The organism is Micromonospora sp. NPDC047548 (assembly GCF_040642975.1).
Lineage (GTDB): Bacteria > Actinomycetota > Actinomycetes > Mycobacteriales > Micromonosporaceae > Micromonospora.
In genome coordinates, this window is sequence record NZ_JBEYTI010000003.1 from 102,234 (window position 1) to 216,782 (window position 114,549).

Here is a 114,549-nt window from a genome sequence, read left to right on the forward strand (position 1 = left end):
CGGGGTGGCGATGGTGGACATCTCCCGGATGCCGGTGATCGCCATCTCCAGGGTCCGCGGGATCGGGGTGGCCGACATGCTCAGCACGTCGACCGAGGCGCGCAGGGTCTTCAGGTGCTCCTTGTGCTCGACGCCGAACCGCTGCTCCTCGTCGACGACGACCAGGCCGAGCTGCTTGAACCGGGTGGCCGTCTGGAGCAGCCGGTGGGTGCCGATGACGATGTCGACCGTCCCGTCGGCCACCATCTCCAGGGTCCGCTCGGACTCCTTCGGGGTCTGGAAGCGGGACAGCTGCCGGATCTGCACCGGGAACTGGCTCATCCGCTCGGCGAAGGTGTTGTAGTGCTGCTGCACCAGCAGCGTGGTCGGCACGAGCACCGCCACCTGCTTGCCGTCCTGCACCGCCTTGAACGCCGCGCGCACCGCGATCTCGGTCTTGCCGTACCCGACGTCGCCGCAGATCAGCCGGTCCATCGGGACGGTCTGCTCCATGTCCCGCTTGACCTCTTCGATCGCGGCGAGCTGGTCCGGCGTCTCCTGCCAGGGGAAGGCGTCCTCCAGCTCCCGCTGCCATGGGGTGTCCGTGCCGAACGAGTGGCCCTTGGACGCCTTGCGGGCGGCGTAGAGCTGGATCAGCTGGGCGGCGATCTCCTTGACCGCCTTGCGCGCCCGCGCCTTGGACTTCTGCCAGTCCGAGCCGCCCATCTTGTGCAGGGTGGGCTGCTCGCCACCGACGTAGCGGCTGAGCTGGTCGAGCTGGTCGGTGGGGACGAACAGCCGGTCGCCCGGCTGGCCGCGCTTGCTCGGGGCGTACTCGATGACCAGGTATTCCCGGGAGGCGCCGTTGACGGTGCGCTGCACCAGCTCGACGTAGCGGCCGATGCCGTGCTGCTCGTGCACCACGTGGTCGCCGGCCTTGAGCTCCAGCGGGTCGATGGTGTTGCGCCGCCGGCTCGGCATCTTGCGCATGTCCCGGGTGGAGGTGCCCCGGCCGCCGGTGACGTCGTTGCCGGTGAGCAGCACGAACCGGGACGCCTCGTCGACGAAGCCCGCGGTCAGGCAGCCGCAACTGACCAGCAGCTCACCGGGGGCGGGCGCGGTCGGCACCTCCTCGACCAGGCGGGCGCCGAGCCCGGCGTCGCGGAGCACCTCGACGGCCCGCTGGGCGGGGCCGTGCCCCTCGAAGACCACCGCGACCGACCAGCCCTCGCCGGCCCAGCGCTTCAGGTCGTCGACCAGCCGGGGGGTCTCGCCGTGATAGAGCGGGGCGGGCTGGGCGCCCAGGCTCACCGCGATCGCGTCGTCTCCGGTGACGTCGACCTCGGCGGGTTCGTCCTCCCAGGGCTGTCGGGCCGGGCCAGCGGTGGCGTCCACCTCAACCAGGCCGAAGGGGGCGAGGGTCCACCAGGGCTGGCGCAGCGTGCGGGCCGCCGCGCGTACCTCGGCCAGGGTCCGGAAGGCGGCGGCGCCGAGATCGACCGGGGCCTGGCCGCCGACGGCGGCCGCGGCCCAGCTGGCCTGCAGGAACTCGTCCGAGGTACGGACCAGGTCGTGCGCCCGGGTGCGGATCCGCTCCGGGTCGCAGAGGAGTACGTGGGTGCCGGCCGGCATGCAGTCCAGCAGCAGTTCCAGGCTCTCGTTGCCGAGCAGTGCCGGAACCAGCGACTCCATCCCCTCGACCGGGATGCCCTCGGCCAGTTTGTCGAGGATCTCGGCCAGCTCCGGGTGCTCCCCGGCCAGGGCGGCGGCGCGCTCGCGCACCGACGGGGTGAGCAGCAACTCCCGGCAGGGCGGCGCCCAGAGCTGCGGGACCTGCTCGATGGTGCGCTGGTCGGCGACGGCGAAGGTGCGGATCTCCTCCACCTCGTCGCCCCAGAACTCGACCCGGGACGGGTGCTCGTCGGTGGGCGGGAAGACGTCCAGGATGCCGCCGCGCACGGCGAACTCGCCGCGCTTGGTGACCAGGTCGACCCGCGCGTACGCCATGTCGGTGAGCCGGCGGGCGACCTCCTCCAGGTCGGCCTCGTCGCCGGCGGTGAGCTGCACCGGTTCGAGATCACCCAGCCCCTTGAGCTGCGGTTGCAGCAGCGACCGCACCGGCGCGACGATCACCCGCAGCGGACCGGTGCGGCCGTGCGCGTCGGCCGACTGGGGGTGCGCCAGCCGGCGCAGCACGGCCAGCCGGCGGCCGACGGTGTCGGAGCGGGGCGAGAGCCGCTCGTGCGGCAGCGTCTCCCAGGACGGGAAGACCGCCACCTGCTCGGGCGGGAGCAGGCTGCCCAGCGCCGAGGCCAGGTCGTCGGCCTCGCGGGTGGTGGCGGTCACCGCGAGCACGGTCCGGCCGGCGCCGCCACCGCGCCCGTCGGTCCCGGCCGGGTCGGCCGCGACGGCGGCGACGGCGAACGGGCGCAGCGCCGCCGGGGCGGTGAGGTCGAGGCCGTCGACCTGGGCGGCACCGGAGCGCGCCAGGTCACGCGCCCGGGCCAGCCCGGGATCGGCCAGGGCTGCGGAGAAGAGTCCGGTGAGCATCTGTGATCACTTCCAGGAAGTCAACGCACGACGACGGCCCCGCGTCCAGCCGGACGGGGGGTGCACCCGTCGAGACTATCCCGCTGAGCAGACAATCCGGGTGGAGCCGTGGCGCACGGTCGTGCCGGACCAACCCGACGGCCCCCGGCGACGGGAGGAACGATGCCGGACCAGGTCGGCGGTGATCCCCGGGCACGGACCACCCCGGGCCGGTGGCGGGTGCTGGGCGTGGCCGGGGAGGCCCGGCTCCGCCGGGAACCGGCGGAGCCGCAGGGCGCGCCCACCGCGGATCTTGACCGGGGTGGGTGGGGCGTGGTCGGGTGGATGCGTGACGGGACAGTATCGGGCGCGGTTCGACGCGGAGGTCACGTTCGCCAACGGGGGCGGGCTGCGCACCGACGGTTTCCGGCTGGACATCCCGGGCCGGAAGATCGACGACGGGGGGGCGAGCGTCCGGCGCACAGCGCGCTGCTGGCCGCCGGCATCCCGGTGGTGGAGCACCTGACCGGCCTGGACGCCGTGCCCCCGGAGGGGTTCCGCTTCACCGCCGCCCCGCCGATGGTGGCCGGCATGGGCACCTTCCCGGTCCGCGCCTTCGCCGTCGTCGGCTGACCCGCCCCGCCGCCCGGCCCGGCGCGCAACTGCTCGTCAGTACCGCACCGAGATCCGCCGCTCCACCGCGTCAACCCGGATCTCCCCGCCGTACGGGATGATCAACTGCGGGTCGGTGTGGCCGAGGTCGACGTCGAAGACCACCACCGCGTCCGGGTGGTACGGGGCCAGCGCCCGGGTGACCGCGTCGCGCTGCGCCTCGCCCCACGCGAGCCGCTCCGCGACCGACCGGGGGTTGTCGAAGTCCCACGCCTTGGGGCGGCCGACGACGACCGCCGGGAAGGCGGCGAGCAGCCCGCGCTCCCCCATGTTCCGCACGATCCGGAACACCTCCTGGGCGGTCGGGAGTTCCTGCGAGGTCTCGAGCATCAGCACCGAGCCGGCCAGCTCCGCAGCGCTGGGAACGCGGTCGGCCGCCATCAGCCAGTGCAGGATCTCCAGGTTGCCGCCCCAGGTGCGCCCCTCGACCACGGTCGACGGGCCCTGCCAGCGCCAGCCGGTGCCGGGGAACATCACCGGTTCGTGGGCCAGGGTGGCCGGATCGCGCCAGTCGCGCGGCTCGTCGCCCCACTCGGGTGCGGGCGTCAGGTCGTACCAGCCGGAGGTGAACAGGGCCGCCCGCAGGGAGTCCATGGTGAGCGGGTGCGGCCTGCCGGGCCGGCCGAGGTGCACCAGCACCGAGCCGCCGTGGTACGCCACGATGCCCAGCCGGTACAGGTGGTTGAGGATGTTGGTGTTGTCCGAGTAGCCGAGGTACGGCTTCGGGTTGGCCCGCAGCACCGCGTCGTCCAGGTGCGGGGTGACCGTGATCAGGTCGTCCCCGCCCACGGTGGCCAGCACGGCGGTGACCGTCGGGTCGGCGAAGGCGGCGGTGAGATCCCGCGCCCGCTCCCGGGGGTCCGCGCCCATCACCCGGGTCGTCGGGTACTCCACCGGCTCCAGGCCGAACTCCTCGCGCAGCCGGCGCAGGCCCAGTTCGTACACGTGGGGGAAGAGGCCCGGCAGGCCGGCGGACGGTGAGACGACCGCGACCCGGTCGCCGGGGCGGGGTTTGCGCGGGTAGCTCGGGAAGGTCATGTCCGGACGCTACCGACCGCGACCAACAGGTTTTCAGGTCGTCTGACCGACCTCGATCAGGCGACCGTCCGGGTCGCGCAGGTAGCAGCGCAACTCCCGGCCCCGGCGCGGAGGGCGGGCGAAACGCCGCAGACGCGGGCAAGATGGGCCCTAGGCTGGCGCTGTGGACGAGTCGCCGGAGGTGCGGAAGCGCGACTGGCTGCCCCGCACGGCGGCACTGCTGGTCGGCACCCTGGCCCTGGCCACCGCGTTCATCGCGGCCTACGTCGGGGCGCTGCACCAGCCGACCCCACGCGACGTCCCGGTCGGCGTGGTCCTCGGCGACCAGCGCGCCCAAGCCGTGCTCGCCGCCGTGCGCGGCCAGACCAACAAGATCAAACCCATCGAGTACGACGACCCGGGCGCGGCCGGCGACGGCCTGACCGCCCGCGAGGTGTACGCGGTGCTCACCTCGACGCCCGACGGGAAGCTCGTGCTGGCCACCGCCAGCGCCTCCGCGCCCGCCGCCACCGAGCTGGTCTCCCAGGTGCTGACCACGGCCGCCGGCCGCGCGCAGACCCCGATCGAGGTGACCGACGAGGTGCCAGTCTCCGGCCACGACCCGCGCGGGCTGGTCCCGTTCTACCTGGCCGTCGGCCTGGTGCTGGGCGGCTACCTGGCGTCGACCGCGCTGGGCGTCTCGCTCGGCACCGCGCCCGGCGGCGTGCGCCGGGCCGGGCTGCGGATCGCCTCGCTGGCGGTGCACGCCGTGCTGCTGGGCGTCATCGGCGCGCTGCTGGTCGGGCCGGTGCTGGACGTCTGGGACCACGACCTGCCGACGGTCGCCACCGTCGGCGTGCTCACCGTCTTCGCCGCCGCGATGGTCGCCGCCGCCGTCCAGGCCTGGCTGGGCCTGCTCGGCACCGGACTGGTGATCCTGTTGCTGGTGGTGCTCGGCAACCCCGGCTCCGGCGGCATCTACGCCCCGGAGTTCCTCCCCACGTTCCTGCGCGGCATGCACCGGTGGAACGTCCCCGGGCTCGCCACCGACCTGCTCAAGTCGGCGGTCTACTTCGACCTGCGGTCCGGCCGGTGGCCGCTGGTGGGGCTGCTGGTCTGGACCGCGCTCGGCGTGGTCGGCCTGCTCACCGGCACCCTGGTCCGGGGCCGCCGGGCCGCGCGCCGGCCGGCCCGGCAGGTGGACGCCCGGCCGGACACGTGAGCGCGGACGGAAATCGTGGGGAAGGTGACATCGCGGGCCCCCTCCTTACCGAGGGGTCCCCGCGGATACGATCGACGAAGTCGGACAGCGCTGTCCTTCGTACTCACGTAAGGAGCGCATGGTGACCGACCAGCACGACCACGACGGCCCCGACGCCGCTCTGCGGGCCGACATCCGCCGCCTCGGCACCCTGCTCGGCCAGACCCTGGCCCGCCAGGAGGGCCGACCCCTGCTCGACCTGGTCGAGGAGATCCGCGCCCAGGTCCGCTCCGACGCCCCGGCCGCCGCGCAGCGGCTCGGCGCGCTGGACGTGACCACCGGCACCAAGCTGGCCCGCGCCTTCTCCACCTACTTCCACCTGGCCAACATCACCGAGCAGGTGCACCGCGCCCGTGACCTGCGGCGGCGCCGCGCGGTCCACGGCGGCTGGCTCGACCAGGCGGCCAAGATGATCGCCGAGCGCGGGGTGCCGGCCGAGGAGATCGCCGCGGCGGCCCGCCGGCTCGCGGTGCGCCCGGTCTTCACCGCCCACCCCACCGAGGCGGCCCGCCGCTCGATCCTGTCCAAGCTCCGCGCCATCGCCGACGAGCTGGACACCGAGACCACCAACGCCATCCTCTACGGCGCCAGCGACGAGGGCCCGGCGAACCGGCGCCTGGCCGAGCTGCTGGACCTGATGTGGCAGACCGACGAGCTGCGGCTGGACCGGCCGGACCCGACGGACGAGGCCCGCAACGCCATCTACTACCTGCGCGACCTGTACGCCGAGGCCGCCCCGCAGGTGCTCGACGACCTCGCCGACACGCTGCGCACCCTGGGCGTGGAGACCTCGCCGACGGCCCGCCCGCTGACCTTCGGCACCTGGATCGGCGGCGACCGGGACGGCAACCCCTTCGTCACCCCGATGGTCACCCGAGAGGTGCTCCACATCCAGCACGAGCACGGCATCACCGCCACCGAGGCGGCGATGGACCACCTGATCAACGAGGTCTCCGTCTCCCGGCGGCTGCGCGCGGTGTCGCTGGACCTCTCCGCCAGCCTCGCCGCCGACCTGGACGCGCTGCCCGAGGTGGCACCCCGGTTCCGCCGGGTCAACGCGGAGGAGCCGTACCGGCTCAAGGCGCGGTGCGTGAAGGCGAAGCTGGCCAACACCCGGGAGCGGCTGCGCCAGGGCACCCCGCACGTGCCGGGGCGGGACTACCGCGGCTCGGCCGAGCTGATCGCCGACCTCGAGCTGCTGCGCGCCTCGCTGGCCCGCAACTCCGGGCAGCTCACCGCCGTGGGCCGGCTCGCCTCCACCATCCGTACGGTCTCCGCGTTCGGCCTGCACCTGGCCACCATGGACGTCCGCGAGCACGCCGAGGCGCACCACGCGGTGCTGGCCCAGCTCTACGCGGCGATCGGCGAGGTGTCGGACTACCCGTCGCTGACCCGGCTGGAGCGGACCAAGCTCCTCGCCGACGAGCTGGCCGGCCGCCGACCGCTGTCGACCCTGGACACCCCGCTGACCGAGAACGCGCAGAAGACGTTCGACGTGTTCGGCGCGATCCGCGAGGCGCAGGACCGGTTCGGCGCCGAGGTGATCGAGTCGTACATCATCTCGATGACCCTGGGCGTGGACGACGTGCTCGCCGCGGTGGTGCTGGGGCGCGAGGCCGGGCTGATCGACGTGCACAGCGGCCGGGCCCGGATCGGCATCGTGCCGCTGTTGGAGACCCCGTCGGAGCTGAACGCCGGCGGGGAGCTGCTCGACGAGCTGCTGTCGCTGCCCGCCTACCGGGCGCTGGTCGCGGCCCGGGGCGACGTGCAGGAGGTCATGCTGGGCTACTCCGACTCCAACAAGGAGGCCGGCATCACCACCAGCCAGTGGTCGATCCACCGGGCGCAGCGGGCGCTGCGTGACGTGGCCGCCCGACACGGCGTGCACCTGCGGCTCTTCCACGGCCGGGGCGGCACGGTCGGGCGCGGCGGCGGGCCGACGCACGAGGCGATCCTGGCCCAGCCGTACGGCACCCTGGACGGCGCGATCAAGGTGACCGAGCAGGGCGAGGTCATCTCCGACAAGTACACGCTGCCGGCGCTGGCCCGGGAGAACCTGGAGCTGACCGTGGCCGCGGTGCTCCAGGCGACGCTGCTGCACACCGCGCCCCGTCAGCCGGCGGAGATGCTGGAACGCTGGGACGCGACGATGGAGGTGGTCTCCGAGGCCGCGTTCCGGTCGTACCGCGGGCTGGTCGAGGACCCGGACCTGCCGGCGTACTTCTGGGCCTCCACCCCCACCGAGCTGCTCGGCGCGCTCAACATCGGCTCCCGGCCAGCGAAGCGGCCGAACACCGGGGCCGGGCTGGGCGGCCTGCGGGCCATCCCCTGGGTGTTCGGCTGGACGCAGACCCGGCAGATCGTGCCGGGCTGGTTCGGGGTCGGCTCGGGGCTGGCAGCGGCGCGGGCGGCCGGGCGGGAGGACGTACTCGCCGAGATGCACCGCAACTGGCACTTCTTCGGCACGTTCCTGTCGAACGTCGAGATGATGCTGACCAAGACCGACCTGAGCATCGCCCGCCGCTACGTGGAGAGCCTGGTCCCGAAGAAGCTCCACCCGATCTTCGACAAGATCGAGCAGGAGTACGAGCTGACCAAGCAGGAGGTGCTGGCGGTCACCGCCTCGCCGGCCCTGCTGGAGAACTCGCCGGTGCTCCAGCGCACCCTCGCGGTCCGCGACACCTACCTGGAGCCGCTGCACCACCTCCAGGTGGCACTGCTGAGGCAGTACCGGGACACCGGCGCCGCCGGGCGCGCGATCGCGACCGCGCCGGGCGGCCGCCGTGCGCCGAGCGACGGTACGGCGTTGGAGCGGGCCCTGCTCACCACGGTCAACGGCATCGCCGCCGGGATGCGCAACACCGGCTGACGGGCGGACGGACAGGCCCCGGCCTCGACCGGGGCCTGTCGCGTGCCGCTCAGCCGGCGGTCACCAGTCGCCGCCCCCGAAGTCCCCACCGCCGAAGTCGCCGCCCCCGAAGTCGCCGCCGCCGAAGTCGGCCGCCTGATCGCCGCCGCCGAAGTCGGCCGCCTGGTTGCCGCCGCCGAAGTCACCCTGGTCGCCGTAGTCCGCGCCCTGGTCCCCGGCGCCCTGGTCGCCGTAGTCGCCGCCGTCGTTGAAGCCCTCCTGGTAGCCGGCCTCGTAGCCGTAGCCCGGGTCAGCGAAGGCCGGCGAGAAGAGCGCGTCGGCGATCAGCATCCCGCCGAGCACGCCCGCGCCCGCGCCCAGCGCGGTCTTCCACCACGGCGTCGAGTACCAGCCGGCCGGCACCGGCCGCCCCTGGAGGCGCCCGCCCGGGTAGTAGTACGGCGTGTCCCGGCCCGGCTGCGGGCCCGCCTTGAACGTCTGCCCCTGCACCTGCACCTGACGTTCCCTGGTCAGCTCGCCGGCGCCCTGCGCGGCGGCCAGCGGGGGCAGCTCCGGCCCCGGGTCCAGGCCGAGCGCCACCCGGGCCGCCCGGGCGTACGCCAGCCCCTCCAGCGCGGTCTCCCGGGCCAGCCGGTACTGCTGGATGGTCCCGGCCTGCTCCAGCTGGCTGCCGGCGGCGTTGTAGCGCTCCGCCGCGTCGACCAGCGCCTGGCGTACGGCCGGGGCGTCGCCGTGCAGGTTCATCACCTGGCCACCGAGGCGCTCGTACCAGCGCTGGGCGTCGGCGCGTACGTCGGCGAGGCTGCGCGCCTCGCGGGCGGCCCGCTCCCGCCGCCACCACACGAACCCGCTGACCAGGAGGGCCACCAGGATGGCCACGAGCAGAAATTCCATGGTGCCGAACGTACCCGCAGGCGTCGAGTCGTACGCATTTGGCAAGCTCTGCTGATGGACTTCTCGACGTTGGCCGTGGTGGTCGTCTGCCTCGCCGCGGGCGGCGCGGTGGGCTGGTACGCCGCCCGCGCCCGGTCGGCCACCGAGATCGCCCGACTGGAGGCCACCCTGGCGGTCACCCGCGAGGGCGAGGGGCGGCTGGAGCAGTCGATGCGGGCGCTCAGCTACGAGGCCACCGCCCAGTCGCAGGAGGCGGTCGCGCGGGCGGTGGCCCCGCTGCACGACACCCTGCGCCGCTACGAGCAGCGGGTGGGCGAGCTGGAGCGCGACCGGGTCGACGCGTACGCCGAGTTGCGCGAGCAGGTCCGCGCGATGAGCACGGTCTCCGGCGAGCTGCGCACCGAGACCAAGCAGCTGGTGGCGGCGCTGCGGGCACCGCAGGTGCGGGGTCGCTGGGGTGAGCACCAGCTGCGCCGGATCGTCGAGGCCGCCGGCATGCTGGAGCACTGCGACTTCAACGAGCAGGTCACCGCCGCCACCGACCACCAGGGGGTACGCCCCGACCTGGTGGTCCGGCTGCACGGCGGGCGGACGGTGGTGGTGGACGCGAAGGCGCCCTTCGACGCCTACCTGACCGCGATGGAGGCGCGCGACGAGCGGGGGCGGGACATCCACCTCGACGCCCACGCGCGGCACCTGCGGGCGCACGTCGACGCGCTGGCCGCGAAGTCGTACTGGGCGGCCTTCGACTCCACGCCCGAGTTCGTGGTGCTCTTCGTGCCGGCCGACCCGTTCCTGGACGTGGCGTTGCAGCGCGACCCGACGCTGCTGGAGCACGCCTTCGCCCGCGACGTGGTGCTGGCCACCCCGGCCACCCTGGTGGCCCTGCTGCGCACGGTCGCCTATTCCTGGCGGCAGGAGGCGCTGGCCCGCAACGCGGTCGCCGTCCACTCCCTGGCCCGCGAGCTCTACGGGCGACTGTCCACCCTGGGCGACCACGTCGGCAAGCTCGGCACCTCCCTCGGCGGGGCGGTCACGGCGTACAACCGCGCGGTGGGCTCGCTGGAGGCGCGGGTGCTGGTCAGCGCCCGCAAGCTGGCCGAGCTGGGGGTCTCCGGCCAGGAGCTGGCGACCCCGGCCCAGGTGGAGGTGGCGCCCCGGCAGCCGCAGGCCCCGGAACTGCTGGACGGCACCTCCACTCTGGATCGGCTCGACTAGTGGCGCCTATGTGACAGCACAGGCCCTCACATGTCACGAAGTGGTCACAAGGTACCGCTCGGTAGTGACACCGCCACGACGCAGCACAAAGGATTTCGCTCACGCGTGCCCTGTCATCTCAGGGCCCTGTTCTCTGGAGGAAAGAGAACGTGAGCAAACCCCGCAACCTGAGCCGGCGTACCTCCGCCGGGCTCTTCGCCTCGGTGGTGGCCGTCGGTGCCATGACCGGCGCGGGCGGCGCCGCCACCGCGAACGCCGCCCCCGCGAACGCCCCGGCCAACGCCGTCGAGGCGCTCGGCTCGCACGACGCCAAGCTGCTCGCCGAGGCCGAGGCGAAGCACGCGCCGACCGTCACCCTGATCATCGCCACCCAGAAGGGTGAGGCGAAGGACGTCGCCGCCGCGATGAAGGAGCTCGGCGGCACGGTCAGCCAGCGCTTCGACTCCATCGGCTACGTGCTGGCCAAGGTGCCCACCGCGAAGGTACTGAAGGCCGCCACGCTGCCGGGCGTCGCCGCGGTCGACCTCGACGAGACCATCCAGCTCCCCGACCCGACCACCGAGGCCGCGCCCGCCGGCGCCAAGGCCGCCGAGCAGGGCGAGACCCTGGCCGGCCCGGGTGCCGGCACCGGCGCGGTCAACCCGTACATGCCGACCAACGAGACCGGCGCGGAGGCCTTCAAGGCCGCCCACCCCGAGTGGGACGGGCGCGGGGTCACCATCGGCATCATGGACACCGGTGTGGACCTCGACCAGCCGGCGCTGCAGAAGACCACCACGGGTGAGCGCAAGATCGTCGACTGGGTCACCGCGACCGACCCGCTCGAGGACGCCACCTGGCGTCGGATGAACACCGAGGTCGCCGGCCCGAGCTTCACCATCGCGGGCGCCACCTGGACCGCTCCGGCCGGCGCCTACCGGTTTAACCTCTTCCGTGAGTCGATCACTGCCGACAGCGACCCGAAAGGCGACGTCAACCGGGACGGCGACAAGACCGACGAGTTTGGCGTCCTCTACAACCCGGTCAACGGCGATATCCGGGTCGACGTCAACCAGAACAAGGACTTCACCGACGACGAGCTGATGCGGCCGTACAACGAGAAGTTCCAGGTCGGGCACTTCGGCACGGACAACCCGGCCACCGCCGTCCGCGAACAGATGCCGTTCGTGGTGGAGTTCCGCCGCAACGTCGACACCTCGCCGATCGGCATCCCGGGCACCTGGGACTACGTCAACATCGGCATCATCGAGGCCACCCACGGCACGCACGTCGCCGGCATCACCGCCGCCAACGACATGCTGGGCAACAGCGCCTTCGACGGCGCGGCGCCCGGCGCCAAGCTGGTCTCCGCCCGCGCCTGCTCCTGGGGCGGCGGCTGCACCGCCGCCGCGCTCACCACCGGCATGGCCGACCTGGTGATCAACCGCAAGGTCGACGTGGTCAACATGTCGATCGGCGGCCTGCCGACGCTGAACGACGGCTCCAACGCCCGCGCCCAGCTCTACAACGACCTGATCACCACCTACGGCGTGCAGCTGTTCCTCTCGGCCGGCAACTCCGGCCCGGGCCTGAACACCATCGGCGACCCGTCGGTGGCGTCCAACGTGGTCAGCGTCGCGGCCAACATCAGCAAGGACACCTGGCTGGCCAACTACGGCTCCGTCGTCCGCAAGGACAACGCGCTGTTCAACTTCTCCTCGCGCGGCCCGCGTGAGGACGGCGGTTTCAAGCCGAACATCGCCGCCCCCGGCTCGGCGATCTCCACCGCGCCGACCTGGCAGCCGGGCAACCCGGTCCCCGAGGCCGGCTACCCGCTGCCGCCGGGCTACCAGATGCTCAACGGCACCTCGATGGCCTCCCCGCAGGCCACTGGCGCCGCCGCGCTGCTGCTCTCTGCGGCCAAGGCGAACGACCGGGGGGTCAGCCCGGCCGCGCTGCGCCGGGCCATCTACACCTCGGCCCAGCCGATCGCGGACGTCGCGACGTACGCCCAGGGCTACGGCATGTTCAACGTGCCCGGCGCCTGGGACCTGCTCAGCGAGGGCGTCGAGACCCGCTCGTACAGCTCGGACGCGCCGGTCTGCACCGAGCTGTCGAAGAACCTGACCCGCTACGACGCGGGCACCGGCAGGTTCGTGCCGAACCCGGACCGGGGCACCGGCGTCTACAACCGCTGCGCCTCGGCGCAGGGCGGCCAGAAGGTCAACCAGACGAAGACCTACAAGGTCACCGTCACCCGTACCAGCGGCCCGGCCGGCAACATCCGGCACGACGTCGAGCTGCGCGGCAACGACGGCACCTTCACCGCGCCGCGGTCGGTGGTGCTGCCGCTGAACAAGGCGGTCACCATCAACGTGGTCGCCAAGCCCCGCACCGACGGCGCACACGGCGCGCTGATGACCATCGACGACCCGGCCACCTCGGTGGTCGACTTCGAGGTCTCCACCGTGGTGGTCGTCGCCAACGACGTGCAGGCGCCGGCGTACTCCTGGTCGACCGAGGGCTCGGTCGACCGGAACAGCTTCACCTCGTACTTCGTGACGGTGCCGGCCGGGGCGGGCGCGCTCCAGGTCAACCTCTCCGGCATCGCCACCGGCTCGCAGACCCGGTTCATCGCCATCAACCCGTACGGCGTCCCGGTGGATAGCACCGCCAGCACCGCCTGCTACACCAACTTCTCCGACGCGGCGGTCTGCAAGCCGCAGGAGCGGGACTACCGGAACCCGATCCCGGGTGTCTGGGAGATCGAGGTGGAGGCCCGGCGCACGTCGCCGTCGCTGAACAACCCGTTCCAGCTCCAGGCGCGGGTGCAGGGCGTCCAGGTCGAGCCGGCCGTGATCGAGCTGCCGTCGGTGACCGCCGACACCCCGACCGACGTGACCTGGAACCTGGCCAACACCTTCGGCCCGGTCGCGGTGACCGGCCAGGGCGGCCCGCTGTCCAGCGTGCACGCCGAGCGGCCGACCATCGCCGAGGGCACGCAGCAGGAGTACACGGTGACGGTGCCGGCCGGGGCGACCAGCTTCACGGCCCGGATCGGCAACACGGCAAACCTCGGGGCCGACCTGGACCTGTCGGTCTTCCTGGGTGCCACCCGGGTGGGCCGCTCGGCCGACGGTGACTCGGAGGAAGCGGTCACCCTGACCAACCCGGCCGCCGGCACCTACCGGGTCGTGATCGACGGGTACTCCGTCGACGGTCCGGGCACCAGCACCGCCTACGACTACCGGGACTCGTTCTCGGCGCCGTCGCTGGGCACGCTGTCCGCCCCGACCACCCCGCTACCGCTGGACAACGGCGACACCGCCACCCTCACCGGTACGGTGACCGCCCTGTCCACCCCGACCGCCGGCCGGGCGCTCTACGGTGACCTGGCCGTCACCACCACCGAGGGTGCGGTTGTCGGCCGCGGCTCGGTAGCGATCGGCGCGGTGAACTGACCACCCGCTGACGGCGGTCATCGACCGCCCGAGCACCACAGGAGCCCGTCCCCGGTCCCCGGGGGCGGGCTCCCCCTTTTCCCCCACCTGGATTGTCCTTTTCGTGCCGCCGACTCCGTGCCGCCAACTCCGTGCTCAGCGGGGTGACCGGCCGCAGGCGCGGAGGAAGGTCAGGAGCGGCGGGCGGACTCCACGACAAAGGGGGTGCCCTGCTGGCAGGTGGTCATCATGTCGGGCTTGGCCTGGCCGGTGACGGTGACCCTGGCGCCGACGGCGAGGACGTCCCGGGGGCCGCCGATGAGCTGGTAACCGTTGACAAGCAGGCAGTTCGGCTCCACGCCGGGCTGGACGGTGCCGGTGATCGTGGTCGCCCCGGGGCCGGGCGGCAGGCTGGGGCCGAGCGGCGGCTGCTTCGGCGGCGGTTCGGTCGGGGGCACGACGGTCGGGGGCACGACGGTCGGCGGGACGCCGGTCGGCGCGGACGGGTCGACCGGCTGCGCCGGACCGGTGCTGGGCGAACTGGTCACCGGCGATCCTTCCGAGGGGCTGGCGGTGCCCGTCCGGTCGTCGCCGTCCTGGCCGCCGCAGGCGCCCAGCGCCGCGCAGACGACCAGAGCGACGAGGGCCATCCGATGCGTCTTCATGCCCACTGGGACGTGCCCGACGGGCGATCCGTTCCCGGTCAGGCCCGCTCGGCCGCGGCCTTCATGTCGCGCTTGAGCTCCTGCGGCAGCGAGAAGGTCAACCGTTCGTCGGCGGTGGTGATCTCCTCGACGTCGGTGAATCCCCGCTCGGCGAGGTGGGCCAGCACGTCCTGCACCAGCTCGTCCGGCACGCTCGCGCCGGAGGTGACGCCGACCGTGCCGGCGCCGGTCAGCCAGGCGTCGTCGATCTCGTGCGCGAAGTCGACCAGGTGCCCGGCGCGGGCACCGGCGTCCAGCGCGACCTCGACCAGCCGCACCGAGTTGGAGGAGTTGCGCGAGCCGACGACGATCACCACGTCGCAGTCGGGGGCGATCTCCTTGACCACGTGCTGGCGGTTGGAGGTGGCGTAGCAGATGTCGTCGCTGGGCGGCGACTGGAGCAGCGGCAGCCGCTGCTTGAGCCGGGCGACGGTCTCCAGCGTCTCGTCCACCGACAGGGTGGTCTGGGAGAGCCAGACAACCTTGTTCGGGTCCCGCACGGTGACCTTGTCGACGCCGTCGGGGCCGTCCACCAGCTGGATGTGGGCGGGAGCCTCGCCGGCGGTGCCGACGACCTCCTCGTGCCCCTCGTGGCCGATCAGCAGGATGTCGTAGTCCTCGGCGGCGAACCGCTTCGCCTCCTGGTGCACCTTGGTCACCAGCGGGCAGGTCGCGTCGATCGCCTTCAGGGAACGCGCCTTCGCCTGCTCGTGGACCTCCGGGGCGACGCCGTGCGCGGAGAAGACGACGGTGGCGCCCTCCGGCACCTCCTCGTTCTCCTCGACGAAGATCGCGCCCTTGGCCTCCAGGGTCCGCACCACGTGCTTGTTGTGCACGATCTGCTTGCGCACGTAGATCGGGGCGCCGTAGAGCTTGAGCGCCTCCTCCACGGTCTGCACCGCCCGGTCGACGCCCGCGCAGTAGCCGCGGGGCTTGGCCAGGAGCACGCGCTTGCCGGTCCGGGAGGTCGTCTCAGCCTGGGTCACCCGTCCATCGTACGTGCCGGGTTTCCGGCGGCAGCGGCTGCGACCCGTAAGCGGCACGCGCTGTCGGGGCTCCCGCAGGTCGTCGGAGCCTGACCGTAGGGTGGGCGGGTGACCGACGCCCCGCGCAGCACCCCCGAGGAGCCCTGGCCGGTCCGGGTGGTCAGCCAGAAGGTCGGCGCCTGGATCGCCCGCCTCGGCTGGGTCTGGGTGGACGGGCAGGTGGCGCAGATCAGCCGCCGCCCCGGCGCGAGCACCGTCTTCCTCACCCTGCGCGACCCGTCCGCCGACCTCAGCCTGACCGTCACCACCAACCGGGACGTGCTCGACTCCGGCGCGCCGGAGCTGCGCGAGGGCGCCCGGGTGGTGCTGCACGCCAAGCCGGAGTTCTACGCGGCCCGGGGCACGCTGAGCCTGCGCGCCGACGAGATCCGCCAGGTGGGGCTCGGTGAGCTGCTGGCCCGGCTGGAGAAGCTCAAGAAACTGCTCGCCGCGGAAGGGCTCTTCGACCGGGCCCGCAAGCGCCGCCCGCCGTTCCTGCCCGGCCGGGTCGGCCTGATCACCGGCCGCGCCTCGGCCGCCGAGCGGGACGTGCTCACCAACGCCCGGCGGCGCTGGCCGGCGGTGGAGTTCCGCACGGTCAACGTGGCGGTGCAGGGCCCGAGCGCGGTGCCGCAGATCGTCGACGCGCTGAAGGTGCTCGACGCCGACCCGAGCATCGACGTGATCATCCTGGCCCGGGGCGGCGGTGGCATCGAGGACCTGCTGCCCTTCTCCGACGAGGCGCTCTGCCGGGCGGTCTTCGCCTGCCGTACGCCGGTGGTCAGCGCGATCGGCCACGAGACGGACGCCCCGCTGGTCGACTACGTCGCCGACGTGCGCGCGTCCACGCCGACCGACGCGGCCAAGCGCGTCGTGCCCGACCTCGTTGAGGAGGTCCGCCTGATCGGCCAGGCCCGCTCCCGGTTGGAACGCGCGGTCCGCAACCTGGTCGACCGCGAGTCGCACCGGCTCGACCTGCTCCGCTCCCGCCCGGTGCTGGCCCGCCCGCAGGTGATGGTCGACCAGCGGGCCGCCGAGGTGAGCGCGCTGCGGGACCGGACGGGCCGCTGCCTCGACCACCGCCTCGGCGCCGCCGCCGACGACCTGCGGCACACCCTGGCCCGGCTGCGCGCCCTGTCCCCCGCGGCCACCCTCGACCGCGGGTACGCGATCGTGCAGCGCGCCGACGGCCATGTCGTACGCGCCGCCGCCGAGGTGGCCAAGGGCGATCCGCTGCGGGTACGCCTCGCCGACGGCGAGCTGACCGCGACCGTCGACGGCTGAGGAGTGTGGTGGGATGGGTGGGATGACCGACGAGACCAGGGACGAGCGGCTCAGCTACGAGCAGGCCCGCGCCGAGCTGGCCCAGGTGGTGGAGAAGCTGGAGGTCGGCGGCACGTCGCTGGAGGATTCGCTGGCGCTCTGGGAGCGCGGCGAGCAGCTGGCCGACGTCTGCCAGCGCTGGCTGGACGGGGCCCGGGCCCGGATCGACGCCGCCCGCCAGGCCGCGCAGGAGTGAGCACGATGGTGGCGGGGCGTCGTCGCCCCGCCACCGTCGGCCGGCTCAGTCGAACAGGTGGTAGAACTCCTGGGGCGCCTCGACGACCTGGCCGGCCGGCGGCTTCTGCGCGGCGGTGGCGGTGCCGTAGTCGGTGTAGGTGACCTTGATGTCCTGCGCGGCGTTCTGGCCGGCGGCCGGAATCCGGATCACCAGCTCGCTGAGCCGACCCTGCGGGTCCAACTTGGCGGTGAACGGCACCGACCTGGCCTGCTGGCCGAGCGCGGTGATCACGGACTGGTCCACCGAGCCGGCCTCCGCCGCCTTCGACACGTCGAGCGTGCCGGCGTAGGCGCCCTCGCCGGTCTGCCGGACCTCGGTGATGCCCTGGGTCAGCACCTCGCTGCCGGCCGGGTCGATCTTGTCGAAGTCGAAGCCCAGCGCCTTGTTGCCCTTGATCCGGGTCTGGTCGAGGTGCTGGTACCTGCCGAGGTTGAGCTTCTGCACGCCGGGGATGCTGCCGGCGGACTTGCCGCCGAGCTCCAGCTTCACCCAACTGTCCGGCTTGGCGTGGATCAGGTCGAGCTTCATCGACAGGTCCGAGGACGCGTCACCGATCAGCACGCGCATCTCGGCGCTCTGGCTCGGCTCGTGCACCTGCCCCTGGGCGCTCGAACCGGCGCCGGACATGGTGAACCGGAAGTTGCCGTTCCTGATCTCGTTCGTGGAGTTGAGCAGGGCCTGCTTGGCGTCGGCGTTACCGCTCGGGGCGATGGCCGAGCCGGACGCGGCCGGCGTCGCGGAGCCGGACACTGCCGGGTCGCCCGTCCCGCTGGCGTTGCAGGCGGCCAGACCAGAAGTGAGCAGCGTCGCCGCGAAGACCGCCGCACTGAAGCGTCGAATGGTCACGAGAACCTCTCCAGGTGGGTCGTCCGGCCCGCGAGGGCGCCGGAGGCGTGGCGTCGGGGCCTTGCACCTGCCCCGCCGCGCGAGTCCCGTCCGGCCGACGGAACGAGCCGGCGAGGTCGCGTACCTTCTGTTCCCTGACGCCGCGTTCGGCAATCCCTGTCCGGTCCACCTGGTGGAACACCGCCGACGGGGTGGGGACGGACGAGGCCGCCCCACCCGTCGCTGGTTCAGCTCTTGAACATCTCGTAGACCTGGTCGGACGCCTCGACGACCTGCTTCGCCGGGGGCTTCTGCACCGGGGCGGCGGTGCCGTAGTCGGCGTACTTCACGGTCAGGTCGTGGGCCGCCGTGTCACCGACCGCGGGCAGCTGCACGGTGAACTCGGCCAGCCGCCCCTGCCCGTCGAGCTTGGCGGTGAACGGCAGCGCGCCGGCCTTGTCGCCCAGGCCCTTGAGCGTGTCGGCGTCGAGCACGTCGGAGTCGGTGGCCTTGGTCGCGTCGATGGTGCCGGCGTAGGCGCCCTCACCGGTTGCCTTGACGTCGGTGACCGCCTTGATCAGCGCGTCACTGCCGGCCGGATCGACGTCGGCGAAGTCGAACTCCAGCTCCTTGGCGTCCTTGACCTTGGCGCGGTCGATGTGCTGGTACTTGCCCTTCATCGCCTTGAAGGCGGGGATGGCGTCCGCCATCTCGCCACCGAGTTCCAGCTTGACCCAGCTGTCGGTCTCGATGAAGACCAGGTGCATGGTCATCGACATGTCGTCGGCGCCGTTCTGGCCGCTGACCATCTTCATCTCGGCGCTCTTGGACGGCATGTGCACCGTGCCGCTGCCGTTGAACTCGCCGCCACCGGTGATGGAGAAGGTGAAGTTCCCCTTGCTGATCTCACTGGTGGAGGCGACCAGGGCCGCCTTCGGGTCGGCCGGGGTCGGCGAGGCGGCGGCCGTGCCGTCGGAGCCGGCGGAATCCGACTTGCAGGCGGCCAGGCCGGGGACGAAAAGGGCGGCGGCGAGGACGCCTGCGCTCCACCGTCGAAGGTTCACGTGGTTCTCTTTCCGGGAGTCTGTTCCCGGCTACGCGCGGCGTGCCGGGATTCGAGCCGGGGCAGAATAGCGGAAAGGGACGCTTCCCGGGCCCTTTGGGTCCTACCGCAGCGAGCCGGCGAGCTGCCGCAGCTCGTTCTCCCGGGCGTCGCCCACCACCAGGATCGTGCGGTTCGGTTCGAGCAGCACCAGGGCCTGGTCGTTGCCCCGGCCGGTGTACCGCTGCCAGCTGCGCCCGTTCAGGTCGGTGGGCCCCTGCGGCTGCCCTTCGGCGGTCAGCTCGGCGGGCAGCAGCTTCTCCGCCGGCACGGTGCTCTGCACCAGCTGGACGCCCCGCCCCTCCGGGGTGAGGTAGCCGACGCGCAGGTTGGCGCCGCCCTCCACCGTGCGGTAGCTGGCGCTGACCGTACGCCAGCCGGAGCTCAGCCCGGCCGGCTCGCTGACCGGGAAGGCGTTCGCCGACCGGGCCTGCTCGTAGGCCGGGGCGGCGTTGATCACGGTCGGCTGCTCGCCGCCGAGGAAGCCCCGGTAGAAGGCGAGCAGCAGGGCGATCGGGACGAGCAGCACCAGCAGCGAGAGCGCCATGTCCTTCGGCGACCGCTCGGAGCGGGCCTTCTCCCTGCGGGCGGGCCGCCCGCCGGCCGCCGGCCGCGCCGGCGGCACGTCGGCGTCCACGGGGGCGGCGTCGGGCACCGGCTCGACCAGCGCCGGGTCACCGGCGCCCGCGCCGGCCGCCGTGTCGGTCGCCCCGGTCGGGGTCACCGGCGGCTGGCCGTCGGGCGGGGTCTGGTCGGCGGGTACGCGATCGGCAGGCTGTGCGGGGTCCACCGGTCCATTCTCGCAGCCGCGTGGGTGACCGATCCCGCCCACCACCGCCCCGCCCCGGCACCGGACCTGTCATCGTGTGAGGATCAGCGACAAAGCCGGCAGTGGCGACCGCAGCACCCTGCCGGTCCACCCCGCAACGTCGCGAGGAGGAAGCCGTCATGACGAACACCAGGACGCGGATCCCCCAGGATCTCGACCGCAACCTTGCCCTCGACCTGGTCCGGGTCACCGAGGCCGCGGCGATGGCCGCCGGCCGGTGGGTCGGCCGGGGCGACAAGGAGGGCGGCGACGGGGCAGCCGTCGACGCGATGCGCAAGCTGATCAACTCGATCCCGATGCGCGGGGTCGTGGTGATCGGCGAGGGCGAGAAGGACAACGCGCCGATGCTCTTCAACGGCGAAGAGGTCGGTGACGGCACCGGCCCCGACGTGGACGTCGCGGTGGACCCGGTCGACGGCACCACGCTGATGAGCAAGGGCATGCCCAACGCGCTGGCGGTGCTCGCGGTCTCCGAGCGCGGCGCGATGTTCGACCCGAGCGCCGTCTTCTACATGGAGAAGCTCGCCGTCGGTCCGATGTACGCCGACGTGGTGGACATCAACGCCGGGGTGGCCGACAACCTGCGCCGGATCGCCAAGGTCAAGGGCACCGACGTCTCCGAGGTCACGGTCTGCGTGCTGGACCGCCCGCGCCACGACGACCTGGTCAAGCAGATCCGCCGGGCCGGGGCGGGCATCCGGTTCATCTCCGACGGCGACATCGCCGGGTCGATCGCCGCCGCCCGGGGCGAGTCCGACGTCGACGTGCTGATGGGCATCGGCGGCACGCCCGAGGGGATCATCTCGGCCTGCGCGCTCAAGTGCATGGGCGGGGCGATGCAGGCCAAGCTCTGGCCGCGCGACGCCGAGGAGCGGGAGAAGGCGCTCGCCGCCGGGCACGACCTGGACCGGGTGCTCAGCACCGACGACCTGGTCACCGGGGACAACTGCTTCTTCGTGGCCACCGGCGTCACCTCCGGTGACCTGCTGCGCGGCGTGCGTTACCGGGCCGGCGGGGCGTACACCCAGTCGATCGTGATGCGCTCCAAGAGCGGCACCATCCGGGTGATCGACTCGTACCACCGGCTGGAGAAGCTGGCCCTCTACTCGGCGATCGACTTCGACGGGCGGCCGCTGGCCGAGCAGGAGTGAGCGCGACCGGGACGCTGGCCCCGCCGACCGTCCCGGCGTCCCGGCGGATCGTCGCGGTCGGGCTGGCGACCGCCTCGGGGGTCGCCGTGGCCGTGCAGTCCCGGATCAACGGCGAGCTGGGCGTACGCCTGGCCGACGGGATCGCCGCCGCGGTGGTCTCGTTCGGGCTGGGCCTGCTGGTGCTGCTGGTGCTGGTCCCCGCCACCCCTGGTGGGCGGCGGGGGCTGCGCGACCTGCGCACGGCGCTGCAGGACGGCTCGCTGCGCCCGTGGCAGTGCCTGGGCGGGGTGTGCGGCGCGTTCCTGGTCGCCACCCAGGGGCTCACCATCGGCACGCTCGGCGTGGCCGTCTTCACCGTGGCGGTGGTCGCCGGGCAGTCGGCGAGCAGCCTCGCGGTGGACCGGGCCGGGGTGGGCCCGGCCGGCCGGCAGCCGGTGACGGCGAGCCGGCTGACCGGTGCGGCGCTGACCGTGCTGGCCGTCCTGCTGGCGGTGGGTGATCGGCTGGCCGACCCGGGGATCCTGGCGCTGGCTCTGCTGCCGCTGCTGGCCGGGGTCGGCATCGCCTGGCAGCAGGCGGTCAACGGCCGGGTCCGGGTCGCCTCGGGCAGCGCCCTGTCGGCGACCCTGGTCAACTTCGCCGTCGGCACGGCCGCCCTGCTCGTCACCTTCGCCGTCGACGGGGCCGTCCGCGGTCGGCCGACCGGCGCCTTCCCGGGCGAGCCGTGGCTCTACCTGGGCGGCCCGATCGGCATCGTGTTCATCGCGATCGCGGCGAGCATCGTCCGCTTCACCGGGGTGCTGCTGCTCGGGCTGGCCACCATCGCCGGGCAGATCGTCGGCGCCGTACTGCTGGACCTGGTCCTGCCGACCGCGGCCTCGCACCCCGGGCCCACGACGCTGGCGGGCGCGGCCCTGACCCTGGTGGCGGTGCTGGTCGCCGCGCTCGGCCCGACGCCCCGCCGCTGAGCCCGGTCCGGGCTCGCGGCGGGTGACCCGGACGGGTCAGCGGCGCAGGGCCGTCACGGTCTCCTTCAGCGCGCGGTCCAGCGGGGTCGGCTCCACGCCGAGGGTGGCGGTGGCGGCGGCCGAGTCCATCAGGAACGGCCGGTCGAACTGGTAGGCGGTCTCGCGCAACTCGCGCACGAACGGGTTGGCCAGGCCGCCCAGCCAGAGCACCGGGTAGGGCATCCGGGTCAGCTTGGGCGCGGGCGCGCCGGCCAGCGCCGCCGCCCGGTTGGCCAACTCACGCATGCCGGCGGCGGGCGGGCTGGGCACGTGCCAGGCCCGGCCCCAGGCCCGCGCGTCGGTGGCGGCGACGACGAGGGTACGGGCGACGTCCGGGATGTACGTCCAGGTGTGCGGGGCGTCCCAGTCGACCGGGAGGAAGACCCGCTGCCCGGCGAGTACCCGGGGCAGCACCATCATCGGCAGGGACGTGCCGTCGGCGCCGAGGTAGTCCGAGCCGCGCACCTCGGTGACCCGGACCCGGCCGGCCCGGTGGGCGGCGAGCGCGTCGGCCCACATCCGGTTGCGGACCCGCCCCTTGGTGCCGGTGGCCGCCGGCGGCGTCTGCTCGGTCATCGGGCCGTCGACCGGCCCGTACCCGTAGAGGTTGCCGACGGTGGCGAGCACCGCGCCGGTCCGCTCGGCGGCGGTGAGCAGCGCGCCGGCCAGCGGCGGCCAGTCGGTCGACCACCGGTGGTACGCCGGGTTCGCGCAGTTGTAGAGCGCGTCCGCGCCCTCGGTGAGCGCGGTGAGCCGGTCGGCGTCGGCGGCGTCGGCGGCGACCCGCTCGACGGCGGGGTGCTCCGGCCCGGCGCCCCGGCGGGTCACGACCCGGACCCGCTCGCCCTGTTCGGCGAGGAGACGGGCGGTGGCCGTGCCGACCGGGCCGGAGCCGACGATCACGTGCAGCGACATGGGAACGCCTTTCAAAGCGGGGATACGAACCGAGAGCACTGCTCTCGTTTGCCGACACCAGCATGACCGCTCGCCCGGCGGTTCGTCAAGAGCAGTGCTCTCTCTTTTGATTGCCGCTCTGATCCGTGGCAGAGTGGGCCCATGCCCGCTTCCTCGATCCGCGCCCGGGTCCGTGCCGAGATGATCGACGAGATCAAGGCAGTGGCCCGCCGCCACCTGGCCACCGACGGCGCCAACCTCTCGCTGCGGGCGGTCGCCCGGGACATGGGGATGGTCTCCTCCGCCATCTACCGCTACTTCCCGAGCCGCGACGAACTGCTCACCGCCCTGATCCTGGAGGCGTACGAGGCGCTCGGCGACGCGGTGGAGGCCGCCGACGCCACCACCGACCGGCACGACCTACGCGGCCGCTGGCACGCCGCGTGCCGGGCCGCCCGGGACTGGGCGCTCGCCCACCCCGCCGAATACGCGCTGCTCTACGGCAGTCCCGTGCCCGGGTACGCCGCCCCCGACGACACCGTCCTACCGGCCCAGCGCCCCCCGCTGACCATGGTCGGCATCCTGCGGGACGGGCTGGCCGACGGTCGGCTCGCCGCCCCCGCCGACGACCTGCCCGAGCCGGTCCGCGCCGACCTCGCCGAGATCGCCGCCGGGTTCTTCCCCGGCCTGCCGGAGCCGCTGCTGGCCCGGGGCATGGCCGGCTGGACCCAGCTGTTCGGGTTGATCAGCTTCGAGCTGTTCGGCCGGGTGAACCGGATGATCCCGCACCGCGACGCATACTTCGACCACCAGACCGGGCTGATGGCCGACCTGATCGGCCTGCCCCGCTGACCGGTCCCGTCAGCCGGCGTCGGAGGAGTGGCCGGGGAAGAGATGGGCGCTCGGGTCGATGGCGACGGCGGCGTTGTTGACCGCGGTGGCCGCCTCGCCGAACCCGGTGGCGATCAGGCGCACCTTGCCCGGGTACTCGGTGATGTCCCCGGCGGCGAAGACGCGCGGCAGGTTGGTCGCCATCGCGCTGTCGACCACGATGTGCCGGCGGTCCAGCCGCAGCCCCCACTCGGCCAGCGGGCCGAGGTCGGCGGTGAAGCCCAGCGCCGCCACCACCGTGTCGACCGGGAGGGTCTCCGCGGCGCCGCCGCGTACGGTGATCTCGGCGGCGGCCACCGTAGCGTCCCCGTCCAGCCTGGTCAGCTCGGCGTTGACGATCACCCGTACCGGCAGGGCCAGCACTCGGGAGACCGTCGCCGCGTGCGCCCGGAACCGCTCCCGCCGGTGCACCAGCGTCACCGAGCGGGCCAGCGGTTGCAGGGTCAGCGCCCAGTCGAAGGCCGAGTCCCCGCCGCCGACGATCAGCACGTCCCGGTCGGCCAGCGCCGCCGGCTCCGGCACGAAGTAGACGATCCCGCCGCCGACGAAGCTCTCCGCCACCGGCAGCGGGCGCGGGGTGAAGCTGCCCAGCCCGCCGGTGACCACCACCGCGCCGCAGCGCAGCTGGTCACCGCCGGCGAGCCCGAGCACCGGGTGGCCGTCGACGTGGGCGAGCTTCTCGGCCCGGGTGCCCAACAGGTACTCCGGGTGGAACGGCGCGGCCTGGGCGACCAGGTTGGCCACCAGGTCCCGCCCCTTGACGGCGGGGAAGCCGGCGACGTCGAGGATCAGCTTCTCCGGGTACATCGCGGTGATCTGCCCACCCGGCTCGGGCAGCGCGTCGACCACCGCCACGGACAACCCCCGGAACCCGGCATAGTAGGCGGCGAACAGGCCCGTCGGGCCGGCCCCGATCACCGCGACATCGACCTCGCGCATGGCGTACCGTCGCTTTCCGCTGGCGGATCAACGCGTGCTGATGCCGACGGTAGGCCCGCCGGCCCGGCCGGGCAAGCATGTCCCGATCCTCGCCGCGCACCGGCGGGTCGGCCGGGCTCAGGGCATCGTCAGGGTCGACTCCGAGCGGTACGGCCCGTCCGGCTCGGGCCGGCGGCGCCGGAACAGGATCGCCGCCACCACCCCGCCGAGCAGCCCGAACAGGTGCCCCTGCCAGGAGATGCGCTCGTCCGTGGGGAGGATGCCGAGCAGCTGCCAGCCGTAGAGCAGGCCGACCAGCAGCACCACCGCCAGGTTCCACCAGCTGCGCTCCACCAGGCCACGGGTGAGCAGGATGCCGAGGTAGCCGAAGATCACCCCGCTGGCGCCGACGACCACCGAGTTGGGCGCGCCGGTGAACCAGACGCCGAGCCCACTGACCAGCACGATGATCAGGGTGGACCAGAGGAAGCGCCGGGTGCCGGCGGCGAGCACGAAGGTGCCGAGCAGGATCAGCGGGATGCTGTTGCTGTAGAGGTGGTCGAAGCCGTGGTGCAGGAACGGCGAGAAGAAGACCCCGTCGAGGCCCTGGATGCGGTGCGGGATGATCCCGGCCGCCACGTCGAGGCCGAAGTTGAGCCCCTGGTCGAGCGCCTCGATGAGGAAGAGGAACGGCACCACCGCGCACATGGCGACGAAGGCCCGGCCGAGTGAGGCGTAGAACGCATCGGTGCCGAACCGGGTCGGGTCGCCGCCCGTGGGATGCAGGGTCACCTGAAAAGAGCTATCAGCAATCGTGGCCGACCGCCACCTGGGCGGCGCGCCGGCCCGGGACACGACGAGGGCGGGGCGGGTGGTCGCCCACCCGCCCCGCCCTCGTCGGTGACGATCAGTACCAGCCGGTGCTCTGGCTGTGCGACCAGGCGCCGCACGGGTTGTCGTACCGGCCCTTGATGTAGCCGAGGCCCCACTTGATCTGGGTGGCCGGGTTGGTCTTCCAGTCGTCGGCCACGGTGCCCATCTTGCTGCCCGGCAGGGCCTGCGGGATGCCGTACGCCCCGGACGAGGAGTTGTAGGCCTTGTGGTTCCAGCCGCTCTCCTTGTCCCAGAGCTTGTCCAGGCACGGCATCTGGTCGATCTTGAAGCCGGCGTCGAGCAGCAGCGCGCAGCCGATCTCACGGTTGCCGCTGTACTCGTTGCAGGACGCGGGGATCGGGCCGGCGAACGGCGTGGTCTTGGCCTCGGCCTCCTTGGCCGCCGCCTCCCGCGCCTTCTTCCGGGACGCCGCCGCGGCCTCGGCCTCGCGGGCCCGCTCGGCGGCCTCCTTGGCCGCCGCGGCGGCCTGCAGCTTCGCCTGGTACTCGGCGGCCCGCTGCTTGGCGGAGGCCCGCTGATGCTCGGCCTGCCGGTCGCGCTGGTAGTCGTACTCGGCCTGGTCGACCTGGAGGCCGACCTGCGCGGTCAGGCCCTGTTGCTGGGTTTCTCGGTCTTCGCCCAGGTAGAAACCGCCGGCAACGCCCACGGAGAGCAGTGCGACAGCGGCCGTACGGGCGCCGAACCGGCTCCACAGCCGACTCACGAAGTGTCCCTTCGTCGGGGGCAAGGACGCGGCGCGGGGCCGGCCGTCTCAGGCGCGGTCGTGCCGCGAGCGCCCCGACCGGAGCCGGTCGCCACCGACGCACCGACCCTCGCCGGGGGCTCGTCCAAGGGTGGGACGAACGATGCTCGACGATCCTGTCGGGGCGTGGGCGCTCGTTGGACACCATTGCGCACAGTGAGACGGATGGGAAACCAACAGTCGAATTTGTGATCTGTGCCACAAAGTGAATATGGACGGAGAGGGGCGCAACCGGCACCCGAGGTCGGCTAATGCGGGATGTCTTCCAACAGATCGGTCACCATCGCCGCGATGGGCGACCGCTCCGAACGGCTCAGCGTGACGTGCGCGAAGAGCGGGTGACCCTTCAGGGTCTCGATCACCGCCGTCACGCCGTCGTGCCGGCCCACCCGGAGGTTGTCCCGCTGGGCGACGTCGTGGGTGAGCACCACCCGGGACCCCTGACCGATCCGGGACAGCACCGTGAGCAGCACGCCCCGCTCCAGCGACTGCGCCTCGTCGACGATGACGAACGCGTCGTGCAGGCTCCGGCCCCGGATGTGGGTCAGCGGCAGGACCTCCAGGATGCCCCGGGAGGTGACCTCCTCGAGCACGTTCTCGTGCACCACCGCGCCGAGGGTGTCGAAGACCGCCTGCGCCCAGGGCGACATCTTCTCCGACTCCGAGCCGGGCAGGTAGCCCAGCTCCTGGCCGCCGACGGCGTACAGCGGGCGGAAGACGATCACCTTCTTGTGCCGGCGGCGTTCCATCACCGCCTCCAGGCCGGCGCAGAGCGCCAGCGCGGACTTGCCGGTGCCGGCCCGCCCGCCCATCGAGACGATGCCGATGGACTCGTCCAGCAGCAGGTCCAGCGCGACGCGCTGCTCGGCCGAGCGGCCGTGCAGGCCGAACGCCTCCCGGTCGCCCCGCACCAGCCGGACGGTCTTGTCTGGCAGCACCCGGCCGAGGGCCGAGCCGCGGGCCGAGTGCAGCACCAGGCCGGTGTGGCAGGGCAGGCCCGCCGCGGCGTCCAGGTCGAGCGTCTCGCCGGCGTAGAGCCGGCCGATCTGCTCCTCGCCCAACTCCAGCTCGGCCATGCCCGTCCAGGTGGGGTCGCTGGCCTGGCCGTGCCGGTACTCGTCGGCCCGCAGCCCGACCGAGGCGGCCTTGACCCGCAGCGGCATGTCCTTGCTGACCAGGGTCACCTCCCGACCCTCGGCGGCGAGGTTCAACGCCACGGAGAGGATCCGGGCGTCGTTGGACTCGTTGCGGAAGCCCGGCGGCAGCACGCCGCCGTCCGAGTGGTTGAGCTCCACCCGCAGCGTGCCGCCGGAGTCGTTGGCGGGCACCGGATGATCCAGCCGCCCGTGCTCGACCCGCAGGTCGTCCAGCATGCGCAGGGACTGCCGGGCGAACCAGCCCAGCTCGGGGTGGTGCCGCTTGCCCTCCAGTTCGGAGATGACCACCAGCGGCAGGACCACCTCGTGCTCGGCGAAGCGGTGGAAGGCCGCCGGGTCGGACAGGAGCACCGAGGTGTCCAGGACGAACGCCTGGCCGGCTGGTCGGGGCTCCTCGGTGCCGGCTGGGGCGGCGGCCGTCGTACGGCGGCTCCGAGTGGCTCGGCGGGTCGTGGCAGTCGCGGCCGGGGTCTGGTCGGCACCGGCGGTCGTACGGCGAGTCGTCACAGGCCTGCTCCGACGGATGGGCACCCGCCACCCGCGTTCCGCCTCCTCCGGTGCCCGGGGACACGGGGTCGGATGCGGAACCCCGTGCGCGAGGTCGCAGTTCCGGGCGGACCGGCTGGCCCGGGAGAACCCCGCGCCATGCCTAGACGCTAGCCGCGCCAGGCCCCGTCGGCTAGTGCCGGAGGTGGATCTCCCCCGACCGGGGCGTGAACGGCACGGCGAACCGGCCGAGATGCATGCCCCCTGCGCGCATCCCGGCCGGTGGGACCACCGTCACCGGTCTGACGTGGCCCCGACGGTGCGCGTCCGCCGCGGCCGACGCACCGGGTCTGTCGGCGCGAGCGGTCCTCAGCCCTGCCGCCGGACGAGGGTCCCGGTCGGGTGCCGGCCGGTGACCGGCACGACCGGGGCGGTGAACGAGGAGCCGGTGTAGGTGGTGCCCTGGCGGCCGGCCGGGGTGCCGACCGCGGTGGTGGTGACCGTGGCGGTGGTCACCACCGGCGGCCTGCCCACCGGCCCGGCCAGGGCCGAGGCGATGGCGGCCTGGGCGTCCCGGCGGCGCCGGTGCCACGCCCCCCGGTCGCCGTCGAAGTAGCCCTGCCGGTAGCCGAAGCGGTAGCCGATCCGGTAGCTGAGCTGCCCGTGCAGCCGGCCCGCCGCGTAGCTGGTGGCGCCGAGGACGAGGACGAGGAAGACCGCGAGGAAGGGGCTCATCCGGCGGCTCCGCCGCGCCGCGCCGACCCGGTCACCGGTCCTCCGGCTCGATCGTGGTGGGGTCGACGACCAGGAGCCGGTCCAGGTCGTCGGTGCCGATCTCCTCGACCAGTTCGACGCTGATCCGGCAGCCGTCCAGGACCACCTCGGCGACCGAGGCGCGGCGGATCTCGCCGCCGGCGTCGTAGATCCGGACGCTCAGCTCCGGGCAACCAAAATGGGTACGCCAGGCGGTCCACTCGTCCCGGTCCCCCACGCTCAGTGACAGGTAACGGCATCCTCGGGCGAGGTAGAGGCGCCACGGCGCGCTCAGTCCCGCGGCCACCCCCTCTGCGATCAGGCCGAAGGCCTGGCCGCGGGTCGCGAGTTCGGTCACCACACCCCCCTCGCGCCGGGAGCGTGACGCATGTGAGCACTGATCGTCTCATGCACGTGACACACCGTAGATTGTCCCACGAGCGTGACAGTATCAGCTTTTCGTTCGGTTACCGCCACACCTAAGGCCTTCTATTATGCCCAGGTGACACCCCTCGAAAAGGCCCCTGGATCGTTAACCCGCGCCCGGAAAGAGCCGTCCCGTTCGCGTGACACTCGTCTGTGTGAACTCCCCGCCACGGCCGTCCGGCCGTACCGTCACGGGGTGACCGAGACCGCCCCCGCCCGGAAGATCGCCTTCGCCAGCTTCGTCCGCCGGGCCCTCGACGACGCCCGCGCCATGCGGGCCTGGACGGGCACCGAGGTCTCCCGCCGCACCGGCGTCTCCCGCCAGACCATCAACCGCTGGGTACGCGGCGACTGGGCCAGTGACCCGGAGGCGGAGCGGGTGGTCGCCTTCTGCGAGGGGCTCGGCCTCGACCCGGCCGCCGCCTTCGCGGCGCTGGGCTGGGACCGGGCCGGCGCCCCCCGCAGCGCCGCGCCGGCACCCCCGATGGACCCGGATGTGGAGGCGCTGCTGCGGCGACTGGTGGACCCGGACGTCTCGGAGGCGGAGAAGTTCCACATCCGGGAAACCATCCGTTACCTCGCTTACCGCCCGGCCCTGCCGGTCGACGTCCGAAAACGAGACGAACGGGCCGGGTAGTTCCTCAGATGGCGAAAGAACGCCTGGTCAGACCTCTTCGTTTCCCCACGGGCCGATATCGGGCGCGCTAGCGTCCCTATTCATACTGCTTGGGCTCGTCGACGGCGGGGGGACGGGACAAGGCCGAACCCAGCCCTGCGGGACAGAAGGAGGGGTCTGTCCATGACCCTGAAATGGTGGGCAGTCGTGGTCGCGGCGGTGTCGCTGACATCCTGCGTGACCGCCAACATCGCGATCAGCGCGATCGAGGGCGACCAGGTGCCGCTGGTCGTCAACCTCTTCGCGCTCACCACCGCCGGCACGGCGGTGGTGCTGGCCGTGGTCGCCGAGCTGCACGAGCGGCTCAACGACCGGGTCAGCGCGCTGACCGAGTTCCTGGTGGCCCGGCTCAACGAGATCGAGACGCACGCCGGGGACCGGAACACCGGATTCGTCGAGGGGTACCTGCTCAGCCACGGCCAGGAGGCCACGGTGGTGCCGTTCGGACGCCCGCGCCGGGGAGCCGCCGAACGCTGATCGACTACCCGGAATCGCCCACCGGCAGGGGTGTCAAGGCGTCATCTCGTGGCCACGAATGAGCCGCCACCGCCGGGGTACGCTGTCGCGCGTGCCGCCGTTGAATCTGGGCAATCAGCAGCCGAAGACCCCGTTGGACGCCGAGCACGCCTGGCGTACCACCGCCGCGCGGGCGGCCGACACCGTGCTCTTCTTCGACTTCGACGGCACCCTGGCGCCGGTCGAGGACGACCCCACCGCCGTGCAGCCCGCGCCCAAGGTGCTCGCCGCGCTGGAGGCGCTCGCCCCGGTGGTGCAGCGGGTGGCGATCGTCTCCGCGCGCCCGGTCGAGTTCCTCCGCGACCACCTCGGCGGCCTCGCCGGCATCGACCTCTACGGCCTGTACGGCCTGGAGCACAGCCACTCCGGGGGCGAGACGGTGACCGAGCCGGCCGCCCTGCCCTGGGTGCCGACCATGGCCGAGCTGGCCGACCTGGCCCGGGCCGAGCTGCCGGCCGGCGCGCTGGTGGAGTTCAAGCGGTTGAGCGTCGCGCTGCACTGGCGTACCGCGCCGGAACTGGGCCCGCAGGTCGAGCAGTGGGGCCGGGCGCAGGCCGAGCGGCTGGGCCTGAAGGTGCAGGCCGGCCGGATGGTGCTGGAGCTCAAGCCCCCGGTCGACCGGGACAAGGGCCTGGTCATCGGCGAGGTGGTGCGCGACGCCGGTGGCGCCTGGTACTTCGGCGACGACGTCTCGGACATCAAGGCCTTCGCCGCGCTGCGGGCCCGGGCCGCCGCCGACCCGGACTTCCTCGGCGTCTGCGTCGCCGTGGCCAACCCGGAGACCGGTCACGAGGTCGCCGACGCCGCCGACCTCACCCTGGAGTCCCCCGCCGACCTCGGCGACTTCCTCACCCGGGCCCTGCCCCACCTGACCTGAGCCACCGCCGCCATGCTGGGCCTGTGGGTCAGCTGCCGTAGCGGCGTTGGCGGGTGGCGTAGGAGCGCAGGGCGCGGAGGAAGTCGACGCGCCGGAAGTCGGGCCAGTTGAGTTCGCAGAAGTAGTACTCCGAGTGGGCCGACTGCCAGAGCATGAAGCCCGACAGGCGCTGCTCACCGCTGGTCCGGATGATCAGATCCGGGTCGGGCAGGCCCTTGGTGTAGAGGTGCTCGGAGATGTGGTCGACGTCGAGCGCGCCGGCCAACTCCTCGATGGTGCCGCCGTTCGCGGCGTGCTCCAGCAGCAGGGAGCGCACCGCGTCGGCGATCTCGCGCCGGCCGCCGTACCCGACGGCGATGTTGACCTGCGCGCCGCCGGCGCGGCCCCGGGTGCGTTCCTCGGCGGCCTTGAGTGCCTGCGCGTGGTGCGCCGGCAGCACGTCGAGCGCGCCGACCATCCGCAGCCGCCAGGGGTTGCCCTCCTCGGCCAGCTCGGTGGTCAGGTCCTCGATGATCTGGAGCAGCGGGTCCAGTTCCTCCGCCGGCCGGGAGAGGTTGTCGGTGGAGAGCAGCCAGAGCGTGACATGGCCCACACCGGCGGCGTCGCACCAGCGCAGCAGCTCCGTTATTCGCTCGGCGCCCATCCGGTGCCCGTCGTTGGGGTCGACGAAGCCCATCTCCCGCGCCCACCTGCGGTTGCCGTCGCACATCACGCCGACGTGTCGGGGCACCGGCTTGCCCGCGAGCGATGCCGTGAGGCGGCGCTCGTACGCGGAGTAGAGGAGGTTCCGCAGAGTCATCACCTTGCAGGGTAGCGACCCGTCGGGCCGATGGTGACCTCGGAGGCTAACTACGCGCCGAGAGACCGATGCCGATCATCGCGACCGTACGCCCGTCCAGCCGGCCGTCACCGAGCCCCAGCTCGACCACGCTCCGGTAGACCCGCTCGTCGCGGCGGGCCGCCCGGACGGCCGCGTCGACCATCCGTCGGTGCCGGGCCAGCCAGGCGGCGACCGAGCTGTGCCGCAGGTGCGTGCCGAGCCGCCGGCGCAGCGCCTGCGCGTACCGGTCGGCCGCCCGGCCCGGTGCCGCCGCCGCGGCTGCGCCGGCCAGGGCCCCGGAGAGCAGCGCGTAGAAGATCCCCTCGCCGGTGAACGGGTTGATCAGGGAGAGCGCGTCGCCGGCCAGCACCACCCGGCCCCGGCCGGGGGACGGCCGGTGCGTCGACAGCGGCAGGTGGTGGGCGCGCAGCCCGGTCACCGTGGCCGGGTCGGTCGCCGGCAGCAGCGCGGCGAGCCGGTCCAGCAGGTGCGCGCGGCTCAGCGGTTCGCCCCGCAGCACCTCGCCGTACCCGACGTTCGCCCGTCCGTCGCCGATCGGGAAGGACCACGCGTATGCCGGCCAGCGCGGCGCCGAGGTGACGATGAGCTGTTCGGGCGGGCCGGGCAGCGCCGGGGCGTACCCCCGGATGGCGAACGCCAGGTGACGGTCCGGGTTCGCCGGGTGGCCGAGCGAGCGGCGCACCACCGACCCGGCGCCGTCCGCGCCGACCACCGCCCGCGCGGCCAGTTCCCCGTCGAGCACCACTCGGCTGGCGCGCGGCTCGACCCGGCGGACGGTGTGCCGGCGCAGCACGGCGCCGGCGGCCACTGCGGCGGCGACCAGCCGGGCGTCGAAGACCTCGCGGGGCACGGTGTACGCGGGCCGGGGCAGCGCCCGGGCCACCGCCCCGCCGCCCGGGCCGACCAGGCGCAGGGCCGGCAGCGGGGCGTACCCGGTCACCGCGTCGGTCACCCCCAGCCCGGCGAGGACGTCCAGCCCGTGCGCGGCGATGCCGTCCCCGCAGGCCTTGTCCCGGGGGAAGTCGGACCGGTCGAGCAGCAGCACCCGGGCACCGGCCCGGCGGGCGGCCAGCGCGGCGGCCGCACCGGCCGGCCCCGCCCCGACCACGATCAGGTCGAACTCGTCGCTCACCGCGTCGCCTCCCACCCGGCCCATCCTGCCCGCCCGACGCCCACCAACCCCGCTGCCGCACCAAACGCCCCCACCCAGCGTGGTCAGCGCCCGGACGGCGGACGGCCGCCGGACCTCGGTGGTCTCGGCGGCCGTCCTCATGGGATCCGATGTTGCCCGGTACGGGCAACCGTCACACCTACTTCTGCGGCTGCTCCGCGTCGAGCCGGGCGCGCAGCGCGTCCAGCTCGGCCCAGAGGACGCCCGGCAGCTTGTCGCCGAACTTCTCGAACCACTCGGTGACCAGCGGGAGCTCGTTGCGCCACTCCTCCGGGTCCACCTTGAGGGCGATCCGGACGTCCTCGGGGGTCATGTCCAGACCCTCGACGTCCAGCGCGTCCTGTGCCGGGACCATGCCGATCGGGGTCTCGACCGCGTCGGCGGTGCCCTCGATCCGCTCGACGACCCACTTGAGCACGCGGGAGTTCTCGCCGAAGCCCGGCCAGAGGAAGCTGCCCTCGGGGTCCTTGCGGAACCAGTTCACGTAGTAGATCTTGGGCAGCTTGGCCTCGTCGCCGTCGGCGCCCTTGCCCATCTCGATCCAGTGCCGGAAGTAGTCGCCGGCGTGGTAGCCGATGAACGGCAGCATCGCCATCGGGTCGCGGCGGACCACGCCGACCGCGCCGGACGCGGCGGCGGTGGTCTCCGAGGAGAGCGTCGCGCCCATGTAGACGCCGTGCACCCAGTCGCGGGCCTCGGTCACCAGCGGGATGGTGTCCCGGCGACGGCCGCCGAAGAGGATCGCGTCGATCGGCACGCCGTTCGGGTCGTAGTAGTCCTCGGCCAGGATCGGGCACTGGGTGATCGGGGTGCAGAACCGGCTGTTCGCGTGCGAGGAGAGGCTGTCGCTCTCCGGCGTCCAGTCGTTGCCCTTCCAGTCGATCAGGTGCGCCGGCGGCTCACCCATGCCCTCCCACCAGATGTCGCCGTCGTCGGTGAGGCCCACGTTGGTGAAGATGGAGTTGCCGCGGTCCAGCGTCCGCATGGCGTTGGCGTTGGTCTTCCAGTCGGTACCGGGCGCGACGCCGAAGAGGCCGTACTCCGGGTTGACCGCGTAGAGGCGGCCGTCGGAGCCGAAGCGCATCCAGGCGATGTCGTCGCCGATGGTCTCGACCTTCCAGCCCGGGATGGTCGGCTCCACCATCGCGAGGTTGGTCTTGCCACAGGCCGACGGGAAGGCGCCGGCGATGTGGTAGACCTTGCCCTCCGGCGAGGTGATCTTGAGGATCAGCATGTGCTCGGCGAGCCAGCCCTCGTCGCGGCCCATCACGCTGGCGATCCGCAGCGAGTAGCACTTCTTGCCGAGCAGCGAGTTGCCGCCGTAGCCGGAGCCGAAGGACCAGATCTCCCGGGTCTCCGGGAAGTGCGAGATGTACTTCGTGTCGTTGCACGGCCAGACGACGTCCTGCTGGCCGGGGGCGAGCGGGGCGCCGATGGAGTGCAACGCGTGTACGAAGTCCGCGTCGTCACCCATCGCCTCGAGGATCCTGGCGCCCATCCGGGTCATGATCCGCATCGAGGCGACCACGTACGGGCTGTCGGTGATCTCGACGCCGAACATGGGGCTCTTGGCCTCGACCGGGCCCATGACGAACGGGATGACGTACATGGTGCGCCCGCGCATGCTCCCGCGGTACAGCTCCGTCATCGTCCGCTTCATCTCGGCCGGCGCCATCCAGTTGTTGGTGGGGCCGGCGTCCGCCTCGTCGACGGAGCAGATGAACGTGCGCTCCTCGACCCGGGCGACGTCCGTCGGGTCCGTCCGCGCGTAGAACGAGTTGGGCTTCTTCTCCGGGTTGAGCCGGATCAGGGTGCCGGCCTCGACCAGTTCGTCGGTGAGGCGCCGCCACTCCTCATCGGACCCGTCCACCCAGACCACGCGGTCGGGGGTGGTCAGTTCCGCCACTTCTCTGACCCAGGCGAGCAGCTTGGGGTGGGCAGTCGGGGCCTGATCGATACCCCGAACAGTAGCCGGAGCAACCATGACACATCTCCTTGTGGTCGACGCTGACCGTTCTATGGGTGCACGAGTCTGGCGGGCGCGAGCCGCGTCGCCATCGTGGAAACCTGGGATTGCGCTCAGCGTAAACCGGGCCGAGCCGCCAGTCAGTGGTACTGGTTGTGAAGAACTGCACAAGGTACAGCTCGGCTGCGGCATCACGAGCTAATACCCGCTTTCGCGCGCAGTTTCACGCAAATCCTGCGGCGAACTGTTGTCGGCCGTCGGAACGGACGATGACAGACGGAGGAACCGGGCTTCCGGTGACAGGCACGTCGATTGGACGAGCCGAACGGCGACCGGTCCACAAAGAGTCACCCGCCGCTCACGCGTGGCGGCGTCGGACGGCGGGGCCGACGCCTCCCGGGGCGCGATCCGGGCCGGCTCGCCGTTGCTGCGCGTCCGGCTCGCTCCCGACCGGTACGCTCGGCGGGTGGCCGCGACGATGACCGGGGACCAGCCAGGGTCTCCGCAGACCCGGCCGGGTCTGGTCCGCACACTGCTGGACCGCTTCGGTCACCTCGTCCGCGAGCTGAGCAAGTTCGCCACCGTGGGCGGGATCGCCTTCCTCCTCGACTTCGCGCTCTTCAACTACCTGGCGAACGTGCGCGGCGTCGAGCAGGTGACCGCCAAGGCGATCTCCACCGTCATCGCCGCCACCGTCGCCTTCGTGGGCAACCGGTTCTGGACCTGGCGCCACCGCAAGCGCTCCAACCCGGCCCGCGAGTACGCACTGTTCTTCTTCTTCAACGGGGTGGGCCTGGGCATCGCCGTGGGCTGCCTGGCGATCAGCCGGTACGGCCTGGGCAGCATCTGGCCGGCGGTGTTCCAGACGCCACTGGCCGACAACGTCGCCAGCTTCATCGTCGGCACCGGCCTGGGGACGCTGTTCCGCTTCTGGTCGTACCGACGGTTCGTCTTCGTGGAAGCGGGAAAGCCCTCGGTTCCGGAGGCGGCGCACGAGCGGCCGCCAGGGGCGTGACCTGCCGCCCACCTCGTCCGGCCGGAACCTGCCGGCCCCGTCTACTGCCCTAAGGTGTTCCGCATGCGTCTTGTCCGTCTGCTGCCCGAGCGCTGGCAGAAGTTCATCCACGAGGCGCTCAAATTCGGTGTCGTCGGAGGCATCAACACCGTCATCAATTACGCGGTGTTCAACATCCTGGCACTCACCGTCTTTGTCGACGGCCAACTGAAGGCGACCGTGATCGCCACCGCAGTGGCGACGATCACGTCGTATCTGATGAATCGGCACTGGACGTACCGGGATCGACCTAAATCCGCGCTGAAGAGGGAATACGCCCTGTTTTTCCTCTTCAACGCGACCGGCCTGGTGATCGAGCTGGGCGTCCTCGCCGCCGCCAAGTACGGCCTGGGCGTGCACAGCCTGCTCGCGCTCAACGTGGCGAAGACCGGCGGCGTGCTGCTGGCCACCATGTTCCGGTTCTGGTCGTACCGGACGTTCGTGTTCCAGCCGGCGCCCGCGCACGCCGAGAAAACCTGGCACAGCATCCACCGCGACGAGTGGGACACCATGGCCGAGATGGACCCGGTGGCGGAGCTGGCCGAGTCGGTCAGCGAGCTGGAGGAGGCCCAGCAGCAGCCGGGGCGGCGCCAGGACGCCCCGGCCGCCGAGCCGGTCTTCAAGCAGCCGAAGGGACGTCCGGCCCCGCTCGACGCGGGCCTGGGCAGCACGATCGGCGCCGACCTCGACGCCGAACTGGCCGCGGAGCTGCACGCCGGCACCCGCCGCCCGCGCCGCTGACCCGTCCGGGCCACCCGGGTCCCTGCCTGTCGCCGCCGTGGCGGTGTCCGAACATGTCGGACACCGCCACGTCCACGAACCGGAGCCGATGCGGAACCGGTCAGCTGGTGGGGTCGCGCAGCGGCTTGCCCTCGCGCATGTCGGCCAGGATGTCGCGCATCTCGCCGTCGCCCAGCGAGTGCTTGTCGTGGTGGGCCTCGACCAGCTCGTAGAGCTTGGTCTGGACCCGGCCCACGGACGGGACGTCGCGCAGCACGGACTGGCCGCGCTCCCCCGCCGACTCGATGGTCAGCGTGCCGCAGCCGAGCAGCCGCTCGACGAAACGCTGGCTCATCGAATGGTCGTTGATCCGGGTCAGCGGGATGTCCCGCCGGTCCCGGGAGAACACACCCTGCTGGAGCAGCACCCGCTCGTTGGTGAAGAGGTAGTGCGTGGTGCGCCAGACCAGGAACGGCCACAGGCCCAGCCAGAGCGCCAGCAGCAGGACCAGCCCGGCGATCACGTACAGCGCGATCGTGCCGCCGTCGCCCTCGGGCAGCAGGACCCAGCCCGCCACCACGGCGGCAACGCCGAGGACCAGCACCAGGATCGGCCGCAGCAGGGCCTTCCAGTGCGGGTGCAGGTGCAGGACGACGTGCTCGTCCTCGGTGAGCACGTCTTCGGGGAACGCCACGGGGAACCTCCTAGGCACGGATCGGACGCGCTGACCGTAACCGGTCGCCGCGACCCGGCGGATCAGCCGCGCGGCCCCGATCGCGCCCCGCGCACGAACGGACCGCCACCCGATCCCGGCCGGGGGCCTCAGCGCAGGTGCAACACGTCCCCGGCGGCCAGCCGCCGCTCGCCGGCACCCGTGTCGACCAGCAGCTGGCCGTCGGCGTCCACGCCGGCGGCGAGGCCGGTCAGCTCGGCACCGTCGGGCAGCAGCACCCGTACCCGCCGGCCGACCGTGGCGCAGGAGGCGAGGTAGGCGTCGCGCAGGCCGCTGGCCACCGCGTCGCCGCCGGCCGTGCGCCAGCGGTCGTACCAGTCGCCGAGCGCGCGGAGCAGCGCCCGCAGCAGCGGGTCCCGGTCGGTGGCCGCCGCGCCGGCCAGTTGCAGCGAGGTGGCCGGCAGGCCGGTCGGGTTCTCCGGCAGCTCGTCGGCGCGGAGCGTGACGTTGAGCCCCATCCCCAGCACGATCGCGGGCGGCTCCGCCGGGGACGTGCCCGGCACCGCCTCGGCCAGGATGCCGGCGCACTTGGCGTCGCCGATCAGCAGGTCGTTCGGCCACTTCAGCCGGGCGTCCAGCTCGGCCAGCCGGGCCACCGCCTCGACCAGTGCGACGCCGGCGAGCAGCGGCAGCCAGCCGTACCCGCTGGGGGGCGCCGGCGGCCAGTTACGGTCGGCGACGGCCTCGCCGGGCCGGAGCAGGACGCTGGTCGCGATGCCGGCCCGGGCCGGCGACTGCCAGACCCGGCCGCGCCGGCCCCGCCCGGCGGTCTGCCGCTCGGCGACCACCACCAGGCCCTCCGGCTCACCGGCCCGGGCGGCCGCCACCGCGTCGGCGTTGGTGGAGCCGGTCTCGGCCCGCAGGTCGAGCCGGCGCCACGGCCCCTGCGGCGCGGTCAGCGCGCGGGCCAGCCGCGCCGCCGACAGCGGCGGGCGGTCCAGATCGGTGTACGGCGAGCCCGGCATCCCGCCAGCCTACGGGCCCGGCGACGGAGGGTACTGAGGTGTACTGCACAGCGGCACCGTCCTGAACCATCGTTATATTCCCTGGGTGACTACCGAGACCGGGATCAACATCCACAGCACCGCGGGCAAGCTGGCGGACCTGGAGCGCCGGGTCGACGAGGCGGTGCACGCCGGGTCGGCGCGCGCGGTCGAGAAGCAGCACGCGAGGGGCAAGAAGACCGCCCGGGAGCGGATCGAGCTGCTGCTCGACGAGGGCTCCTTCGTCGAACTGGACGAGCTGGCCCGGCACCGGTCCACCAACTTCGGGCTGGAGAAGACCCGCCCGTACGGCGACGGCGTGGTCACCGGCTACGGCACCGTGGACGGCCGGCAGGTCTGCGTCTTCGCCCAGGACTTCACGGTCTTCGGCGGCTCCCTCGGCGAGGTCTTCGGCGAGAAGATCGTCAAGGTGATGGACCTGGCCATGAAGATCGGCTGCCCGGTGGTCGGCATCAACGACTCCGGCGGCGCCCGGATCCAGGAGGGGGTCGCCTCCCTCGGCCTCTACGGCGAGATCTTCTTCCGCAACGTCCGAGCCAGCGGCGTCATCCCGCAGATTTCGCTGATCATGGGTCCGTGCGCGGGTGGCGCGGTCTACTCCCCGGCGGTCACCGACTTCACCGTGATGGTCGACCAGACCTCGCACATGTTCATCACCGGCCCCGACGTGATCAAGACGGTCACCGGTGAAGACGTCGGGATGGAGGAGCTGGGCGGCGCCCGCACCCACAACTCGCGCAGCGGCAACGCGCACTACCTCGCCAGCGACGAGTCCGACGCGATCGAGTACGTCAAGGCGCTGCTGTCGTACCTGCCGTCGAACAACCTCGACGAGCCGATCGTCTACGAGGCCCCGGCCGACCTGGCGATCAGCGGTGAGGACCGGGAGCTGGACACGCTGATCCCGGACTCGGCCAACCAGCCGTACGACATGCACCGGGTCATCGAGCACGTGCTCGACGACGGCGAGTTCCTGGAGGTGCAGCCGCTCTACGCGCAGAACCTCCTGATCGGCTACGGCCGGGTCGAGGGCCGCCCGGTCGGCGTGGTGGCCAACCAACCGATGCACTTCGCCGGCACCCTGGACATCGCCGCCTCGGAGAAGGCCGCCCGGTTCGTGCGCACCTGCGACGCGTTCAACATCCCGGTGCTGACCTTCGTGGACGTTCCCGGCTTCCTCCCCGGCACCGGCCAGGAATGGGACGGGATCATCCGGCGGGGCGCCAAGCTGATCTACGCGTACGCCGAGGCCACCGTCCCCAAGGTCACCGTCATCACCCGCAAGGCGTACGGCGGCGCGTACGACGTGATGGGCTCGAAGCACCTCGGCGCGGACCTGAACTTCGCCTGGCCGACGGCGCAGATCGCGGTGATGGGCGCGCAGGGCGCGGTGAACATCCTCCACCGCTCGGACCTGGCCGCCGCCGAGGACCCGGCCGCCGTACGCGCCGAGAAGATCGCCGAGTACGAGGACACCCTCGCCAACCCGTACATCGCCGCCGAGCGCGGGTACGTCGACAGTGTCATCCCGCCGCACGAGACGCGCACCCAGATCGTCCGCGCGCTGCGGGTGCTGCGTACCAAGCGCGAGACCCTGCCACCGAAGAAGCACGGCAACATCCCGCTCTGACCCCACCCCGCGCCGCCCACGACACGGCGCGCGTGCCCGCAAGATCCGCGCAACCTCAGGGAAAGTTGTCCCTCCCCGGCGTGGGAGGCCGCCGTTTCCCTGAAGTTGCGCGGATCGAGGGCGGGTCAGCAGGACGGGTTGGCGGCGACGCACATGCGCTGGGCGGCCACCCGGGCAAGGCGGACCAGTTCCGCCTCGGTGGTCGGTTCCTGGATGAGCACGGTCACCAGGTCACCGACCCGCACCACCACGGCCGCTTCCGGCATCGACGGGCGGCCCGGGGCCTGCCCGCTGACCGCGTCGTAGGTCGCGGAGACGGAGTGGCGCAGCAGGAGCGACTCGTCGCCGGCGAAATCCCGCCGGGGGACGTCCCAGCGGTGCACGTCCTCGACGGTGAGGGACTCGCCGCCCCACTCGATCGACCGCACCTCCCGCCACTCCCGGCAGAAGACGAGTTGCCGGCGCAGCTCCTCGAAGAACCGCACGGCCGTGTCGCCCCGCATCCGGTGCAGGTCCTGGACGACCAGGACGTCGCTGAGCCGCCGCTCGCCGCTCGCCGCTCGCAGCACCGTCTGGGACCGGCTCACCCATGACTCCTTCGCCGACGCACCGGAGGCGCACCTGCCCAGTCCTACGCCCACGTCGACGGTCTCGCCCAGGCCGGCCTCGCTGAGCTGGAGGCCCGTCCGCTCCCTCAGGTCTTCCTGGTGCAGCAGCGCCTCCCGCGTGATCTCGACCCGGGTCACCGGCGCGATCGGCTCCGCCGAGGACGCCGCCGGGGGCAGCCCTTTCCGCCCGGGCCAGTCCCCGACCGCCACGGCGGTGGTGGAGGCGACGACGAGCACCGCGACAGCCGCCGTCAGTGCCGTACGCCGGCTGCGCCGCCGGGCCAGGGCCCTTATCTCCGCCGGCTCGGCCCAGCGGACCTCGCGCAGGTCCCGGTGCAGCCGGTCGACGAAACTCAGGTCCTCACGCATCAGGCCTCCTCCAGGTCAGAGACGGCGAGCAGCCCGGCCAGCGCGGTGCGCCCCCGGGAGAGCCGGGCCTTCACCGTGCCGACCGGTGCCTCGGTCTGCCGGGCCACCTCGGCCACGGGCATGCCGAGCAGGTAGTACAGGGCGAGGGCGGTGCGCTGCTCCTCGGGCAGCCGGCGCAGCGCGGCGACCACGTCGACCGTGTCGACGCCGGGGGCGGGCACGCTCTCCTCGGCCCCGTGCCGCAGGTACGTCCGGGCCCGGCTGCGCAGGCTGCGCCAGCGGCTGACCGCGATCCGGGAGGCCACCACCCGCACCCACGCCTCCGGGTCGTCGTACCCGCCCACCGTCGACCAGCGCTGCCAGGCCCGGATGTACGCCTCCTGGACGGCGTCCTGCGCCTCGGCCAGGTTGCCCGTCAACACGTAGACGAAGCCGAGCAACCGTTGCCGGCTGCCCCGGTAGAACTCGTCGAACCCGTCGACGTCCGACACCTGCTTACCTCCCCGTGGCGGTCGGAGGTGACACGCGCGGCGGCACCGCGCCGGTTGCCGGATCAGCCGATCATCTTCGCCGGCTCGGCCGGCGGGAAGCCGCCGGCCGTTCCGGTTCCCGCTGTGTTCAGTGGGTCAGGCCGGCGTCGGTGAGGATCGGGCCGGCGAGCAGTGCCGCACCGACGGCCAGGGCGAGCAGGTTCACCAGACCGAACACGGTCACCCAGAACAGCGCGGGGAAGGGGGTCAGCCGGGCGAGCTGGTCGGCGTCGGACTGCGGCATCCGTCCCCGGCTGCGCACCCGTTGCAGCTCCACCACCGGCCGTACGCCGGCGAGGAGCAGGAACCAGACCGAGGTCCAGGCGAAGGCGGCCTGTACCTGCGGCGGGGCGTACCAGGAGACGGCGAGCACCACCCCGCCGGTGACCAGCAGCGACAGCACGCCGAAGACGTTGCGGATCAGCACCAGCATGGCCAGCAGCAGCGCCACCGCCACCCAGAGCAGCAGGGTGATCCGGTTGCCACCGAGCAGCCCGGCGCCCGCGAGGCCGACCAGCGACGGGGTGACGTACCCGGCCAGCAGGGTGAGGATCATGCCGGGGCCGGTGGGACGGCCGGCCGAGAGGGTGAGGCCGGAGGTGTCCGAGTGCAGCCGGATGCCGCGCAGCCGACGCCCGGTGAGCAGGGCGGCCAGCGCGTGGCCGCCCTCGTGCGCGATGGTCACCGCGTTGCGGGCGATCCGCCAGGGCAGCCGGGTGGCGACCACCGCCAGCGCGACGACGGCGGTGACCAGGACGAGCAGCGGGGGTGGGTCGGGCTGCGCGCTGAAGAGCTTGTCCCACAGGTCGCCCAGCCCGTCGATCGACACCATGGGCGGGGAGCCTACCGGCCCCAGCTGGTGTGGTTCCGTGGGTGCGGCCTCGTATCGTGTGAGACTGTCCGGGTGGCGAGCGGAGCGGGAGGTGGACGCCGGTGAGCGCGGCTCCCCTGGAACACCACGTCGGCCTCTGGACCGAGGCCGACTATCTCGCCTTGGGCGAGACGCCTGACCGGATCGAACTGCTCGACGGGAGCCTGCTGGTGAGCCCTGCCCAGAGCCGACGGCACCAGCGGGTGGCGCGTCGACTGGCGAACAGCATCGAGGCTGCGGCAGAACCTCGAGGACTTTCCGTCTACGACGCGATCAATGTTCGGCTGGGTGTGGACCGGATCGTCATTCCGGATCTCGTCGTGACCGACGCCGATGACGAAGGAACCTTTCTCGACGTTGGCCGAGTGTGCCTCGTCGGTGAGATCGTGTCCCCGGGGAACGCCGCGGCCGACCGGGTACTCAAGATGCAGCTCTATGCGATCGCGCGCATCCCGTGGTACCTGCTGGTCGAGCAGGACGGGCGAGACCCACGCGCTACGGCTGCACCGGCTCGACGGCGCGCACTACGTCGAGGACCGGGTGGCCAAGGCCGGCGAAACGCTGAGCCTCACCGAGCCGTTCCGCTGGCAGCTCGATCCCGCGTCGCTGCGTTGACCGAGACCAGCACCGGCTCCGTCTCCGGCATCAGCGGCAACGTCGACCGCAACCACTGGAACGGCGACCGGACCCGGCTGATCGCGCTGGCCAACAACACCGCCCGACAAGCGCCGGACACAGGTCGGCGGCAGCGGGACCGGTGGTCGCCCTCGGGGCCCGACATCTGGTCCGGCTGCCGCCGTCGTCCGTTCTCGTTCAGGCCCTCCGTCGCGTGGCCCTCGGCACGGGCACGGCCTCCTCGCCGGCCAGCGCGGACCGCCGGGGCAGGCGCCACGCGGCGACCCCGGCGGCGATGACCGTCACGACGGCGACCAGCGCGACCAGCGCCGCCATACCGGCACTGACCAGCAGCAGGACGAGGTCGCCGAGGGCGACGAGCATCCACAGTGCCAACCGGGGGCGATTCCCGTGGGTCAGTCCGCCCGGTCGGGCTTGAACCCCTTGGCGATCAGGTCGAAGTTGGCGAGATTGGCCTGCCAGTCCTTCTCCGCGACCTCCCACCGGATGGCGTAGCCCCGATTGCTGGCCGTGACGAAGCCCCGGTTGCGCACGTGGATCCGGGTGTTGTCCCGGCTCTCCAGCCACTCCCAGTCCGCGCAGGTCCGGTAGTAGTCGCAGCGCTCGATACCGAGCAGTTGGTATTTGCTGACCCGTTTCGTCCGGTTCGGCTCCTGCTTCCTCCAGTCGGCGACCGCGTCCGGCTGCGGGCTGCTCGTCCACTGCACGAGCATCTCGCCCACCCCGCCACGCTGGAAGAACACGACAGTGTCCGAGCCCGTGCGGCTGACGCTCCAACCCGGCGGGAGCGGGATGGAGAAGGTCGGACCCTTGTGCAGGGTCCAGCCCGCCGGCAGCGCGTTCGGGTCGGTGGACGGGGTGGCCGACGGCGTCGGGCTTGGCGCGGCGCTGGTCGGCGGGGGTGCGGACGTCGGGGCGGCGGCGGACGACGCGGCAGCGCTGGGCGGGCCGGCCTGCTGCCCGCCCTGCTCCGGGTCGTCGCCCCGGCCGAGCAGCGGCACGAGCACCGCGAGGCCGACCAGCAGCGCCAGCACCGCCGCGCCGATCAGCAGGTTGCGCCTGCGGTTGCCGCGCTTCGTCCCGTCGTACACCGAACCGGGGACGCGGCCCGCGGGCGCGGCCGGCGGGCTCACCGGTGCCGGCATGACGGCGGTGGGGGTGGCGGGCTTCGGCGGCTCGAGCTTGCTGGTGGGCTCGGCGTCGGCGGCGCGGGCCGGCGGGTCCACCTTGGCGGTCGGCGCGGCGTCCGCTCTGGGGGGCACCGTGGCGGTCCCGTCGGCGGCGGCGGCCTTGCCGGCGGCCCCCCCGGCGGCGGCATCGGCCGCGGCCCGCGGGGCGCGCGGCGCGGGCGGGGTCGGCGGCGCCTCGGCGCGCTCCTCGACCGGGCGCGGCGCCGGCACCAGTGGTGAGCGCGGCTCGCGCGGACCGTTCGGCCCCGGCCGGCGTACGCCGTCCAGCAGCGGGATCCCCTTGGCCCGCTTGCCACCGGCCCGGCGCAGCAGCCGCTCGGCCACCTCGGCGTTCATCCGCTGGGCCGGATCCTTGCGGAGCAGGCCCTGCAGCACCGGCTTGAGCGGGCCGGCGTTCTTCGGCGGCGGCAGCGGCTCGGTGGCCAGCGCGGCCAGGGTGGCGATCGCCGACGGCCGGGCGTACGGGGACTTGCCCTCCACGGCGGCGTAGAGCGTCGCGCCCAGCGACCACAGGTCCGCCTCCGGGCCGGCGGTGCCGTCCGTGGCCCGCTCCGGCGAGATGTACGCGGGCGAGCCGAGCACCATGCCCGTCCGGGTCACGTTCGGGTCGCCGGGGATGGTGGCCAGCCCGAAATCGGTCAGCACCACCCGGCCGTCGTCGCCGAGCAGGATGTTGCCCGGCTTGATGTCGCGGTGCATCACGCCGGCCTTGTGCGCCGCCTTCAGCGCGCCGAGCACCCCGAGGCCGATCTCCACCGCCTTGGCCGGCGGCACCGGGCCGTCCTCGGCGAGCGTGTCCTGTAACGACTTCGACGCGACGTACTCCATGACGATCCACGGGTCGCCGTCGGTGCGCAGCACGTCGAAGACGCGGACCACGTTGACGTGGTTCAGCCGGGCGATGGCTCGCGCCTCACGCAGCGAGCGTTCCCGCATCTCGCGGCGCTCCTCGTCGGTGAGACCGGGCGGTGGGACGAGTTCCTTGATGGCCACGTCCCGGTGCAGCACCTCGTCACGCGCCTTCCACACCCGACCCATGCCGCCCTGACCGAGCGGTGAGATGAGCCGGTACCGGTCAGCGACGAGTTGGGGAAGCGCGTTAGACATCGCAGAGACCGTACCCGGACCCGCCGATGCTCACACCGCCGGCACGCCACTGTGCGGCGAAGGTCAAGTTCGCGACGCGTACCCTGGCGCCATGTCTGCCGAAGAGCCGCTGTTCCGTGTCGTCCGGGGTGTCCCGACCGCCGACGAACTGGCCGCGCTGGTGGGTGCGATCGTCGTCCGGTCCCGGTCGGCCGCCGCGCCCGCGCCGGTGACCACGTCCGCCTGGGCGCGCAGCGGCCGACCGGCGGTCGCGGCGCCCGCCGCCGGACCGGGCGCGTGGCGCGCCTCCGGCCTGCCCCGCTGACCCCTCCTCTGGTACGACCGGACTGAGCTGGGGCGGAGCCGCGGATGTCCGCAGGGCTGCCGAGATCGCGTCACACCCACTAACCTCACTCAGGGAAACGGGACCGTGACGGGTCGGGAGGATCGATGATCCCTGAGGAGGACCGCCCAGCTTCCTGGCTGCGCGACTACGGCGGCATCGAGGCCGACATCCGCCAGATGAGCGAGTTCGCCGACCGGCTCCAGGCTGAGGTCGAACGCAACTACGCGCCACACCTGTCGTACATCGCCGACGACATGAAGACGGCCATTCCCAATCCGTGCGACGCCTTCGTCGAGCTGGTGCAGTTCCTGCAAGCGCACTGGGAGACCCAGCAGGCCACAGCGAACATGGTGCACGACCTGGGCGGAGCCACCGGCCACCTGGCCTCCGCCGCCGGCAGGATCGCTTCCGACTACCAGGGCGCCGACGCCTTCGCCGCCGCCAGGGTGGCCGACGTGGAGGCCGCGCTCGCCAACCCGTACTCCACAATGCCGGTCGGTCGCCCCCGGCTGCCCGACCCGACCGGCCCGAACGGGGGGCCGGTGGTGCTGCCATGATCGAGAGAGGCAGCGGCCGGACGTCCGGCCTCACCGACTGGCAGCTGATGGACGTGCTCAGCATGTGGGCCTGCCTCCAGGACCACGAGACCAATGGACACTGGAAGCAGGTCGCCGGCTGGCGCAAGGTCTGCGACCTCGCCATGACCCACCTGCGGCGGCTGTACGACTACCGGCGCGGGCTGGCCGAGGCGTGGCCGCCGGAGACCAACGCCGCCGCCCGGGCGTACCTGGGCGAACTCGACCAGCTCATCGACCGCGTCCAGCACACCCACGACGCCGCCGCCGCCAACCACGACGCGCTCGCCGCCGCCACCCGCGCCATCGACAGCGCCCGGCCCGAGCTGAAGAGCCTCCACGAGCAGTACTCGACGAAGCTCCAGCAGAAGCGGTCGTACGAGGCGATGATCGCCGACCCGAAGGCGATGGCCGGCAACCGGACGACGGAACCGCCGGTGACCGATGTGGAGTTGGAGCAGCTGAACACAAAGGCCCGGGGGATCATGTTCGGGTTGAGCGGCGAACTCCAGCAGGCCCAAGTGATGCTTCGCCAGCCACCGCCAAGAACAGCACCAAGGGCAGACGATCAGGTTAAGCCTCCAAACGCGGGAGGTGAGGCGGCACCTGTCATACCGCCAATCATGCCGGTACCTATAGCGATTTCAAGCCAATCGGGGCCTACTAAGCGGGCTACGACGGCAGTGCAGCCGGTACCTGCGCCGAACGCACCGGGTGTCGGCCCGGTACTGGGAGGGGCTAACTCCGCAGCAGCTCCGCCTCAGGCGCCTCCAAATCTGCCGAGTGTCACATCGCCTTCGGCGCACTTGCCAGGCATAGGAGGGCCGCCGTCTTTACCACCCCTTGCGGGCATGCCGCCGCAGTCAGGGCCTGTACGCGGTTCTGCTATTCGACAGCCCGGCATAGGCCAAGGGGAACCGCCCCATGCCACTCAACCTCGGCCCATGCCGCCTGGCGGCGTGATCGGCAATTCACCCGGGATGGGGCTCGGTCAGTCCGGCGGTTCGAATCCATCGCGCAGAGTGAACCCGGTGGGCGGTGTGATCGGCGGAGGAGCCGCCGGGACTGCGCCGACCGGAGCAGCCGGTTCACGTCCTCGTAGTGGGCGGGCAGGCCAGTTTGCGAGTGTTCATGGAGCGCCGCCCATAGGCGGGGCACCGGGAGTTGCCAGCACTTCGGGCATGGGCGACGTGTCCGGCCGATCCAGCCGGAGAAAGCAGCCCGATCAGGACTTACGTCGCTGGGATCCCGACGATCCCTGGGTGACAGATGAGGGCGTAAACCCGGTGGTCCGTCCGCCCGACGAGGAGGGCCCGATCGATCCGGGACCGGCAATCGGCTTCCACCGGTGAGGCTCCGGTTAGCACGGGCGGGATTGGCAGCCTTAGCTCTGTCGGTAGCGACTCTTGCTCCAGCGGCTCCAGTTCATGCGGACGTGAGTCGCGACGCACAGTGGCACCTAAACTACTTACGGGTTGCGGAGGCGCACCGGGTTAGTCGAGGCGATGGAGTCATCGTCGCGGTTCCAGACAGCGGAGTTAATCCCCACCCTGACCTACGGCGCAACCTGCTGCTGGGCACGGACGTCATCCCCGGCGGGAGCGGGGATGGGCGGCAGGACAGGGACGGCCATGGTACCGGCATGGCCGGCTTGATCGCCGCACATGGTCGGGGCAGCAACAGCGGCGCTCTTGGCATCGCGCCTAGAGCTCAAATCCTGCCTATCTTTGAGTCGCCGCCACACGAAGAGGGCAACACGGATGACCTCGCTGCCGGAATTGAATACGCAACGGCAAAGCACGCAGACGTCATAAGTATCTCGGCTGTTGCGGGGGCAAGCGTTCGCCTTCAGCGAGCCATAAGGACGGCTCTGGATGCGAATATCATCGTCGTTGCGGCGGCAGGCAATCGGCCGCGTGAGCTGACTGTCGGCTATCCGGCGAGTGAGCCGGGAGTGATCGCAGTCGGTGGGGTTGACAGAGACTCAGAGCATGCCGATAGCTCGGTCACCGGTCCTGAAATCGATGTTGTTGCTCCTGCCGTCGACATTTACAGCACCAGCATCGACGGAAAGTACCGCAAGGGCACAGGAACTTCCGACGCTACTGCGATCGTTGCTGGGGCTGCTGCACTCATCCGATCAAAGTACCCCTACCTCCCGGCCCAAGAAGTGGCACACCGCCTCACCGCCACCGCAGTCGACAAAGGACCACCTGGCCGTGACGATGAATACGGATACGGAGTTATCGACCTGGTAGCTGCCCTGACAGGAGACGTACCGCCACTCGGGTTTGAGTCGACTGCAGCGAGCGCACCGGCTGACACCAGCTCGACCACGGCAGCGGCCCCGGCCAGTGACAGCAGAGACGGAGCGACAGCCCGTGGACTCGCAACCCTGGGCGCCATCGTGGCAGCGGGCGGTGGCTACCTGCTGTGGCAACGCCGCCGACGTGCCGACGACCCGCCACCGAGGGTAAGCCGGTAGCGTCAGCGACGTGCCGAACTCCCTGCCACTGCGCCTCGTGCTCGCGTCCCAGAGTCCCGCCCGCCGCAAGCTCCTACAGGCCGCCGGGATCGAACCCGACGTGCTGGTGAGCGGCGTCGACGAGTCCCAGGTGGTCGCGGACCGGGCGGAGGATCTCTGCCTGGAGTTATCCCGGCTCAAGGCGCGGGCGGTGCTCGACCGGCTGCGTGCCACCCCGGACGAGCGCATGCTGGTGCTCGGCTGCGACTCGGTGCTCGCCTTCGACGGGGAGATCCTCGGCAAGCCGGCGGACGCCGCCGACGCCACGGACCGGTGGCGGCGGATGCGCGGGCGCAGCGGGGTGCTGCACACCGGGCATTGCCTGATCGACGTCACGCACGAGGCCCGGGCGGAGGCGGTCGCCTCGACGGTCGTGCACTTCGCCGACGTCAGCGACGACGAGATCGCCGCGTACGTGGCGACGGGCGAGCCGCTGGCGGTGGCCGGGGCGTTCACGATCGACGGGCTGGGCGGGGCGTTCCTGACCGGAATCGAGGGCGACCCGGGCACGGTGGTGGGGCTCTCCCTGCCGTTGCTGCGTCGCCTCCTCGGTGAGTTGGAGCTGAGCATCACGGACCTGTGGACGAAGGTCGCGCCGGGCGGCCAGGAGGTCGAACATCTCGGATAGCGTCCGTTCATGACCACCAAGCCGCTGCCGCTGACCCCGGAACTGCACGCCTACCTCGTCGCACACGGCTCGCCGCCGGACGAGATCATTCGCGACCTGGCCGAGGAGACGCTTGCCGTCCTCCCTGACGAGGCGACGATGCAGGTGGCGCCGGAGCAGGCCGCGTTCCTGACCTTCCTTACCCGACTGCTCGGCGTACGGCGGGCGGTGGAGGTGGGCACCTTCACCGGGCTCTCCTCGCTGGCGATCGCCCGCGGGCTGCCCGAGGACGGCCGGCTGACCTGCTTCGACATCTCGGAGGAGTACACCGGCATCGCCCGGCGGTACTGGGAGCGCGCGGGCGTCGCCGACCGGATCGAGCTGCGCATCGGCCCGGCCGGGGACACGCTGCGCGAGCTGCCCCGGGAGCGGCACCTGGACTTCGCCTTCATCGACGCCGACAAGACCGGCTACCCGGTCTACTGGGACGAACTGGTGCCCCGGATGCGGCCGGGCGCGGTCATCGCGGTGGACAACACGCTGCGCGGAGGCCGGGTGCTCGCCCCGCAGAACGCGGACGACCGGGCGATCGCCGCGTTCAACAACGAGGTGTTGGCCGATGTCCGCGTCGAGGCGGTCATGCTCCCCATCGCCGATGGAGTCACCCTGGCGCGGGTCCGCTGACCTCCGCCTTGCGGCGTGTCGCGGTGTCCGAGCCGGGTCGACACCGCGACACGCCGCAAATCGGGTCGCGCGGGGGCACGGGACGGTCGACCGGCGGGCATCGACCGGGAGGTCAGGCTCCCGTCATGGCCGGGGTGCGGTGGCCGCCGGTCGGTGCGGCGCGCAGTGCCCGCCCGAGCCGCACGGTGAGCAGCACGGCAACGGCGATGAAGCCGGGCAGCAGCAGGAAGGCCAGGTGCGGTCCGACCCCGTCGGCCACCGCGCCGAGCGCCACCGGCGCGATCCCGAAGCCGACCCCCATCGAGTACGCCGACCAGCCGGCCGCCTTGTCGGCGGCCGGCCCGGCGACGGCCAGCGCGATCGAGATGGCCAGCGGGTAGTGCAGCGCGTTGCCGAGCCCCAGCACCACCAGGCCGGTGACGGCGAGCCAGCCGACGGGCGCGAGCCAGAAGAGGGCGAACCCGGCCAGGGAGACGGTCAGCGCGGCGAGCAGCAGCGGCGCGGGCGGCCAGCGCAGGGCGATCCGGCCGCCGACCAGCCGGCCGAGGAACATGCCGCAGACGATCGCCGCGACGGCGGCCGAGGCGGAGGCGGCGGTCATCCCGGCGTGTGAGCGGAGCACGTCGGCGGTCCAGAGCGACAGGCAGACCTCGATCGAGCCGGTGACCGCCATCAGCACCCAGGCGATCCAGTACGCCCGGGGCAGCCGCCCGGCCGCGCCGACGGCAGCCCCAACGGTGATCCCGACCGGATCGACGGCAGCCCCGGCGGTCACCGCGACCGGATCGGCAGCAGCCCCGGGGGTCGCCCCGACGGGGTCGGCGGCAGCCGCGGCAGCGGGGCCGGCCTGCGGCAGGCGTACCCGGAAGAGGCGGGCGGCGAGCGCGACCAGCGCGATCAGCCCGACCTCGACGGCCATCACCGGCCGCCAGCCGAAGCCCGCGTCGACGCTGGCGCCGATGACCAGCGGGGCGAGGATGCCCATGCCGGCGCAGACGGCGTTGGCCTCGGTGAGCGCGGCGGGCGCGGCAGGGCCGTGCCGGGCGGTGAGGACGACGGCGACGCCGCTGATCACCAGCATGCCGGCGGTGGCCACGACGGCGACCGCGGCGAGGGTGGCGGGCAGCGGGCGGAGCAGGCCGAACGCGGTGACGCCGGCGGCGACCCCGGCCAGGCCGGACCAGATCGTCCCGCCCCGGCCGATCCGCCGGACGAGCGGGGCGAAGAGCGCCCCGCCGAGCAGCGCGCCGACGGCGATGGCGGTGCTGTGCAGGCCGGCGACGGCGGCGCTGGTGCCCTGTTCGTCGCGGAGCAGCGGTACGACGGGGCCGAACCCGTAGAGGAAGAAGCCCCACAGCCCCAGCTGGACGTAGGTCAGCCAGGTGGTCCTGTCATGGGTGAGGCGGGGCACTGACCTCACGCTACTGGCGCCTGGCCGGTGCCCCGCCCCTGGTGAGAGGCAACTCTCGTCAGCGGACGCTGCGGGCGAACTGCCGGGCGGCCCAGAAGACGCCGGCGGCGGCGAGCACCGCGATGATGGTCAGCCCCTGCCACACCTTGTCGTTGGCGAGGTCCCCGGCGAAGAGCGCCCGGGTGCCGTCGACCGCCCAGGAGAACGGGTTCCAGTCGGCAATGCCCTGAAGCCAGCCGGGGGCGTAGGTCAACGGCAGCAGGATGCCGGAGAGCAGCAGCACCGGCTGGGCGACGGTGTTCATCAGCGGAGCGAGGGCGTCCTCGCTCTTGACCTTGAGCGCGACACCGTAGGAGACCGCCGAGGTCATCAGCGCGATCAGGGCGAGCATCAGGTACGCGAGCAGCAGGTCACATGGCCAGCAGCACCAGCAGACCCGGGACGAAGATCTTGTAGGCGGCCGCCTGGGTGGGCGCGTTCAGCGCCGGCTTGAGCAGCGGGGCGAAGAGCAGCAGGTACATCACCGGCTGGAAGACGCCGACGAAGAGCCAGACCGGGTTGCGCAGCAGCAGTTGGATCTGGCGCTGGAAGATGAGCCAGGTGTCGCGGGCGAGTTTCATGACGATTCTCCTGCGATGGATGCTCAGGACTCGCGCAGCGAGCGGCCGGTCTTGGTGAGGAAGACGTCGTCGAGGCTGGGGCGGTGCAGCTCGATCGAGGAGAGCGTGAGCCCGGCGTGGTCGAGCCGGCGGAGGATCTGCGGGATGGCGGTGGCGCCTTCGTCGACGAAGAGGCGCAGGCCGCCCTCGTCGGCGGTCTCCAGCTTGTTGACGAACTCCTCGCCGTCGAGCAGCTGCGCGGCCTGCGGGGTGCTGGCCAGGTCCAGGCCGACCAGCACCACGTCGCCGGAGATCTCCCGCTTCAGCTCGGCCGGGGTTCCCTCGGCGACCACCTCGCCGTGATCCATGATCGCGATCCGGTCGCAGAGCGCGTCCGCCTCATCGAGATAGTGCGTGGTGATGAAGACGGTCATGCCCTCGGTGCGCAGCCGGCGGATCTCGTCCCACATGTGCGCGCGGCTCTGCGGGTCGAGGCAGACACCGGACAAGCGTAATAAACAAGTTTGACTAGGGCGCGCGGGCGCAGTGCGCCATCCCACACTGAGCGATCGTTAGGGCCATCAGAGTGACCGATACACTCCCGTCAACGACCTCCGGGGAGGAGCCCTCAAGGTGCGCAAGGTACTCATCGCCAACCGCGGCGAGATCGCCGTCCGCGTCATCCGCGCCTGCCGCGACGCCGGCCTGGGCAGCGTCGCCGTCTATGCGGACTCCGACCGGGACGCCCTGCACGCCACCCTCGCCGACGAGGCGTACGCCCTCGGCGGCGACACCGCGCCCGAGACGTACCTGCGGATCGACAAGCTGATCGAGGTGGCCGGCCGCTCCGGCGCCGACGCCGTGCACCCCGGCTACGGCTTCCTCGCCGAGAACGCCGACTTCGCCCAGGCCGTCATCGACGCCGGGCTGACCTGGATCGGCCCCACCCCGCAGGCGATCCGCGACCTCGGCGACAAGGTGACGGCCAGGCACATCGCCCAGCGCGCCGGCGCGCCCCTGGTCCCCGGCACCCCCGACCCGGTCGGCAGCCCGGACGAGGTGATCGCCTTCGCCGTCGACCACGGCCTGCCGGTCGCCATCAAGGCCGCCTTCGGCGGCGGTGGGCGCGGGCTCAAGGTGGCCCGCACCATGGAGGAGATCCCGCACCTGTTCGAGTCGGCCACCCGCGAGGCGGTCGCCGCGTTCGGCCGGGGCGAGTGCTTCGTCGAGCGGTACCTGGACAAGCCCCGGCACGTCGAGGCGCAGGTCCTCGCCGACCAGCACGGCAACGTGATCGTGGTCGGCACCCGGGACTGCTCGCTGCAGCGCCGGCACCAGAAGCTGGTCGAGGAGGCCCCGGCGCCGTTCCTCACCGCCGCGCAGCGCACCCAGATCCACGACAGCGCCAAGGCGATCTGCCGGGAGGCCGGCTACCACGGCGCCGGCACCGTGGAATACCTGGTCGGCACGGACGGCACGATCTCCTTCCTGGAGGTCAACACCCGGCTCCAGGTGGAGCACCCGGTCACCGAGGAGACCGCCGGCATCGACCTGGTCCGCGAGCAGTTCCGGATCGCCGACGGCGAGAAGCTGCGGTTCACCGAGGACCCGACCCCGCGCGGGCACTCCATCGAGTTCCGGATCAACGGCGAGGACCCGGGCCGCAACTTCCTGCCCGCCCCGGGCACCGTCACCGCGCTGCGGCTGCCGACCGGCCCGGGCGTACGGGTGGACACCGGCATCTCGGCCGGCGACGTGATCGGCGGCAACTTCGACTCGCTGCTGGCCAAGGTGATCATCACCGGCGAGACCCGGACTGAGGCGGTCGAGCGGGCCCGCCGGGCGCTGGACGAGATGGTGGTCGAGGGCATGGCCACCGCGCTGCCGTTCCACCGCCTGGTCGTCCGGGACGAGGCGTTCACCACCGAGCCGTTCACCGTGCACACCCGGTGGATCGAGACCGAGTTCGACAACACCGTGCCGCCGTTCCCCGCCGCCGCCGGCGTCGCCGAGGCGCCGGCCGGTCGCGAGACCGTCGTGGTCGAGGTGGCGGGCAAGCGGCTGGAGGTCAGCCTTCCCGCCGGCCTCGGCGCGGGTACGGCCACCGCCGCGCCCGCCGCCCGCAAGCCCGCTCGCCGGGGCGGCGGCGCCAAGGCCGGCGCTGCGGTCAGCGGCGACGCCCTCACCTCCCCGATGCAGGGCACCATCGTCAAGGTCGCCGTGGCGGACGGAGACACCGTCGCCGAGGGCGACCTGGTGGTGGTGCTGGAGGCGATGAAGATGGAGCAGCCGCTGCACGCCCACAAGGCCGGTACGGTCAGCGGGCTGTCGGCCGAGGTCGGCGCGGTGATCACCGCCGGCGCGGCGATCTGCACCATCGCCTGATCCGTCCGGACCGGCGGGCGGCACGGCCCCTGACCGGCGGGCGACGGGTGACGGGTGACGGGCAGCGGCCCGGCGGGTGGTTTGGGCCACCAGCGGCGGCGGGCCCGGCCGGGAGCAGGAATGATGGCCAGGTGCGGTTCCTTCATGGCGCGGTCCCCGCGCACGACCTGACCTACAACGACGTCTTCATGGCCCCGGCCCGCTCCGAGGTGGGCTCGCGGCTCGACGTCGACCTGGCCGCCGGCGACGGCACGGGCACCACCATCCCGCTGGTGGTCGCCAACATGACGGCGGTGGCCGGGCGCCGGATGGCGGAGACCGTCGCCCGGCGCGGCGCGATCGCGGTCATCCCGCAGGACATCCCGATCGAGGTGGTGGCCAACGTCGTCGCCTGGGTCAAGCAGCGGCACCTGGTGCACGACACCCCCATCACGCTCGGCCCGACCGACACCGTCGGCGACGCCATCCATCTGCTGCCGAAGCGCTCGCACGGCGCGGTGATCGTGGTCGACGAGGCGGGTCGCCCGCTCGGCGTGGTCACCGAGGCGGACACCGTCGGCGTGGACCGATTCGCCCAGCTGCGGCACGTGATGTCGACCGAGCTGCACACCGTGCCGGCGGACGCGGACCCGCGTACCGGTTTCGACCGGCTCTCGGCCGGCCGGCGCCGGCTGGCCCCGGTGGTGGACGCCGACGGGCGGCTGATCGGGGTGCTGACCCGGCAGGGCGCGCTGCGCGCCACCCTCTACCGACCGGCGGTGGACGATCGGGGCCGGCTGCGCATCGCCGCCGCCGTCGGCATCAACGGCGACGTGACCGGCAAGGCCGAGGCGCTGCTGGCCGCCGGGGTGGACACCCTGGTGGTGGACACCGCGCACGGCCACCAGGAGCGGATGATCTCCGCGCTGCGGTCGGTACGCAAGCTGGACCCCGCCGTCCCGGTGGCCGCCGGCAACGTGGTCACCGCCGATGGCGTACGCGACCTGGTGGAGGCGGGCGCCGACATCGTCAAGGTCGGCGTCGGGCCGGGCGCCATGTGCACCACCCGGATGATGACCGGCGTCGGTCGCCCGCAGTTCTCGGCGGTGCTCGACTGCGCGGCGTCGGCCCGGGCGCTGGGCCGGCACGTCTGGGCCGACGGTGGCGTGCGGCACCCCCGGGACGTGGCGCTGGCGCTGGCCGCCGGGGCGTCCAACGTGATGATCGGGTCGTGGTTCGCCGGCACCTACGAGTCCCCCGGCGATCTCTACACGGAGCCGGACGGCCGGCGCTACAAGGAGAGCTTCGGCATGGCCTCGTCGCGGGCGGTCAGCGCGCGTACCGCCGAGGACAGCGCGTTCGACCGGGCCCGCAAGGCGGTCTTCGAGGAGGGCATCTCCTCGGCGCGGATGTACCTGGACCCGACCCGGCCCGGCGTCGAGGACCTGATCGACGAGATCGTCGCCGGGGTGCGCAGCGCCTTCACGTACGCGGGCGCCCGCAACCTGGACGAGTTCCACGAGCGGGCCCTGGTCGGCGTGCAGAGCACCGCCGGCTACACCGAGGGCATGCCCCTGCCGACCAGTTGGTGACCCTCGGGTCCCTGCAGGGTAACGAGGTGGACGAGGAGCCGGCCGTCAGGCGAAGAGCCGGCTGATCACCGTACGGGCGGCGGCCTCGGGATCGGGACCGACCCGGGTCGGCAGGGCACCGGCGAGCCAGAGCGTCGCGAAGCCGTGCACGATGGACCAGGCGGCGAGCGAGTCGACCTCCGGGCTCCGGCCGGTGTGCCGGGCCACCCCGGTGCGCAGCACCTCACCGGCGCGGGTGCGGGCGGCTGTCACCTCGGCATCGTCGGCACGGTAGAGGTCGGGGCGGAACATCACCTCGAAGTGCGCCCGGTGTCGGACCGCGAACCCGACGTACGCCACCCCGGTTTCCGCCAGATCGTCCCCCGCGCCGCGCAGTGCGTCGGTCAACAGGTCGAAGCCCTGCGCGGCGAGCGCGGTGAGCAGGCCCGCCTTGTCGCCGAAATGGTGGGCGGGGGCGGCGTGCGAGACACCGGCCCGGCGGGCCAGGTCGCGGAGGCTCAGCGCCGCCGGGCCGGACTCCGCCATCGCCTCGACCGCGGCGTCGAGCAGGGCGCGGCGCAGGTCGCCATGGTGGTACGCGCGGGAGCGGGTCATGCCCACCAGCCTAACTTGTCATTGACAAGATGGCTCCTCGCGGCGCAATCTTGTCAGCGACAAGTTCCCCCTTCCCGGAGGCGCACTCATGGCACCCCTGATCGCCCTCGTCGCCGGCGCCGCGGCGGCCCGCATCGTCGGCCTGCTCGGCGTCGCCGCCGTTGACGGCTGGCACCCCGCCCTGCGGGTCGGCCTGGCCCTGATGTTCGTGGTCACCGCCTCGGCCCACTTCCTGTCCCGCCGCGCCGACCTGATCGCCATGGTGCCGCCGCGCCTGCCCCACCCCGACCTGCTGGTCACCCTGACCGGCGTGCTCGAACTGGTCGGCGCACTCGGCCTGCTCATGCCGGCCACCGCACGCCCGGCCGCCGCCGCCCTGGCACTGCTGATGCTGGCCATGTTCCCGGCCAACGTCTCGGCCGCCCGTCGCGGCCTCACCCTGGCCGACCGCCCGGTGACCCCGATCGGCACCCGGACCGCGCTCCAGCTCCTGTTCGTCGCGGCCGCCCTGGCGGTGGCGATCGGCGACTGAGGCGGCGCGATCGGAAATTAGTTTGGCCCCTGACGGTCTGGGGGCTAACCTGACGGCCATGGGTCCCCTCGTCAGCTTCCCCGACGCCCTGCGCCACGCCCCGCTCGGCCGCCTGATCGCCATCGCCGGCCACGTCATGGAGCAGCACTGGGGGCGTTACCTGGCCGAACACCACGGCCTCACCTCGGCCGGCATGCGCGTCCTGATGATCCTGGAACGGGCCGGCGACAGCACGCACCGGGAAATGGCGGAGTGGTGCTTCGTCCGTCCCGCTACCCTCACCGGGATCGTGGACACTCTCGAGCGGGACGGCTTCGTCATCCGGCAGCGGGGCCCGAACGACCGGCGCAGCGTGCAGCTCAGCCTCACCGACAAGGGCCGGGAACACGCGCAGGCCCTGACCAAGATGATCCACAGTGACCGACCGCTCACCTCCGTCGACGCCGACCCGGCGAAGAGGACGGTGATCCGCGAGTTCCTGACCGAGTTGATCGTGACCATGTCCGACGGGGAGGACACCAGGTTGAACCCATCACACCAGGAATCCGACGAGGCGAAACCGGGAGGCCGCCCGTGCTGATCCGCCTGCTGCGCGACCACCTGCGCCCGTACCACCGGCCGCTGGCCGCGGTGGTGCTGCTCCAGTTCGTCGGCACGATGGCCTCGCTCTACCTGCCGAGCCTCAACGCCGACATCATCGACCTGGGCGTGGCCCGCGGCGACACCGACTACATCATGCGGACCGGCGGCTGGATGCTGCTGGTCAGCCTGGTGCAGATCGCCTGCTCGGTGGCCGCCGTCTATCTCGGCGCGCGGACCGCGATGGCCTTCGGCCGGGACGTCCGGGCCGAGGTCTTCGCGCAGGTCAACCGCTTCTCCGCCCGCGAGGTCGCCCGGTTCGGCGCGCCCTCGCTGATCACCCGCAACACCAACGACGTGCAGCAGGTGCAGATGCTGGTGCTGATGAGCTGCACCATGCTGGTCGCCGCGCCGATCATGAGCGTCGGCGGCGTGGTGATGGCGCTCAACGAGGACCTGGGCCTGTCCTGGCTGATGCTGGTCAGCGTGCCGGTGCTGGCGGTGGCGCTGGGCCTGATCATCCGACGGATGGTGCCCGGCTTCCGGCTCATGCAGACCCGGATCGACACCGTCAACCGGGTGCTGCGCGAGCAGATCACCGGCATCCGGGTGGTCCGGGCGTTCGTCCGGGAGCCGTACGAGACGGACCGCTTCGCGGTGGCGAACGCCGACCTCACCGCCACCGCCCTGCGCACCGGCCGGCTGATGGCGCTGATCTTCCCGGTGGTGATGCTGGTGCTCAACGTCTCCAGCGTCGCGGTGCTCTGGTTCGGCGCACAGCGGGTCGACGCCGGCGCCATCCAGGTCGGCGCGCTCACCGCGTTCCTGCAGTACCTGATGCAGATCCTGATGGCCGTCATGATGGCGACCTTCATGCTGATGATGGTGCCCCGAGCGGCGGTCTGCGCCGAACGGATCGTCGAGGTGCTGGACACCGAGTCGTCGGTGGTCCCGGCGGTGTCGCCGGTGACCCGGGTCGAGGGGCACGGCGAGCTGGAGCTGCGTGACGTGGCGTTCCAGTACCCGGGGGCGAGCGCGCCGGTGCTGCACGACATCTCCTTCCGGGCCCGCCCCGGGCGGACCACCGCGATCATCGGCTCCACCGGCGCCGGCAAGACCACCCTGCTGACGCTGATCCCGCGACTGGTCGACCCGACCGCCGGGGCCGTGCTGGTCGACGGGGTGGACGTCCGCGAACTGGCCGCCGAGGAGCTGTGGCGGCGGATCGGGCTGGTCCCGCAGCGGCCGTACCTGTTCACCGGCACGGTCGCCAGCAACCTGCGGTACGGCAACCCGGACGCCACCGACGCGGAACTCTGGGCGGCGCTGGAGATCGCCCAGGCGCGCGACTTCGTCGCCCAGATGCCCGGGGGCCTGGAGGCACCGATCGCGCAGGGCGGCACCAACGTCTCCGGCGGACAGCGGCAGCGCCTGGCGATCGCCCGCGCGCTGGTACGCCAGCCGGAGATCTACCTCTTCGACGACTCGTTCTCGGCGCTCGACCTCGGCACCGACGCCCGGCTCCGGGCGGCGCTGCGGCCGGTCACCGCGGACGCGGCGGTGGTGATCGTGGCCCAGCGGGTCTCCACGATCGTCGACGCCGACCAGATCATCGTGCTCGAGGACGGGGGCGTCGTCGGAATGGGCCGACACGACGAACTGCTGGACACCTGCCCGACGTACGCCGAGATCGTGGCGTCGCAGCAGACGGCGGAGGTGGCGGCGTGAGCGAGCACGACGAGCGGACCACGCAGGCCGGTGACGGCAGGATGGCCGTACCCGAGCAGAAGAAGGCCCCGGAGGCAGGGACGCCGAAGCGGCTGCCCCCCGGCGGGCAGCGCGGCGGGGCGCCGTGGATGGCTGCCGGCATGCCGGCGGAGAAGTCGCTGAACTTCGGGCCGTCCGCCCGGCGGCTGCTGAACCGGCTCCGACCGCACCGGCTGCACCTGTACGCCATCGTCAGCCTGGCGGTGGCCAGCGTCGCGGCCAGCGTGGTCGGGCCGAAGATCCTCGGTCAGGCCACCGACATCATCTTCACCGGGGTGATCGGCCGGCAGCTGCCCGCCGGCAGCAGCACCGACCAGGCCGTCGCGGCGGCCCGGGCCGCCGGCAACGACAGCTTCGCCGACATGCTGGCCCGGATGGACGTGGTGCCCGGCGTCGGCATCGACTTCGACCGGCTGGGCCAGGTACTGCTGCTGGCGCTCGGCCTCTACCTGGTAGCCAGCCTGCTCTCCTGGTGGCAGGGCTGGCTGCTCAACGGCGTGGTGCAGCGGACGGTGCTGCGGCTGCGCGCCGAGGTGGAGGAGAAGCTCAACCGGCTGCCGCTGCCGTACTTCGACCGGCAGCCCCGGGGCGAGCTGCTCAGCCGGGTCACCAACGACATCGACAACATCTCGCAGACCCTGTCGCAGACGCTCAGCCAGCTGCTCACCTCGCTGCTCACCGTCGTCGGCGTGCTGGCCATGATGTTCTGGATCTCGCCGCTGCTGGCGCTGGTCGCGCTGGTCGCGGTGCCGCTGTCGGTCGTCGTGACCCAGCAGATCGCGAAGCGGTCGCAGCGGAAGTTCATCGCCCAGTGGACGCACACCGGCGAGCTGAACGGCCAGATCGAGGAGGCGTACACCGGCCACGAGCTGGTCAAGGTCTTCGGCCGGCAGCGCGAGGTGCAGGCCGCCTTCACCGCCAAGAACGAGGAGCTGTTCCGGGCCAGCTTCGGCGCCCAGTTCATCTCCGGGATCATCATGCCGGCGATGATGTTCGTCGGGAACCTCAGCTACGTCGCGATCGCCGTCGTCGGCGGGCTGCGAGTGGCGTCCGGGACGATGAGCCTCGGCGACGTGCAGGCGTTCATCCAGTACTCGCGGCAGTTCACCCAGCCGCTCACCCAGGTCGCCTCGATGGCCAACCTGCTCCAGTCCGGGGTGGCCTCGGCCGAGCGGGTCTTCGCGGTGCTCGACGCCGACGAGCAGACCCCGGACCCGGAGCCGCCGGCCCGGGTCACCGACCCGCACGGCCGGGTCGAGTTCGCGCACGTCTCCTTCCGGTACGCCCCGGACGAGCCGCTGATCGAGGACCTGTCCCTGGTGGCCGAGCCCGGCCACACGGTGGCGATCGTCGGCCCGACCGGCGCCGGCAAGACCACCCTGGTCAACCTGGTCATGCGCTTCTACGAGCTGGACGCCGGCCGGATCACCCTCGACGGGGTGGACATCACCACGATGCGCCGGGACGACCTGCGCGGCCGGATCGGCATGGTGCTCCAGGACACCTGGCTCTTCGGCGGCACCATCCGGGACAACATCGCCTACGGCCGGCCCGACGCAGGCGAGGAGGAGATCCTGGCCGCCGCCCGGGCCACCTTCGTGGACCGCTTCGTCCGCAGCCTCCCCGACGGGTACGACACCGTCATCGACGAGGAGGGCAGCAACGTCAGCGCCGGCGAGAAGCAGCTCATCACGATCGCCCGGGCGTTCCTGGCCGAGCCGTCGCTGCTGATCCTGGACGAGGCCACCAGCTCGGTGGACACCCGCACGGAGGTGCTGCTCCAACGGGCGATGGCGGCGCTGCGCTCGGACCGGACCAGCTTCGTCATCGCGCACCGCCTCTCCACCATCCGCGACGCCGACCTGATCCTGATGATGGAGCACGGCCGGATCGTCGAGCAGGGCACGCACGAGCAGCTGCTCGCCGCGAAGGGGGCGTACCACCGGCTGTACCGGTCGCAGTTCGCCGGGGCGCTGGTGGACGACGAGGACGAGGCGGCGGCCCCCCGGACACCGTCGGTCCAGGGGGCGCTCTCCTCGTGACCGGCTCAGGCGGCGGCCGGCAGCAGGTCGGGCGAACGGGCGTCGACCACCGCCCCGAGCAGCCCCAGCGCGTCCGCGACCGGCATCGGGTCCAACCCCCGGCCGTCGCGCAGGCGCAGCGAGACCGACCCGCCGGCCGCCTCCCGGGCGCCCAGCACCCCGACGTACGGCACCTTCCGGCGGGCAGCGTCGCGGATCCGGGCACCCAGCGAGCCGGCGGGGTCGACCTCGGCCCGCAGCCCGGCCGCGACCGCCCGGCGGGCCAGCTCGGCCGCCGCCCCCGCCTGCCCGGCGTCGACCGGGAGCAGCACCAGCTGCACCGGGGCGTACCAGGGTGGAAAGGCGCCCTGGTGCACCTCGATCAGGTAGGCGAAGAGCCGTTCCATGCTGCCGACCAGGCTGCGGTGCACCATCACCGGCCGCCGCCGGACGCCGGACGCGTCGGTATACGACAGGTCGAACCGCTCCGGCTTGTCGAAGTCGAGTTGGACGGTGGAGATGGTGGACTCCCGGCCGGCGGCGTCGACGATCTGAATGTCGATCTTCGGGCCGTAGAAGGCGGCCTCGCCGGGGGCCTCGGTGAAGTCGACCCCGTCGAGCGCCACGCGCAGCAGCTCCTCGGCCCGCGCCCACTGGGCGTCGTCGCCGACGTACTTCTCCCCCGGCCCGCGCAGCGACAGCCGGAACCCGGCCGGGCGGACACCGAGCGCGGCGTGCGCCTCGCGGATCAGCCGCAGGATCTCCCGCACCTCCTCGCCGACCTGGTCCAGGGCGCAGAAGTTGTGCGAGTCGTTCAGCGAGATGGCGCGGACCCGGGACAGGCCGCCCAGCACGCCGGAGCGTTCCGCCCGGTACATCCCGCCCAGCTCGGCGACGCGCAGCGGCAGCTCCCGGTAGGAACGGCCGCGCGCCCGGTAGACCAGCGCGTGGTGCGGGCAGAGCGCCGGGCGCAGCACGAACTCGTCGTCTGCGCTGAGCCGCAGCGGCGGGAACATGTCGTCGGCGAAGTAGCCGAGGTGCCCGGAGAGCTCGAACAGCTCCCGTTTGCCCAGCGGCGGCGAGTAGACGTGCTGGTAGCCGGCCCGGCGTTCCAGCTCGCGGACGTACTCCTCGACGGCGTGCCGGGCGGCGGCGCCGGCCGGCAGCCAGATCGGCAGGCCCGCGCCGGCGAGGGGGTCGGAGACGAACAGGTCCAGCTCCCGGCCGAGCCTGCGGTGGTCGATCATGTCGCTCTCCTTGCGGGGTACGGCCCCGAGGCGACCTGGTCCACGGACGCCGCGAGGCCCCGGGGCGGTTCGCCCCGGGGCCTCGTCGACGTCAGACGTCAGTGCGGCGCGCCGGGGTTTCCCGGCGTCGTGGTCATTACCGCGCTGCGCATGCCCGGATGGTATGGGCCCGGCGGAGGGCGGTGCGAGGGATTTCCGGCTCGCGCCGCCGGCTGGTCGGGTGGGCACCGGAGCGGGGCGGGAGGAGGGGCGGGCCGCCGGCACGGGACCTGCCGGCGACCCGCGGCGGCCGGCTCGTCGGAAACGGGGGCCCCGACGCGCGTGCGGCCGCGCGCCGACAACGGTACGCCGACGAGCGCCGATCCGCCGTCCGCGCTTCGCCCGCATTCGACCCCTTCCGCCCGTCACCCCCGGTCGAGCTCCGTCGTTGTCCCTGGGTGGCCCTGTCGTGTCCACCGTCACGACCGCCCGGACCCGTCCCCGGTGACGGCGGACACGCCGTCAGGCTCGGTGGACGTGATCGGCCTTGACCGGCGAGGTGGCAGTCGTGCCCGAACTTCTCACTGACGCCGCATCGCCGACGTGGGCGTACGTCGTGCTGCTCGGCCTGCTGGTCGCGGACGCGTTCGTGCCGGTCGTCCCCACCCAGGTCGTCATGATCACCGGTGGCGCGCTCACCGTCTACGGCGGGCTGAGCCTGCCCGTGACCATCGGCGTCGGGGCGCTCGGTGTCTTCGCCGGCGACCTGGCCTGCTACCTGCTGGGCCGCGGCACCACCGACCGCCGCGCGCCCCGGCGCGCCGAGCCGAGCCGGGCCCGCCGGATGGCCAGCCGGGTGACCCGGGGGCTGCGCAGGCCGGGGCCGCTGGTCATTCTGCTCTGCCGGTTCGTGCCCGGCGGCCGGATGGCGGCCTGCTTCTCCGCCGGCCGCAGCCGCTACCCGTACCGGCTCTTCCTGTTCTACGAGGCCGCCGCGGCGACCGGCTGGGCGGCCTACGGTGCCCTGGTCGGCCACCTCGGCGGCACGGCGCTGACCGAGTCGGCCTGGCGGCTGGCGCTGATCGCGGCAGCGGCGGCGGTCGGGTTCGCGGCGGCGGGCTGGGCGATGACGGTCGTCGGCGCCCGCACCCGCGCCGAGGTCCCGGTCGACGGACGGCGGTCCGCCGGGGCCGAGGGGGCACCGCTCGCCAGGGTGCACGGACAGCGCGTGGATTGACCTAGGGGCGGTCCCGGGGATCAATGTCGGTGGGCCTCCCGGATCCGCTTCGGGCGGGTTCGGCGACAGGCTGGGGCATGCGTGGAATCCGGCACTGCGGACTGCTGGCGCTCGGCGGGATCGTCCTGGCGGCGTTGCTCGCCATGATCGGTCACCTCGAGGTGAACGACGACCTGGATCCCTGGTCCCTGACCGTCAGCGACTTCGCCGTCTCCGACCGCGGGGGCGTCATCGACGTGGCCATGGCGGTCCTAGCCGCCGCCACCGTCCTGCTCATCCCCGCGCTGCGGCGCGCCCGCCGGTCCCGCGCCGCCGCAGAGCTGCTCCTCGCCCTCTGGGCCGGCGGGCTGCTGCTGGCGGCGCTGGTGCCGACCAACGAACCCGGCCTGCCGTTGGACACCGCCGCCCAGGTCCACCGGTACGCCTCGGTGGTGGCCTTCCTGGCGCTGCCGGTGGGCGGCTGGCTGCTCGCCGGGTACCTGCCCGGCCACACCGCCGGCCGGTGGGTACGCGGGCTCGCCCTGACCAGCCTGGCCCTGGCGGGCGCGATGGTGTGGTCCGCGTACCCCGGGGACCGGGTGCTGATCGGGCTCGCCGAGCGGCTGCTCATCCTGACCGAGGTCGGTCTGCTCGCCGTCGTCGCGGCCACCCTCGCCCGCCCCACGGTTGACCTCAACCGCGTTTCAACTCATCGCGTCGGCGGGGCGCCGCCGCCTTCCGCTGACCCGCCCACCGGCCCCGGTCGGGCCGGTGGGCGACGCGGGAGTCACTCCAGCTCGTGGAGCATGAGCTGGCGGGCCGCCTCGGTGATCGACCCGGACAGCGACGGGTAGATCGTGATGGTCTGGGCCAGCTCGTTGACGGTGAGGTTGTTCTCCACCGCCATCGTGATCGGCAGGATCAGCTCGCTCGCCTTCGGCGCCACCACCACGCCGCCGACCACCTGGCCGCTGGCCGGGCGACAGAAGAGCTTCACGAAGCCGTCGGCCAGGTCGTCCATCTTCGCCCGGGCGTTGCCCGACAGCGGCAGCATCACCTGGCGGGCGGGGGTCTTGCCGGCGTCCACCTCGTCCTGGGAGACGCCGACGGTGGCCAGCTCCGGGTCGGTGAAGACGTTCGCCGCCACGGTACGCAGCCGCAGCGGCCGGACCGCCTCGCCGAGCGCGTGCCACATCGCGATCCGGCCCTGCATCGCGGCGACGCTGGCCAGCGGCAGCACGCCGGTGCAGTCGCCGGCCGCGTAGATGCCGGGGACGTTGGTCCGCGACACCCGGTCGACGGTGACGTAGCCGCCCCTGGCCAGCTCGACGCCGTACTCCGCCAGCCCGAGGTCGGCGGTGTTGGGGATCGAGCCGACGGCGATCAGCGAGTGCGAGCCGTGGACGACCCGGCCGTCGGAGAGCTGGACCTCGACGCCGTCGTCGGTACGGCGGACCGAGTCCGCCCGGGAGTTGTTGAGGATGCTCATGCCCCGGTTGCGGAAGACCCGCTCGATGGCCATCGCCGCGTCGGCGTCCTCGTGCGGCATGACCCGGTCCCGGCTGGAGACGAGGGTGACCTCGACACCCATCGCCAGATAGGCGCTGGCGAACTCGGCGCCGGTGACGCCGGAGCCGACCACGATCAGGTGGTCGGGCAGCTCGGGCAGGTCGTACACCTGCCGCCAGGTCAGGATCCGCTCGCCGTCGGGCACCGCGGTGGGCAGCTGGCGCGGGGTGGCGCCGGTGGCGACCAGGACGGTCGACGCGGCGATCGAGTACTCAGCGCCACCGTCGGCCGGGGTGACGATCACCCGGTGGGTGTGACCGAGCGTGTCCTCGCCCAGCCGGGCGGTCCCGGCGACGACGGTCACCCCGGCCTTGACCAACTTGGCGTGGATGTCGGCGGACTGGGCCAGGGCGAGCCGCTTGACCCGCTCGTGGACCGCCCGGGCGTCGACCGTCACCGCCTCCAGCCCGTCGGAGTGCACCCCGAACTCTTCGGTGTCCCGATAGCCGGTGACCACCTCCGAGCTGGCGATGAACGTCTTCGACGGGACGCAGTCGGAGAGCACGCAGGCGCCGCCCGCCCCCTCGGCCTCCACCACGGTGACGTCGGCGTCCAGCTGCGCGGCGACCAGCGCCGCCTCGTAGCCGGCCGGCCCCCCACCGATGATCACGATCCGGCTCACCACAGCGCACGCCCCTCGTCGATGTTCACAGTGACTTTCTTCTCCCGAACGCGTTCGACACGCACCGTCGTATTCTCCCCCACCCGTCCGCCGGGCTATCGTCATCGCCGTGCGTCACTACGCCGCCTACGGCTCAAACCTGGACCCCGCCCGGATGCGCGCCTACTGTCCGCATTCGCCGATGGTGGGCACCGGCTGGCTGGAGGGCTGGCGGCTGACCTTCGCGGGCGAGGACGTGATCGGCTGGGAGGGCTCCGTCAGCACCGTCGTCGAGTCCCCGGGCGACCGGGTCTTCGTGGCGCTGTACGACATCCACCCGTACGACGCCGCGCAGCTCGACGAGATCGAGGGCGTGACCGCCGGCACGTACCGCAAGCTGCACGTGCGTGTCTCGACCCTGGACGGCGATATCACCGCCTGGGTCTACGTCTTCGACGGGTACGAGGGCGGCCTGCCGACCTCCTGGTACCTCTCGGAGATCGCGAACGCGGCCGAGAAGGCGGGCGCGCCGGACGACTACGTCACCGAGCTGCGGTCCCGCCCCACCGGCACCGCGTCGGCGTAGCGCGTATCGCACGCCTCCAGTCTGCTACCGACGCGGCGGGCCGGCACCGCCGCCCCCGGCCGGCGTCGCCCATCACACACCGGCGGTGGGGACGACCCGCTCGTACATGTCGGTCCAGCGCACCTCACGCAGCGGTGTCGAAGATCAGGTGGAACCGGCGCAGGTCGGCCTCGTCGTCGGCGCGCAGCGGGCGGACGGTCACCCCGGGCGGGGCGGCGGCTCGCCGGGCAGCCCGGCCAGCGGGCGGCTCATCCGCACGTACCGCTTGACCCGGGTGAAGCCGGCCTCGGCCAGCTCCCCGGCCCAGCGGGTCTCCGGGGCGAAGACGGCGGCCCGGGCGGTCAGCGCGGGCAGCTTCCACTCGGCGGCCCGCTCGGCGACCCGGTCCGGCATCCGGGCGAGCAGCGGGGCGCGCAGCGCCGCGCCGCGCTCCGGGTCGACGTAGGCCTCGACGAACTCGCGGCCCACGCCGGTCGGGTTGTCCACCACCGTCCAGGCGGCGGCCGTTCCGCCCGAGGCCGGGCGGCGGCGGTCAGCGCACCGGGGCACCGGCGAGCAGGGCCCGGGTGGCGGTGAGCAGTTGCACCAGCTCCGCACTTTCCCCGGGGCGCAACGCCCGGAACGCGGCGGAGGTCAACCGGTCGGTCATCGCCTCGGCCCAGAGCCGCCGCCGCACCAGCGGGCCGACCGGCGGGTACGGCGGCGACCAGCCGCAGGCCGCCGCCCCGGCCTCCCCTTCCGGCCCGGCGAGCACCGCCTCCAGCGGGGTCATCCCGCTCGCCCGCACCGCCAGCAGGTACGCCCCGGTGAAGTGCTCGCGGAGCAGCAGCAGCGCCACCGCGGCGCGGGCGCCGGCGGCGTGCTGCGGCACCGGCATGGCCCGCCAGGCGGCGAAGAGCGGCATCCCGGTGGCGTCCGCTGCGGCGACGACCCGCTCCAGCAGCACCGCCAGCCGGGGCATCCCGGGCAGGTCGTCCAGGTGCTGGGCGCCCCACCGGCAGCACTCGGCGAGGTTGGCGGTGGCCACCTCCAGCGGACGGACCACCCGGGCGGCGGCGTCCCAGCCGTCGGCGACCGCGTCCGGGGCGATGAAGCCGACCACGGCGGCGACGGTCTCCGCGCGGACGTCGCCGAGCGCGCCGGCCCGTCCGGTGATGTAGAAGGCCCAGCCGGAGACGCCGAGCAGCCGGGCCCGGCGCAGCGTTCCCGGGCAGCGGCTGAACAGCTCGCCCAGTTCGAGCACGGCGGGCTTGCTGGCGGCTGCCACCTGTTCCGGCGTCATCCCGACCACCCGCTGCCCGCATCCATCGCGCTCAGTGTGCCTCGCCGTCGCCCGTGGCGACATCCTCCTCTTCGGCGTCCAGCGCCTCGATCGCCGCCTCCACCTCGCCGGTACGGCGGCGCGCGGCGGTGAGCGACCGTTCGGCGGCCCGGCGGGCCAGCTTGGACCGGCTCACCTCCTGTTCGGCCGCGGCCCGGCGGCGCTCCAGTTCGGCCAGTTCGGCCTCGATCCGGTCGAGCGCGGCGCCGCCGTCCCGCTCGGCCGCCGCCGCGCCGTCCAGCTCCTGCTCCGCCCGCCCCTGTTCGGTACGCGCCGACGCCAGCTCCCGTTCCAGCGCCCGGCGCCGTTTCGCGCGCTCGGCCCGGGCGGCCCGCGCCGCCGCCCGCTCGTCGCGCGCCCGGCGCTCCCCGGCCCGCTCCACCGCCCGGTCGGGTGCGCGCGGCGGCTCCTCCGTCCCGCCGGTGACCAGCCGCAGCTGCGGTCGGGGCACCTCGCCGAAGCCGGCGTAGTGGACCGCCCGCAGCAGCGTGCCGGCGCGGACCTGCTCGGCCACCTCGGCGTCGGCGAGCGCCGCGTTGAGGGTGGCCTCCACCTCGGCCAACGGCAGCTTCCCGGCGGACGGGGCGTCCGGGTTCCGGGCCGCGATCCGGCGCACCTCGGCGACCAGCGCGGCCACCACCGCGCGCCGCTGGGCGGAAAGCTCGCGCAGCTTCGGCCCCTTCAGGTCACGCTGGGCGGTGCGCAGCGCCTCGGCGAGCTGGGCCAGGTCGGCGACCAGCTCGGGGCGTTCGAGGGCGAGCAGGTTGACCAGCCAGGCCGCCACGGTCGGCCGCTTCAGCCGGGCGATCTGGCGGGCGCCGGCGGCGTCACCGGCCCGGCGGGCCTCGGCGACGGCGCCGTCCCGGGCGGCGACGAACCGGTCCGGCGGCGTGCGGTACAGCCGCTGTACCAGCTCGGACGGGAGCACGGGCACGGGTCAGGCGTCGATCCGGGTGCCCGGTTCGAGCCGCCGGTAGTCGGTCTGGGACAGCGCGGTGTACTGCCGGTCGAGCACGCCGAAGCCGTTGTCGTTGAGCAGCCCATCGTGCAGGGCGTACGCGCGGCGCGGCGCGACCGCCCGGATGAAGTCGACCACCTCGGAGAACTTCGACCAGGGCGCGTGGATCGGCGCGAACAGGGTGTCCACCTGGACGTCGTCCGGCACGGCCAGCGCGTCGCCCGGGTGGTAGACGACGTCGTTGAACAGGTACCCGACGTTCTGCACGACCGGGATGTCCGGGTGGATGACGGCATGCTGACCGCCGTACGCGCGGACCGCCACGCCGGCGGCGGTGAAGGAATCTCCCGGCGCGACCACGGTCAGCACCTCGGCCGCGTCACCCAGGACACCGGCGAGCGAGGTCGGGCCGTTGATGGTGAGCGGGCGGCGGTCCAGCGCCCGGGTCAGCGCCTCGACGTTCAGGTGGTCCGGGTGCTCGTGGGTGATCAGCACCGCGTCCGCCCCGTCCAGCGCCTCCGGCTCGCTGAACACCCCCGGGTCGACGACGAGCACTCCCCCGTCGTGCTCCAGCCGGAGGCAGGAGTGGGTGTACTTGGTGAGCTGCATCGTGACTCCTCGATTATCGAATCGTGACGTCCTGAGCGCAGTCTGCCGGAACCGGCGCGGTGTCGCGTCGCGTCCGAGCTAACGCCCCGGGACCGGGGCGGTCAGAGAGCGGAGCGGGGATGGACGGACAGACGGGACGACGCCGGGGCAGAGCCCTGGCAGCGCTGGGGCTGGCGGCGTTGCTGCTGGCCGGTTGCGGAGCGGCGGACCGCTCGAACTCGGCGGATGACTCGGCGGCCAAGGCCCCGGCCGGCGGGGCCCCGGTGGGTGGGGCCGCCCAGCCGGGCAAGGCCGGCGCGGCCGCGCCGGACCTGCGGATCGACCAGCGGTCGATCATCTACACCGGAACGATGCGGGTGCAGGTGGACGACGTGGAGGGCGCGGCCCGCAAGGCCGTCGCCGCGGTGACCCTGGCCGGTGGCTTCGTCGGCGGCGACAACCGGCGCAGCGTGGCCGCCGACGCCGAGGCGGAACTGGAGCTGCGGGTACCGGCGGCGAAGTTCGCCGCGCTCATCGACGAGCTGGCGACGTACGGCAAGCAGCAACGCCGGGAGGTGAAGACCCAGGACGTCACCGAGGAGACCGTCGACCTGGACGCCCGGATCGCCACCCAGCGGGCTCGGGTGGAGAGTGCCCGCAAGCTGCTCTCCCGCGCCACCTCGATCCCCGAACTGGTGTCGCTTGAGGACGAGGTGTCCAAGCGGGAGGCGGACCTGGCCTCGCTGGAGGCGAAGAAGCGGCGGCTGGCCGACCTGACCGCGCTCTCCACCATCACGGTGACGTTCGTCGGGAAGGACGCCTCGACCGCCGAGGAGGAGACCGAGACGGGTTTCATGGTCGGGCTGCGCGGCGGCTGGAAGGTCTTCGTGGCCTCGATGACCATCCTGCTGACCGTGCTGGGGGCGGTGTTGCCCTGGCTGCTGGCGTTCGGCGTACCCCTGGTGCTGGTCATGGCGGTGCTGCGCCGGCGGCGTCGGCGGCGGCCCGCGCCACCGGCACCGCCCACGACGCCGGTCGGCGGGCCGCGCCCGCCGGCGCCTAACGCACCGCCGCCAGTGCCCGCAGCGCGGTCTGGACCATGAGTCGCACCCCGGCGGGGATGGCCCGCTCGTCGACGTCGAACGACGCCCGGTGCAGGTCCACGTTGGGCCCGGACCGGCCGACGCCGAGGCGGGCCAGCGCGCCGGGGACGTACTCCAGGTACCAGGAGAAGTCCTCGCCGCCCATGCTCTGCGGCGTCTCGGCGATCCCTTCGGGGCCGAGCGCTGCAGCGGTGGCGGCGGTGAGGACGCCGATGGCCCGGGAGTCGTTGCTCACCGGCGGACGGCCGCGCAGGTATTCCAGGTCGACCGTCGCGCCGGTGGGCGCGATGACGTCCCGGACCACCTGAGCGACGATCTTGGGAGCCAGCTCCCAGGTGTCGCGGTCCATCACCCGCAGGGTGCCGGAGGCGCACGCCTCGGACGGGATGACGTTGTAACGGGTGCCGGCCGAGGCGTGGCCGAACACCAGCAGCAGCCCGCTGTTGGCCGGCACCCGCCGACTGACCAGGGCCGGCACCTCGGTGACCAGCCGGCCGAGCGCGTCGACCAGGTCGACCGTCAGGTGCGGGCGGGCGGTGTGCCCGCCCGGGCCGGTGAGCCGGACGGTGACGTTGTCGGCGGCGGCGGTGATCGGGCCGACCCGCAGGCCCACCTTGCCCACCGGCAGGTTGGGGTCGCAGTGCACGGCGAAGATCTGGACCACGTCCTCCAGGCCGCCGGCCTCGATGACCTCCAGCGAGCCGCAGGGCAGGATCTCCTCCGCCGGCTGGAAGATCAGCCGGACCCGGCCGTCGAGCTGGCCGGCGTCGGCGAGCTGGGCCAGCAGCATGCCGACGCCGAGCATCACCGAGGTGTGCACGTCGTGGCCGCAGGCGTGGCAGACGCCCTCCACCGTGGACCGGTACGACACGTCCTTGACGTCGGTCAGCGGCAGCGCGTCGATGTCGGCGCGGAGCGCGATGACCGGGCCGTCGGGGCGACCGTCGATGTCGCAGATGACCCCGTTGCCCTTGGGCAGCAGCCGCGGGTGCAGGCCGGCCAGGGAGAGCTCCCGGGCGATCAGCGCGGCCGTCTCGAACTCCTCGCCGGAGAGCTCCGGGTGGGAGTGGATGTGGCGACGGGTGGCGATGAGGCCGGGTGTCCGCAGGGCGAGCAGATGGTCGAGCTCGAAGGGCAGGGGCTGGGACCCGGATGGCGCCTCCGGCCAGGACGACGCCAGCTGGCTGCCGTTCGGCAGCGTCAACGCACTCGTCACGTCGAATTCTCGATCACTAGGAATGGATGGATCATCGGGGAGGACAGCAGACAGCCTAGACCTCCGGCGGTGACGCTGCGCAACCTCGTTACGGTAATGATCAGACCGCACAGCGTCACGTAAGCCCTGGTGAGAGGGCTCGAATATCTGCGGGACAGCAGGTAGATCGCGTTCGAACGCCGTCATCTGCCCCACACCTCCTACAACGCGTAACCGATTGGGCGGTCGCGAAATCGGCGTCGATCCGGGGCCGTCGTTCCGAATTGTCGCATTAGTCGCCGCAGTTAACTGCCGCTCCGACAATTAACTGACGACAGCCGGCAACCAGGCGACTCCCGACGGTGACACGGCCGTCCCGCGTGCGGCCGGACACGCTGTCCGTCCCGTTCACCCGTCCGGGTTACCCAGGAACCCCGGCGGCACACGCCCCGCCCGGAGGGCCACGCTGCCCGGGCGCCTCACGGAAGCGTCGGACGCTTCGTGCCGCACCGGGAACCTGCACCGACCGTAGCTCCGCCGGGGCACCCCTGGCGACCCTGACCACACGACGACGGCGGCCTCCGCCGACGCCCGGGGCGCCGGCGAAGGCCGCCGTGGAAGTGCTGGTTCAGAAACGGTCGCTGGGCCGGTACGTCCCCCAGACCTGGCGCAGCGTCCCGCAGACCTCGCCCACCGTGGCCCGGGCCCGCAGCGCCTCCTTCATCGGGTAGAGCACGTTCTCGGTGCCCTCGGCGGCGGCGCGCAGCTCCGCCAGGGCCCGCTCGACAGCGCCGTTGTCGCGCTCGGCGCGCAGCCGGGCCAGCCGCTCCGCCTGGGCCGCCTCGATCGCCGGGTCCACCCGCAGCGGCTCGTACGGCTCCTCCTCGTCGATGGTGAACCGGTTGAGCCCGACCACCACCCGCTCGCCCGAGTCGATCTCCTGGGCGATCCGGTACGCGGACTGCTCGATCTCCCGCTTCTGGAAGCCCGCCTCGATCGCGTCCACCGCCGAACCGTGGTCGAAGACCCGGTCCATCAGCTCGTTGGCGGCCGACTCGATCTCGGCGGTCATCGCCTCCACCACGTACGACCCGGCGAACGGGTCCACGGTGGCGGTCAGGTCCGTCTCGTACGCCAGCACCTGCTGGGTACGCAGCGCCAGCCGGGCGGCCTTCTCCGTCGGCAGCGCGATCGCCTCGTCGAAGCTGTTGGTGTGCAGCGACTGGGTGCCGCCCAGCACTGCGCCCAGCCCCTGCACCGCCACCCGGACCAGGTTGACCTCCGGCTGCTGGGCGGTGAGCTGCACGCCCGCGGTCTGGGTGTGGAAGCGCAGCATCATCGACTTCGGGTCCTTCGCGCCGAAGTCGTCGCGCATCAGCCGGGCCCAGATCCGCCGGGCGGCGCGGAACTTCGCCACCTCCTCCAGCAGGGTCGTCCGGGCGACGAAGAAGAACGACAACCGGGGCGCGAAGTCGTCCACGGCCAGCCCGGCCTCCAGCGCGGCGCGGACGTACTCCACGCCGTTGGCCAGGGTGAACGCGATCTCCTGCGTGGGCGTCGCACCGGCCTCGGCCATGTGGTAGCCGGAGATGGAGATGGTGTTCCACTTCGGCACCTCCTTGCGGCAGTAGCCGAAGGTGTCGGCCACCAGCCGCAGCGAGGGCTTCGGCGGGAAGATGTACGTCCCCCGGGCGATGTACTCCTTGAGGATGTCGTTCTGGATGGTGCCGCTGAGCGTGGAGCCGGCCACCCCGGACTCCTCGGCGACGAGCTGGTAGAGCAGCAGCAGCACCGAGCCGGGCGCGTTGATGGTCATTGAGGTGGAGACCTTGTCCAGCGGGATGCCGTCGAAGAGCAGCCGCATGTCCTCGATCGAGTCGATGGCCACCCCGACCTTGCCGACCTCGCCGTGCGCGATCGGATCGTCGGAGTCGTAGCCCATCTGGGTGGGCAGGTCGAAGGCGACCGAGAGCCCCATCGTGCCGGCCCGCAGCAGCTGGTGGTAGCGCGCGTTGGACTCGGCGGCGGTGCCGAAGCCGGCGTACTGCCGCATGGTCCAGGGACGGGAGGTGTACATGGTGGGGTAGACCCCCCGCGTGTACGGGTACTCCCCCGGGCCGCCCAGCCGGGTCTCCAGCTCCTCGGGAAGGTCGTCCACGGTGTAGACGCCCTTGATGGGGAAACCGGACTCGCTCGACCGCCGTTCGCTCATCTCCGGATGGTAGGACGCGCGACGACGTCGATGGGTGAGGGATACCGCACACCGCGGTCGACAGCAGGTGAACGGGCGGGCACGTACCGTTCGGTAGACAAAGGCGCGCCGCGTCGGGTTTCGCATCGGGCGTCGGAACCAGCAAGATAGGGGAGTTGTGTCCCAGCCCCCTCGATTTCCCCCGGTGGCTTTTCTGTGACTCAGATCCCGACGTGGAGCGGCGGACCAGTCAGCCCTCCCAACGGACGCGCGGCACCCGGCACCACCATCGGTGGTCGTTACTCGCTGCGCTCGGCGGTGGGCAACGGCGGCATGGGCACGGTCTGGCGTGCCACCGACACGCTGCTGCGGCGCGACGTGGCGGTCAAGGAGGTCGTCCTGCCCCCGGGGCTGGCCCCCAGCGACCGTGACGCGATGTACGAGCGCACCCTGCGCGAGGCCCGCGCCGCCGCGGCCATCCAGCACCCCGCCGTGGTCCAGGTGTACGACGTGGTCACCGAGGGTGGCCGGCCGTGGATCGTGATGGAGCTGCTGGACGCGCGCAGCCTCGCCGACATGGTGATCGAGGACGGGCCGGTCGCGCCCCGCGCGGTCGCCAAGATCGGCATCGCGCTGCTCGGCGCGCTGGAGGTGGCGCACGCCAACGGCGTGCTGCACCGCGACGTCAAGCCGGCCAACGTGCTGATCTGCACCGACGGCCGCTGCGTGCTGACCGACTTCGGGGTGGCCCGGATGCCCACCGACGTCCAGCTCACCACCCCCGGGATGGTCCTCGGCTCGCCGCACTTCATCTCCCCCGAGCGGGCCATGGGCCAGGACTTCGGCCCGCCCAGCGACCTGTTCTCCCTCGGCGTGACGCTCTACACCGCAGTGGAGGGGCGCCCGCCGTTCGACCGGGGCGACCCGATCGAGACCATGCACGCCGTGGTCGAGGACCCGCCGGCCACGCCGCAGCGCAGCGGGCCGCTCACCCGGGTGCTGATGGGCCTGCTGGAGAAGGACCCGGGCCGCCGCCTCGACGTGCACACCGCCCGGGCGATGCTCCGCGAGCTGCTCGCCGGCCCGCTGACCAGCACGGCCACCGCGGTCAACTCGGTCACCGACCCGTACGCGGTGGTGCCGGTGCAGCGCCCGTCGACGCCGCCCCCGGCGGCCGAGCCGGAGTCGAAGCCGAGCGGGCAGATCGGCGGCCGGGCCATGCTCGCCCCGGGCGAGTCGCTGACCGACCGGCTGGCCGCGCTGCGCCGGGGCGAGCGGCCGGCGCCGGCCGGGCCCGCCGCCGGGCTCGACGACACCAGCACGGATGCGCTCGCCGGCCCGCTGCACACCCCGACCGGCGCGATGCCCACGGCGGGCCGCCCGCCCGGCACGACGTACGGCGGGGCAGAGGCCACCCAGCGGTTCAGCCCGGACGCCACCCAGCGGATCAGCACCGGGCACCCGGACGCCACCCAGCGGATCGGGGGCGGGCGCTCCGACGCCACCCAGCGGATCAGCACCGGGCACCCGGACGCCACCCAGCGGATCGGTGCGCACCCCGACGCGACCCAGCCGGTGTACGGCGGCGCGCCGGAGGCCACCCAGCCGGTCTATGGCAACGTCCAGTGGTCGGTGCCGGGCACCGGCCAGCCGTGGACCTCACCGGCCATCACGCCGGGCGGGGCCACCGGGGGTGGCGGCGCACTCGACAGGGTGAAGGGCACCGGCGGTCAGCTCGTCGCCACCGTCAAGGGCTGGCCCCGCAAGGTCCAGCTCGCGGCGGCCGGCGGCCTGGCGGTGGTGCTGCTGATCGGCATGGTCGCGCTGTCCAGCGGCGGCGACCCGGAGCCCACCGCCCCGCCGCAGACCCAGCCCACCGCGCCGGCGGCCGGCAGCGAGCTGCCCGAGATGCAGGAGCACAACGGCAAGGGCGTGCGGGTGATGGTGCCCAAGGGCTGGCAGAAGGCGACCGGCGGCTCCTACGTCGACTACGTGGATCCGCAGGACGAGGGACGCAAGGTCCGCATCCTCGCTGAGAAGTGGAAGGGCACCCCGACCCGGTGGGCGCAGACCGCCCAGAACTTCCTACAGACCAAGAGCACCACCTGCGGCGACCCGTACGAGCAGGTCGCCATGGAGGAGCAGGACACCGCCGGCAAGCCGGGCGTCCAGTTCGAGTACACCTGCGGCGACGGTGACGGCAAGCGGCACGGCGTGTGGCGGGGCGTGCTCAGCGACGGCAAGATGTACTCGTTCTACCTCTCCTCCACCGACGCGAAGTTCGCCGAGAGCAGGCCGATCTTCGACGAGATGGTGAAGTCGTTCCAGCTCACGGCGGCCAGTTGAGCGAGGCCTCCGCGACGTGGTGATCCGCCGCCGTGCTATCAAGAGGCAATGGCGGCGGAAACCACTGACCTTGACGACATTCGCGACCAGGCCCGGCGTTGGCTCGACGACGACCCCGACCCGGCCAGCCGTGACGAGCTCCGCGCGGTGCTCGACCGGCTGCCGGAGAGCGCGCCGGAGCTGGCCGACCGGTTCGCCGGGCCGCTGACCTTCGGCACCGCCGGGCTGCGCGGCCCGCTGCGCGCCGGCCCCAACGGCATGAACCTCGCCGTGGTCACCCAGGCCGCGGCCGGGCTGGTCGGCTGGCTGGCCGCCCAGGGCGGCGAGGGCCCGCTGGTGATCGGGTACGACGCCCGGTACGGTTCCCGCGAGTTCGCCGAGCGCACCGCCCAGGTGGCCACCGGCGCGGGCCGGGCGGCGCTGCTGCTGCCCCAGCCGCTGCCCACCCCGGTGCTGGCGTACGCGGTCCGACACCTCGACGCGGTCGCCGGGGTGATGGTCACCGCCAGCCACAACCCGCCGCAGGACAACGGCTACAAGGTCTACCTCGGGGCCCAGCTCGGTGGGGCGCTCGGGGCGGGGGCGCAGATCGTGCCGCCGGCCGACACGGGGATCGAGGCGGCCATCCGGGGGGTCGGCCCGCTGGCGCGGGTGCCGCTCGGCCCGTCCGGCCAGGTACTCGGTGACGACCTGGTGGCGTCGTACGTCCTGCGGGCGGCCGCGGTGGTCTCGCCGGACGGCCCGCGCGACCTGACCGTGGCGTACACGCCGCTGCACGGGGTCGGCGCGGCGGTGCTGACCGCCGCCTTCGCCCGGGCCGGGTTCCCGGTTCCGGGCGTGGTGCCGGAGCAGGCCGAACCGGACCCGGCCTTCCCGACGGTGAGCTTCCCCAACCCGGAGGAGCCGGGCGCGGTGGACCGGCTGGTCGCGCTCGCCGACTCGACCGGCGCCGACATCGCGATCGCCAACGACCCGGACGCGGACCGCTGCGCGGTGGCCGTCCGCGACGGCGGGACCGGCTGGCGGATGCTGCGCGGGGACGAGGTGGGCGCCCTGCTCGCCGACCACCTGATGCGGCGCGGGGTCACCGGCCTGTACGCCACCACCATCGTCTCGTCAGCGCTGCTGCGGGCGATGTGCGCGGCGCGGGGCCTGCCGTACGACGAGACGCTGACCGGGTTCAAGTGGATCGTCCGGGCCGGCGGCGGGGCGCAGCCGCTGGTGTTCGGGTACGAGGAGGCGCTGGGCTACTGCGTCGCCCCGGAGCACGTCCGCGACAAGGACGGCATCACCGCCGCGCTGACCGTCGCCGAGCTGGCCGCCGGCCTGAAGGCGCAGGGCCGGACGCTGACCGACCGGCTGGACGAGCTGGCCGCCGAGTTCGGCGTGCACCACACCGACCAGCTCTCGGTACGGGTCGACGACCTGCGGGAGATCGCCACCGCGATGGCCCGGATCCGGGCGGCCACGCCCACCGCCCTGCTCGGGCAGCCGGTCGCCGAGTCGCGGGACCTGCTCCCCGCCTCCGACGTGGTGATCCTGCACACCGGCGCCGCCCGGGTGGTGATCCGCCCCTCGGGCACCGAGCCGAAGCTCAAGGCGTACCTGGAGGTGGTGGAGCCCGTCGCGGACGGCGACGTGGCCGCGGCCCGGCAGCGCGCGACCGCTGCGGTGGCCGCGCTGCGCACCGAGATCGCCACCGCCCTCGGCCTCTGACCGCAGCGGTCGGGACCGCCGGCACCCGGCGGGCGACGGAGGTGTCCACTCCTTCAGCCGGCGGCGGTCCCGCCTGGGCGCCCGCTAGGCGCGCTTGCCGAGGGCCTGGTCCACGGCCTGGGCGAGGGCGGCCACCACCAGCCCGACGGAGGGGCGGACGATCGAGTCGTCGAGGCTGACGTTGCCGGAGAAGCCGGCGCCGCCGGCGATCTCCTCCAACCGGCGGCGGGCGTCGGCGGCGGCGTCGCCGGTCAGGCCGAGCGCCGGCTCCATCCGCAGCACCGCGACCAGGGTTGCCAGCGCGGCGGTCCGCTCATCGGGCAGCTGCCCGCCGGCCAGCGCCTCCGCGAGCCGGCGCCGGGTGTCGTCCTCCACCGAGGCGTCCGCCATTGGGTAGCGGTGCACCACGATGAATTCCAGCTCGGTCTCCTCGACGTCCCGGACCACTCCCCGCGCGACCAGGTCGCCGAGGATCCGGTCGCGCAGGCCGTGCCGCAGCCGCTGCACCCAGGAGGACGGGGTGTGCGGGGTGTCCGCGGCCATCCGGCCGAGCACCCCGTCGATGATCGGCTCGCCGACCGGCGTCGGGTCGGTCACCGCCAGGGCCCCCTCGGCGTACGCGATCCGCCCGGCCAGGGCCAGCTCGACCAGGACGGCGGCGCCCATTCCCAGGTCGAGGCTGATCCGGGGCATGGTCGCCCGGCCCGTCTCGTCGTCGTACGCCAGCAGCAGCAGCTCTTCGGCGAGCGCAACACCAGTCATGGCCCGAGACGGTAGCGGTTGCGCGCTCGCCCGCGCGCCGACCCGCCGACACCCGCCTCGGCACCGCGACCGGGTCAGAACCGGGGCATGCCGCCGAACTGCCGGTCGCCGGCGTCGCCGAGGCCCGGCACGATGAACATGTTGTCGTTGAGCCCCTCGTCGATCGAGGCGGTGACCAGGCGCACCGGCAGGCCGGACTGCTCCAGCCGGGCGATGCCGGCCGGCGCGGCGAGCACGCAGAGCACGGTGATGTCGGTGCAGCCCCGGTCGGCCAGCAGCCGGCAGCAGTGCTCCAGTGAGCCGCCGGTGGCCAGCATCGGGTCGAGCACCAGCACCGGCAGGCCGGTCAGGTCGCGCGGCAGCGACTCCATGTACGCGCGTGGCTCATAGGTCTCCTCGTCGCGGGCGAGGCCGACGAAGCCCATCGAGGACTCCGGCAGCAGGCCGAGCGCGGCGTCGGCCATGCCCAGACCGGCCCGCAGCACCGGCACCAGCAGCGGCGGATTGGCCAGCCGGGTGCCCTCGGTGCCGGTGACCGGGGTCTGCACCGGGTACTTCTCGACGGGGAAGGAGCGCGCGGCCTCGTACACCAGCATGGTGGTCAGTTCGCGCAGCGCGGCCCGGAACGACGAGGAATCGGTCCGGGCGTCCCGCATGGCGGTCAGCCGGGACTGGGCGAGCGGGTGGTCAATGACGTGTACGTCCACGATCGCTCAACCTACCGGTCCGCGCCCACGCGCACTGCGGGTGCGGGGGTGACCAGCGACGCCGCTCACGTGTGGCGTTCCCGACCCGGCCACCGTGACCAAGATCACGCGGCTGGCGGCTGCGTAGTATTCAGGGCATGACGGCGACAGCGACGTCGGCCCGGTCGGACCTCTCCGAGCTGGGACGATCCGAGACCGCTCTGCGGACCTTCCTGCACGGCCTGCCCGGCGTGGATCAGGTCGGCGCGGAGCAGCGGGCGGCACAGCTCGGCACCCGCTCCATCAAGACCACCGCCAAGGCCCAGGCGATCGACCTGGCCATCCGGATGGTCGACCTGACCACCCTGGAAGGCGCGGACACCCCCGGCAAGGTGCGGGCCCTCGCAGCCAAGGCACTGCGCCCCGACCCGGCCGACCTGACCTGCCCGCACGTCGGCGCGGTCTGCGTCTACCCGGCGATGGTCCCGTACGTGGCCGAGGTGCTGCGCGGATCCGGCGTGCACCTGGCCAGCGTGGCGACCGCCTTCCCCTCCGGGCAGGCGCCGCTGGAGATCAAGCTCGCCGACACCCGGGCGGCCGTCGTGGCCGGCGCGGACGAGATCGACATGGTGATCAACCGGGGCGCGTTCCTGGCCGGGCGCTACAAGGAGGTCTACGACGAGATCGTGGCCACCAAGGAGGCCTGCGGCGACGCCCACCTCAAGGTGATCCTGGAGACCGGAGAGCTGGCCACCTACGACAACGTGCGGCGGGCCTCCTGGCTGGCGATGCTGGCCGGCGGCGACTTCATCAAGACCTCCACCGGCAAGGTTCCGGTGGCGGCCACGCTCCCGGTGACGCTGGTGATGCTGGAGGCGGTTCGCGACTTCCGCGCCGCCACCGGGCGGCAGGTCGGCGTGAAGCCGGCCGGCGGCATCAAGAACACCAAGGACGCCATCAAGTACCTGGTCATGGTCAACGAGACCGTCGGCGCGGACTGGCTGGACCCGGACTGGTTCCGCTTCGGCGCCTCCAGCCTCCTGAACGACCTGCTGATGCAGCGCACCAAGCTGACGACCGGCGTCTACTCCGGTCCCGACTACTTCACCCTGGACTGAGAGTGATGTTCGAATACGCGCCCGCCCCCGAGTCCCGCTCGGTGGTGGACCTCAAAGCCTCCTACGGGCTGTTCATCAACGGGCAGTTCGTCGACCCTGCCGACGGCGGGACCTTCAAGTCGATCAACCCGGCCTCCGAGGAGGTCCTCGCGGAGGTCGCCGAGGCCGGCGCGCAGGACGTGGACCGCGCGGTCCGCGCCGCCCGGCAGGCGTACGAGAAGGTCTGGGGCCCGATGCCGGGCCGCGACCGGGCCAAGTACCTGTTCCGGATCGCCCGGATCATCCAGGAGCGTTCCCGCGAGCTGGCCGTGCTGGAGTCACTGGACAACGGCAAGCCGATCAAGGAGTCCCGCGACGTCGACCTGCCCCTGGTCGCCGCGCACTTCTTCTACTACGCCGGCTGGGCCGACAAGCTCGGCCACGCCGGCTTCGGGCCGGACCCGAAGCCGCTGGGCGTCGCCGCGCAGGTCATCCCGTGGAACTTCCCGCTGCTGATGCTGGCCTGGAAGATCGCCCCGGCCCTCGCGGCCGGCAACACGGTGGTGCTCAAGCCGGCCGAGACCACCCCGCTGACCGCGCTGCTCTTCGCCGAGATCTGCCAGCAGGCCGACCTGCCCGCCGGTGTGGTCAACATCGTCACCGGCGCCGGCGACACCGGTCGGGCGCTGGTCGAGCACGCGGGCGTGGACAAGGTCGCCTTCACCGGCTCCACCGAGGTGGGTCGGGCGATCGCCCGGTCCGTCGCCGGCACCCGCAAGAAGCTCACCCTGGAGCTGGGCGGCAAGGCCGCCAACATCGTCTTCGACGACGCCCCGGTCGACCAGGCGGTCGAGGGGATCGTCAACGGCATCTTCTTCAACCAGGGGCACGTCTGCTGCGCCGGCTCCCGGCTGCTGGTCCAGGAGTCGGTCGCCGACCGGGTGCTGGAGTCGCTCAAGCGCCGGATGGCCCAGCTGCGGGTCGGCGACCCGCTGGACAAGAACACCGACATCGGCGCGATCAACTCCGCCGCCCAGCTGGAGCGGATCCGCGAGCTCTCCGACGCCGGCGCGGCCGAAGGCGCCGAGCGCTGGTCGCCGGCGTGCGAGCTGCCCGAGCGCGGCTTCTGGTTCGCACCGACCATCTTCACCGGGGTCACCCAGGCGCACCGGATCGCCCGGGAGGAGATCTTCGGCCCGGTGCTGTCGGTGCTCACCTTCCGCACCCCGGCCGAGGCCGTCGAGAAGGCCAACAACACGCCGTACGGGCTGTCGGCCGGGATCTGGACCGACAAGGGCTCCCGGATCCTCTGGATGGCCGACCGGCTCCGCGCCGGCGTGGTCTGGGCCAACACGTTCAACAAATTCGACCCCACCTCGCCGTTCGGCGGCTACAAGGAGTCGGGCTACGGTCGCGAGGGCGGCCGGCACGGGCTGGAGGGCTACCTCAATGTCTGAGCGGGTCGCGGTACGCAAGACGTACAAGCTCTTCATCGGCGGGAAGTTCCCGCGCAGCGAGTCGGGACGGTCGTACATCGTGCAGTCCTCGAATGTCTCACTGGCCTCCCGCAAGGACGCGCGGGACGCGGTGGTCGCCGCCCGCGCCGCCGTGAAGGGGTGGGCCGGGGCGACCGCGTACAACCGGGGTCAGATCCTCTACCGGGTCGCCGAGATGCTGGAGGGCCGGCGCGAGCAGTTCGTCGCCCTGGGCGTGCCGGGCGACGAGGTGGACGCGGCGGTCGACCGCTGGGTCTGGTACGCCGGCTGGTCCGACAAGCTCCCCCAGGTGTACGGCGGCGCCAACCCGGTCGCCGGGCCGTACTTCAACCTGTCGGCGCCCGAGCCGACCGGCGTGGTGGCCGTGGTGGCCCCCGAGACGCCGGCGCTGCTCGGCCTGGTCAGCGTGATCGCCCCGGCGATCGTCACCGGCAACACGGTGGTGGTGGCGGCCTCGCCGTCGCAGCCGCTCGCGGCGGTGACCCTGGCCGAGGTGCTGGCCACCTCCGACCTGCCTGGCGGGGTGGTCAACATCCTCACCGGCAGGATCAGCGAGACGGCGCCGACGCTGGCCGGGCACATGGACGTCAACGCGATCGACCTGACCGGGGTGACCGACGCGGAGCTGGCCGCCGACCTGGAGGTCAAGGCCGCCCAGAACCTGAAGCGGGTGCTCCGGCCGGCGCAGGTCGACCACGACTGGACCGCCGACCCGGGCATCACCCGGATGACCACGCTGCTGGAGACGAAAACGGTCTGGCACCCCAAGGGGGTCTGACCGTCCGGTCCACCTTGCCGATCACCTTGCTGGCCGGTGCCCTTTCCGGGGTGCCGGCCAGCGCTGTCTTCCGGCCGCCCGGCGACATGCTGACCGCTCCCTCTGGAGCTGATGTCGTGAACGACTCAGCGGGGACGGCTCCCGCTTGACGGGCTCCTGCCCCGCCCGGTCGCCCGTGGGCCTCCTCGCGCGCTGAGGCCACTACTTCCGTGCTCAGAGCTTGCCGGGGTGCGGGTGGACGGATCGGTGGGTTGGGTCGGGCGCTCTACTACGGGGGGTAGGATTGGCGGCGTGACTCGGCTGGGCGATCTTGAGCGTGCGGTGATGGACGTGTTGTGGGACTCCGTGCCCGCCACGTCGGGTGGGGTGACCGTGCGGGAGGTCGCCGACGCCCTGGACGGCCGCGAGCTGGCGTACACGACGGTGATGACGGTGCTGGACCGGCTCGCCGGCAAGGGCATGGTGCAGCGCGAGCGGGAGGGACGGGCCTGGCGTTACCGGGCCACGGCCACTCGGGAGGCGCACATCGCCCAGCTCATGCTCGACGCGCTCGACCTCGGCGGCAGCCGGGACGCGGCGCTGGTCCGCTTCGCGCACTCGGTCACCGGGACGGAGGCGGACGTGCTCCGCGCGGCGCTGGGCGCCGAGGCCGGGCTGACCGACCGGGTCGAGGACCCACGGGCCGGCCGGGCGAGGCTCGCCGACGAGGCGACGGACCGGTAGGGACGGCAGCCGTGGCCTTCGCCGTGCACTTCGCCGCGCCGATGCTGGCCTGCTACCTGACCGCACAGGTCCTGGCCGGGTCCACCTGGACGTGGCGCGCCCCCCGGGTGGCGATCGTCTGCTGGCAGGCGGTCGGGCTGGCGCTCGGCCTCTCCGCGATGGGCCTGCCGATGGCGCTCGGCCTGGCCCCGTACGGCCAGCCGACCGGCAGCGCCCTGCTCGCCCTGGCCACCGATCTGAGCCACGGCACGCTCCCGGCCGGGCTGGGCGCCGTGCACCTCGGGCTGGTCGGCATCGGCTTCGGCATCGGCGCGGTCCTGCTCACCACGACCGTCCGCAGCGTCCACGCGACCGTCCGCGCGCAGCGCCGGCACCGGGACCTGCTCACGCTGGTCGCCCGCCGGGACCCCACCGTGCCCGGTGCACTGGTGCTGGACCACCCGAGCGCCGCGGCGTACTGCCTGCCCGGGGTGAAGCCCCGGGTGGTGGTCAGCGCCGGCACGCTGAGCCTGCTGGACCGGGCCGAGCTGGCGGCGGTGCTGACCCACGAGCGGGCGCACGCGCAGGAGCGGCACGACCTGGTGCTGCTGCCGTTCACCGCGCTCTGCCGGGCGCTGCCCTGGTTCCGCTGGGTGCGCGACGCGCACGAGCGGGTCGCCCTGCTGGTCGAGATGCGGGCCGACGACAAGGCCCGCGAGCTGCATGCCGAGGCGCCGCTGGCCGGTGCCCTGCGCCGCTTCGCGGCCTGCAAGGACCGGATCACCCCGGCCGGCGCGCTGGGCCTGGGCGACCGCGACCTGGACGCCCGGGTGCAGCGGCTGATGGTGGCCGACCGCCCGCCGCGGGTGATCGGGGCCGCCGCGCTGGCGGTGGCGACCACCCTGGCGGCGCTGCCGATCTCCCTCTTCCTCAGCTGATCCGGACCGGCCTCGGCTCGCCGTAGTAGCGATGCGTAGAGAAGCTACGTGTAGGCTCGCTACGACAAGCGAGCCAACCCTTGGAGAGCGGTCATGGACACCCTGCTCCTCGCGCGCCTGCAGTTCGCCACCACCACCTCGATCCACTTCCTCTTCGTGGTGGTCACCCTGGGCCTGGTCACCCTGCTGGTGGGGCTGCAGACGGCCTGGTTCCTCACCGGCAATCCGGCCTGGGAGCGACTGACCCGCTTCTGGGGCCAGCTGTACGTGATCAACTACGTGCTCGGCATCGCCACCGGCATCGTGATGGAGTTCCAGTTCGGGCTGAACTGGAGCGGACTGTCGCGCTACGTCGGCAATGTCTTCGGCGCGCCGCTGGCGATCGAGACGCTGGTCGCGTTCTTCCTGGAGTCCACGTTCCTCGGGATGTGGATCTTCGGTTGGCACCGGCTGCGCCGCGGGGTGCACCTCGCGCTGCTCTGGGGCGTCGCGCTGACCGCGTACGCCTCCGCCTTCTGGATCATGGTGGCCAACTCCTGGCTCCAGCACCCGGTGGGGTACGAGCTGCGCGACGGCATCGCCCACCTCACCGACTTCACCGCGCTGCTCACCAACCCCACCCTCGGCATGGCGTTCGGGCACGTGGTCGCCGCCGCGCTGCTCACCGGCGGGGTGCTGATGGCCGCGGTCAGCGCCTGGCACCTGATCCGCCGTACGCCGGACTTCACGCTGTTCCGCACCTCGCTGCGGATCGGGCTGGTCACCGCCGCGCTCGCGGTCACCCTGGTGCAGGGCTTCGGCTTCGCCCAGTTCGGTCCGGTCGGGCAGGTGCAACCCACCAAGTTCGGCGGCGGGCCGGCCGCCGACGCGCTGGTCGTCGAGTGGACCGCCCGGTTCGGTCCCGGCGACTACAGCCCGCCCGTGCTCTCCAGCGTCGGGCTCGGCTTCATGATCCTGATCGGCTTCACCCTCGGCTGCGTCTGGCTGCTGCTCCCGCTGCTCTGGCGGGACTGGATCATCCGGCTGCGCTTCCCGCTCTGGCTGGTCCTGTTCGCCCTGCCGCTCCCCTTCGTCGCGGTGATCCTGGGCTGGATCGCCCGCGAGGTCGGCCGCCAGCCCTGGGTGGCGTACGGGCTGCTCCCCACCGAGCGGGCCGTCTCCGGGGTCGACGCCGGGGTGATGCTCGCCTCGCTGATCGGCTTCAGCCTGCTGCTCGGCGCCCTCGCCGTCACCAACTGGACGCTGCTCGCCCGGCACGCCGCCCGGGGCGCCGCCGACCCCGCGCTCGGCCGCCCGCCGGGCACCCGGAACGACGACGCCCGCCCCGAGCCCGCCTTCGCCTAGAGGGAGACGACCGTGGAACTCGCCTGGTACACCCTGCTCGGCCTCTTCTTCGCCACGTACCTGGTCCTCGGCGGCTACGACTACGGCGTCGGGCTGCTGCTCGCCCGGGACGCCGACCCGGCCCGCCGGCGCGCCGCGCTCACCGCGCTCGGCCCGTTCTTCCTCGGCAACGAGGTCTGGCTGGTCGCGGCCGTCGGCATCCTCTTCGGCGCCTTCCCCACCCTGGAGGGCGAGCTGCTCTCCGGCTTCTACCCGGCGGTGGTCGGGGCGCTGGCCGGGGTGATCCTGGTGACCGCCGGGGTGCAGCTGCGCAGCCGGCCGACGGCCGAGGGGGCCCGCGCCCACTGGGACCGGGTGGTGGTCGCCGGCAGCGCGCTCGCCGCGCTGGGCTGGGGCGCGCTGCTCGGCGGGCTGCTCCAGGGCGTACCCCGGCACGCCGACGGTCACGTCGCCGGGGTGACCCACCTGCTCACGCCGTTCGCCGCCGCCGCCGGGCTCGCGATGCTCGCCCTGGTCGCGGTGCACGGTGCGACGTTCCTCACCCTCCGGCTGCCGGCCGCCGACGCCGCGGCAGTCGGCCGGCTGGCCCGCCGGCTGGTCCCGGTGGCGCTCGCCGCGGTCGCCACGGCCACCGTCCTCGGCCTGCTCTCCGACCGGGTACGCGCCGCCGCAGCGCGCCCGCTGGCCGCCGCACTCCTGCCGTTTGCGCTGGTCGCGGCGCTGCTGGTGGCGCGGGCGGCGCTCGGCCGGGGGCGGCCCGGCATCGCCTTCGCCGCCACCGGCGTGGCGCTGGCGCTGCCGGTGGCGCTGGTCGGCGCGACGCTGTGGCCCTGGGTGCTGGTCTCCACCGTCGACCCGGCCGCCTCGCTGAGCGTCGCCGACGCGGCGGCCAGCGGCCCCACCCTGCGGCTTCTGGGCTGGCTCGCGCTGCCGCTCCTGCCGGCCCTACTAGGCTTTCAGGCAATGTGCTGGTGGGTGTTCCGGGGACGGACCGACGGCAGGGCACCGGTGTACTGGTGAACCGCCGTCCCTTCGACCCGCGTCTGCTGCGTCGGGTCCCCGCGGCCCGGCGCGACCTCGCCGTGCTCGCGGTCCTCGGCGGGCTCACCGCGCTGCTGGTCGTGGGGCAGGCCACCGCCCTGGCCGCGCTGCTGGCCACCGCGATCCACGGACGGCTCGACACGGTCGCGCTGGCCGGCTTCGTCGCCGCCGTCGCTGCCCGGGCCACGGTCGCCTGGGCGCAGGGCACCGTCGCGGCGCGGGCCGCAGCCACCGTGAAGGCGACGCTCCGCGCCGACCTGCTCGCCGCCGTCGGCCGGCACGGGCCCGGCTGGGTCGCCGGGCAGCGGGCCGGGCAGCTCGCCACCCTCACCGGGCGCGGCCTCGACGCGCTGGACGCCTACTTCACCGGCTACCTCCCCCAGCTCGTGCTGAGCGTGACCGTGCCGGTGGCCGTGCTGGCCCGGCTGGTGTTCGCCGACTGGGGCTCGGCGCTGATCATCGCGCTGACCATCCCGCTGATCCCGGTCTTCGGCGCGCTGCTCGGCTGGCAGGCCCAGGCCGCCACCGAACGGCAGTGGCGGCGGCTGTCGCGGCTCGGCGGTCACTTCCTCGACATGGTCGCCGGGCTGCCCACGCTGCGCGCCTTCGGCCGGGCCCGGGCCCAGACCGACGTGGTGCGCCGGATGGCCGACGGGCACCGGGTCGCCACCATGAAGACCCTGCGGATCGCCTTCCTCTCCGCGCTGGTGCTGGAACTGGTCGCCACCCTGTCGGTGGCGCTGGTCGCGGTGCCGGTCGGCATCCGGCTGCTCGGCGGCGGCATCACCCTCTCCACCGCGCTGCTGGTGCTGCTGCTCACCCCGGAGGCGTACCTGCCGCTGCGGGCGGCCGGCAGCAAGTTCCACGCCAGCATGGAGGGGCTCACCGCGCTGGACGAGGCGCTGACCGTCTCGGCGGCCCCGGCCGCCGCCCCGCCGGCCGGCGAGCGGGCCCCGGCGCCGGACGGCCGCGGCGAGATCCGGTTCGCGGACGTGACCGTGGCGTACGAGCGGACCATCGCCCTGCGCGAAGTCAACCTGACCATCCGGCCGGGCGAGCGGATCGCGGTCATCGGGCCGAGCGGCGCCGGCAAGAGCACCCTGCTCGGCCTGCTGCTCGGCTTCGTCACCCCCACCTCCGGCCGGGTCACCGTCAACGGCGTCGACCTGGCCGACGTCGACGGTGACGCCTGGCGCCGGCAGGTCGCCTGGGTGCCGCAGCGGGCGCACCTCTTCGCCGCCTCGCTGGCCGACAACATCCGCCTCGGCGCCCCCGACACCCCGGACCCGGCGCTCGCCCGGGCGGTCGCCGACGCGGCGTTGCAGGACGTGGTCGCGGCCCTGCCCGAGGGGCTGGCCACCACGCTGGGCGAGCGCGGGCACGGCCTGTCCAGCGGGCAACGGCAGCGGGTCGCGCTGGCCCGGGCCTTCCTCCGGGACGCCCCGCTGGTGCTCCTCGACGAGCCGACCGCCCGGCTGGACAGCGCCAGCGAGGCGGTGGTGCTGGCCGCCACCCGGCGACTGGTCGCGGGGCGTACCGCGCTGCTGGTCGCGCACCGGCCCGCGCTGCTGGAGAACGCCGACCGGATCCTGCGCGTGGAGGACGGCCGGGTCACCGAGCTGACCCCGACACCGGCCGGAAAGGCGACCCGATGACCACCGGACCGGTACGCCCGGAGGGCCGCGACACCGGCGGCCCGACAGCGGCCGAACTGCCCCCGCCGCCGGGCGGCGCCGTCCCGGCCCGCGCCGGAGCGGAGCGGACCGTGCTGCGGCTGGCCCGGCCGTACCTGGGCCGGCTGGTCGGCGCGGGGCTGCTCGCCGCGGCCACCGAGTTCGCCGGGCTGGCCCTGATGGCCACCGCGACCTGGCTGCTGATGAGCGCCGCCGGCCGGCCGCCGCTGGACCGGCTGACCGTGGCCATCGTCGCCGTGCGGGCGCTGGCCATCGGCCGGGGCGTGTTCCGCTACACCGAGCGGCTCGCCGGCCACGACGCCGTACTCCGGATGATCACCGACGTGCGGGCCCGGGTCTTCGCCACCCTGGCCGCCCGCCGGGGGCCCGCCGAACAGCGGTCCGGGGACGCGCTGAGCCGCCTCGTCTCCGACGTGGAGGCCGTCCAGGACCTGCTGCTGCGGGTCCTGGTGCCCGGCGCCGCCGCCGCGCTGGTGAGCCTGCTGGCCGTCGGCGGGGCCGCGCTGGTCTCGCTCCCCGCGGGCGGCGTGCTCGCGGTGGGCCTGCTGGTCGCCGGGGTCGCGCTGCCCGCGCTGGCCACCGCGCTCACCCGGCGGGCCGCCGACGAGGTCGCGCCGCTGCGCGGGGCACTCGCCACCGACGCCGTCGACCTCACCCACGGCGCCGCCGACCTGGCCGCCTTCGGCGCCACCGGGTACGCGTTGCGCGCCGCCACCGACCGCGCCGACCGGCTGGCCCGGCTGGAACGCCGCCTCGCCGCGACCGGATTCGCCGTCGACGCGGCCGGGGTGCTGGTCGCCGGGCTCACCGCCGGCGGCGTGGTGCTCGCCGCGCTGCGCGCCGGAGTCGGCGGGGTGCTGGTCGGCGTGCTGGCCGTCGGCACCCTCACCGCGGTGGAGATCGCGCTGGCCCTGGTCGGCGCGGCCCGCCAGCGCACCCAGCTGCGCGCCGGCCTCGGCCGGGTCGCCACGCTGCTCGACACCCCCCTCCCCCCGCCCGGTGCCGAGACCGGGGCGACGGTGATCGGCCGGGCGGGGCACGACGTGCGGTTCGACGGGGTGACCGTCCGCTACCGGGAGGGCGCCGCCCCGGCCCTGGACGGGATCGACCTGGCCCTGCCGGCCGGCCGCCGGGTCGCCGTGGTCGGCCCGAGCGGCGCCGGCAAGAGCACCCTGGCCGCCGTGCTCACCGGCGCGGTACGCCCCGACGTCGGCCGGGTCACCCTGGCCGGCGTGGACCTGTCGGCGTACCCGGCCGAGGAGCTGCCCCGGGCGATCGGCGGGCTGCTCGCCGAGGCGTACGTCTTCCACGCCTCGGTGCGGGAGAACCTGCTGCTCGGCCGACCCGACGCGGGCGAGGAGGAACTGGCCGCCGCGACCCGGGCGGCCGGCCTGCTCGACTGGGTACGCGACCAGCCCGACGGCTGGGACACGGTGGTCGGCGAGGAGGGCGGCCAGCTCTCCGGCGGGCAGCGGCAGCGCCTCGCCCTGGCCCGGGCGCTGCTCGCCGCCCCGGCCGTGCTGGTGCTCGACGAGCCCACCGAGGGGCTCGACCCGGCCGCCGCCGACGCGGTGCTCGCCTCCGCGCTGGCGGCCACCCCGGTCGAGCACTCCGTGCTGCTGATCAGCCACCGGCTCAGCGGCCTGGAGGGGCTGGACGAGATCGTGGTGCTCGACGCCGGGCGGGTGACCCAGCGCGGCCGGCACGCCGAGCTGATGGCCACCCCGGGCTGGTACCGCGACCAGTGGCTGCTCCAGGCGGCGGCCGAGCGGGGGTACCTGGCCCTGGCCCCCTGAGCCCGGTTCCGGGAATCTCCCCGACGCGGCGGACCTGTCCTCGTGGCAGGGTGGCCCCATGCGGGGGTGTGACGAGGTACGGGTGGAAAACCGGCTGCGCGAGCTGGACGACCGGCTGCGCGGGCCGGCCCGACTCAAGGCGGAGCTGATCGTCGAGCTGCGGCACGCGCTGGACGACGCCGCCGAGGCGTACCGGGAGAGCGGGCTGTCGGCGGCGGAGGCCGAGCGGCGCGCGGTGGCCGAGTTCGGCGCGCCGGCGCAGCTGGTGCCGGCCTACCAGGCGGAGCTGGCGGCGGCGGCGCTGCGCGGGCTGTCGCTCCGGGCCTTCGCGGTGGCCCTGGCCCTGCTCGTCGCCGGCGACCTCACCTGGCGGGGTTCCAGCTGGAGCGACGGGCCCCGACCACCCGCCGGCTACCTGCTGCTCTCCGCGTCGGTCAACTGGATCTGGCTGGCCGTGGCCGGGCTCGCGCTGGCCGGGCTGGCGCTCGGGGTGGGCGCGGCGCGCCGCGGTCGGGCCGGCGTGCCGATGGCCGGCCGGCTGCTGGGGCTGGGCCTGACCGGCGCGCTGGCACTCGGCGCGGTCGTCGGGGCAGCCCTGTTCGCCTGGTCGGTGAAGCTCTGGGACGCCGCCCTGACCTGGCCCCCGATGATCGTCGGCGCGGTGGTGGTCGGCGCCGGCTACTTCTCCCTCGCCCGGGCCGCCCGCTGCTGGCTGCGCGCCGCCCACTGACCCGCCGCGGCCGCGGCGCGCGACCTGGACCGTCCCGTGATCATCTGCACGTTTCCGGTTCGACACGCCGGCTCGACCGTCGGAGAAGTGCAGAAGATCATGACGTACCAAGGCGGGCGGGGCGGGCGGCGTGGCACCGGGGTGTTGCGGTCAGGCCGGGACGGTGGGGGGCGTGTCGGGGCCGAGGAAGCGGCCGACCGTCGCGCTGAACTCGCGCCAGCCGGCCCGCTCGCCGGCCAGTGCCCCGCGACCGGAGTCGGTCAGCTCGTACGTGCGCCGCTCCCGGCCGCTGACCGTGCTCCACGAACTGGCCACGTGGCCGGCCCGCTCCAACCGGCGCAGCGCCGGGTAGATGGTGCCGGTGGGCAGGTCCAGGTTGCCGTCGCTGCGGGCCCGCAGCGCCTCGATGATGGCGTAACCGTGCAGTCCGCCCTGCTCCAGCACCGCGAGCAGCAGCGCGTCGAGGTGTCCGTGCAGCGCCTGAGCCCTCATGCGTAGCAACGCTACTTGTCAGCCGTGCGGACCGCCAGCGGGGTGCGGGGTCCGCTGCCGCCGGGCCGCCCACTAGGGTATGTGCCCAGAGTCACTAGCCGACCGGAAGTGTCGGCGAGTGGGCAACCCGACGCACACGGAGGTCAGCGTGGCCCGCCAGTCGCCCCAACGGCCCGACGCCGACGAGCCCGAGCTCGACGCCACCGACGGGCCGGTCGAGCCCGAGGTGGAGCGCGGCTCGGCCGACCGCTCCCTCTGGGACGAGCTGCGGATCGAGCCGGTGGAGATCGCCCTCCCCGCCGGCACCGGTTTCACGCTGCGCGCGTACCGGCCGGCGCGAGACCTGACCCCGACCGACGTCACCGAGCGCGACGAGGACGACCCGTTCCTCGCCCGCCGTCAGGTCGTCGAGACCGAGGACGGCGAGGACGAGGAGGTGGTGATCCTCGACGAGGAGTTCGCCGCGCTCTCCGCCGAGGACGAGGAGGACGGCCGGCCCGCGGGTCGCAAGCACGCCGCCGAGGACGAGGACGAGGAGTCCGAGGCGAAGGACGAGGACGAGGACGAGCAGGACGCGGCGGGCGACGAGGAGGTGCCGGTCTTCCTCACCCACAAGGGGCGGCTGCTGCTCTTCAAGACCCCCGAGGCGCTGGTCAGTTTCATCCGTTCCGGCGCACCCAACGACATGTCCCAACTGGACAGCTGGAATGAACTGTCCGAACGGGTGGAACCGGCCGACATCGCGCCGCTCGACGAGGACACGTACGAGCTGGACCTGGTAGTGGAGAACCTGCGCGGCGGGCACGACACGTGGGATCCCACGCTGCTGATCGAGGCCGGCGAGGCGGCCCGTGACCTGTCGTACGCGCTGCAGCTACCCGCGGTGCTCGACATGCTCTCCGCCGGCTCCAGCCTGGATGACCTGGACGAGGCGCTGCGGGCGACTGTCAACGGCGGAATCGGTGGTTTCCTCGGCCGGCGGCGCCTCAAGAAGATCGGGGCACAAACCGCAAGCTTGGGTTGGCGCACCATTGTCGGCAAGATCTCTGCTGTCGTGGACTGGCGCGACTGACCCCGAGCGGGGAGCATCAGTCTCTGGCAGAGAAAAGACCTGTGTCCCGGGAGGAGGACGACGCCGTGGCGCTCGTGCGCGTGTACTGCGGTCTGGCCTCGGCGGATCCGGCCGACCGACCGGCCTCGGCCGGATCGACGCTGACGGCCGCTGTGGTCGACGATGCAGGCCGTCTGCTGCTTGTCTGCGAGATCGGTGACGACCCGACGGGCTACGCCCAGCTGGTCGCGCTGCTCGTGGAGCGCTCGGGCGGGCCGAGCGGCGCGGCGATCGCGGCCGACAGCGACGACCACACGGTCACCTCGCTGCTGAGCGCCGCCGGACGTCCACTCGCGATCGCCGACGACGACTCGGTCGACGACTTCGCCGAGCGGTTCGCCGACGACGACTCCCTGGAGGAGATGCAGTCCGCGCCGGCCGAGCGGCGGGCGGTGGGCCTGGCCCGCGCCCTCCAGGCCGGGGCGCTCTCCGCGGTCACCCTGCCGGCGCCCCGGGACCTGGCCGGATTCAAGCAGGTCCTGGCCGCACACGCGGCCCTGTCCACCGGCCGCCACTCGGCCGCCGTGGCGCTGCGCGAGGTGCTGCGCGAGCTCTACCCGGCGGCCCTCCGGGCGTATCCGGACCCGGCCGAGCGGGTGTCGCTCGCGGTGCTCGACGCCCTCCCCGAGCCTGGCATGCTCGGCGGCGCGACCGCCCAGGGCGGCGACGTCTCGGTCGCCGCGGACGCGGTGGCCGCGCACCTGGCCGCCGACGGCGTGGCCGAGGCCGACGAGATCGACGCCGCGGTGACCGCCCTGCGGGTGGCCATCTCCGAGACCCCCCGCCGGGCCACGGTCAACCGAGTACTCACCTCCGCCGTCGCGGAGACCGTCCGTCAGGCGGTCGCCTCGGTGCGGGCCTGCGACGCCGGCTGCGAGGCGCTGGTGGGCGCGCTCAGCGCCTGGGTCACCACGCCGGCTCCGGCACCCGGGCGGCGCGCCGCCGCCCGGCGCGGCGAGCCGATCGGCGACCTGTCCGGCCTCGGCGGCACCGCGGCGGGGCTGCGCCCCGTCCGGCCGGCCGAGCCCGAGCACCCCGCCCCCTCCGGCTGGCGCACCCGCCCGGAGCCGGTCTCCGGCGGGGCGCTACCGACCCCGCCCCGGCCGCTCGGTCCGCCGCCGGTCGCACCCGCCCCGATCGCACCGCCACCGGTCGCGCCGGCGCCGGTCGCCCCGGCCGCCGCGGCGACCACCCCGACCTCGGCCCCGCCCTCCCGTACCGACCCGAGCATGCCGGTGGTCCGCAGGGGCACCGACCCGAACATGCCGCTGGTCCGCAGGGGCACCGACCCGAACATGCCGCTGGTCCGCCGGGGCACCGACCCGAACATGCCCGTGGTGCGCCGTGGCACCGACCCGAGCATGCCGCTGGTCCGCCGGGGCACCGACCCGAGCATGCCCGTGGTCCGCCGTGGCACCGACCCGAGCATGCCGCTGGTCCGCCGGGGCGTGGACGCCCCGACCAACCGTCCGGTCTCCGCGCCGCCCCCGCCTCCGCCCGGCATCACGCCGATCGCCCCGGCGCAGCGGGGTAACGTGCCCCCCGCCGAGGCGGGCGAGCCGTTCCGGCCGACCCTGACCACGGCGGCGATCAACAGCGCCCGCGCCGAGCGGCAGCGCACGGTCATCCCGCCCCGCCCGAAGACCAACGGCGCGCTGTCGGCGCCCACCGGCGGCTTCAGCGCCACCGACCTGAGCGTCCCGGTGCCGATCCCGCGCCCCGAGGCCGAGTCCGCCCCGCCCGGCTCCCGGGCGAACTGGCCGCTGGTCAACAACCCGGAGGACCCGGCCGACAGCTCCGCCAACAATCCGGTCGTGCCGCCGTACGGCGAGCGGGCCGGCCGGCAGGTGGACGCGCCGACCGACCCCGGCTCGGACCGGCGGGTCACCCCGCCGTGGCTCGCCGACGACCTGCCGCAGGAGCCGCCCATGCTGCGGCTCGTCGAGCCGCCGCCGCTGGCGGACCGGGCGCTGCGCGACAGTCTGCACCCGGGCACCGACCCGCGCCTGGAGACGCCCCCGCTGCGGCTGGTCGACCAGGAGGAGGCGAGCCGTTCCGGGCGCGCCGCCCGCGCTGATCGGCCGGAGCCGGAGCGCCGGCCGGAGCCGGAGCGCCGGCCCGCGCCGATGGAGCACCGACCCCCGCCGATCTCCGACGAGGGCGACGGCGACCTGCTGATCTTCGCGCAGGCCAGGTCCGCCTGGTTCGTCGGCCAGAGCGAGGAGTCCGACCTGGACTGGTCGACCACCGCGGACACCGGCTGGCAGGCCGCCGAGCAGGCGGCCCGCCCGGCCGTCGGCGCGGAGACCACCGCCGGCCTGCCCAAGCGGGTTCCGCAGGCCAACCTGGTGCCCGGGTCGCCGCTGCGCGAGGAGCGTCCACTGCGGATCGTCCGCGACGCGGCGAGCCTCGCCGAGAGCACCACCGGCTACTTCCGCGGCTGGCGTCGCGGCCAGGAGATCGGCGGGTTCGCGGTCGGCGGGCGGCCGGGTCGTGAGTCGGCCGGCGGCTGGGACTTCAGCCGCGACCCGGCCGAGCGCGACGACGACCACGAATACGAGTTCCGGTCCGCGGGCTACCGTTCCTGAGCGTGCTCAAAGCGCTTTCCACCTGCGTGTTTCTGCCCACACCCGGATAATTTGACGCCGAGTCGCGGCGGCCGGAAGCATACCGTCGGAACCGCCGGCGGCAGGTGACGCCGGGGTGGGAAGGCGACTCCAATGGCGACACCGGCAATCGACTCCTCCGCGCTCACCCGCCGGGGAGTGCTCACCGCGACGGCCAGCAGCCTGCTGCTGAGCGCCTGCGGGCAGGCGGAGACGCAGGACGGGACGAAGCCGGACGGCAGCGCCTCGCCGGGCGGCCCGGAGCTGCTGATCGGGGTCAGCCTGGAGCTCACCGGTCGGGGCGCCGCCCTCGGGGTCCTCCAGGAACGCGCCCTGCAGATCACCCTCGAGAAGATCAACGTCGACCGGGTGCCGGTGGGTAACCTGCGCCGGAGCGTACGGCTGCTGGTGCGGGACAACCGCAGCGAGCCGCGCCTGGCCGCCCAGCAGGCCACCGAACTGATCCAAAAGGACCGGGTGCACGCCCTGCTCGGCACCACGCTGACCGAGACCGCCATGTCGGTGGTCGGGGTGGCTCAGCGGCTCCAGACCCCCTTCGTCTCGCTCGCGCCCGGGGACGGCATCGTACTGCCGCTGGCGCAGCGTACGTTCATCTACAAGCTCACCCCGGACGCGGTGGACGTCGCCCGACGGCTGGCCCGGCTGATCAGCTCGCAGGGGTTGAAGCGGGTCGCCCTGCTGGCCGCCGGTGGCCTGCACGGCGACTCCGGCGTCCGGGCCGTGGCGGCCGCGCTGCGGGCCGTCGGGGTCGAACTGGACCGCACCGTACGCCTGCCCCGCACCGGCGCCGAGTCCACCTCCGCCGCGCGGCAGGCGGTGGCCGGTCGACCCGACGGGGTGGTGGTGTGGGCGGCGGCTCCGGACAGCGGCGGCGCCGCCCGCGGGTTGCGCCGGGCCGGCTGGCGTGGTCCGCTCTTCTTCGACTCCGCCGCGGTGGCCGAGGAGACCGTGCAGGGCAGCAACGCGACCGCCGTCGAGGGCGCGTACGCGGTGCACCCGACCTGCCTGGCCGGCGCCACCCTCACGGGCACCACCACCGCCGCACTGGAGCGACGGAACTTCGTGCTCCGCTACATCCAGCAGTACGGCGGGTTCAGCGGCTTCGCCCCCTACGCCTCGGACGCGCTCCAGCTCATCGCCGACGCGGCCCGGCTGGCCAGCAGCGTCGACCGTGGACGGCTGCGGGCGTACCTCCAGACGCAGGTGACCGAAGGGCTGGCCGGGTGGTACGCCTTCGCGCCGATCCGGCACGGCGGGATGGAGCGCGACTCGCTTGGCGTCTACCAGCTCACCCAGGATAGCTGGGCCCGGGTCTCCTGACCCCCGGGGCCGGGTCTCCTGACCCCCCCGGGGCCAGGTCGGGCCCCACCCGGCCGCCGTCCAGGTGCCGGCCCGCCCACTCCGGACACGACCGGCCGTGGACGCGCAGACGCGCCCGACGTCGGCCGAAGCCGCCACCGGGCGCGTCGAGGCCGGTCAGGCCGGAGCGGCTGTGCGCGAACGGCGCATGGTCAGCACGTACTCGACCAGCGAGATCAGCACGTGCTTGGTCGACTCCCGGTTACGGGCGTCGCAGGCCACCACCGGCACGTCGGTCGAGATCGCCAGCGCGTCCCGGACGTCCTGCGGGTCGTGGTACTGCATCCCGTCGAAGCAGTTGATGGCCACCAGGTACGGCAGCCGCCGGTGCTCGAAGAAGTCGATCGCCGCGAAGCAGTCGGCCAGCCGACGGGTGTCGACCAGCACGACAGCGCCGATCGCGCCACGGACCAGCTCGTCCCACATGAACCAGAACCGGGTCTGGCCCGGCGTACCGAACAGGTACAGGATCAGGTCCCGGTCGATCGAGATCCGGCCGAAGTCCATCGCCACTGTGGTCGTCGTCTTGCCCGGCACCTGCCGGGTGTCGTCGACGCCCACGCCGGCGGAGGTCATGATGGCCTCGGTGGTCAGCGGCGTGATCTCCGAGACCGAGCCGACCAGCGTCGTCTTGCCGACGCCGAATCCACCGGCGATAACGATCTTCGCCGACGTCACGCGCCCGCTCGGGGCCGGCGGCCGGTGCGACATGTCAGAGCCTGCGAAGTCCACTCAGCACCCTCTCCAGCAGTTCAGTGCCCACCGCGTCGTCGGAGTCGTCCAAAATGGTCGGCTCGTGGACCGCGACCAGGCCGTCCGTCGCCATGTCGGCGATGAGCACCCGGGCCACACCCAGCGGAAGCTGCATTCGCGCCGCGATCTCGGCGAGCGACTGCACACGTCCGTCACACAGTGCGGCGATGTACTGGTGTTCCCGGCCCTGACCGCCGTTGCCACTGGCAGCGGCGCGACCGCGCACCGTCGTCTCGACGAGCGCCTCCATGGCGATGTCGAGCCGGGGACGGGTACGACCACGGGTCACGGCGTATGGACGGACCAACGCTCCGGTCGGTTCGTCACGATCGGACATCTCGCCGCTCACCTCCTTCGTACCCGGCACCGGCTCGCGCCCGGTGGAACCCGTCGTTGTTGTCGTGTCATTGCTGCCGTGCCGACCCGGTGGTCAGCTCGGTCAGCCCATCATCCCGACCGCCGTGCGGGGCTGGGGGGTCAACGCATCACCCACCCGGTCGACCAGCAGAGCCATCTCGTAGCCGACCTGGCCCACGTCAGAACTGCGAGCGGCCAGTACCGCGAAGGAGGAACCGTCGGAGATGGACATCAGGAACAGGAAGCCGTTGTCCATCTCGACGACGGTCTGCAGCACCGCGCCACCCTCGAAGCAGCGGGCCGCGCCCTGGGTGAGGCTGACCAGGCCGGAGGCGATGGCGGCCAACTGGTCGGCCCGGTCCCGCGGCAGGTCCCGTGACGACGCGAGGAGCAGGCCGTCCGCGGAGACGGCGACCGCGTGCGCGACACCGGGCACCCGGTCGGCGAAGTTGGCCAGCAGCCAACCGAGATCCTGCGTAGTTGTCATCCTTCTTGCTCCTTCTGCCCGCTCCCGGCCGCCCGGCCGAAGCCGGACTGCGAGGATTGCTGCCCTCCCGGAGTTGCCTCCGAGCTGGTGGGGTTGCTGTCCGAGGGGTTGCTGCGCCCGCGCTGCACGCCGCGATGGTAGGCCGACAGCAGACCGCGCACCGCCTCCGGCGTACGCCGCTGTACCGAGGTGGTCGGCTTCTCCACCGCACCGGGGACGAGCTGCGCCATCGGCGTCCGCTTCGGCAGGCCGGTCTGGGTGGTGGCCGCCACCGGCACCTCGGAGGCCGACACGGCGGCACGCCAGCCCTCGTCGGCCGCGGTCTGCCAGCCTGCGGACTGCGGGGCGGGCCGGCGGTTGGGCAGGGCCTCGGCCGGACCGGGGCGACCGCCTCCGTTGGTCGCCGGCCCGGTGTCGCGCGGCGTCCCTCCGGCCATCGGAGTGTTTGCCATCGGTGTGTTACCTGTCGTCCGTGGTGCGGTGTGCGGGACGGAGCGACCGGCGGCGTCGACGGCGGGCAATTGCTGGGTCGCGCTTCCGTTGGCTGCTGCCTTGGCGGCCGCGCCGGCCGCCTCCTCCGGGCCCGGCTTACGGGTACGGAACCAAGCCGACTCGAGCTCCCGGAAGATCGGCAGCTCCATCGTCTCGTCCGCGTACCGCTGCCGGCTGGCCGTCTCCTGCGGGGTCGGCGGCCGGTTGACCGGTGCCGGCGGCTGCGCCGCGCGAACCTGCGGCGCGGCGGGCTGCGCGGTCGGCTGCCGCACGGCCGGCGGGACGGGCGGCTGAGTCTGCTCGGGACGCGCCACCCGCGGCAGCTCGGTGGTCATGTCCAGCGCGGCGGCGAGCCGCTCAGGCACCGGCGGGGCGGCCGGCTCCGGGTTGGCCACCGGCGGCCAGGCCGGCGGGGCGGTCGGGCCCGGTGGGGTCTGCCGGGGCGGCGCAGAGGCCGGCTGGGCGGAGACCGGGGCGGCCGAGACCGGCTGACCCGAGTACGGCGAAGCCGACACCGGCTGACCCGAGTACGGCGAAGCCGACACCGGCGGACCGGAATACGGCGAAGCCGACACCGGCGGACCAGAGTACGGCGAGGCCGAGATCGGCGGCAGCGGGGGCGCGCTGTAGGGGCGGGTCTCCGGGCTGCTCGGCAGCTGCCGCGGGATCGCCGGCTGCTGGCCGGTGACCTGATCATCGTCGCCGGACGACCGCCGCTGCGGCAGCGGGTCGATCTGTTGACCGTCGGAGGGCCGCGGCGTGAAGCTGTCGTTGCCGTTGACCGCGTTGGCGCCGGTCAGGTCCGACCAGGCCGGCATGGTCCCGCCGGCGTTGGCCGGGGAGCCGTTGCGCGGGGCGGGGTCGAACGGCCGCCCGCCGAGGGTGACCTGGTTGCCGGACTCGCCGGACCGCGGGGTCAGCACCGGGCCGTTGCCCAGCGCGGGCAGGGCGCCGAAAGTCGGGGCCGGGCCGGGCTGCTGCGGGCCGGACGCGGCCGCGGGCAGCGCCGGGGCAAACTGGCCACGACCGGCCAGTGCCCGGGGCACCAGCACGGAGGTGGGCATGGTGACCTCGGCGACCGTGCCGCGGTCGGAGCCGGGACGCAGCTCGGCCTTGACGCCGTGCCGGGACGCCAGCCGGGCGACCACGACCAGGCCCATCATCCGGGAGACGGCCACGTCCACCTGGGGCGGCGTGGCGAGCCGCTCGTTGAGGTCGCCCAGCTGCTCCGAGCTGATGCCGATGCCATGGTCCTCGACGTAGAGGGTGGCCCGGTCGCCGATGCGGCGCGCTTCCACCATGACCTGGGAGTCCGGCGGCGAGAACGCGGTCGCGTTGTCGAACAGCTCGGCGACGAGGTGCACCATGTCGTTGACGGCGTGCGCGGCGACCTCGATGTCCCGGTCGATCACCCCGAACTCGATCCGGGTGTAGTGCTCGACCTCGGACTGCGCGGCGCGCAGCACGTCGATCAGGGGGGCCGGCTCGCGCTGCACCCGGGTGGAGTCCGCACCGGCGAGGACCAGCAGGTTCTCGTCGTTGCGGCGCATCCGGGTGGCCAGGTGGTCGAGCTGGAACAGCTCGGCCAGGCGGTCGGGGTCCTCCTCGCCGCGCTCCAGCCGGTCGAGGTGGCCGATCAGCCGGTCGACCAGGATCTGCGAGCGGCGGGCGAGGTTGACGAACATCGTCGCGACGGAGGAGCGCAACGCGGCCTGCTCGGCGGCGGTGCGGACCGCCTCCAGGTGGACCGCGTTGAACGCCTCGGTCACCTGGCCGAACTCGTCCTTGCTGCGCACCGGCAGCGGCTCGGCGATCTGGTTGGCCAGCTGCGCCGGGGAGAGCTGCCCGCTGACCTGCGGGTCGCGCAGCCGGGCCACCGCCTGCGGCAGGCCGTACTGGGCGATAGACAGGGCGCCCTGGCGCAGTTCGCGCAGGGAGCGGGCCATCGACCGGGCGACCAGGTACGCGAAGAGGACCGCCAGCAGCAGCATGCTCAGCAGCAGGCCGGTCTCCAGGAAGACCTGGCGCTGCACGTTCGAGCGGAGCTCGTCGGCCTGCCGGACCACGTTGCCGTCGAGCTTGACCTCGACAGTGTGGATCAGGCGGGCGTTGGCGACCATGGCCGCGTCCCACTGGTCCTTGCCGAACTCGGCCCCGGCGATGCTCTGGGTGTCACGGGAACTGATGAAGTCGCTGTAGACCACCGCCTGGCGCAGGTCGGAGCCGGCCACGGTCTGCTGGTAGAGCTCGCGCTCGGATGTGTTGGCGACCGCATTGAAGGTCTGCCGCGCCAGCCGCTCACCCTCCTGGCTGCGGATGAAGTCGTCGCGCAGCGGCGCGATGTACGCCTTCTGGATAAGCACCCGGTGCACCGCCACCCGGCGCAGCGACAGGAACTCCTTGGTCCGCGCGACGGCGGCGGCGGCCCGCATCCGGTCGCTCAGGTCGTTGTCGCCGGCGAGCTGGGTGGCCGAGTCCCGGATGCTGATCAGCTGCTCGATCAGGCCCTCGTACGACCCGACCGCGTTGCTGATCTTGAGCCGACCGCTGTAGACCTGGCTGCGGGTGCCGGGGAGGTCGCTCAGATCCTGGTCGATCCGGTCCAGCAGCGTCTCCAGGCTGGCCGGGAGATCCTTGATCTTCAGCCGCTCCTGCGAGTACGGCGCCTTGGACTGGTCGACCCGCTGGTTGACCCGGTTGTACGCCTCCCGGTACTGCTCCAGGGCCTGGCCCTCGGGCGCGCCCAGCAGCAGAACGGCGTTGGTGCGCTCGTCCTGGAGGCTGTTGACCAGGTCACCTGAGTAACCGATCAGGTTGGCCAGGTTGCCCGCCCGGTTGGCATTGTTGAGCGTCTGCACGTGGTCCACCAGACCACTGGTGCCCACGACGACCGTGGCGATGGTCGGCACGATCATGATCAGACCGAGCTTGGACCAGATCGGCATGTCGCGGAGCCGGCCGGCCGGCCGGCGTAGACGCGACAGGAAGGAGCTCGCCGTCTTCGGCCGTTTGCTCACGTCACCGCCCTCGCGATCGCAGCGTCCCCGCGTTGCCCCGGGCAACGCCCAGCGCCGACCCGGCGGGTCGGACCACCGAGATTCCATCACGCCGCCCCCCAAAGAGAAAGCCCAGGTTGGCGGTCGCCGGGGGTGTGATGAGATGTTGATGCAATTTGATAGCAATCCGTCTGGCCGGAGTTACCGAACGTAATGGAATACCGTCACCGTGTTGTCCTGCTTGCCGGCCCTTCCGGCTCCGGAAAGTCGTATATAGCACATCAAACCGGACTGCCGGTGCTGTGCCTGGACGACTTCTACAAGGACGGCGATGACCCTACGTTGCCGCGCCAGAACGAACTGGTGGACTGGGACTCACCAGAGTCCTGGGATGCCGTGGCGGCCGTGGAGACGATTGCCCGACTGGCCCGGGAGGGCAAGGCCGAAGTGCCGGTTTATGCGATCGGTGCCGACCGCCGGGTGGCCACCCGGCCATTCGAGCTGGCCGAATCGCCACTTTTTGTCGCCGAAGGGATCTTCGCCGCCGAGATCGTCGAGGAGTGCCGCCGTCGGGGGCTGCTCGCCGGGGCGTACGCGCTGCGTCGCCCGCGCGGGGCGACCTTCGTCCGCCGGCTGACCCGCGACCTCGCCGAGCAGCGCAAGGCGCCGAAGGTCCTGCTGCGGCGCGGGGTGGCGCTGCTGCGCGCCGAACCGGCGGTGCTGCGCCGGCAGACCGGCCTGGGCGCCGAGGCCGCCCGCGCCCGGGACGTGCTGCGGCGGGTGGCCGGCCTGGTGGCCGGCCACCCACACCACTGATCAGGCCAGCAGCTTCGCGTACGCCGGCTTGATCACCTCGTCGATGATCCGCAGCCGCTCGTCGAACGGGATGAAGGCGCTCTTCATGGCGTTGATGGTGAACCACTGGAGTTCCTTCCAGCCGTAGCCGAAGGCGTCCACCAGCAGCGCCATCTCCCGGGACATCGAGGTGCCGCTCATCAGCCGGTTGTCGGTGTTGACCGTCACCCGGAACCGGAGGTCGCGCAGCAGCCCGATCGGGTGGTCGGCGATCGACGCGGCGGCGCCGGTCTGCACGTTCGACGACGGGCAGAGCTCCAGCGGGATGCGCTTGTCCCGCACGTACGCGGCCAGCCGGCCGAGCACCGGCTGCGGGCCGGGGGTGATGTCGTCCACGATCCGGACCCCGTGGCCGAGCCGGTCCGCGCCGCACCACTGGATCGCCTGCCAGATCGAGGGCAGCCCGAACGCCTCACCGGCGTGGATGGTGAAGTGGAAGTTCTCCCGCTGGAGGTACTCGAAGGCGTCCAGGTGGCGGGTGGGCGGAAAGCCCGCTTCGGCACCGGCGATGTCGAAGCCCACCACCCCGGCGTCCCGGTGCCGCACCGCCAGCTCGGCGATCTCCTGGGAACGCGCGGCGTGCCGCATCGCGGTCAGCAGGGTGCCGACCCGGATCGGGTTGCCGGCCGCGGCGGCCTCCGCGCTGCCCTCCACGAAGCCGGCCACCACCGCCTCGACCACCTCGTCCAGGGTGAGGTTCTGCTCCAGGTGCTGCTCCGGGGCGAACCGCACCTCGGCGTAGACCACGCCGTCGGCGGCCAGGTCGAGCGCGCACTCCCGGGCCACCCGGCGCAGCGCCGGCGCGGTCTGCATCACGGCGACGGTGTGCGCGAACGTCTCCAGGTAGCGCTCCAGCGAACCCGAGTTCGCCGCCTCCACGAACCAGCGGCCGAGCGCCGCCGGGTCGGTGGTGGGCAGCTCGTGACCGACCTCGGCGGCGAGTTCGACGACCGTCGCCGGCCGCAGGCCGCCGTCGAGATGATCGTGCAGCAGCGCCTTGGGGACCTTGACGATGTCCTCATATCGGATTGCGACCATGCTCAGACCCTAGTCAGCCCCCGGGCGGCCCCGGGACGCGACCACCCGGACGGCGCGTCGACGTGAACCGCGCACCCGGCCAGGCCCCTGATCCCCTCACGTAGGCTCACCGGGTGACCGCGCCGCACCCGCCCGAGCAGCCCGCGGGCGCGGTGCACCCGCAGGTGGTGGCGCGGCTGCGCTGCCCGGTCTGCGCCGAACCGCTGGCCGCGGCCCCGGACACCCGCGCGCTGCGCTGCCCGCGCCGGCACAGCTTCGACGTCGCCCGACAGGGGTACGTCAACCTGCTCACCGGCCGCGCCCCGCACGTCGGGGACACCGCCGAGATGGTGGCCGCCCGGGCGGACTTCCTGGCCGCTGGGCACTACGACGTCATCTCCGCCGCGCTGGCCGAGGCGGCGACGCGGTTCGCCGCCCCGGTGACCGACCGCCGGCGGGCGGACGGGGAGCCGGGCGTCGGGGCGTACCCGCTGGTGGTGGACGCCGGGGCGGGCACCGGCCGGCACCTCGCCGCGGTGCTGGCGACGCTGCCCGACGCCGTGGGTCTGGCCCTGGACGTCTCCAAGCCGGCGCTGCGCCGCGCAACCCGGGCCCACCCGCGGGCGGCGGCGGCGCTGGCCGACACCTGGCAGCGGCTGCCGCTCGCCGACGCCTCGACCGCCGTGCTGCTGGACGTCTTCGCCCCGCGCAACGGCGCGGAGTTCCACCGGGTGCTCGACCCGGCCGGGGCGCTGCTGGTGGTCACCCCGACCGACGCGCACCTCGCCGGACTGGTCGACGCGCTCGACCTGCTGCGGGTGGATCCGGCCAAGGCGGACCGGGTCGCCGACAGTTTGGCCGGTCACTTCACCGAGGAGCGCAACGGCGTGCACACGGCCCGGCTGCGGCTGACCCGGGCCGAGGTGGCGACCCTGGTCGGGATGGGCCCCAGCGCCTGGCACACCGACCCGGAACGGCTCGCCGCCCGGATCGCCACGCTGCCCGAGCCGGTCGCGGTCACCGCCGCGGTCCGGCTCACCGTCTGGCGCCCGCGCTGACCCGGGCTCAGGTGGACAGGTCGACCTCTTCCCAGCCCGGCGGCTCTTCGTGGTACGGCCCGCGCAGCATCACCGCCCACTCCAGGGCCCAGCGCCGCTGACCGATCGCGTTGGCGTCGACCAGCCCCGGCAGGGCCAGGCCGCGCTGCTCCGACTCCAGGTACGCCCAGTCCAGGCAGTAGTGCAGGTCGAGCAGGGCGGCGGCGTCGGCCGGGTGCTGCGGCGCGGCCAGGATCCGGGCCCGCCACTGGCCGAACGTCTCCCCGGCGGAGAGGTGCGGCATCCGCTCCACCAGCCGCTCGTCGACCGGGATCGTCGGGTCGAGCTGCTTGCTCAGGCCGAGCACCCAGGCCAGCGAGAAGAGCGCGTCGTGGTGCAGCACGAACGAGCGGTGGTCGCCCTTGCCGCCCATCACGAACTGCCACTCCGGCGGCGTGACCATCTCGACCAGGTGGGAGTCGAGCAGCCAGCTCATCGCCGCCTGCGGCGGCATCCCGAAGCAGCGGGCCAGGATCAGGTGCAGGACCGCGATCCGCGCCTCGATCTCACCGGTGGGACGCAACTCGATCTCGTCGCCGGGCTCCCACACCAGCGGGAACTGGGCGGGCGGCAACGGCAGGCGCAACCGGGACAGCTCGTCCAGGCTCGCCTCACGGACTTCCCGGGGATCGGGGGCGGGTACCAACACGGTCGAAAGTCCCTGTCTGCTCGCGCCGACGTCACCGCCGACCTGTCCCCCTGGCCTGCGAGAATAGCGCCCGCAGAGGGTCGGCACCATGCCGAGGTCCCCCCACCGGCCGACCGGTCGCGGGCGTTCGGCCGTTCAGCCGATCCGCTCGATGACCAGCGACGACGTGCCCGGCGCGGAGGGCGCGAGGCGGACCGCCCGCTCGGCCTCCGCCCGCGCCGCCGGGATCCGGGTGGCCTGGTCGGCGCGGAGCTCGTAGAGGGGGTCGCCGGCCCGGACCGGGTCGCCGGGGCGCTTGTGCAGCACCACGCCCGCGGCGGCGCTGACCGGGTCCTCCTTGCGGGCCCGCCCGGCGCCGAGCCGCCAGGCGGCCACCCCGATCGCGTACGCGTCGACGGAGGAGACGAAGCCGTCGGCCTGGGCGCGCACCACCTCGACCTCGTTGGCGATCGGCATCGGGGCGTCCGGGTCGCCGCCCTGCGCGCGGATCATCGCGCGCCAGGCGTCCATCGCCCGCCCGTCGCGCAGCGCGGCGGCCGGGTCGGCGTCCGGCAGGCCGGCCGCGTCCAGCATCTCCCGGGCCAGGGCCAGGGTCAGCTCCACCACGTCGGCGGGGCCGCCGCCGGCCAGCACCTCCACCGACTCGGTCACCTCGACCGCGTTGCCGATGGTCAGGCCGAGCGGGGTGGACATGTCGGTGAGTAGGGCGACCGTCTTCACGCCGTGCGCGCCGCCCAGCTCGACCATGGTCCGGGCCAGTTCCCGGGCGTTGTCGACGGACTTCATGAACGCCCCGGAGCCGACCTTGACGTCGAGCACCAGCGCGCCGGTGCCCTCGGCGATCTTCTTGCTCATGATCGAGCTGGCGATCAGCGGGATCGCCTCGACGGTGCCGGTGACGTCGCGCAGCGCGTACAGCTTGCGGTCGGCCGGGGCCAGCCCCTCGCCGGCCGCACAGATCACCGCGCCCACGTCGCGCAGCTGGGAGATGAACTCGTCGTTGCTCAGCGCCGCCCGCCAGCCGGGGATCGACTCCAACTTGTCCAGCGTGCCACCGGTGTGCCCGAGGCCGCGCCCGGACAGCTGCGGCACCGCGCCGCCGCACGCCGCGACCAGCGGGGTGAGCGGCAGGGTGATCTTGTCACCGACGCCGCCGGTGGAGTGCTTGTCCACGGTCGGCCGGGCCACCGGGGAGAGGTCCAGCCGCTCGCCGCTGGCGATCATCGCGGCGGTCCACCGGGCGATCTCCGGCGGGGTCATCCCGCGCAGCAGGATCGCCATCGCCAGCGCCGCCATCTGCTCGTCGGCGACCAGTCCCCGGGTGTACGCGTCGACCACCCAGTCGATCTGGGCGTCGCTCAGCACGCCCCCGTCCCGCTTGGTCCGGATGACGTCGACCGCCGTAAAAGCACTCATCGTCGAGTTCCTCTGCTTGGTAGTTCTGCTGATCGGCGGTACGCCGTGAAGGGTTCAGCCGGCGGGCCAGCGAGTGGGGATCTCCATCGGGGGTTCACCCTCGCCGGCCCAGAAGATGGTGCCACTTGCGTCGACCACCACCACCCGGGGCGTACGGGCGTGCCCCCAGGCGATCGCCTCGACCGGCTCGTCCCAGCTCGGGCCCTCCTCCAGCACCCCGGTCTCGGCGCCCTCGGCGTCCCCCGCCGACCGCTCCCAGTACGCCGTCCAGACCTGCTGGCCGGCGGACATGTCGGGGTGCACGAAGACGGTGCCCCGCCCCCGCCAGGCGGCCAGCCGGTCCGGCACCACCGGGACCGGGTGTTCCCCGGTCACCGCGTCGAGGTCGGCCACGTCGAAGGCGTGCGGCAGCAGCTCCGCCATGCGCAGCGGACCGCCCTTGGACTCGATCAGACACTCCGGGCCGCCGTTCTCCCAGAGCAGTTGCCGGCAGCGGCCGCACGGCATCAGCGGCTCGCCGGTGGCGTCGACGCAGGACATCGCGACGAGCCGGCCGCCGCCGGTGGCGTGCAGGGAGGAGACCACGCCGCACTCGGCGCAGAGGGTGACGCCGTAGCCGGCGTTCTCCACGTTGCAGCCGGTCACCACCCGGCCGTCGTCGACCAGGGCGGCCGCCCCGACCGGGAAATTCGAGTACGGCACGTACGCGTGCCGCATCACCTCGGTGGCGGCGGCCCGCAGCCGCTCCCAGTCGATCTCGGTCATCTCACCATTCTGCCCAAGTCACCCTGGTCGGGCGCAGGTAGGGGTGCCTTCCGGTGGGCGTCGCCACCCGCTGGCCGGCGGCAGGCCGCCGGGCGCCCAATCCCCCGAGGCTTCAGCCCCGACCCGTCGCCTCGACCCCGGCGTCGGCGTAAACGGCCGTGCCCGGCGGGAAATCCCCCGCCGGGCACGACTGCGCTCAGGGCTCAGCCCTTGACGTACGGCTTGCCGTCTGCAGCGGGCGCCCGGACCCGGCCGACCAGCCCGGCCACCGCCAGGATCGTCGCCAGGTACGGCAGCATCGCCAGGAACTGGCTCGGGATGCTGCTGCCGATCGCGCCGAGGTAGGTGGCGAGTTGGTCGGCGAAGCCGAAGAAGAGGGCCGCGAGCAGCGCCCCGGTCGGGCTCCACCGGCCGAAGATCAGCGCGGCCAGGGCGATGAAGCCCTTACCGCCGATCATGTTCTTGGTGAAGCTGTAGTGCGCCAGCGTGTAGGAGGCACCGCCGATGCCGGCGACCACGCCCGCCACCAGCACGTTGCGGTAGCGCAGCCTCAGCACCTTGACGCCGAGGGTGTCCGCCGCGGTCGGGTGCTCACCCACCGAGCGGGTCCGCAGGCCCCACCGGGTGCGGAACAGCCCGATGTGGATGACCAGCACCAGCAGCAGTCCGAGGTAGAGGAAGAGGTTGCCGCGGAACAGCGCCGGCCCGATCACCGGGATGTCCTTGAGCAGCGGGATCTCCCAGGCGGTGAAGCGCGGGGCGCTGTTGTACTTCTCCGCGTTGGCCTGCATCAGCCGCTCGTAGAGGAAGCCGGTGACGCCGACCGCCAGCAGGTTCAGCACGACGCCCATGACCACCTGGTCGACCAGGTAGCGGATCGAGAAGACCGCCAGCAGCAGCGAGATGAAGGCCCCGCCGATCGCCGCGGCGACGAGGCCCACCCACACGCTGTGGAACAGGCTGCCGAAGAGCGCGCCACTGAAGGCGCCCATCAGCAACTGCCCCTCGATCGCCACGTTGATCACGCCGGAACGCTCGCAGAGTACACCGGAGAGGGCGCCGAAGATCAGCGGCAGCGCCAGGACGAAGGTGCCCCGGACGATGTTGACCAGCGGCATGAAGTTGCGGCCCTCGGGGGCGGCCGACACCTGCCAGCACAGGAAGCTCAGCACGAACGCGACCAGCCCGACGCCGAGCGCCACGGTGAACCAGCGCTTCGGGATCCCGGCCAGCAGGGCGGCCCCGGCCGCGGCGGCGATGATCCCGAAGAGGATCGCGCCGACCGTGCCGTTGATCTCCAGCGCCGCACCGCCCTCGGTCTCGCTGAGGGTGAAACGCGCCTGCTGGCCGGTGGCGAGCGACCCGAAGAGCACCGTGGCGAGCACGCCCAGCGCCAGCAGGACCGCACCGATCTTGCGGTTGCGCGTCCAGAAGCCCTCGTCGACCTGTGCGACGGCGACGTCGGGGACAGCCATGGTGGACATGCCTTACCAGCCCTTCGCCAGGCTCGTCTGCAACCGGGCGGCGCGGGCGGCCCGGAGCTGGAAGATCGCCTTCACCAGGGCCGGTGCGGCGATGAAGATGACGATCAGCGCCTGGAGCACGGTGACCAGCTCCAGCGAGATCCCCGAGTACGACTGCATCCGGTTGCCGCCGGCCTGGAGCGCGCCGAAGAGCAGTGCCGCCATCAGCACGCCCCACGGCTTCACCCGGCCGAGCAGCGCCACCAGGAGGCCGTCGAAGCCGATCTGCGCGACCACCTGCGGGGTCAGCGCGTTCGCGGTCGAACCCAGCACCATCTGGCTGCCGCCGAGGCCGGCAAGCAGGCCGGCGAGCACCATGACCAGGACGTACGTCCGGGTGACGCTGATGCCGGCGGTCCGGGCGGCGTCCGGGTTGGCGCCGACGGCCCGCAGCTCAAAGCCGAACGTGGAGCGGTTGAGCAGCCAGGCGACGAACCAGGTGGCCAGGACCGCGATCAGGATGCCGGCGTGCACGCGCAGGTTGTCGCCGAGCAGCCGGGGCAGCTGGGCGGAGGCGTCGACCGGCTTGCTGATCGCGTCCGACCGGTTCGGGTTCTGCACCCCGTTCTGGATAATGATCCAGGAGAGGAAGTAGACCGCGACGTAGTTCAGCATGATCGTGTTGATCACCTCGTGCGCGCCGGTCCGCGCCTTGAGGATGCCGGGGATGAAGCCCCAGATCGCGCCACCGGCGGCACCGGCGATCACCGCGACGAGCAGGTGCACCACCGGCGGCAGCGGCAGGGCGAAGCCGGCGACCGCGGCCAGGATGACACCCATGGTCGCCTGGCCCTGGGCGCCGATGTTGAACAGGCCACCCCGGAAGGCGAGCGCGACCGACAGGCCGGTGAAGACCAGCGGCGCGGTGTAGGTGAGCGTCTCGGAGATCGGGCTCAGCGCCGCCTGGAAGCCGCGCGCCTCGGGGTCGAAGACGGCGCCCTTGAACAGGTTCGCGTACGCCTCGCTGACCACCGTCCAGCTCGAGTTGATCGCGTCGCCCGGCCGGGCGGTGATGTAGCTGTAGGTGGCCAGCACCTCCGGATCCGAAACGATGATCAGGATCGCCCCGACCACCATCGCCAGCAGCAGCGCGAGCACCGTCACGGTGACCGTGTTGGCGGCCCAGAGGTTGGTCAGGAAGAGCCGGCCCAGGGTCGGCCGGGGCTGCTCCGCGGGCTGTTTCGGGGCGGTCATGGTCGCGTCGCGGTCGGTGTTGCCGCCCGCGGTCCGCGCCGCCTGCGCCTCGGTCGCCGGCTCCTTGTCCGGGGAACCCGACGACGCCGGGTTGGGGTTGCTCATGCCTCGTCCTCGTTACCAGGGCCCTCGGGGGCCGGGGCCACGGCGCCGCCGGGCTCGCCGGCCGTACCGCTGGCGGCGTCGGCCGCGGTGGCCGCGCCGCCGGTCGGGGTCGCCCCGGCGGTCTCGCCGGCGGCGTCCGGGGTGATGCCGGCCATCAGCAGGCCGATCTCCTCACGTGGGGTGTCCGCGCCCACGATGCCGATGATCCGGCCGCGGTACATGACCGCGATCCGGTCGGCCAGGCCGATCACCTCGTCCAGCTCGCTGGAGACCAGCATGACCGCGGTGCCCTCGTCCCGCTCGCGGATCACCCGGCTGTGGATGAACTCGATCGAGCCGACGTCCACACCCCGGGTCGGCTGGGCGGCGATCAGCAGCTTCAACGGCCGGGACAGCTCCCGGGCCACGATCACCTTCTGCTGGTTACCGCCGGAGAGGGTGCCCACCGCGGCGTCGGCCGAGGAGGTACGGACGTCGAACTGCTCGATCCGCTCCTTCGCCGACTTCGCGATCGCGTCCGGCTTGAGGGCCAGGCCCTTGCCGAACGGCGGCCGGTCGTAGATGTCCAGGACCAGGTTCTCCGCGACGGAGAACTCCTTGACCAGGCCGTCGACGCTGCGGTCCTCGGGGACGTAGCCGACGCCGGCGCGGAGCACCTTCTTGGTGGACCAGCCGTGCACCGCCTGGCCGTCGAGGGTGACCGTGCCGGCGAGCATCGGGCGCAGACCCATGATCGCTTCGATCAGCTCGGTCTGGCCGTTGCCCTGCACGCCCGCGACGCCGAGCACCTCACCGGCGTGCACGGTCAGGTCGACGCCGTCGACCGCGCGGATCCGCCGGTCGTCGTCGACCACCAGGCCGGAGACCTGGAGCATCGGCTTGCCGGGAGTGGCCGGCTGCTTGTCCACGGTGAGCCGGACGCTGCGCCCCACCATCAGCGCGGCCAACTCGTCCCGGCTCGCCTCCGGGGAGGCCGTGCCGACGGTCTTGCCGCGCCGGATCACGGTGATCCGGTCGGCGATGGCCTTGACCTCGCCGAGCTTGTGGGTGATGAAAACGATCGACTTGCCGGCTGCCTTGAGCGACCGCATGACCGTGAGCAGTTCCTCGGTCTCCTGCGGGGTGAGCACCGCAGTCGGCTCGTCCAGGATGAGCAGGTCGACGTCGCGGGTGAGCGCCTTGACGATCTCCACCCGCTGCTGGAGCCCGACCGGCAGGTCCTCGATCACCGCGTCCGGGTCGACCCGCAGGTTGTACCGTTCGGAGACGTCGGCCACCTCGCGGCGGGCCCGCCGGCGGTCCAGGAAGCCGGCGATGCCGCCCCTGACCTGCTCCGCGCCGAGCATGATGTTCTCGGCGACCGTGAGGACCGGCACCAGCATGAAGTGCTGGTGCACCATGCCGATCCCGGCCGCGATCGCGTCCGACGGACCCTTCAGCTTCAGCGGCTGGCCGTCAACCAGGATCTCGCCCTCGTCGGGCTGGTAGAGCCCGTAGAGCACGTTCATCAGGGTCGACTTGCCGGCGCCGTTCTCGCCGACCAGGGCATGAATCTCTCCAGGCTCCACCGTCAGGTCGATGTGGTCGTTGGCGACCAGATCACCGAACCGCTTGGTGATGCCGCGCAGTTCGAGTCTCAGCGCAACCTCCTGGAGTGCGAGCGATGGTGCAGCCTAGCTGCTTGGTCGGCTGGCCGACGGGGGCCGGCCGCGCGGGTGGAGCGGATCGGCCGCCCCGGCGCACACGGGTCGTCCCACGTACGCCGAGGCGGCCGATCGTCATGCCTGGCGCCCGCCGGCCTCCGCTGCCGATGATCTCATCGCGGCGGCCGGGCAGGCGGTCAGTTGGTCGGCTGGGCCTTCGAGGTGATCGTGATGGTGCCGGCGGCGATGTCCGCCTTGATCTTCTCGACCTCGGCCTTGAGGTCCGCCGGGACCTTGCTGTCGAAGTCGTGGTACGGGGCGATCGAGACGCCGCCGTTGGCCAGGTCGCCGACGTAGCCCGGCTTGGCCTGGAGCTTCTCGCCACCAGCGGCCTTGAGCACGGCGTCCTTGACGGAGCCCGGGATGTTCTTGACGACCGTGGTCAGCAGCGTGGCGCAGTTCGGGGTGCTCTCGCAGCCGTCGACGTCCACCCAGATGACCGAGTACTTGCCGCCCGAGGCCTGGGCCGCGGCGGTGGTGCCGAGGCCGGCGCCGCCGGCGACCGGCATGATGATGTCCGCACCCTGGGCGACCAGCGCGTCGGAGACCTTCTTGCCCTCGTCCTGCTTGGTGAAGTCGTTGGTGAAGGAGCCCTTCTGGGTCGCCTTGTCCCAACCGAGCACCTGGACGTTCTTGCTCTTGGTCTTGTTGTAGTACGCCACGCCGTCGGCGAAGCCGTCCATGAAGATGGTCACCGGCGAGATCGGCAGACCGCCGTAGGTGCCGACCTTGCCGGTCTTGCTCATCCCGGCGGCCAGGTAGCCGGCCTGGAAGGCGGCCTGGGTGGTGTCGAACTGCATCGGGTAGATGTTGTCCACGCCCGGGTTGGCGTCCACGATGCCGAACTGCTGGTTCGGGTTCGCGGCGGCGGCCTTCTTGGTGGCGTCCGTCATCAGGCCACCGACGGCCAGGATGAAGTCGCACTTCTGGTTGACGTACCCGGTCAGGTTGACCTCGTAGTCCGCCTCGGCCTTCGACGCGACGTACTTGATGTCGATGTTGTCGTTCGCCTTCTTCGCCTCCTGGAGCCCCTTCCAGGCGGAGGTGTTGAACGACTTGTCGTCGATGCCGCCGGTGTCGGTCACCATGCAGGCGCTGTACTTCTTGGCGCCGCTGCCGGCGTTGTTGTCGTCCTTGGGGGCCTCACCACACGCGGCGGCGCCCAGCACGAGCCCACCCGCCACGACGGCGGAGGCGATCCGCATCCCACGCACAGAGCGCAAGACGTCTCCTTCCCATTGCACACCGCGCCTCGTGCGGTGGCAGCCCTTGAACCGGCGAGCGCTGTGCTGCCGGCATCCCACGTTACGGACGGGAGCGTACGCCCGCGTCCACCCACCGGCCGCCAATCGTGCCCGACTGTTGAACGCCTGTTATCCCGGCGTAACCCTGGCGTGGGGCAGATCACTCAGCGTGCTGGTAAAGGACCCGCCTGCTGTCCCGAACGTCCCTTTCCCCGGGACCCGGGCGGTCCGGACGGCTACCGAGGTGCAGGCCAGTGGTTTGCCCTTCAGGGCTGGGGTGAAGGCCCGTGCTGGGAGGGCCGCCAAGGGCCGAGCAATGCTCTAGCTCGGCGGTTGGTCGATCTGCTCGGCCATCGGCACCGGTACGATGGCGGCGATGCGGCGGCCGTGGTTGGTGACGTAGATGATGCGTCCTCGGACGGTGACATCGTTCAAGGTGCCCGCGAGGGCTTGGCGAAGCTCGCGGACGCTGATCTCGTGTGGGGTGTCACTCATGCTCACATAGTAACCCCTGTGTACACTTTCCGTTGTGCGGCTCCGTTACAACTACCGCGTCTACCCGACGCCCGGCCAGCAGCAAGAGCTGGCGCGGGCGTTCGGGTGCGCCAGGGTGGTGTTCAACGACGGGCTGCGCGCACGGCAGACAGCCCGGGAGAACGGCGAGAAGTACCTGTCGGACGGGGACCTGTCCAAGCAGGTCATCACCCTGGCCAAGGCGACACCGGAGCGGG

General features: G+C 73.0%; 101 protein-coding genes and 4 pseudogenes (2 of these 105 running past the window's edge). 51 read left to right on the forward strand and 54 right to left on the reverse strand.

The features are described from left to right. Positions 1-2,529 carry the 5' portion of a transcription-repair coupling factor gene (gene mfd, locus ABZ807_RS03935; protein WP_357152499.1) on the reverse strand. Its footprint begins 1,128 nt before the window's first position, so only the first 2,529 of its 3,657 coding nucleotides appear in the window; it begins with the start codon at positions 2,527-2,529; its stop codon lies off the left edge, out of view. 328 nt (positions 2,530-2,857) lie between these two features. Between mfd and ABZ807_RS03940 the strand changes: the two genes are divergently transcribed. Together ABZ807_RS03940 and ABZ807_RS03945 are read left to right on the forward strand one after the other, a co-directional pair. Next, on the forward strand, positions 2,858-3,034 hold the full coding sequence (locus ABZ807_RS03940; protein WP_357153102.1) for a hypothetical protein: 177 nt from the start codon (positions 2,858-2,860) through the stop codon (positions 3,032-3,034). Continuing rightward, positions 2,980-3,141, forward strand: a pseudogene (locus ABZ807_RS03945) (cyclase family protein); the annotation flags it as partial. The gene ABZ807_RS03940 and the pseudogene ABZ807_RS03945, both read left to right, overlap by 55 nt. Positions 3,142-3,177: 36 nt before the next feature. On the opposite strand, the gene ABZ807_RS03950 reads toward ABZ807_RS03945, so the two are convergent. Then, positions 3,178-4,218 (reverse strand): S66 peptidase family protein, encoded by a 1,041-nt coding sequence (locus ABZ807_RS03950; protein ID WP_357152502.1) that lies wholly within the window; start codon positions 4,216-4,218, stop codon positions 3,178-3,180. Positions 4,219-4,381: 163 nt separating this feature from the next. On the opposite strand from ABZ807_RS03950, the gene ABZ807_RS03955 reads away from it, so the two are divergent. Together ABZ807_RS03955 and ppc are read left to right on the forward strand one after the other, a co-directional pair. After that, on the forward strand, positions 4,382-5,419 hold the full coding sequence (locus ABZ807_RS03955; protein ID WP_357152504.1) for a hypothetical protein: 1,038 nt from the start codon (positions 4,382-4,384) through the stop codon (positions 5,417-5,419). A 121-nt stretch (positions 5,420-5,540) separates the two neighbouring features. Further along, positions 5,541-8,327 carry a phosphoenolpyruvate carboxylase gene (ppc, locus tag ABZ807_RS03960; protein WP_357152507.1) on the forward strand — a complete coding sequence of 929 codons (2,787 nt, stop codon included), beginning with the start codon at positions 5,541-5,543 and terminating at the stop codon, positions 8,325-8,327. Between the two features lie 60 nt (positions 8,328-8,387). Here the strand turns inward: ppc and ABZ807_RS03965 are convergent, their stop codons facing one another. Then, positions 8,388-9,221, reverse strand: a complete 834-nt coding sequence (locus ABZ807_RS03965) for a hypothetical protein (protein ID WP_357152509.1) — start codon at positions 9,219-9,221, stop codon at positions 8,388-8,390. Between the two features lie 54 nt (positions 9,222-9,275). Here ABZ807_RS03965 and ABZ807_RS03970 point away from each other — a divergent pair, with 54 nt between their 5' ends. Together ABZ807_RS03970 and ABZ807_RS03975 are read left to right on the forward strand one after the other, a co-directional pair. Next, complete coding sequence (locus ABZ807_RS03970; RefSeq protein WP_357152511.1) at positions 9,276-10,439, forward strand: DNA recombination protein RmuC; 1,164 nt, start codon at positions 9,276-9,278, stop codon at positions 10,437-10,439. Positions 10,440-10,588: 149 nt separating this feature from the next. Then, positions 10,589-13,879, forward strand: coding sequence for a S8 family serine peptidase (locus ABZ807_RS03975; RefSeq protein WP_357152514.1), 3,291 nt, complete (start codon positions 10,589-10,591; stop codon positions 13,877-13,879). Positions 13,880-14,049: 170 nt separating this feature from the next. Here the strand turns inward: ABZ807_RS03975 and ABZ807_RS03980 are convergent, their stop codons facing one another. Both ABZ807_RS03980 and ABZ807_RS03985 read right to left on the reverse strand, forming a co-directional pair. Next, positions 14,050-14,523, reverse strand: a complete 474-nt coding sequence (locus ABZ807_RS03980) for a hypothetical protein (protein WP_357152516.1) — start codon at positions 14,521-14,523, stop codon at positions 14,050-14,052. 38 nt (positions 14,524-14,561) lie between these two features. After that, complete coding sequence (locus tag ABZ807_RS03985; RefSeq protein WP_357152519.1) at positions 14,562-15,548, reverse strand: 4-hydroxy-3-methylbut-2-enyl diphosphate reductase; 987 nt, start codon at positions 15,546-15,548, stop codon at positions 14,562-14,564. A 108-nt stretch (positions 15,549-15,656) separates the two neighbouring features. On the opposite strand from ABZ807_RS03985, the gene xseA reads away from it, so the two are divergent. Continuing rightward, positions 15,657-16,871 carry an exodeoxyribonuclease VII large subunit gene (xseA, locus tag ABZ807_RS03990; protein ID WP_357152521.1) on the forward strand — a complete coding sequence of 405 codons (1,215 nt, stop codon included), beginning with the start codon at positions 15,657-15,659 and terminating at the stop codon, positions 16,869-16,871. Positions 16,872-16,893: 22 nt separating this feature from the next. Then, positions 16,894-17,106, forward strand: coding sequence for an exodeoxyribonuclease VII small subunit (locus ABZ807_RS03995; protein WP_357152523.1), 213 nt, complete (start codon positions 16,894-16,896; stop codon positions 17,104-17,106). Positions 17,107-17,151: 45 nt separating this feature from the next. On the opposite strand, the gene ABZ807_RS04000 is transcribed toward ABZ807_RS03995, so the two are convergent. The 3 genes from ABZ807_RS04000 to ABZ807_RS04010 all read right to left on the reverse strand — a co-directional run bounded on the left by ABZ807_RS04000 (position 17,152) and on the right by ABZ807_RS04010 (position 19,865). Continuing rightward, positions 17,152-17,994 (reverse strand): hypothetical protein, encoded by an 843-nt coding sequence (locus tag ABZ807_RS04000; protein WP_357152526.1) that lies wholly within the window; start codon positions 17,992-17,994, stop codon positions 17,152-17,154. 227 nt (positions 17,995-18,221) lie between these two features. Continuing rightward, a complete protein-coding gene (locus tag ABZ807_RS04005) occupies positions 18,222-19,037 on the reverse strand; it encodes a hypothetical protein (RefSeq protein ID WP_357152528.1) in 816 nt (271 codons plus the stop codon). Between the two features lie 102 nt (positions 19,038-19,139). After that, a complete protein-coding gene (locus tag ABZ807_RS04010) occupies positions 19,140-19,865 on the reverse strand; it encodes a DUF4245 domain-containing protein (protein WP_357152531.1) in 726 nt (241 codons plus the stop codon). Positions 19,866-20,023: 158 nt separating this feature from the next. On the opposite strand from ABZ807_RS04010, the gene glpX reads away from it, so the two are divergent. Both glpX and ABZ807_RS04020 read left to right on the forward strand, forming a co-directional pair. Further along, complete coding sequence (glpX, locus tag ABZ807_RS04015) at positions 20,024-21,055, forward strand: class II fructose-bisphosphatase (protein WP_357152534.1); 1,032 nt, start codon at positions 20,024-20,026, stop codon at positions 21,053-21,055. Further along, positions 21,052-22,023 (forward strand): DMT family transporter, encoded by a 972-nt coding sequence (locus ABZ807_RS04020; RefSeq protein WP_357152537.1) that lies wholly within the window; start codon positions 21,052-21,054, stop codon positions 22,021-22,023. The genes glpX and ABZ807_RS04020 overlap by 4 nt, the downstream gene beginning before the upstream one ends. Before the next feature lie 36 nt (positions 22,024-22,059). Here the strand turns inward: ABZ807_RS04020 and ABZ807_RS04025 are convergent, their stop codons facing one another. Continuing rightward, a complete protein-coding gene (locus ABZ807_RS04025) occupies positions 22,060-22,977 on the reverse strand; it encodes an NAD-dependent epimerase/dehydratase family protein (protein ID WP_357152540.1) in 918 nt (305 codons plus the stop codon). Between the two features lie 141 nt (positions 22,978-23,118). Between ABZ807_RS04025 and ABZ807_RS04030 the strand changes: the two genes are divergently transcribed. After that, positions 23,119-23,808, forward strand: a complete 690-nt coding sequence (locus ABZ807_RS04030; RefSeq protein ID WP_357152543.1) for a TetR/AcrR family transcriptional regulator — start codon at positions 23,119-23,121, stop codon at positions 23,806-23,808. A gap of 9 nt (positions 23,809-23,817) precedes the next feature. Here the strand turns inward: ABZ807_RS04030 and ABZ807_RS04035 are convergent, their stop codons facing one another. The 6 genes from ABZ807_RS04035 to ABZ807_RS04060 all read right to left on the reverse strand — a co-directional run bounded on the left by ABZ807_RS04035 (position 23,818) and on the right by ABZ807_RS04060 (position 29,155). Continuing rightward, the gene (locus ABZ807_RS04035) at positions 23,818-24,786 is read right to left on the reverse strand and encodes an NAD(P)/FAD-dependent oxidoreductase (RefSeq protein WP_357152546.1); all 969 of its coding nucleotides are present in this window, start codon (positions 24,784-24,786) and stop codon (positions 23,818-23,820) included. A gap of 117 nt (positions 24,787-24,903) precedes the next feature. Then, positions 24,904-25,557: a rhomboid family intramembrane serine protease gene (locus ABZ807_RS04040; RefSeq protein ID WP_357152549.1), complete on the reverse strand. Its 654-nt coding sequence runs from the start codon at positions 25,555-25,557 to the stop codon at positions 24,904-24,906. A 115-nt stretch (positions 25,558-25,672) separates the two neighbouring features. Further along, positions 25,673-26,362: a lytic transglycosylase domain-containing protein gene (locus tag ABZ807_RS04045; protein ID WP_357152552.1), complete on the reverse strand. Its 690-nt coding sequence runs from the start codon at positions 26,360-26,362 to the stop codon at positions 25,673-25,675. A gap of 287 nt (positions 26,363-26,649) precedes the next feature. Next, on the reverse strand, positions 26,650-28,065 hold the full coding sequence (locus tag ABZ807_RS04050) for a PhoH family protein (RefSeq protein ID WP_357152555.1): 1,416 nt from the start codon (positions 28,063-28,065) through the stop codon (positions 26,650-26,652). A gap of 348 nt (positions 28,066-28,413) precedes the next feature. After that, complete coding sequence (locus tag ABZ807_RS04055; protein ID WP_357152558.1) at positions 28,414-28,779, reverse strand: hypothetical protein; 366 nt, start codon at positions 28,777-28,779, stop codon at positions 28,414-28,416. A 31-nt stretch (positions 28,780-28,810) separates the two neighbouring features. Next, positions 28,811-29,155 (reverse strand): hypothetical protein, encoded by a 345-nt coding sequence (locus ABZ807_RS04060; RefSeq protein WP_357152561.1) that lies wholly within the window; start codon positions 29,153-29,155, stop codon positions 28,811-28,813. A gap of 264 nt (positions 29,156-29,419) precedes the next feature. Between ABZ807_RS04060 and ABZ807_RS04065 the strand changes: the two genes are divergently transcribed. The 3 genes from ABZ807_RS04065 to otsB all read left to right on the forward strand — a co-directional run bounded on the left by ABZ807_RS04065 (position 29,420) and on the right by otsB (position 31,292). After that, complete coding sequence (locus ABZ807_RS04065) at positions 29,420-29,860, forward strand: helix-turn-helix transcriptional regulator (protein WP_357152564.1); 441 nt, start codon at positions 29,420-29,422, stop codon at positions 29,858-29,860. Between the two features lie 162 nt (positions 29,861-30,022). Next, positions 30,023-30,376: a hypothetical protein gene (locus ABZ807_RS04070; RefSeq protein ID WP_357152567.1), complete on the forward strand. Its 354-nt coding sequence runs from the start codon at positions 30,023-30,025 to the stop codon at positions 30,374-30,376. 91 nt (positions 30,377-30,467) lie between these two features. Continuing rightward, the gene (gene otsB / locus ABZ807_RS04075) at positions 30,468-31,292 is read left to right on the forward strand and encodes a trehalose-phosphatase (protein ID WP_357152570.1); all 825 of its coding nucleotides are present in this window, start codon (positions 30,468-30,470) and stop codon (positions 31,290-31,292) included. 28 nt (positions 31,293-31,320) lie between these two features. On the opposite strand, the gene ABZ807_RS04080 is transcribed toward otsB, so the two are convergent. The 3 genes from ABZ807_RS04080 to ABZ807_RS04090 all read right to left on the reverse strand — a co-directional run bounded on the left by ABZ807_RS04080 (position 31,321) and on the right by ABZ807_RS04090 (position 35,288). Further along, positions 31,321-32,091 carry an isoprenyl transferase gene (locus tag ABZ807_RS04080; protein ID WP_357152573.1) on the reverse strand — a complete coding sequence of 257 codons (771 nt, stop codon included), beginning with the start codon at positions 32,089-32,091 and terminating at the stop codon, positions 31,321-31,323. Between the two features lie 46 nt (positions 32,092-32,137). Beyond that, positions 32,138-33,289 carry a geranylgeranyl reductase family protein gene (locus ABZ807_RS04085; RefSeq protein WP_357153058.1) on the reverse strand — a complete coding sequence of 384 codons (1,152 nt, stop codon included), beginning with the start codon at positions 33,287-33,289 and terminating at the stop codon, positions 32,138-32,140. A 154-nt stretch (positions 33,290-33,443) separates the two neighbouring features. Continuing rightward, entirely contained in the window at positions 33,444-35,288 is a 1,845-nt protein-coding gene (locus tag ABZ807_RS04090) for a phosphoenolpyruvate carboxykinase (GTP) (protein WP_357152576.1), read from the reverse strand. Positions 35,289-35,748: 460 nt separating this feature from the next. Here ABZ807_RS04090 and ABZ807_RS04095 point away from each other — a divergent pair, with 460 nt between their 5' ends. Together ABZ807_RS04095 and ABZ807_RS04100 are read left to right on the forward strand one after the other, a co-directional pair. Beyond that, positions 35,749-36,285 carry a GtrA family protein gene (locus tag ABZ807_RS04095; RefSeq protein ID WP_357153061.1) on the forward strand — a complete coding sequence of 179 codons (537 nt, stop codon included), beginning with the start codon at positions 35,749-35,751 and terminating at the stop codon, positions 36,283-36,285. Between the two features lie 63 nt (positions 36,286-36,348). Then, entirely contained in the window at positions 36,349-37,065 is a 717-nt protein-coding gene (locus ABZ807_RS04100) for a GtrA family protein (RefSeq protein ID WP_357152579.1), read from the forward strand. Between the two features lie 100 nt (positions 37,066-37,165). Here the strand turns inward: ABZ807_RS04100 and ABZ807_RS04105 are convergent, their stop codons facing one another. Continuing rightward, positions 37,166-37,738, reverse strand: a complete 573-nt coding sequence (locus tag ABZ807_RS04105) for a PH domain-containing protein (RefSeq protein ID WP_357152582.1) — start codon at positions 37,736-37,738, stop codon at positions 37,166-37,168. 128 nt (positions 37,739-37,866) lie between these two features. Continuing rightward, on the reverse strand, positions 37,867-38,742 hold the full coding sequence (locus ABZ807_RS04110; RefSeq protein WP_357152585.1) for a biotin--[acetyl-CoA-carboxylase] ligase: 876 nt from the start codon (positions 38,740-38,742) through the stop codon (positions 37,867-37,869). An 85-nt stretch (positions 38,743-38,827) separates the two neighbouring features. Here ABZ807_RS04110 and ABZ807_RS04115 point away from each other — a divergent pair, with 85 nt between their 5' ends. After that, positions 38,828-40,411 carry an acyl-CoA carboxylase subunit beta gene (locus tag ABZ807_RS04115; RefSeq protein WP_357152588.1) on the forward strand — a complete coding sequence of 528 codons (1,584 nt, stop codon included), beginning with the start codon at positions 38,828-38,830 and terminating at the stop codon, positions 40,409-40,411. 125 nt (positions 40,412-40,536) lie between these two features. On the opposite strand, the gene ABZ807_RS04120 is transcribed toward ABZ807_RS04115, so the two are convergent. The 3 genes from ABZ807_RS04120 to ABZ807_RS04130 all read right to left on the reverse strand — a co-directional run bounded on the left by ABZ807_RS04120 (position 40,537) and on the right by ABZ807_RS04130 (position 42,750). After that, the gene (locus ABZ807_RS04120; RefSeq protein WP_357152591.1) at positions 40,537-41,388 is read right to left on the reverse strand and encodes a hypothetical protein; all 852 of its coding nucleotides are present in this window, start codon (positions 41,386-41,388) and stop codon (positions 40,537-40,539) included. Further along, positions 41,388-41,879 (reverse strand): SigE family RNA polymerase sigma factor, encoded by a 492-nt coding sequence (locus ABZ807_RS04125; protein ID WP_357152594.1) that lies wholly within the window; start codon positions 41,877-41,879, stop codon positions 41,388-41,390. The genes ABZ807_RS04120 and ABZ807_RS04125 overlap by 1 nt, the downstream gene beginning before the upstream one ends. 127 nt (positions 41,880-42,006) lie before the next feature. Then, positions 42,007-42,750 carry a M50 family metallopeptidase gene (locus tag ABZ807_RS04130; RefSeq protein WP_357152597.1) on the reverse strand — a complete coding sequence of 248 codons (744 nt, stop codon included), beginning with the start codon at positions 42,748-42,750 and terminating at the stop codon, positions 42,007-42,009. A gap of 101 nt (positions 42,751-42,851) precedes the next feature. On the opposite strand from ABZ807_RS04130, the pseudogene ABZ807_RS04135 reads away from it, so the two are divergent. Continuing rightward, positions 42,852-43,404: pseudogene (locus ABZ807_RS04135) on the forward strand (Uma2 family endonuclease). Between the two features lie 198 nt (positions 43,405-43,602). On the opposite strand, the gene ABZ807_RS04140 reads toward ABZ807_RS04135, so the two are convergent. Both ABZ807_RS04140 and ABZ807_RS04145 read right to left on the reverse strand, forming a co-directional pair. Next, positions 43,603-43,800 (reverse strand): hypothetical protein, encoded by a 198-nt coding sequence (locus tag ABZ807_RS04140; protein WP_357152599.1) that lies wholly within the window; start codon positions 43,798-43,800, stop codon positions 43,603-43,605. A gap of 20 nt (positions 43,801-43,820) precedes the next feature. Continuing rightward, entirely contained in the window at positions 43,821-45,722 is a 1,902-nt protein-coding gene (locus ABZ807_RS04145) for a serine/threonine-protein kinase (RefSeq protein WP_357152601.1), read from the reverse strand. Between the two features lie 91 nt (positions 45,723-45,813). Here ABZ807_RS04145 and ABZ807_RS04150 point away from each other — a divergent pair, with 91 nt between their 5' ends. Together ABZ807_RS04150 and ABZ807_RS04155 are read left to right on the forward strand one after the other, a co-directional pair. After that, a complete protein-coding gene (locus tag ABZ807_RS04150; RefSeq protein WP_357152603.1) occupies positions 45,814-46,026 on the forward strand; it encodes an acyl-CoA carboxylase subunit epsilon in 213 nt (70 codons plus the stop codon). A 125-nt stretch (positions 46,027-46,151) separates the two neighbouring features. Further along, complete coding sequence (locus ABZ807_RS04155; protein WP_357152605.1) at positions 46,152-46,604, forward strand: hypothetical protein; 453 nt, start codon at positions 46,152-46,154, stop codon at positions 46,602-46,604. 169 nt (positions 46,605-46,773) lie between these two features. On the opposite strand, the gene ABZ807_RS04160 is transcribed toward ABZ807_RS04155, so the two are convergent. Then, positions 46,774-47,040 carry a hypothetical protein gene (locus ABZ807_RS04160; protein WP_357152608.1) on the reverse strand — a complete coding sequence of 89 codons (267 nt, stop codon included), beginning with the start codon at positions 47,038-47,040 and terminating at the stop codon, positions 46,774-46,776. Between the two features lie 972 nt (positions 47,041-48,012). Here ABZ807_RS04160 and mycP point away from each other — a divergent pair. Genes mycP through ABZ807_RS04175 form a run of 3 tightly spaced genes read left to right on the forward strand, consistent with a single transcriptional unit; the run spans position 48,013 to position 50,437 of the window. Next, on the forward strand, positions 48,013-49,107 hold the full coding sequence (mycP, locus tag ABZ807_RS04165; RefSeq protein WP_357153063.1) for a type VII secretion-associated serine protease mycosin: 1,095 nt from the start codon (positions 48,013-48,015) through the stop codon (positions 49,105-49,107). Between the two features lie 10 nt (positions 49,108-49,117). Then, positions 49,118-49,774, forward strand: coding sequence for a Maf family protein (locus tag ABZ807_RS04170; RefSeq protein WP_357152610.1), 657 nt, complete (start codon positions 49,118-49,120; stop codon positions 49,772-49,774). A 9-nt stretch (positions 49,775-49,783) separates the two neighbouring features. Then, positions 49,784-50,437 (forward strand): O-methyltransferase, encoded by a 654-nt coding sequence (locus ABZ807_RS04175; RefSeq protein ID WP_357152613.1) that lies wholly within the window; start codon positions 49,784-49,786, stop codon positions 50,435-50,437. 112 nt (positions 50,438-50,549) lie between these two features. On the opposite strand, the gene ABZ807_RS04180 is transcribed toward ABZ807_RS04175, so the two are convergent. The 3 genes and pseudogenes from ABZ807_RS04180 to ABZ807_RS04190 all read right to left on the reverse strand — a co-directional run. Further along, positions 50,550-51,848, reverse strand: a complete 1,299-nt coding sequence (locus tag ABZ807_RS04180) for an MFS transporter (RefSeq protein WP_357152615.1) — start codon at positions 51,846-51,848, stop codon at positions 50,550-50,552. Between the two features lie 58 nt (positions 51,849-51,906). Then, positions 51,907-52,468: pseudogene (locus tag ABZ807_RS04185) on the reverse strand (ABC transporter permease). Positions 52,469-52,491: 23 nt separating this feature from the next. Next, positions 52,492-52,941 (reverse strand): annotated as a pseudogene (locus ABZ807_RS04190) (DUF4162 domain-containing protein); the annotation flags it as partial. Between the two features lie 139 nt (positions 52,942-53,080). Between ABZ807_RS04190 and ABZ807_RS04195 the strand changes: the two are divergent. After that, the gene (locus ABZ807_RS04195; RefSeq protein WP_357152617.1) at positions 53,081-54,832 is read left to right on the forward strand and encodes a biotin carboxylase N-terminal domain-containing protein; all 1,752 of its coding nucleotides are present in this window, start codon (positions 53,081-53,083) and stop codon (positions 54,830-54,832) included. A gap of 131 nt (positions 54,833-54,963) precedes the next feature. Continuing rightward, positions 54,964-56,403 carry a GuaB1 family IMP dehydrogenase-related protein gene (locus ABZ807_RS04200; protein WP_357152620.1) on the forward strand — a complete coding sequence of 480 codons (1,440 nt, stop codon included), beginning with the start codon at positions 54,964-54,966 and terminating at the stop codon, positions 56,401-56,403. Positions 56,404-56,448: 45 nt separating this feature from the next. Here the strand turns inward: ABZ807_RS04200 and ABZ807_RS04205 are convergent, their stop codons facing one another. Then, positions 56,449-56,997, reverse strand: a complete 549-nt coding sequence (locus ABZ807_RS04205; RefSeq protein ID WP_357152622.1) for a TetR/AcrR family transcriptional regulator — start codon at positions 56,995-56,997, stop codon at positions 56,449-56,451. An 88-nt stretch (positions 56,998-57,085) separates the two neighbouring features. Here ABZ807_RS04205 and ABZ807_RS04210 point away from each other — a divergent pair, with 88 nt between their 5' ends. Genes ABZ807_RS04210 through ABZ807_RS04225 form a run of 4 tightly spaced genes read left to right on the forward strand, consistent with a single transcriptional unit; the run spans position 57,086 to position 61,917 of the window. Further along, positions 57,086-57,529, forward strand: coding sequence for a DoxX family membrane protein (locus tag ABZ807_RS04210; protein WP_357152625.1), 444 nt, complete (start codon positions 57,086-57,088; stop codon positions 57,527-57,529). 58 nt (positions 57,530-57,587) lie between these two features. Further along, on the forward strand, positions 57,588-58,109 hold the full coding sequence (locus tag ABZ807_RS04215; RefSeq protein ID WP_357152628.1) for a MarR family transcriptional regulator: 522 nt from the start codon (positions 57,588-57,590) through the stop codon (positions 58,107-58,109). Beyond that, positions 58,103-59,836: an ABC transporter ATP-binding protein gene (locus ABZ807_RS04220; RefSeq protein WP_357152631.1), complete on the forward strand. Its 1,734-nt coding sequence runs from the start codon at positions 58,103-58,105 to the stop codon at positions 59,834-59,836. Before ABZ807_RS04215 ends, ABZ807_RS04220 begins: the two co-directional genes overlap by 7 nt. 41 nt (positions 59,837-59,877) lie before the next feature. Then, positions 59,878-61,917, forward strand: coding sequence for an ABC transporter ATP-binding protein (locus ABZ807_RS04225; protein WP_357153066.1), 2,040 nt, complete (start codon positions 59,878-59,880; stop codon positions 61,915-61,917). Positions 61,918-61,922: 5 nt separating this feature from the next. On the opposite strand, the gene thrS is transcribed toward ABZ807_RS04225, so the two are convergent. After that, positions 61,923-63,143: a threonine--tRNA ligase gene (thrS, locus tag ABZ807_RS04230; RefSeq protein WP_357152635.1), complete on the reverse strand. Its 1,221-nt coding sequence runs from the start codon at positions 63,141-63,143 to the stop codon at positions 61,923-61,925. 547 nt (positions 63,144-63,690) lie between these two features. Here thrS and ABZ807_RS04235 point away from each other — a divergent pair. Both ABZ807_RS04235 and ABZ807_RS04240 read left to right on the forward strand, forming a co-directional pair. Next, the gene (locus tag ABZ807_RS04235; protein WP_357152639.1) at positions 63,691-64,359 is read left to right on the forward strand and encodes a DedA family protein; all 669 of its coding nucleotides are present in this window, start codon (positions 63,691-63,693) and stop codon (positions 64,357-64,359) included. Between the two features lie 77 nt (positions 64,360-64,436). Then, complete coding sequence (locus tag ABZ807_RS04240; RefSeq protein WP_357152641.1) at positions 64,437-65,192, forward strand: DUF998 domain-containing protein; 756 nt, start codon at positions 64,437-64,439, stop codon at positions 65,190-65,192. Here ABZ807_RS04240 and ABZ807_RS04245 read toward each other — a convergent pair. Beyond that, positions 65,126-66,529 carry an NAD(P)H-quinone dehydrogenase gene (locus tag ABZ807_RS04245; protein WP_357152644.1) on the reverse strand — a complete coding sequence of 468 codons (1,404 nt, stop codon included), beginning with the start codon at positions 66,527-66,529 and terminating at the stop codon, positions 65,126-65,128. The two genes, ABZ807_RS04240 and ABZ807_RS04245, sit on opposite strands and share 67 nt — an antisense overlap. A 109-nt stretch (positions 66,530-66,638) precedes the next feature. Between ABZ807_RS04245 and ABZ807_RS04250 the strand changes: the two genes are divergently transcribed. Next, positions 66,639-67,094 carry a gamma-glutamylcyclotransferase gene (locus ABZ807_RS04250; RefSeq protein ID WP_357152647.1) on the forward strand — a complete coding sequence of 152 codons (456 nt, stop codon included), beginning with the start codon at positions 66,639-66,641 and terminating at the stop codon, positions 67,092-67,094. A 198-nt stretch (positions 67,095-67,292) separates the two neighbouring features. Here the strand turns inward: ABZ807_RS04250 and ABZ807_RS04255 are convergent, their stop codons facing one another. The 4 genes from ABZ807_RS04255 to ABZ807_RS04270 are packed head-to-tail and all read right to left on the reverse strand — an operon-like array spanning position 67,293 to position 69,982. Continuing rightward, complete coding sequence (locus ABZ807_RS04255; protein WP_357152650.1) at positions 67,293-67,580, reverse strand: hypothetical protein; 288 nt, start codon at positions 67,578-67,580, stop codon at positions 67,293-67,295. Positions 67,581-67,626: 46 nt separating this feature from the next. After that, entirely contained in the window at positions 67,627-68,376 is a 750-nt protein-coding gene (locus ABZ807_RS04260) for a hypothetical protein (protein WP_357152652.1), read from the reverse strand. A gap of 31 nt (positions 68,377-68,407) precedes the next feature. Then, on the reverse strand, positions 68,408-69,349 hold the full coding sequence (locus ABZ807_RS04265) for a hypothetical protein (RefSeq protein ID WP_357152655.1): 942 nt from the start codon (positions 69,347-69,349) through the stop codon (positions 68,408-68,410). A gap of 3 nt (positions 69,350-69,352) precedes the next feature. Then, positions 69,353-69,982, reverse strand: coding sequence for an MBL fold metallo-hydrolase (locus ABZ807_RS04270; RefSeq protein WP_357152658.1), 630 nt, complete (start codon positions 69,980-69,982; stop codon positions 69,353-69,355). A gap of 119 nt (positions 69,983-70,101) precedes the next feature. Here ABZ807_RS04270 and ABZ807_RS04275 point away from each other — a divergent pair, with 119 nt between their 5' ends. Then, positions 70,102-71,064 (forward strand): DUF4349 domain-containing protein, encoded by a 963-nt coding sequence (locus tag ABZ807_RS04275; RefSeq protein ID WP_357152660.1) that lies wholly within the window; start codon positions 70,102-70,104, stop codon positions 71,062-71,064. Here ABZ807_RS04275 and ABZ807_RS04280 read toward each other — a convergent pair. After that, positions 71,021-72,280 carry an amidohydrolase gene (locus ABZ807_RS04280; RefSeq protein ID WP_357152662.1) on the reverse strand — a complete coding sequence of 420 codons (1,260 nt, stop codon included), beginning with the start codon at positions 72,278-72,280 and terminating at the stop codon, positions 71,021-71,023. The genes ABZ807_RS04275 and ABZ807_RS04280 overlap by 44 nt on opposite strands. Positions 72,281-72,887: 607 nt before the next feature. After that, the gene (locus ABZ807_RS04285; protein ID WP_357152665.1) at positions 72,888-74,471 is read right to left on the reverse strand and encodes a methylmalonyl-CoA mutase family protein; all 1,584 of its coding nucleotides are present in this window, start codon (positions 74,469-74,471) and stop codon (positions 72,888-72,890) included. A 195-nt stretch (positions 74,472-74,666) separates the two neighbouring features. On the opposite strand from ABZ807_RS04285, the gene ABZ807_RS04290 reads away from it, so the two are divergent. Beyond that, entirely contained in the window at positions 74,667-76,796 is a 2,130-nt protein-coding gene (locus tag ABZ807_RS04290; RefSeq protein WP_357152668.1) for a protein kinase, read from the forward strand. 48 nt (positions 76,797-76,844) lie between these two features. Further along, positions 76,845-78,512, forward strand: coding sequence for a phospho-sugar mutase (locus ABZ807_RS04295; RefSeq protein WP_357152671.1), 1,668 nt, complete (start codon positions 76,845-76,847; stop codon positions 78,510-78,512). A gap of 84 nt (positions 78,513-78,596) precedes the next feature. Here the strand turns inward: ABZ807_RS04295 and ABZ807_RS04300 are convergent, their stop codons facing one another. Both ABZ807_RS04300 and upp read right to left on the reverse strand, forming a co-directional pair. Beyond that, positions 78,597-79,274: a GPP34 family phosphoprotein gene (locus ABZ807_RS04300; RefSeq protein ID WP_357152674.1), complete on the reverse strand. Its 678-nt coding sequence runs from the start codon at positions 79,272-79,274 to the stop codon at positions 78,597-78,599. A gap of 74 nt (positions 79,275-79,348) precedes the next feature. Next, positions 79,349-79,981: a uracil phosphoribosyltransferase gene (gene upp / locus ABZ807_RS04305; protein ID WP_357152677.1), complete on the reverse strand. Its 633-nt coding sequence runs from the start codon at positions 79,979-79,981 to the stop codon at positions 79,349-79,351. A gap of 137 nt (positions 79,982-80,118) precedes the next feature. Here upp and deoC point away from each other — a divergent pair, with 137 nt between their 5' ends. The 10 genes from deoC to ABZ807_RS04355 all read left to right on the forward strand — a co-directional run bounded on the left by deoC (position 80,119) and on the right by ABZ807_RS04355 (position 91,576). Continuing rightward, positions 80,119-81,078, forward strand: a complete 960-nt coding sequence (gene deoC / locus ABZ807_RS04310) for a deoxyribose-phosphate aldolase (protein ID WP_357152680.1) — start codon at positions 80,119-80,121, stop codon at positions 81,076-81,078. A gap of 5 nt (positions 81,079-81,083) precedes the next feature. After that, on the forward strand, positions 81,084-82,514 hold the full coding sequence (locus ABZ807_RS04315) for an aldehyde dehydrogenase family protein (protein ID WP_357152683.1): 1,431 nt from the start codon (positions 81,084-81,086) through the stop codon (positions 82,512-82,514). Continuing rightward, positions 82,507-83,331, forward strand: a complete 825-nt coding sequence (locus tag ABZ807_RS04320) for an aldehyde dehydrogenase family protein (RefSeq protein WP_357152686.1) — start codon at positions 82,507-82,509, stop codon at positions 83,329-83,331. The genes ABZ807_RS04315 and ABZ807_RS04320 overlap by 8 nt, the downstream gene beginning before the upstream one ends. Positions 83,332-83,622: 291 nt before the next feature. After that, positions 83,623-84,054, forward strand: a complete 432-nt coding sequence (locus ABZ807_RS04325) for a BlaI/MecI/CopY family transcriptional regulator (RefSeq protein WP_357152688.1) — start codon at positions 83,623-83,625, stop codon at positions 84,052-84,054. An 11-nt stretch (positions 84,055-84,065) separates the two neighbouring features. Further along, the gene (locus tag ABZ807_RS04330; protein ID WP_357152691.1) at positions 84,066-84,971 is read left to right on the forward strand and encodes a M56 family metallopeptidase; all 906 of its coding nucleotides are present in this window, start codon (positions 84,066-84,068) and stop codon (positions 84,969-84,971) included. 93 nt (positions 84,972-85,064) lie between these two features. Further along, positions 85,065-86,315 (forward strand): cytochrome ubiquinol oxidase subunit I, encoded by a 1,251-nt coding sequence (locus ABZ807_RS04335; protein ID WP_357152694.1) that lies wholly within the window; start codon positions 85,065-85,067, stop codon positions 86,313-86,315. A 12-nt stretch (positions 86,316-86,327) separates the two neighbouring features. Further along, positions 86,328-87,335, forward strand: a complete 1,008-nt coding sequence (cydB, locus tag ABZ807_RS04340; RefSeq protein ID WP_357152697.1) for a cytochrome d ubiquinol oxidase subunit II — start codon at positions 86,328-86,330, stop codon at positions 87,333-87,335. After that, positions 87,332-89,011: a thiol reductant ABC exporter subunit CydD gene (gene cydD / locus ABZ807_RS04345; RefSeq protein WP_357152700.1), complete on the forward strand. Its 1,680-nt coding sequence runs from the start codon at positions 87,332-87,334 to the stop codon at positions 89,009-89,011. Before cydB ends, cydD begins: the two co-directional genes overlap by 4 nt. Further along, positions 89,008-90,846, forward strand: coding sequence for a thiol reductant ABC exporter subunit CydC (gene cydC / locus ABZ807_RS04350; RefSeq protein WP_357152703.1), 1,839 nt, complete (start codon positions 89,008-89,010; stop codon positions 90,844-90,846). The genes cydD and cydC overlap by 4 nt, the downstream gene beginning before the upstream one ends. Positions 90,847-90,904: 58 nt before the next feature. Then, positions 90,905-91,576, forward strand: a complete 672-nt coding sequence (locus ABZ807_RS04355; protein WP_357152706.1) for a permease prefix domain 1-containing protein — start codon at positions 90,905-90,907, stop codon at positions 91,574-91,576. Positions 91,577-91,726: 150 nt separating this feature from the next. Here ABZ807_RS04355 and ABZ807_RS04360 read toward each other — a convergent pair whose 3' ends face one another. Continuing rightward, positions 91,727-92,068 (reverse strand): helix-turn-helix transcriptional regulator, encoded by a 342-nt coding sequence (locus ABZ807_RS04360; RefSeq protein ID WP_357152708.1) that lies wholly within the window; start codon positions 92,066-92,068, stop codon positions 91,727-91,729. A gap of 118 nt (positions 92,069-92,186) precedes the next feature. Between ABZ807_RS04360 and ABZ807_RS04365 the strand changes: the two genes are divergently transcribed. The 3 genes from ABZ807_RS04365 (at position 92,187) to ABZ807_RS04375 (ending at position 97,126) form a co-directional block, all read left to right on the forward strand. Further along, positions 92,187-93,140 (forward strand): DNA primase, encoded by a 954-nt coding sequence (locus ABZ807_RS04365; RefSeq protein ID WP_357152711.1) that lies wholly within the window; start codon positions 92,187-92,189, stop codon positions 93,138-93,140. Positions 93,141-93,181: 41 nt separating this feature from the next. Then, positions 93,182-95,767: a transposase gene (locus ABZ807_RS04370; RefSeq protein ID WP_357152713.1), complete on the forward strand. Its 2,586-nt coding sequence runs from the start codon at positions 93,182-93,184 to the stop codon at positions 95,765-95,767. A 132-nt stretch (positions 95,768-95,899) separates the two neighbouring features. Continuing rightward, positions 95,900-97,126 carry an ABC transporter substrate-binding protein gene (locus ABZ807_RS04375; RefSeq protein ID WP_357152716.1) on the forward strand — a complete coding sequence of 409 codons (1,227 nt, stop codon included), beginning with the start codon at positions 95,900-95,902 and terminating at the stop codon, positions 97,124-97,126. Between the two features lie 156 nt (positions 97,127-97,282). Here the strand turns inward: ABZ807_RS04375 and ABZ807_RS04380 are convergent, their stop codons facing one another. From ABZ807_RS04380 to ABZ807_RS04395, 4 genes are all read right to left on the reverse strand, one after another. After that, on the reverse strand, positions 97,283-97,876 hold the full coding sequence (locus ABZ807_RS04380) for an ATP/GTP-binding protein (RefSeq protein ID WP_357152718.1): 594 nt from the start codon (positions 97,874-97,876) through the stop codon (positions 97,283-97,285). A 1-nt stretch (position 97,877) separates the two neighbouring features. Further along, the gene (locus ABZ807_RS04385) at positions 97,878-98,255 is read right to left on the reverse strand and encodes a DUF742 domain-containing protein (RefSeq protein WP_357152721.1); all 378 of its coding nucleotides are present in this window, start codon (positions 98,253-98,255) and stop codon (positions 97,878-97,880) included. A 102-nt stretch (positions 98,256-98,357) separates the two neighbouring features. Then, positions 98,358-98,762, reverse strand: coding sequence for a roadblock/LC7 domain-containing protein (locus ABZ807_RS04390; RefSeq protein ID WP_132186590.1), 405 nt, complete (start codon positions 98,760-98,762; stop codon positions 98,358-98,360). Beyond that, entirely contained in the window at positions 98,759-102,271 is a 3,513-nt protein-coding gene (locus ABZ807_RS04395) for a nitrate- and nitrite sensing domain-containing protein (RefSeq protein WP_357152724.1), read from the reverse strand. The genes ABZ807_RS04390 and ABZ807_RS04395 overlap by 4 nt, the downstream gene beginning before the upstream one ends. Positions 102,272-102,547: 276 nt before the next feature. Here ABZ807_RS04395 and ABZ807_RS04400 point away from each other — a divergent pair, with 276 nt between their 5' ends. After that, entirely contained in the window at positions 102,548-103,066 is a 519-nt protein-coding gene (locus ABZ807_RS04400) for an ATP-binding protein (RefSeq protein ID WP_357152727.1), read from the forward strand. On the opposite strand, the gene ABZ807_RS04405 is transcribed toward ABZ807_RS04400, so the two are convergent. After that, positions 103,067-104,143 carry an adenosine deaminase gene (locus ABZ807_RS04405; RefSeq protein WP_357152730.1) on the reverse strand — a complete coding sequence of 359 codons (1,077 nt, stop codon included), beginning with the start codon at positions 104,141-104,143 and terminating at the stop codon, positions 103,067-103,069. It abuts the gene before it with no gap. Between the two features lie 152 nt (positions 104,144-104,295). On the opposite strand from ABZ807_RS04405, the gene ABZ807_RS04410 reads away from it, so the two are divergent. After that, entirely contained in the window at positions 104,296-105,180 is an 885-nt protein-coding gene (locus ABZ807_RS04410) for a putative RNA methyltransferase (RefSeq protein WP_357153069.1), read from the forward strand. Between the two features lie 7 nt (positions 105,181-105,187). On the opposite strand, the gene ABZ807_RS04415 is transcribed toward ABZ807_RS04410, so the two are convergent. From ABZ807_RS04415 to ABZ807_RS04450, 8 genes are all read right to left on the reverse strand, one after another. Next, positions 105,188-105,868: a DUF4272 domain-containing protein gene (locus tag ABZ807_RS04415; RefSeq protein WP_357152733.1), complete on the reverse strand. Its 681-nt coding sequence runs from the start codon at positions 105,866-105,868 to the stop codon at positions 105,188-105,190. Positions 105,869-106,003: 135 nt separating this feature from the next. Continuing rightward, complete coding sequence (locus ABZ807_RS04420) at positions 106,004-107,284, reverse strand: thymidine phosphorylase (protein ID WP_357152736.1); 1,281 nt, start codon at positions 107,282-107,284, stop codon at positions 106,004-106,006. Between the two features lie 54 nt (positions 107,285-107,338). Then, positions 107,339-108,049 carry a cytidine deaminase gene (locus ABZ807_RS04425; RefSeq protein WP_357152739.1) on the reverse strand — a complete coding sequence of 237 codons (711 nt, stop codon included), beginning with the start codon at positions 108,047-108,049 and terminating at the stop codon, positions 107,339-107,341. 203 nt (positions 108,050-108,252) lie between these two features. Beyond that, positions 108,253-109,533: an ABC transporter permease gene (locus ABZ807_RS04430; protein WP_357152741.1), complete on the reverse strand. Its 1,281-nt coding sequence runs from the start codon at positions 109,531-109,533 to the stop codon at positions 108,253-108,255. 3 nt (positions 109,534-109,536) lie between these two features. Continuing rightward, a complete protein-coding gene (locus ABZ807_RS04435) occupies positions 109,537-110,871 on the reverse strand; it encodes an ABC transporter permease (protein ID WP_357152744.1) in 1,335 nt (444 codons plus the stop codon). Beyond that, positions 110,868-112,511 (reverse strand): ABC transporter ATP-binding protein, encoded by a 1,644-nt coding sequence (locus ABZ807_RS04440; RefSeq protein WP_357153072.1) that lies wholly within the window; start codon positions 112,509-112,511, stop codon positions 110,868-110,870. The genes ABZ807_RS04435 and ABZ807_RS04440 overlap by 4 nt, the downstream gene beginning before the upstream one ends. 200 nt (positions 112,512-112,711) lie before the next feature. Continuing rightward, the gene (locus tag ABZ807_RS04445) at positions 112,712-113,779 is read right to left on the reverse strand and encodes a BMP family ABC transporter substrate-binding protein (RefSeq protein ID WP_357153075.1); all 1,068 of its coding nucleotides are present in this window, start codon (positions 113,777-113,779) and stop codon (positions 112,712-112,714) included. 360 nt (positions 113,780-114,139) lie between these two features. After that, the gene (locus ABZ807_RS04450; protein WP_357152746.1) at positions 114,140-114,313 is read right to left on the reverse strand and encodes a type II toxin-antitoxin system prevent-host-death family antitoxin; all 174 of its coding nucleotides are present in this window, start codon (positions 114,311-114,313) and stop codon (positions 114,140-114,142) included. Between the two features lie 34 nt (positions 114,314-114,347). Here ABZ807_RS04450 and ABZ807_RS04455 point away from each other — a divergent pair, with 34 nt between their 5' ends. Next, positions 114,348-114,549: the beginning of a transposase gene (locus tag ABZ807_RS04455; RefSeq protein ID WP_357152749.1), read on the forward strand. Its footprint extends 1,097 nt past the window's final position; the window shows 202 of its 1,299 coding nt (coding positions 1-202); the start codon lies at positions 114,348-114,350; its stop codon lies beyond the right edge, outside the window.

Coding starts and splice junctions, on each gene's coding strand:
- ABZ807_RS04225 (WP_357153066.1), top strand. CDS start 59,878: ATGGCCGTACCCGAGCAGAAGAAGGCCCCGGAGGCAGGGACGCCGAAG.
- ABZ807_RS04090 (WP_357152576.1), bottom strand. CDS start 35,288: ATGGTTGCTCCGGCTACTGTTCGGGGTATCGATCAGGCCCCGACTGCC.
- ABZ807_RS03970 (WP_357152511.1), top strand. CDS start 9,276: ATGGACTTCTCGACGTTGGCCGTGGTGGTCGTCTGCCTCGCCGCGGGC.
- ABZ807_RS04420 (WP_357152736.1), bottom strand. CDS start 107,284: ATGAGTGCTTTTACGGCGGTCGACGTCATCCGGACCAAGCGGGACGGG.
- ABZ807_RS04145 (WP_357152601.1), bottom strand. CDS start 45,722: ATGTCTAACGCGCTTCCCCAACTCGTCGCTGACCGGTACCGGCTCATC.
- ABZ807_RS04035 (WP_357152546.1), bottom strand. CDS start 24,786: ATGCGCGAGGTCGATGTCGCGGTGATCGGGGCCGGCCCGACGGGCCTG.
- ABZ807_RS04380 (WP_357152718.1), bottom strand. CDS start 97,876: ATGTCGCACCGGCCGCCGGCCCCGAGCGGGCGCGTGACGTCGGCGAAG.
- ABZ807_RS04270 (WP_357152658.1), bottom strand. CDS start 69,982: ATGCAGCTCACCAAGTACACCCACTCCTGCCTCCGGCTGGAGCACGAC.
- ABZ807_RS04210 (WP_357152625.1), top strand. CDS start 57,086: ATGGCACCCCTGATCGCCCTCGTCGCCGGCGCCGCGGCGGCCCGCATC.
- ABZ807_RS03965 (WP_357152509.1), bottom strand. CDS start 9,221: ATGGAATTTCTGCTCGTGGCCATCCTGGTGGCCCTCCTGGTCAGCGGG.
- ABZ807_RS03995 (WP_357152523.1), top strand. CDS start 16,894: ATGACCGACGAGACCAGGGACGAGCGGCTCAGCTACGAGCAGGCCCGC.
- ABZ807_RS04080 (WP_357152573.1), bottom strand. CDS start 32,091: ATGACTCTGCGGAACCTCCTCTACTCCGCGTACGAGCGCCGCCTCACG.
- ABZ807_RS04320 (WP_357152686.1), top strand. CDS start 82,507: ATGTCTGAGCGGGTCGCGGTACGCAAGACGTACAAGCTCTTCATCGGC.
- ABZ807_RS04025 (WP_357152540.1), bottom strand. CDS start 22,977: ATGTCGCTGCACGTGATCGTCGGCTCCGGCCCGGTCGGCACGGCCACC.
- glpX (WP_357152534.1), top strand. CDS start 20,024: ATGACGAACACCAGGACGCGGATCCCCCAGGATCTCGACCGCAACCTT.
- ABZ807_RS04110 (WP_357152585.1), bottom strand. CDS start 38,742: ATGCCGGGCTCGCCGTACACCGATCTGGACCGCCCGCCGCTGTCGGCG.
- ABZ807_RS04030 (WP_357152543.1), top strand. CDS start 23,119: ATGCCCGCTTCCTCGATCCGCGCCCGGGTCCGTGCCGAGATGATCGAC.
- ABZ807_RS04070 (WP_357152567.1), top strand. CDS start 30,023: ATGACCCTGAAATGGTGGGCAGTCGTGGTCGCGGCGGTGTCGCTGACA.
- ABZ807_RS04120 (WP_357152591.1), bottom strand. CDS start 41,388: ATGCGTGAGGACCTGAGTTTCGTCGACCGGCTGCACCGGGACCTGCGC.
- ABZ807_RS04300 (WP_357152674.1), bottom strand. CDS start 79,274: ATGACTGGTGTTGCGCTCGCCGAAGAGCTGCTGCTGCTGGCGTACGAC.
- ABZ807_RS04450 (WP_357152746.1), bottom strand. CDS start 114,313: ATGAGTGACACCCCACACGAGATCAGCGTCCGCGAGCTTCGCCAAGCC.
- ABZ807_RS04360 (WP_357152708.1), bottom strand. CDS start 92,068: ATGAGGGCTCAGGCGCTGCACGGACACCTCGACGCGCTGCTGCTCGCG.
- ABZ807_RS04445 (WP_357153075.1), bottom strand. CDS start 113,779: ATGCGGATCGCCTCCGCCGTCGTGGCGGGTGGGCTCGTGCTGGGCGCC.
- ABZ807_RS04335 (WP_357152694.1), top strand. CDS start 85,065: ATGGACACCCTGCTCCTCGCGCGCCTGCAGTTCGCCACCACCACCTCG.
- ABZ807_RS03980 (WP_357152516.1), bottom strand. CDS start 14,523: ATGAAGACGCATCGGATGGCCCTCGTCGCTCTGGTCGTCTGCGCGGCG.
- ABZ807_RS04215 (WP_357152628.1), top strand. CDS start 57,588: ATGGGTCCCCTCGTCAGCTTCCCCGACGCCCTGCGCCACGCCCCGCTC.
- ABZ807_RS04375 (WP_357152716.1), top strand. CDS start 95,900: ATGGCGACACCGGCAATCGACTCCTCCGCGCTCACCCGCCGGGGAGTG.
- ABZ807_RS04150 (WP_357152603.1), top strand. CDS start 45,814: ATGTCTGCCGAAGAGCCGCTGTTCCGTGTCGTCCGGGGTGTCCCGACC.
- ABZ807_RS04260 (WP_357152652.1), bottom strand. CDS start 68,376: ATGACGCCGGAACAGGTGGCAGCCGCCAGCAAGCCCGCCGTGCTCGAA.
- ABZ807_RS04355 (WP_357152706.1), top strand. CDS start 90,905: ATGCGGGGGTGTGACGAGGTACGGGTGGAAAACCGGCTGCGCGAGCTG.
- ABZ807_RS04315 (WP_357152683.1), top strand. CDS start 81,084: ATGTTCGAATACGCGCCCGCCCCCGAGTCCCGCTCGGTGGTGGACCTC.
- ABZ807_RS04175 (WP_357152613.1), top strand. CDS start 49,784: ATGACCACCAAGCCGCTGCCGCTGACCCCGGAACTGCACGCCTACCTC.
- ABZ807_RS04405 (WP_357152730.1), bottom strand. CDS start 104,143: ATGGTCGCAATCCGATATGAGGACATCGTCAAGGTCCCCAAGGCGCTG.
- ABZ807_RS04430 (WP_357152741.1), bottom strand. CDS start 109,533: ATGTCCACCATGGCTGTCCCCGACGTCGCCGTCGCACAGGTCGACGAG.
- ABZ807_RS04275 (WP_357152660.1), top strand. CDS start 70,102: ATGGACGGACAGACGGGACGACGCCGGGGCAGAGCCCTGGCAGCGCTG.
- ABZ807_RS04425 (WP_357152739.1), bottom strand. CDS start 108,049: ATGACCGAGATCGACTGGGAGCGGCTGCGGGCCGCCGCCACCGAGGTG.
- ABZ807_RS04055 (WP_357152558.1), bottom strand. CDS start 28,779: ATGAGCCCCTTCCTCGCGGTCTTCCTCGTCCTCGTCCTCGGCGCCACC.
- ABZ807_RS04155 (WP_357152605.1), top strand. CDS start 46,152: ATGATCCCTGAGGAGGACCGCCCAGCTTCCTGGCTGCGCGACTACGGC.
- ABZ807_RS04130 (WP_357152597.1), bottom strand. CDS start 42,750: ATGGTGTCGATCGACGGGCTGGGCGACCTGTGGGACAAGCTCTTCAGC.
- ABZ807_RS03950 (WP_357152502.1), bottom strand. CDS start 4,218: ATGACCTTCCCGAGCTACCCGCGCAAACCCCGCCCCGGCGACCGGGTC.
- deoC (WP_357152680.1), top strand. CDS start 80,119: ATGACGGCGACAGCGACGTCGGCCCGGTCGGACCTCTCCGAGCTGGGA.
- ABZ807_RS04385 (WP_357152721.1), bottom strand. CDS start 98,255: ATGTCCGATCGTGACGAACCGACCGGAGCGTTGGTCCGTCCATACGCC.
- ABZ807_RS04100 (WP_357152579.1), top strand. CDS start 36,349: ATGCGTCTTGTCCGTCTGCTGCCCGAGCGCTGGCAGAAGTTCATCCAC.
- ABZ807_RS04285 (WP_357152665.1), bottom strand. CDS start 74,471: ATGAGCGAACGGCGGTCGAGCGAGTCCGGTTTCCCCATCAAGGGCGTC.
- cydC (WP_357152703.1), top strand. CDS start 89,008: ATGACCACCGGACCGGTACGCCCGGAGGGCCGCGACACCGGCGGCCCG.
- ABZ807_RS04205 (WP_357152622.1), bottom strand. CDS start 56,997: ATGACCCGCTCCCGCGCGTACCACCATGGCGACCTGCGCCGCGCCCTG.
- thrS (WP_357152635.1), bottom strand. CDS start 63,143: ATGATCGACCACCGCAGGCTCGGCCGGGAGCTGGACCTGTTCGTCTCC.
- ABZ807_RS04240 (WP_357152641.1), top strand. CDS start 64,437: ATGCGTGGAATCCGGCACTGCGGACTGCTGGCGCTCGGCGGGATCGTC.
- ABZ807_RS04095 (WP_357153061.1), top strand. CDS start 35,749: ATGACCGGGGACCAGCCAGGGTCTCCGCAGACCCGGCCGGGTCTGGTC.
- ABZ807_RS04390 (WP_132186590.1), bottom strand. CDS start 98,762: ATGACAACTACGCAGGATCTCGGTTGGCTGCTGGCCAACTTCGCCGAC.
- ABZ807_RS04435 (WP_357152744.1), bottom strand. CDS start 110,871: ATGAGCAACCCCAACCCGGCGTCGTCGGGTTCCCCGGACAAGGAGCCG.
- ABZ807_RS04295 (WP_357152671.1), top strand. CDS start 76,845: ATGGCGGCGGAAACCACTGACCTTGACGACATTCGCGACCAGGCCCGG.
- ABZ807_RS04085 (WP_357153058.1), bottom strand. CDS start 33,289: ATGGGCCGGGTGGGAGGCGACGCGGTGAGCGACGAGTTCGACCTGATC.